Source organism: Providencia sp., assembly GCF_003533305.1.
Lineage (GTDB): Bacteria > Pseudomonadota > Gammaproteobacteria > Enterobacterales > Enterobacteriaceae > Providencia.
Genome location: NZ_DOEH01000010.1, coordinates 1 through 115,343 on the forward strand (window position 1 = coordinate 1; position 115,343 = coordinate 115,343).

The 115,343-nt window shown below is 39.7% G+C and carries 97 protein-coding genes and 2 pseudogenes (1 of these 99 running past the window's edge); 46 read left to right on the forward strand and 53 right to left on the reverse strand.

What is annotated here, in order from left to right; all coding sequences use genetic code 11:
• The first annotated feature begins 77 nt into the window (after positions 1-77).
• Genes DD649_RS04095 through DD649_RS04115 form a run of 5 tightly spaced genes read left to right on the forward strand, consistent with a single transcriptional unit; the run spans position 78 to position 5,994 of the window.
• Positions 78-1,595, forward strand: coding sequence for a sugar ABC transporter ATP-binding protein (locus tag DD649_RS04095; RefSeq protein WP_294103916.1), 1,518 nt, complete (start codon positions 78-80; stop codon positions 1,593-1,595).
• Complete coding sequence (locus tag DD649_RS04100; protein WP_294103918.1) at positions 1,588-2,577, forward strand: ABC transporter permease; 990 nt, start codon at positions 1,588-1,590, stop codon at positions 2,575-2,577. The genes DD649_RS04095 and DD649_RS04100 overlap by 8 nt, the downstream gene beginning before the upstream one ends.
• A gap of 13 nt (positions 2,578-2,590) precedes the next feature.
• Complete coding sequence (locus tag DD649_RS04105) at positions 2,591-3,625, forward strand: ABC transporter permease (protein WP_294103920.1); 1,035 nt, start codon at positions 2,591-2,593, stop codon at positions 3,623-3,625.
• 19 nt (positions 3,626-3,644) lie between these two features.
• Positions 3,645-4,508 carry an L-ribulose-5-phosphate 3-epimerase gene (locus tag DD649_RS04110; RefSeq protein ID WP_294103922.1) on the forward strand — a complete coding sequence of 288 codons (864 nt, stop codon included), beginning with the start codon at positions 3,645-3,647 and terminating at the stop codon, positions 4,506-4,508.
• 13 nt (positions 4,509-4,521) lie between these two features.
• Positions 4,522-5,994, forward strand: a complete 1,473-nt coding sequence (locus DD649_RS04115) for an FGGY-family carbohydrate kinase (RefSeq protein ID WP_294103924.1) — start codon at positions 4,522-4,524, stop codon at positions 5,992-5,994.
• Positions 5,995-6,082: 88 nt separating this feature from the next.
• Here the strand turns inward: DD649_RS04115 and DD649_RS04120 are convergent, their stop codons facing one another.
• Positions 6,083-7,429: a phosphoethanolamine transferase gene (locus DD649_RS04120; protein WP_294103926.1), complete on the reverse strand. Its 1,347-nt coding sequence runs from the start codon at positions 7,427-7,429 to the stop codon at positions 6,083-6,085.
• Positions 7,430-7,952: 523 nt separating this feature from the next.
• On the opposite strand from DD649_RS04120, the gene DD649_RS04125 reads away from it, so the two are divergent.
• From DD649_RS04125 to DD649_RS04140, 4 genes are read left to right on the forward strand one after another with little or no spacing between them, the layout of a single operon-like run.
• The gene (locus DD649_RS04125; RefSeq protein ID WP_294103928.1) at positions 7,953-8,702 is read left to right on the forward strand and encodes a xylose isomerase; all 750 of its coding nucleotides are present in this window, start codon (positions 7,953-7,955) and stop codon (positions 8,700-8,702) included.
• 4 nt (positions 8,703-8,706) lie between these two features.
• Positions 8,707-9,690 (forward strand): sugar kinase, encoded by a 984-nt coding sequence (locus DD649_RS04130; protein WP_294104419.1) that lies wholly within the window; start codon positions 8,707-8,709, stop codon positions 9,688-9,690.
• A gap of 14 nt (positions 9,691-9,704) precedes the next feature.
• Positions 9,705-10,985 (forward strand): MFS transporter, encoded by a 1,281-nt coding sequence (locus tag DD649_RS04135; protein ID WP_294103930.1) that lies wholly within the window; start codon positions 9,705-9,707, stop codon positions 10,983-10,985.
• 11 nt (positions 10,986-10,996) lie between these two features.
• Positions 10,997-11,974: an NAD(P)-dependent oxidoreductase gene (locus DD649_RS04140; RefSeq protein WP_294103932.1), complete on the forward strand. Its 978-nt coding sequence runs from the start codon at positions 10,997-10,999 to the stop codon at positions 11,972-11,974.
• A 110-nt stretch (positions 11,975-12,084) separates the two neighbouring features.
• Here DD649_RS04140 and DD649_RS04145 read toward each other — a convergent pair whose 3' ends face one another.
• Together DD649_RS04145 and dsdC are read right to left on the reverse strand one after the other, a co-directional pair.
• Positions 12,085-13,113 carry a LacI family DNA-binding transcriptional regulator gene (locus DD649_RS04145; protein ID WP_294103934.1) on the reverse strand — a complete coding sequence of 343 codons (1,029 nt, stop codon included), beginning with the start codon at positions 13,111-13,113 and terminating at the stop codon, positions 12,085-12,087.
• A 126-nt stretch (positions 13,114-13,239) separates the two neighbouring features.
• Positions 13,240-14,193 carry a DNA-binding transcriptional regulator DsdC gene (gene dsdC, locus DD649_RS04150; protein WP_294103936.1) on the reverse strand — a complete coding sequence of 318 codons (954 nt, stop codon included), beginning with the start codon at positions 14,191-14,193 and terminating at the stop codon, positions 13,240-13,242.
• A 220-nt stretch (positions 14,194-14,413) separates the two neighbouring features.
• On the opposite strand from dsdC, the gene dsdX reads away from it, so the two are divergent.
• The gene (gene dsdX, locus DD649_RS04155; protein ID WP_294103938.1) at positions 14,414-15,751 is read left to right on the forward strand and encodes a D-serine transporter DsdX; all 1,338 of its coding nucleotides are present in this window, start codon (positions 14,414-14,416) and stop codon (positions 15,749-15,751) included.
• Between the two features lie 12 nt (positions 15,752-15,763).
• Entirely contained in the window at positions 15,764-17,098 is a 1,335-nt protein-coding gene (locus DD649_RS04160; protein ID WP_294103940.1) for a D-serine ammonia-lyase, read from the forward strand.
• A 219-nt stretch (positions 17,099-17,317) separates the two neighbouring features.
• Here DD649_RS04160 and DD649_RS04165 read toward each other — a convergent pair whose 3' ends face one another.
• The 6 genes from DD649_RS04165 to DD649_RS04190 are packed head-to-tail and all read right to left on the reverse strand — an operon-like array spanning position 17,318 to position 24,357.
• Entirely contained in the window at positions 17,318-18,367 is a 1,050-nt protein-coding gene (locus DD649_RS04165; protein WP_294103941.1) for an osmoprotectant NAGGN system M42 family peptidase, read from the reverse strand.
• A gap of 7 nt (positions 18,368-18,374) precedes the next feature.
• The gene (locus DD649_RS04170) at positions 18,375-19,145 is read right to left on the reverse strand and encodes an FCD domain-containing protein (RefSeq protein ID WP_294104420.1); all 771 of its coding nucleotides are present in this window, start codon (positions 19,143-19,145) and stop codon (positions 18,375-18,377) included.
• 45 nt (positions 19,146-19,190) lie between these two features.
• A complete protein-coding gene (locus tag DD649_RS04175) occupies positions 19,191-19,994 on the reverse strand; it encodes an ATP-binding cassette domain-containing protein (RefSeq protein WP_336429206.1) in 804 nt (267 codons plus the stop codon).
• Complete coding sequence (locus tag DD649_RS04180) at positions 19,994-21,793, reverse strand: dipeptide/oligopeptide/nickel ABC transporter permease/ATP-binding protein (protein ID WP_336429208.1); 1,800 nt, start codon at positions 21,791-21,793, stop codon at positions 19,994-19,996. Before DD649_RS04180 ends, DD649_RS04175 begins: the two co-directional genes overlap by 1 nt.
• Positions 21,790-22,737 carry an ABC transporter permease gene (locus DD649_RS04185; RefSeq protein WP_336429210.1) on the reverse strand — a complete coding sequence of 316 codons (948 nt, stop codon included), beginning with the start codon at positions 22,735-22,737 and terminating at the stop codon, positions 21,790-21,792. The genes DD649_RS04180 and DD649_RS04185 overlap by 4 nt, the downstream gene beginning before the upstream one ends.
• A gap of 60 nt (positions 22,738-22,797) precedes the next feature.
• The gene (locus tag DD649_RS04190) at positions 22,798-24,357 is read right to left on the reverse strand and encodes an ABC transporter substrate-binding protein (RefSeq protein ID WP_294103947.1); all 1,560 of its coding nucleotides are present in this window, start codon (positions 24,355-24,357) and stop codon (positions 22,798-22,800) included.
• Between the two features lie 206 nt (positions 24,358-24,563).
• Here DD649_RS04190 and DD649_RS04195 point away from each other — a divergent pair, with 206 nt between their 5' ends.
• The 4 genes from DD649_RS04195 (at position 24,564) to DD649_RS04210 (ending at position 30,106) form a co-directional block, all read left to right on the forward strand.
• Positions 24,564-25,217, forward strand: a complete 654-nt coding sequence (locus tag DD649_RS04195) for a DUF1028 domain-containing protein (RefSeq protein ID WP_294103948.1) — start codon at positions 24,564-24,566, stop codon at positions 25,215-25,217.
• 970 nt (positions 25,218-26,187) lie between these two features.
• Positions 26,188-27,606, forward strand: coding sequence for an FAD-dependent oxidoreductase (locus DD649_RS04200; protein WP_294103949.1), 1,419 nt, complete (start codon positions 26,188-26,190; stop codon positions 27,604-27,606).
• A 163-nt stretch (positions 27,607-27,769) separates the two neighbouring features.
• A complete protein-coding gene (locus DD649_RS04205) occupies positions 27,770-28,270 on the forward strand; it encodes a RidA family protein (protein WP_294103950.1) in 501 nt (166 codons plus the stop codon).
• A 369-nt stretch (positions 28,271-28,639) separates the two neighbouring features.
• Complete coding sequence (locus DD649_RS04210) at positions 28,640-30,106, forward strand: hypothetical protein (protein ID WP_336429215.1); 1,467 nt, start codon at positions 28,640-28,642, stop codon at positions 30,104-30,106.
• A gap of 127 nt (positions 30,107-30,233) precedes the next feature.
• Here DD649_RS04210 and DD649_RS04215 read toward each other — a convergent pair whose 3' ends face one another.
• The 17 genes and pseudogenes from DD649_RS04215 to DD649_RS04295 form a co-directional block, all read right to left on the reverse strand.
• A complete protein-coding gene (locus DD649_RS04215; RefSeq protein ID WP_294103952.1) occupies positions 30,234-30,992 on the reverse strand; it encodes an ATP-binding cassette domain-containing protein in 759 nt (252 codons plus the stop codon).
• Position 30,993: 1 nt separating this feature from the next.
• Complete coding sequence (locus DD649_RS04220) at positions 30,994-31,977, reverse strand: iron chelate uptake ABC transporter family permease subunit (protein ID WP_294103953.1); 984 nt, start codon at positions 31,975-31,977, stop codon at positions 30,994-30,996.
• Positions 31,964-32,926, reverse strand: coding sequence for an ABC transporter permease (locus DD649_RS04225; protein ID WP_294103954.1), 963 nt, complete (start codon positions 32,924-32,926; stop codon positions 31,964-31,966). Before DD649_RS04225 ends, DD649_RS04220 begins: the two co-directional genes overlap by 14 nt.
• A gap of 3 nt (positions 32,927-32,929) precedes the next feature.
• Positions 32,930-33,898, reverse strand: coding sequence for a siderophore ABC transporter substrate-binding protein (locus tag DD649_RS04230; RefSeq protein WP_294103955.1), 969 nt, complete (start codon positions 33,896-33,898; stop codon positions 32,930-32,932).
• A 330-nt stretch (positions 33,899-34,228) separates the two neighbouring features.
• Positions 34,229-34,498 (reverse strand): helix-turn-helix transcriptional regulator, encoded by a 270-nt coding sequence (locus DD649_RS04235; RefSeq protein ID WP_336429222.1) that lies wholly within the window; start codon positions 34,496-34,498, stop codon positions 34,229-34,231.
• Positions 34,499-34,512: 14 nt separating this feature from the next.
• Positions 34,513-35,337 (reverse strand): adhesin, encoded by an 825-nt coding sequence (locus tag DD649_RS04240; protein ID WP_294103957.1) that lies wholly within the window; start codon positions 35,335-35,337, stop codon positions 34,513-34,515.
• 19 nt (positions 35,338-35,356) lie between these two features.
• A complete protein-coding gene (locus DD649_RS04245; protein WP_294103959.1) occupies positions 35,357-35,887 on the reverse strand; it encodes a fimbrial protein in 531 nt (176 codons plus the stop codon).
• Positions 35,887-36,375: a fimbrial protein gene (locus tag DD649_RS04250; RefSeq protein ID WP_294103961.1), complete on the reverse strand. Its 489-nt coding sequence runs from the start codon at positions 36,373-36,375 to the stop codon at positions 35,887-35,889. Before DD649_RS04250 ends, DD649_RS04245 begins: the two co-directional genes overlap by 1 nt.
• A gap of 11 nt (positions 36,376-36,386) precedes the next feature.
• Positions 36,387-36,932: a fimbrial protein gene (locus DD649_RS04255; RefSeq protein ID WP_294103963.1), complete on the reverse strand. Its 546-nt coding sequence runs from the start codon at positions 36,930-36,932 to the stop codon at positions 36,387-36,389.
• Positions 36,925-37,506, reverse strand: coding sequence for a fimbrial protein (locus DD649_RS04260; RefSeq protein ID WP_336429227.1), 582 nt, complete (start codon positions 37,504-37,506; stop codon positions 36,925-36,927). The genes DD649_RS04255 and DD649_RS04260 overlap by 8 nt, the downstream gene beginning before the upstream one ends.
• A gap of 12 nt (positions 37,507-37,518) precedes the next feature.
• Positions 37,519-38,271, reverse strand: a complete 753-nt coding sequence (locus DD649_RS04265) for a fimbria/pilus periplasmic chaperone (RefSeq protein ID WP_294103967.1) — start codon at positions 38,269-38,271, stop codon at positions 37,519-37,521.
• A gap of 13 nt (positions 38,272-38,284) precedes the next feature.
• Positions 38,285-40,954: an outer membrane usher protein gene (locus DD649_RS04270; protein ID WP_294103970.1), complete on the reverse strand. Its 2,670-nt coding sequence runs from the start codon at positions 40,952-40,954 to the stop codon at positions 38,285-38,287.
• 20 nt (positions 40,955-40,974) lie between these two features.
• Positions 40,975-41,523, reverse strand: coding sequence for a fimbrial protein (locus DD649_RS04275; protein ID WP_336429231.1), 549 nt, complete (start codon positions 41,521-41,523; stop codon positions 40,975-40,977).
• 79 nt (positions 41,524-41,602) lie between these two features.
• Positions 41,603-42,124 (reverse strand): fimbrial protein, encoded by a 522-nt coding sequence (locus DD649_RS04280; RefSeq protein WP_294103974.1) that lies wholly within the window; start codon positions 42,122-42,124, stop codon positions 41,603-41,605.
• 1,337 nt (positions 42,125-43,461) lie between these two features.
• Positions 43,462-44,238, reverse strand: coding sequence for a DmsC/YnfH family molybdoenzyme membrane anchor subunit (locus DD649_RS04285; RefSeq protein WP_294103976.1), 777 nt, complete (start codon positions 44,236-44,238; stop codon positions 43,462-43,464).
• Position 44,239: 1 nt separating this feature from the next.
• Positions 44,240-44,857 (reverse strand): DMSO/selenate family reductase complex B subunit, encoded by a 618-nt coding sequence (locus tag DD649_RS04290; RefSeq protein WP_294103978.1) that lies wholly within the window; start codon positions 44,855-44,857, stop codon positions 44,240-44,242.
• Between the two features lie 10 nt (positions 44,858-44,867).
• Positions 44,868-47,290: pseudogene (locus DD649_RS04295) on the reverse strand (DMSO/selenate family reductase complex A subunit).
• Positions 47,291-48,460: 1,170 nt separating this feature from the next.
• Here DD649_RS04295 and DD649_RS04300 point away from each other — a divergent pair.
• The 8 genes from DD649_RS04300 to DD649_RS04335 all read left to right on the forward strand — a co-directional run bounded on the left by DD649_RS04300 (position 48,461) and on the right by DD649_RS04335 (position 55,793).
• Positions 48,461-48,778: a helix-turn-helix transcriptional regulator gene (locus DD649_RS04300; RefSeq protein WP_294103980.1), complete on the forward strand. Its 318-nt coding sequence runs from the start codon at positions 48,461-48,463 to the stop codon at positions 48,776-48,778.
• Between the two features lie 106 nt (positions 48,779-48,884).
• Positions 48,885-49,418, forward strand: coding sequence for a fimbrial protein (locus tag DD649_RS04305; RefSeq protein WP_294103986.1), 534 nt, complete (start codon positions 48,885-48,887; stop codon positions 49,416-49,418).
• Between the two features lie 169 nt (positions 49,419-49,587).
• Positions 49,588-50,019, forward strand: coding sequence for a fimbrial protein (locus tag DD649_RS04310; RefSeq protein WP_336429428.1), 432 nt, complete (start codon positions 49,588-49,590; stop codon positions 50,017-50,019).
• A gap of 31 nt (positions 50,020-50,050) precedes the next feature.
• Positions 50,051-52,582, forward strand: coding sequence for an outer membrane usher protein (locus tag DD649_RS04315; protein ID WP_336429237.1), 2,532 nt, complete (start codon positions 50,051-50,053; stop codon positions 52,580-52,582).
• Between the two features lie 69 nt (positions 52,583-52,651).
• Positions 52,652-53,392, forward strand: a complete 741-nt coding sequence (locus tag DD649_RS04320; protein WP_294103994.1) for a fimbria/pilus periplasmic chaperone — start codon at positions 52,652-52,654, stop codon at positions 53,390-53,392.
• Positions 53,393-53,425: 33 nt separating this feature from the next.
• Positions 53,426-54,052, forward strand: a complete 627-nt coding sequence (locus DD649_RS04325; RefSeq protein ID WP_294103996.1) for a fimbrial protein — start codon at positions 53,426-53,428, stop codon at positions 54,050-54,052.
• An 18-nt stretch (positions 54,053-54,070) separates the two neighbouring features.
• Entirely contained in the window at positions 54,071-54,598 is a 528-nt protein-coding gene (locus DD649_RS04330; RefSeq protein ID WP_294103998.1) for a fimbrial protein, read from the forward strand.
• Between the two features lie 112 nt (positions 54,599-54,710).
• Positions 54,711-55,793 carry a hypothetical protein gene (locus DD649_RS04335; protein ID WP_294103999.1) on the forward strand — a complete coding sequence of 361 codons (1,083 nt, stop codon included), beginning with the start codon at positions 54,711-54,713 and terminating at the stop codon, positions 55,791-55,793.
• Positions 55,794-55,968: 175 nt separating this feature from the next.
• Here DD649_RS04335 and narI read toward each other — a convergent pair whose 3' ends face one another.
• The 5 genes from narI to DD649_RS04360 form a co-directional block, all read right to left on the reverse strand.
• Positions 55,969-56,646: a respiratory nitrate reductase subunit gamma gene (gene narI, locus DD649_RS04340; protein WP_294104001.1), complete on the reverse strand. Its 678-nt coding sequence runs from the start codon at positions 56,644-56,646 to the stop codon at positions 55,969-55,971.
• Positions 56,643-57,365 carry a nitrate reductase molybdenum cofactor assembly chaperone gene (narJ, locus tag DD649_RS04345; protein WP_336429242.1) on the reverse strand — a complete coding sequence of 241 codons (723 nt, stop codon included), beginning with the start codon at positions 57,363-57,365 and terminating at the stop codon, positions 56,643-56,645. Before narJ ends, narI begins: the two co-directional genes overlap by 4 nt.
• Positions 57,362-58,903 (reverse strand): nitrate reductase subunit beta, encoded by a 1,542-nt coding sequence (gene narH, locus DD649_RS04350; protein ID WP_336429244.1) that lies wholly within the window; start codon positions 58,901-58,903, stop codon positions 57,362-57,364. Before narH ends, narJ begins: the two co-directional genes overlap by 4 nt.
• Positions 58,903-62,664 (reverse strand): nitrate reductase subunit alpha, encoded by a 3,762-nt coding sequence (locus DD649_RS04355; RefSeq protein ID WP_294104003.1) that lies wholly within the window; start codon positions 62,662-62,664, stop codon positions 58,903-58,905. The genes narH and DD649_RS04355 overlap by 1 nt, the downstream gene beginning before the upstream one ends.
• A gap of 69 nt (positions 62,665-62,733) precedes the next feature.
• The gene (locus DD649_RS04360) at positions 62,734-64,131 is read right to left on the reverse strand and encodes a NarK family nitrate/nitrite MFS transporter (RefSeq protein WP_294104005.1); all 1,398 of its coding nucleotides are present in this window, start codon (positions 64,129-64,131) and stop codon (positions 62,734-62,736) included.
• Between the two features lie 376 nt (positions 64,132-64,507).
• Here DD649_RS04360 and narL point away from each other — a divergent pair, with 376 nt between their 5' ends.
• Complete coding sequence (narL, locus tag DD649_RS04365) at positions 64,508-65,164, forward strand: two-component system response regulator NarL (RefSeq protein ID WP_294104007.1); 657 nt, start codon at positions 64,508-64,510, stop codon at positions 65,162-65,164.
• A 62-nt stretch (positions 65,165-65,226) separates the two neighbouring features.
• Here the strand turns inward: narL and DD649_RS04370 are convergent, their stop codons facing one another.
• The 7 genes from DD649_RS04370 to DD649_RS04400 form a co-directional block, all read right to left on the reverse strand.
• Positions 65,227-66,381: a sugar diacid recognition domain-containing protein gene (locus DD649_RS04370; protein WP_294104009.1), complete on the reverse strand. Its 1,155-nt coding sequence runs from the start codon at positions 66,379-66,381 to the stop codon at positions 65,227-65,229.
• 16 nt (positions 66,382-66,397) lie between these two features.
• On the reverse strand, positions 66,398-67,591 hold the full coding sequence (locus DD649_RS04375) for a glycerate kinase (protein WP_294104012.1): 1,194 nt from the start codon (positions 67,589-67,591) through the stop codon (positions 66,398-66,400).
• Positions 67,592-67,625: 34 nt separating this feature from the next.
• Complete coding sequence (locus tag DD649_RS04380) at positions 67,626-68,966, reverse strand: MFS transporter (protein WP_294104013.1); 1,341 nt, start codon at positions 68,964-68,966, stop codon at positions 67,626-67,628.
• 124 nt (positions 68,967-69,090) lie between these two features.
• Positions 69,091-70,275, reverse strand: coding sequence for a thiolase family protein (locus DD649_RS04385; protein WP_294104015.1), 1,185 nt, complete (start codon positions 70,273-70,275; stop codon positions 69,091-69,093).
• A gap of 9 nt (positions 70,276-70,284) precedes the next feature.
• Entirely contained in the window at positions 70,285-71,022 is a 738-nt protein-coding gene (gene fabG / locus DD649_RS04390) for a 3-oxoacyl-ACP reductase FabG (protein WP_294104017.1), read from the reverse strand.
• A 26-nt stretch (positions 71,023-71,048) separates the two neighbouring features.
• Positions 71,049-72,617 carry a CoA-transferase gene (locus tag DD649_RS04395; RefSeq protein ID WP_294104019.1) on the reverse strand — a complete coding sequence of 523 codons (1,569 nt, stop codon included), beginning with the start codon at positions 72,615-72,617 and terminating at the stop codon, positions 71,049-71,051.
• Positions 72,618-72,701: 84 nt separating this feature from the next.
• A complete protein-coding gene (locus DD649_RS04400; RefSeq protein WP_294104021.1) occupies positions 72,702-74,219 on the reverse strand; it encodes a class I adenylate-forming enzyme family protein in 1,518 nt (505 codons plus the stop codon).
• A gap of 394 nt (positions 74,220-74,613) precedes the next feature.
• Between DD649_RS04400 and yghU the strand changes: the two genes are divergently transcribed.
• Positions 74,614-75,438, forward strand: coding sequence for a glutathione-dependent disulfide-bond oxidoreductase (yghU, locus tag DD649_RS04405; RefSeq protein WP_294104022.1), 825 nt, complete (start codon positions 74,614-74,616; stop codon positions 75,436-75,438).
• A gap of 67 nt (positions 75,439-75,505) precedes the next feature.
• Here the strand turns inward: yghU and DD649_RS04410 are convergent, their stop codons facing one another.
• Genes DD649_RS04410 through DD649_RS04420 form a run of 3 tightly spaced genes read right to left on the reverse strand, consistent with a single transcriptional unit; the run spans position 75,506 to position 79,981 of the window.
• Positions 75,506-76,756, reverse strand: a complete 1,251-nt coding sequence (locus DD649_RS04410) for a sigma-54 dependent transcriptional regulator (RefSeq protein WP_294104024.1) — start codon at positions 76,754-76,756, stop codon at positions 75,506-75,508.
• Positions 76,749-78,755 carry an ATP-binding protein gene (locus DD649_RS04415; RefSeq protein ID WP_336429255.1) on the reverse strand — a complete coding sequence of 669 codons (2,007 nt, stop codon included), beginning with the start codon at positions 78,753-78,755 and terminating at the stop codon, positions 76,749-76,751. Before DD649_RS04415 ends, DD649_RS04410 begins: the two co-directional genes overlap by 8 nt.
• Positions 78,752-79,981, reverse strand: a complete 1,230-nt coding sequence (locus DD649_RS04420; RefSeq protein ID WP_336429430.1) for an ABC transporter substrate-binding protein — start codon at positions 79,979-79,981, stop codon at positions 78,752-78,754. The genes DD649_RS04415 and DD649_RS04420 overlap by 4 nt, the downstream gene beginning before the upstream one ends.
• Positions 79,982-80,512: 531 nt before the next feature.
• On the opposite strand from DD649_RS04420, the gene DD649_RS04425 reads away from it, so the two are divergent.
• Entirely contained in the window at positions 80,513-81,895 is a 1,383-nt protein-coding gene (locus DD649_RS04425; RefSeq protein WP_294104027.1) for an MFS transporter, read from the forward strand.
• An 88-nt stretch (positions 81,896-81,983) separates the two neighbouring features.
• On the opposite strand, the gene DD649_RS04430 is transcribed toward DD649_RS04425, so the two are convergent.
• The 3 genes from DD649_RS04430 to DD649_RS04440 all read right to left on the reverse strand — a co-directional run bounded on the left by DD649_RS04430 (position 81,984) and on the right by DD649_RS04440 (position 85,435).
• A complete protein-coding gene (locus DD649_RS04430) occupies positions 81,984-83,642 on the reverse strand; it encodes an iron ABC transporter permease (RefSeq protein ID WP_294104029.1) in 1,659 nt (552 codons plus the stop codon).
• Between the two features lie 27 nt (positions 83,643-83,669).
• Positions 83,670-84,602, reverse strand: coding sequence for an ABC transporter substrate-binding protein (locus DD649_RS04435; protein ID WP_294104425.1), 933 nt, complete (start codon positions 84,600-84,602; stop codon positions 83,670-83,672).
• 95 nt (positions 84,603-84,697) lie between these two features.
• Positions 84,698-85,435 carry an ABC transporter ATP-binding protein gene (locus tag DD649_RS04440; protein ID WP_336429259.1) on the reverse strand — a complete coding sequence of 246 codons (738 nt, stop codon included), beginning with the start codon at positions 85,433-85,435 and terminating at the stop codon, positions 84,698-84,700.
• A 385-nt stretch (positions 85,436-85,820) separates the two neighbouring features.
• Between DD649_RS04440 and DD649_RS04445 the strand changes: the two genes are divergently transcribed.
• From DD649_RS04445 to DD649_RS04455, 3 genes are all read left to right on the forward strand, one after another.
• Positions 85,821-86,819: an ATP-binding cassette domain-containing protein gene (locus tag DD649_RS04445; RefSeq protein WP_294104034.1), complete on the forward strand. Its 999-nt coding sequence runs from the start codon at positions 85,821-85,823 to the stop codon at positions 86,817-86,819.
• Position 86,820: 1 nt separating this feature from the next.
• Positions 86,821-87,507: a methionine ABC transporter permease gene (locus DD649_RS04450; protein WP_294104037.1), complete on the forward strand. Its 687-nt coding sequence runs from the start codon at positions 86,821-86,823 to the stop codon at positions 87,505-87,507.
• 73 nt (positions 87,508-87,580) lie between these two features.
• The gene (locus tag DD649_RS04455; protein ID WP_294104038.1) at positions 87,581-88,408 is read left to right on the forward strand and encodes a MetQ/NlpA family ABC transporter substrate-binding protein; all 828 of its coding nucleotides are present in this window, start codon (positions 87,581-87,583) and stop codon (positions 88,406-88,408) included.
• A 64-nt stretch (positions 88,409-88,472) separates the two neighbouring features.
• Here the strand turns inward: DD649_RS04455 and DD649_RS04460 are convergent, their stop codons facing one another.
• Positions 88,473-89,207 (reverse strand): SDR family oxidoreductase, encoded by a 735-nt coding sequence (locus DD649_RS04460; RefSeq protein WP_294104040.1) that lies wholly within the window; start codon positions 89,205-89,207, stop codon positions 88,473-88,475.
• Between the two features lie 109 nt (positions 89,208-89,316).
• On the opposite strand from DD649_RS04460, the gene DD649_RS04465 reads away from it, so the two are divergent.
• The 11 genes and pseudogenes from DD649_RS04465 to DD649_RS04515 form a co-directional block, all read left to right on the forward strand.
• Positions 89,317-90,135 carry a LysR family transcriptional regulator gene (locus tag DD649_RS04465; RefSeq protein WP_336429264.1) on the forward strand — a complete coding sequence of 273 codons (819 nt, stop codon included), beginning with the start codon at positions 89,317-89,319 and terminating at the stop codon, positions 90,133-90,135.
• A 225-nt stretch (positions 90,136-90,360) separates the two neighbouring features.
• Positions 90,361-91,482, forward strand: a complete 1,122-nt coding sequence (locus DD649_RS04470; RefSeq protein WP_336429266.1) for a M42 family metallopeptidase — start codon at positions 90,361-90,363, stop codon at positions 91,480-91,482.
• Positions 91,479-91,757, forward strand: coding sequence for a PTS sugar transporter subunit IIB SgcB (gene sgcB / locus DD649_RS04475; protein WP_336429268.1), 279 nt, complete (start codon positions 91,479-91,481; stop codon positions 91,755-91,757). The genes DD649_RS04470 and sgcB overlap by 4 nt, the downstream gene beginning before the upstream one ends.
• A gap of 17 nt (positions 91,758-91,774) precedes the next feature.
• Positions 91,775-93,088 (forward strand): PTS sugar transporter subunit IIC SgcC, encoded by a 1,314-nt coding sequence (gene sgcC / locus DD649_RS04480; RefSeq protein ID WP_294104045.1) that lies wholly within the window; start codon positions 91,775-91,777, stop codon positions 93,086-93,088.
• Positions 93,089-93,099: 11 nt separating this feature from the next.
• Complete coding sequence (locus DD649_RS04485) at positions 93,100-93,906, forward strand: BtpA/SgcQ family protein (protein WP_294104046.1); 807 nt, start codon at positions 93,100-93,102, stop codon at positions 93,904-93,906.
• A gap of 122 nt (positions 93,907-94,028) precedes the next feature.
• Complete coding sequence (locus tag DD649_RS04490; protein WP_336429271.1) at positions 94,029-94,463, forward strand: PTS sugar transporter subunit IIA; 435 nt, start codon at positions 94,029-94,031, stop codon at positions 94,461-94,463.
• Between the two features lie 21 nt (positions 94,464-94,484).
• A complete protein-coding gene (locus DD649_RS04495; RefSeq protein WP_294104426.1) occupies positions 94,485-95,114 on the forward strand; it encodes an epimerase in 630 nt (209 codons plus the stop codon).
• 19 nt (positions 95,115-95,133) lie between these two features.
• Positions 95,134-95,907, forward strand: coding sequence for a DeoR/GlpR family DNA-binding transcription regulator (locus tag DD649_RS04500; protein ID WP_294104047.1), 774 nt, complete (start codon positions 95,134-95,136; stop codon positions 95,905-95,907).
• A gap of 655 nt (positions 95,908-96,562) precedes the next feature.
• Positions 96,563-100,072 carry an AAA domain-containing protein gene (locus tag DD649_RS04505; protein ID WP_294104048.1) on the forward strand — a complete coding sequence of 1,170 codons (3,510 nt, stop codon included), beginning with the start codon at positions 96,563-96,565 and terminating at the stop codon, positions 100,070-100,072.
• 249 nt (positions 100,073-100,321) lie between these two features.
• The gene (locus DD649_RS04510; RefSeq protein WP_294104050.1) at positions 100,322-100,657 is read left to right on the forward strand and encodes a hypothetical protein; all 336 of its coding nucleotides are present in this window, start codon (positions 100,322-100,324) and stop codon (positions 100,655-100,657) included.
• Positions 100,644-100,775: pseudogene (locus tag DD649_RS04515) on the forward strand (site-specific integrase); the annotation flags it as partial. The gene DD649_RS04510 and the pseudogene DD649_RS04515, both read left to right, overlap by 14 nt.
• A 134-nt stretch (positions 100,776-100,909) precedes the next feature.
• On the opposite strand, the gene DD649_RS04520 reads toward DD649_RS04515, so the two are convergent.
• From DD649_RS04520 to DD649_RS04560, 8 genes are all read right to left on the reverse strand, one after another.
• Positions 100,910-101,362, reverse strand: coding sequence for an IrmA family protein (locus DD649_RS04520; RefSeq protein WP_294104052.1), 453 nt, complete (start codon positions 101,360-101,362; stop codon positions 100,910-100,912).
• A gap of 64 nt (positions 101,363-101,426) precedes the next feature.
• Positions 101,427-101,915, reverse strand: a complete 489-nt coding sequence (locus DD649_RS04525) for a hypothetical protein (RefSeq protein WP_164526516.1) — start codon at positions 101,913-101,915, stop codon at positions 101,427-101,429.
• 143 nt (positions 101,916-102,058) lie between these two features.
• Positions 102,059-102,532 (reverse strand): hypothetical protein, encoded by a 474-nt coding sequence (locus DD649_RS04530; protein WP_017827628.1) that lies wholly within the window; start codon positions 102,530-102,532, stop codon positions 102,059-102,061.
• A 177-nt stretch (positions 102,533-102,709) separates the two neighbouring features.
• Positions 102,710-103,417 carry a WYL domain-containing protein gene (locus tag DD649_RS04540; protein ID WP_017827630.1) on the reverse strand — a complete coding sequence of 236 codons (708 nt, stop codon included), beginning with the start codon at positions 103,415-103,417 and terminating at the stop codon, positions 102,710-102,712.
• 212 nt (positions 103,418-103,629) lie between these two features.
• Positions 103,630-104,466, reverse strand: coding sequence for a DUF932 domain-containing protein (locus DD649_RS04545; protein WP_294104068.1), 837 nt, complete (start codon positions 104,464-104,466; stop codon positions 103,630-103,632).
• A gap of 13 nt (positions 104,467-104,479) precedes the next feature.
• Entirely contained in the window at positions 104,480-104,905 is a 426-nt protein-coding gene (locus DD649_RS04550) for an antirestriction protein (protein ID WP_294104070.1), read from the reverse strand.
• A gap of 90 nt (positions 104,906-104,995) precedes the next feature.
• Positions 104,996-105,868 carry a GTPase gene (locus tag DD649_RS04555; RefSeq protein ID WP_294104072.1) on the reverse strand — a complete coding sequence of 291 codons (873 nt, stop codon included), beginning with the start codon at positions 105,866-105,868 and terminating at the stop codon, positions 104,996-104,998.
• A gap of 60 nt (positions 105,869-105,928) precedes the next feature.
• On the reverse strand, positions 105,929-106,867 hold the full coding sequence (locus DD649_RS04560) for a hypothetical protein (RefSeq protein WP_294104074.1): 939 nt from the start codon (positions 106,865-106,867) through the stop codon (positions 105,929-105,931).
• 426 nt (positions 106,868-107,293) lie between these two features.
• Between DD649_RS04560 and DD649_RS04565 the strand changes: the two genes are divergently transcribed.
• The 6 genes from DD649_RS04565 to DD649_RS04590 all read left to right on the forward strand — a co-directional run.
• Positions 107,294-107,872 carry an inovirus Gp2 family protein gene (locus DD649_RS04565; protein ID WP_294104076.1) on the forward strand — a complete coding sequence of 193 codons (579 nt, stop codon included), beginning with the start codon at positions 107,294-107,296 and terminating at the stop codon, positions 107,870-107,872.
• A gap of 105 nt (positions 107,873-107,977) precedes the next feature.
• Positions 107,978-108,187 carry an AlpA family phage regulatory protein gene (locus DD649_RS04570; protein WP_294104078.1) on the forward strand — a complete coding sequence of 70 codons (210 nt, stop codon included), beginning with the start codon at positions 107,978-107,980 and terminating at the stop codon, positions 108,185-108,187.
• A gap of 629 nt (positions 108,188-108,816) precedes the next feature.
• The gene (locus DD649_RS04575; protein WP_294104080.1) at positions 108,817-112,131 is read left to right on the forward strand and encodes a helicase-related protein; all 3,315 of its coding nucleotides are present in this window, start codon (positions 108,817-108,819) and stop codon (positions 112,129-112,131) included.
• A 10-nt stretch (positions 112,132-112,141) separates the two neighbouring features.
• Positions 112,142-113,026: a DUF4391 domain-containing protein gene (locus tag DD649_RS04580; RefSeq protein WP_294104083.1), complete on the forward strand. Its 885-nt coding sequence runs from the start codon at positions 112,142-112,144 to the stop codon at positions 113,024-113,026.
• Between the two features lie 73 nt (positions 113,027-113,099).
• The gene (locus DD649_RS04585) at positions 113,100-114,977 is read left to right on the forward strand and encodes a site-specific DNA-methyltransferase (protein ID WP_294104085.1); all 1,878 of its coding nucleotides are present in this window, start codon (positions 113,100-113,102) and stop codon (positions 114,975-114,977) included.
• A gap of 10 nt (positions 114,978-114,987) precedes the next feature.
• Positions 114,988-115,343, forward strand: the beginning of a protein-coding gene (locus tag DD649_RS04590; RefSeq protein WP_294104087.1) for a DEAD/DEAH box helicase family protein. It continues 2,827 nt past the right edge of the window; the window shows 356 of its 3,183 coding nt (coding positions 1-356); its start codon is at positions 114,988-114,990; the stop codon falls past the right edge of the window.

Sequence of the window (115,343 nt, forward strand, 5' to 3'; positions counted from 1 at the left end):
TACAGCTCGAAGTATGAAGAACTTTGTAGAGCTAGAAATATAACGAACTCGCCAACACCAGCTTAGGGAATGCAAGTATGACAACCACCTCCAAAGCCGACAAATCAGCCCCCCTAATCACTTTGCGCGACCTCTCCAAAAGTTTTGGTGGGCACCGTGCATTGCGCAATATCGATTTGACGCTCAATAAAGGTGAGGTGCACTGTTTAGCAGGCACCAATGGGTGCGGTAAAAGCACATTAATTAAAACCATCAGCGGTGTTTATGCACCGGATGATGGTAGCCAAATTGAAATTGATGGAAAAAGTTATAATCGGTTAACACCAGATAAAGCACGTGAACTGGGCGTCCAAGTGATCTACCAAGATCTATCACTTTTTCCTAACTTAACGGTTGCTGAAAATATTGCATTTGAGCTTAATCTCAAAGGCTATTTTGGTTGGTTCCGAAAAAATCTGCTCCGTGAAAAAGCACTGCAAATTCTAAATGAACTCTCTTTTACCATTAATCCCGATACACCCGTGCAATTTCTGCCTATCGCACAGCGCCAACAAGTTGCTATTTGTCGTGCTCTCGTTGCTGATGCACGATTGGTTATCATGGATGAGCCCACAGCCTCATTAACTCGAACAGAAGTCAATCAACTGTTATCAACCGTTAATTATCTAAAAGATAAAGGTATTACCGTCGTTTTTGTAAGCCATCGATTGGAAGAAGTAAAAGAAATATCTGATCGCATTACCGTTATTCGTGATGGGGAAAAAGTCGGAACTTGGCCTGCTGAAGGTTTAACTACCCGAAAAATCACTGAATTAATGACGGGCTTAGACATTGTTCACGAACGTAAGCCCCCCAATAATGCCGAAGACCGTCGCACCGTGCTTGAGTTAAAAAATCTGAGCCGTGCAGGACAATACAATAATATTTCATTGCAATTAAAACGCGGAGAAGTACTTGGGCTTTGTGGTTTACTAGGCGCCGGTCGTACTGAGCTCGCGTTGTCGCTTTTTGGTATTACTCACCCTGATAGTGGTGAATTATTTATTGAAGATAAACCTGTCACTTTAAAAAACAACACTCACGCGATTAAGCAGGGTATCGGTTATGTTTCAGAAGATAGGCTGACACTCGGCGCCATTTTACCCCAATCTATTGCTGACAATATGGTTCTGTCTATTTTAGATCGGTTAAAAACCCCTTTTCATTTAATTGATGAACAAAAATGCCAAGCAATTGTTCAAGAATGGATCGCCGACTTAGATATTAAAGTTACTGACCCTAATAATGCACTTTCGACATTATCAGGGGGTAATCAGCAAAAAGTAGTGTTAGCTAAATGGATCTTAACTCGCCCTAAAGTATTGATTTTAGACTCCCCAACGGTTGGCGTTGATATTGGTGCCAAAGACAGCATTTATAAGCTTATCCATCGTTTATCCGGTGTCGGTATTTCAATTTTATTAATTACAGATGAAGCCTCTGAAGCCTATTACAACTGTGACCGGATTTTACATATGAAACAAGGGTCTATCGTCAATGAAATTATGGTGGACTCCATGAATGAGCAACAATTAGAGGTAATCATCAATGGCTAATTGGAAAAAGCTTCGACCACAATCTGTCGAAGGTTGGTTAACCTGGGTCATTCTTATCATGGTGATTTTCTTTACAGTAATGAGCCCACAATTTCTGACCATTCAAAACTTACTCGATTTAAGTGAAAGCTATGCGGTAACGGGTATTTTTGCGCTCGGGCTTTTCGTTGTGTTAGTAACGGGCGGAATTGATATTTCGTTCGCAGCTGTCGCCTCTGTTGTGCAATATGCGATTGCCACTTGGCTGCTACAAGGTTTCATTGCCAGCCCGACATTAAGTATTACGCTTGCCATCTTGATTGGTATTACCTTTGGCTTAATTAATGCCATTCTAATTTATTCGCTAAATGTTGTTTCCATCATCATCACCATCAGTATGCAGTCATTACTATTCGGTATGTTGATGTGGCTGACCAACGGCCACAGTATTTATGACTTACCTGATTGGTGGGTCGATCCTGTGACTATCCTACCGTTTGAGGTCGATGGTGAATCCTATCAAATTGGGCTTCCGCTTGTAGTCATGCTAGGCATCGCATTTCTTACTTGGATCTTGATGAACAAAACCCATATTGGGCGCCAACTTTATGCCGTTGGTGGTAGCCAAGAGTCCGCATCCCGTATTGGTATCCGTGTTTCGGTTATCTACCTATTTGCTTATGGTTACCTCGGTGCGATGGCGGCTATCGGCGGAATGCTACAAACCTACCGTATGAGTGAAGTGGTACCAAGTGCATTGGTGGGGGGAGAACTTGATGTTCTCGCCGCAGCGGTACTGGGCGGTGCAAGTTTATCGGGCGGGCGTGGAACAGTCATCGGTACTTTGATGGGCGTTTTTCTTATCGGTATTTTGAAAAATGGCCTTAACTTGATTGGTGTCTCTAACTACTTCGTCAATATTGTTATCGGTATGGTTATTCTGATTGCCATCTGTATTACTCACTACAAAAAACGTAAAGAGACGGACGTAGGTTTTGTTTAACAGGAATATCACCATGAAAAAACAACCTCTTTTTAAAATTGATGGCGCGGTTATCGGACTGCTTTCAATCTTGTTACTGGCAGTCGCGGCTTTTAGTATTGCCATGCCGGGGCACTTTTTAACGCAAAACACATTTTTGAGTATCACATTCCAATTACCTGAGCTGGGTTTACTCACGTTCGCCATGTTTGTTCCAATGTTAAGCGGTGGATTGAATCTCGCCATTATCAGTACAGCTAACTTAACAGGTCTATTTATGGCTTGGGTCTTTATCAATTACTTACCCGTTGATGCAGGCACAGGCACCCAATTAATGTGGCTAGGCTTTGCTCTCATTGGTGCCACTGTGATTGCCGTAATTATTGGTTGCTTAACTGGGTTGATGATTTCTCATATTGGTGCTCACCCGATTTTAGTCACCCTCGGTACCATGACTATCATTAGCGGAATAGGTGTTTATCTCACAAAAGGGGCGGCTTTGAGTGGCATGCCACCTATCGTCAGAGCTATCGGTTCAGATACGTTATTCGGTATGCCAATCGCCATGATCATTTTTATCGTTACCGCGATAATTTTAGCGCTCTTTTTAGGCTGCACTCGCTTAGGTAAAAATATCTATATGAGTGGCAGTAATATCAATGCAACGTGGTTCAGTGGCATACGTACTGACCGAGTCATGATTGCCATCTATACCATTTCCAGTTTGCTGTGTGTCCTTGCCGGTTTGATCATGATGGCACGCTTTAACTCTGCTCGTATGGGTTACGGTGACTCCTATTTATTGCTGACTATTTTAGCAATCGTACTCGGTGGAACCAATCCTTTTGGCGGTGTAGGTAAAGTCAGTCGTGTTTTTTGCGCGCTACTTGTTTTGCAAGTCATCGCAACTGGCTTAAGCCTGTTAGGCGTTAGCTTACACTTCAATCTTGCGGTCTGGGGGATCACATTAATACTGGCGCTTGCCTTCAAATTTTTCAAAGAAAAATGGAGCGCAAAACGTGCGATGAATCGCAACCAGCGTCTAAATAAAGCATCACCACAAACTTAAATTTCACAGGGAAAACATCATGCGCAAACACCCAATGGGTATCTATGAAAAGGCCTTACCAAAAGAGAGTCGTTGGTCTGAAAAGTTAGCAATTGCTAAGGCGGCGGGTTTTGATTTTGTCGAAATGTCGATTGATGAAACTGACGAACGACTTGCAAGATTAGATTGGACTCAAGCACAACGTTTAGAATTGGTGGATGCAATCCAAAAATCCGGCGTTCGCATCCCAACCATGTGTTTGTCTGGCCATCGTCGTTTTCCCTTTGGTAGCCATGATGTTAATACCCGAAAAGCAGCCCATGAATTAATGGAAAAAGCCATAAAGTTGGCTCAAGACTTAGGCATTCGCACCATTCAATTAGCCGGATACGATGTCTATTACGAGCAACAAGATACCGAAACCATTCAACGTTTCGAAGATGCGATGCAATGGGTTGCTGAAATTGCTGCGGCCTCGCAGGTAATGTGCGCAGTCGAAATTATGGATACGCCATTTATGAACTCAATCACTAAATGGCAAGCCTTATCCGACAAAATACGTTCTCCATGGTTTAAAGTGTATCCCGATGTCGGTAACTTAACTGCATGGGGAAGTGATGTCGAAAATGAATTAGTCAACGGAATTGAACATATCGTCGCACTACATTTGAAAGATACCTATGCGGTGACTGAAACCTGCGAAGGTCAATTCCGTGACGTCCCTTTTGGTGAAGGATGTGTAGATTTTGTCAATTTATTCAAAATCTTAAAACGCTTAAATTACCGTGGTACTTTCTTAATTGAGATGTGGACAGAAAAAGCGGATGAGCCACTCATTGAAATCATCAAAGCTCGCCATTGGATAGAAGACAAAATGCAGCAAGCTGGCTGGCATAACGCCTAAAAAGGAGCATGTGATGAATACATTTTTTATGGGGGTCGATCTTGGTGGTACAGTAATTAAAGCTGGGATCTATACGCCTGAAGGACAAGAAATTATTGTTGCAGAGCATGCCTTTCCCACTGAAAGCCCAGAAGCGGGTTTTAGTGAGCGCAATATGGATGTTTTGTGGCAAGCCACTTGCGGTGTTATACAAGAAGCCATTAATAACAGCCAGTTGAATGCATCACAAATTTCAGGTGTCAGTTTCTCATCCCACGGTAAGGGATTATATTTACTCGATGAACAAGGCAGACCGGTCAGAAATGGAATTGTTTCTTCAGATTCTCGCGCCCAATCTATTGTCGACGCATGGCACAAAGACGGTACAGCAGAGAAAGCCTATCCTCTTAGCTTACAGCAATTATGGCCCTCTCACCCTGTTGCTCTGCTGCGTTGGCTCAAAGAACATGAGCCCGATAACTACCGAGACACTCGCCATATATTGATGGTTCATGACTATATTCGCTATCGATTAACCGACCAAATAGCCTGTGAAGAAACCAATATTTCCGGTAGCCAACTGTATAACCCAGCAAAATCGGCTTATGACCCGAAATTATGCCAACTTTTTGGCATTGATGAAGTGACCGATAAACTCGCGCCTGTCATTAATTCGGCCGAACAAGCGGGTAGTGTCACCAAGCAAGCGGCTAAAGAGAGTGGATTAACCGAAGGAACCCCCGTTTTCGGTGGTTTTTTTGATGTTGTTGGTGCAGCGCTCTCTTCAGGTGTGAGTCAAAAAGACAAATTAAGTGCGGTTGCGGGCACTTGGACTATCTCCACTCGCGTATTTGATGAAATCGTCCCATCCGATTACCCTTATGTTTGGAGTAAATATTGCATTCCAGGCACCTATTTTGTACATGAAGGCAGCCCAACATCCGCAAGTAACCTTGCGTGGTTTACCCGTCATTTCTTCAATCAACGTTTTCAAGATTATGATGTGTTAAATCAATGTGTAGCAGAGGGTGCCTCTAGGCAAAATGACATTCTGTTTTTTCCTTGGCTCTATGGTTCAAATTATCACAGCAATTTACAAGGTGGATTACTCGGTTTAAGTTCTCATCATACAGATGCCGACATTATTTATGCTATTTATCAAGGTATTGTATTCTCCCACTTATTGCACCAAGACAGAATTGTTGGCCTTGATAACAGCACTCAATCCATTCGATTTACGGGTGGTCCAACGCAGTCGCCCCTGTGGATGCAAATGTTTTGCGATGCCAGTAATCTCCCCTTGGATGTCGTCAATGTACAGCAATCAGGTTGCCAAGCCGCCGCCTTATGTGCTGCGGTCGGCACCGGATATTACTCAGGTTTTGATGTCGCGATTGCCGCAAGCACACCTAAAATCACCACTTATCAACCTAATGCCGTTGCACACCAGCAATTACGCAAGAAGTTTGCTCGCTTTAAAGCAGTCGCAGATGCATTAAGTCAGTAATGTTTATATTTGGGTCAACATGTTAAAAAGGCTGAGTTCATCAACATGAAACTCAGCCTTTTCTATTGATATCTTGCCATTGGCTGAATTAGTTATCTGCCACAACCTCAATACCTACATTTTTGGGAGACAAAACAGTGTCTTGTTTAAGCGAATCGTACTTCACGAACTCATCTCTTGGAAAAACAAAAACATCAATATCTTTTTCGGGTCTGATTTTATCAGACACAATACTTTTTTCTGGAGCAGTTAAATTGGTTTCAACCCCCAACCAAGAGGCGAAATAATCAAACAAATTCCATTCACTTAGAGTCTCATCAAAGAACTCACGTTGAGTATCATCTGAATTAATAATAACCAGTGGTATTTGATAAGCTCCTTTAACCAGCTGCCCATGACGAATATAGAGGCTACCTTCTTTAATGAACCCTTTATAATCAGCCTCAAGTGCTGCCACATGCTGTTTATTGGCTTTCACTAACCCTTGCCCATGATCGGCAAAATATAAAATAGAGAACGGGTGTTCTCCATTTTTATTATTCTCTTGAAGTGAGCTATAAACTTCTCCGATAAAATCATCACTGAGCTTAATTGCTGAAACATAACAATTCACCAAGCTACCCCAACCGGTATCAAATTGTTCTGGATTCATACTGTAGTTATTTTTCACTAAATCACAGGAACCTTTTGGCCAGCCATCGTGATGAGGCCCCCACATATGAATAAAAATAACTTTTTCTTTATCTTTGTTATTATTAAGTGCAGCTTTAAATGCAGGTAACATTTTAAAATCATTAGTTAATTTATTGACACTATCATCAACAATAAATTTTTCTTGAACAAATAAATTATCAAACCCTACTTTATTATCCCTAACCGGTAAAAAATAGTTCGCTTTCAAAAAGTAATTAGTAAAACCGATTTCATCATCACCAAAACTCCCATTATTACCAATATAATATGTTTCATAACCTGATTTATTAGCTAAATCGACAATAGAATTATTATTGTAATACGGCTTTTCATGATGTTCTGTAATCGTATTTAAATCATTTTTAGCCAAAGCTCGCGTCAAGGTCGGTACAGTATTAGAAGCTGCACTGATAAAATTATTAAAAAATCGACCATTAACAGAAGATAGAAAAGGTGTATTTTCTAATGGATAACCATAAGCATGCATATAATTCTTATTGGTACTTTCACCGATAATCACAACTTTAATATTATATTTTGAATTATTTTTCTTAGTTATTTTAATATCATCAGCAACATTTACACCATAACAGATATCCGCATTACTTTTTGCAGCTTTAATCAGCTCTGGAGAACATGCCTTCTTATATGCTACCGAATTCTCATTAGCCTTTCCCTGGGCATATGAGGTCACAACTAAAAAAAGAGCACTATAGAGTGCGGTAATTTTGATTAACTTCATACTCAACTCCCTCATCTTTATGACATTATTATTCTTTATTAATAGGTTAAAGATTCTTTAATGGTGTATAACTAACGTTCAAATCGTCATAGCAATAAAATATCAAGAATAAATATTTCAATTTCATATAAATATATTGAAATAAAATTTCATTAAAAGACGTAAATGAAGAAATTGAGACACTGATAACAATAATTTATTATCGATTTTTCATTGTAATCTCACTGTTTTTAACAAATAAAATATAAAATAAGTTACAAATATTGTTTATAAACAAATAGTTAAAGTGCAATCCAAATTAATAATATTCGGTTTTAGTTATTAAAAACAATAAATACTGCAATTCATCGATTACATTTAGTTGTGATGCAGATCGGTTATTCAATCTTTAGTTAATATTGATTAGTGATACAGCTCTGATTTTCATCTCTCGCCTCTAGAAATCAAAATGGAACCGGTTCCATAATAGGTTATTAGCAAGAATTAGGGTCTTACCCTTTCATATTTGTCGTAGAGGAAAGTCATGAATAAAGAAGTGATTGTTGTAACCGCGGCTTATGGTGCGCAAACTGTAGCACAGTTAGGCGGGCAGCTAGCCTTATTAGAAACTATCAAGGCAGGGAAAGCTGATGGTGTTGAAATTCGCCAAGAGCTACTCCTCGCAAGTGACAAATTAACGACCATCAACAACGCCCTCAAAGCAAAACAGCTCACCGCAGTATATTCGGTGCCTGATACGCTATTTCAAAATAGCACCCCTATCAGTAGCCAGAAAATGAAAACCTATTTAGAAGATGCCAAGCAACTCGATGCACGACTATTAAAGCTCTCCTTAGGCGAGCTACCTGATAATTATGATTTAACAGAAATCATTAATTTACTAAATAGCTACCCTGTTCAGTTAGTGATTGAAAATGACCAAACTGAAGTAGGAGGTCACATCCAACCTCTTCAACGTTTTTTTGCAGAAGTAACAGCAAAAAAAATGCCCATAAAAATGGCTTTTGATATGGCGAATTGGGCTTGGCAAGGTGAGGATGCACTCAGTGCTGCTCAGTATTTCGCCCCTTTAGTCGCTTATATTCATGTCAAAGCATGCCAATCCAAAGCTGGAAAAATTGTTGCCGTTTCCCTTGATGATAGTGATGGTTCATGGAAACCCGTGTTGCAAGCGCTGCCAACAAATGTGCCACGAGGTATTGAATTTCCATTAGTTAGCGATGATCTGTGTGCCATCACCGAACACTATGTTTCTCTATTAAAGGCTATCTAACATGATGAACAATAATAAATTAGATGTTGTCACTTTAGGCGAAGCCATGATGATGTTTGTCGCGACAAAAGCCGGTGAATTACATGATGTTGAGAATTTTGTACGCCGAGCCGCAGGTGCAGAACTCAATGTCGCGATAGGTTTATCGCGTATTGGTCTACGCAGTGGTTGGGTTAGTCGCCTTGGTAATGACTCATTCGGTCGCTTTATTCAATCCACCTTAGAAAAAGAAAATGTCGATTACGAATGTGTACTCATTGACGCAGAGCATCCTACGGGCTTTCAGTTGAAATCTAAAGCCGAAAATGGAACCGATCCCACTGTGGAGTATTTCCGCAAAGGCTCTGCGGCAAGTCACTTAGATCTCACTGATTTTAACGAGGACTATTTTATATCGGCTCGCCATTTGCATTTAAGCGGTGTTGCCGCAGCGCTTTCATCCACCAGCTATCAACTTTCATTATATGCCGCTAAATGGATGAGAAATGCAGGAAAAACACTGTCATTTGACCCAAACTTGCGTCCTTCCCTGTGGAAAAGCGAAGCTGAAATGGTCGAGCAATTAAACCAACTTGCATTCCACGCTAATTGGGTCCTACCGGGATTAAAAGAGGGCAAAATTTTAACCGGTTATGATAAACCAGAAGATATTGCAGATTTTTATTTATCACAAGGTGTTGATGTCGTCGTTATCAAAACAGGTGAGCAAGGGGCTTACTATAAAACCTCAGAAAATCAAAAAGGTATCGTTCCTGCCCTGCGAGTAAAACACGTGGTTGATACTGTGGGCGCTGGTGATGGCTTCGCTGTTGGCGTGATAAGTGCGCTACTCGAAGGTGAACCACTCCAGCGTGCCGTTGAAAGAGGTAATTTTGTCGGTGCCAGAGCTATCCAAGTGATTGGCGACAGTGAAGGACTACCAACTAAAGCGCAGTTACAGCAAGAAATGTCACTGTTATCCCCATCAACTTCTCCAGTCTTTGGCTAAGAAAGGAATTGATTATGACAACGAAAAAACCGGCTGCATCACGTTGGCTGTACATCATGCCAATTGTGTTCATCACATACAGCTTAGCTTACTTAGATAGAGCCAATTATAGTTTTGCAGCAGCAGCAGGGATCAACGCAGATTTAGGGATCAGCAAAGGAATGTCTTCCCTACTCGGTTCCTTGTTTTTTTTAGGCTATTTTTTCTTCCAAATTCCCGGGGCAATTTATGCCGAAAAACGCAGTGTTAGAAAGCTTATTTTTGCCTGTATTTTCTTATGGGGATTATTTGCCAGCCTAACAGGAATGGTTAGCAACATTCCGATGTTGGTCATTATTCGCTTTAGTTTGGGCGTCGTTGAAGCCGCCGTCATGCCCGCAATGCTTATTTACATTAGTAATTGGTTTACCCAATCTGAGCGCTCACGCGCCAATACCTTTTTGATTTTAGGTAATCCCGTTACTGTATTGTGGATGTCCGTGTTATCTGGCTACTTAATCCAAGCGCTTGGCTGGCGCCAAATGTTTATCATTGAAGGTGTTCCCGCTATTTTATGGGCATTCTTCTGGTGGAAAACTGCACGTGATAAACCGAGTCAAGTTAACTGGTTAAGCCAACAAGAAAAAGACGATCTCGAAAAAATCCTCAGTGATGAACAAAAAAATATCAAACCCGTTCGTAATTACCGTGAAGCCTTTAAATCACGCAATGTTGTGTTACTGTGCGCGCAATATTTCTGCTGGAGTATTGGGGTATATGGCTTTGTATTATGGTTACCGTCTATTATTCGTGGTGCGTCAGATTTAAATATGGTCGAAACGGGTTGGCTCTCTGCGGTTCCTTACCTTGCTGCGACTGTATCAATGGTTTTAGTCTCTTGGGCGTCTGACAAGATGAATAACCGCAAACTATTTGTTTGGCCAATGCTGTTAATTGGCGCCATCTGTTTCTTAGGTTCCTTCCTACTGGGCAGCTCTAACTTCTGGCTTTCTTACACTTTATTAGTCATTGCTGGTGCCGCGATGTATGCCCCTTATGGCCCGTTCTTTGCTATTATTCCTGAAATGTTACCGAAGAATGTTGCCGGCGGTGCAATGGCGTTAATCAATAGTATGGGCGCTTTAGGATCGTTCTTTGGCTCTTGGTTTGTCGGTTATCTCAATGGTGCAACGGGCAGCCCAAGTGCATCTTATATGTTTATGGGACTCGCACTGTTGGCATCCGTTTTCTTCACGATTATTGTCAAACCAAATCAAGAAAAAAATAGCGATTCCGTCATCGCTAAACATGCTTAAGGGAGATTATGATGAAAAAAAATATCGTTCTATATAAAACAATACCTGCTGACCAACTTAAGCGCTTACAACAACATTTTAATGTCACAATTTTTGATTCCGTCAATCAGAGCAACCATGCTGATTTTCGGCGAGCCCTTGTAAATGCCGAAGGAATTATCGGCGCAAGTACCCCGATTACTGCCGATGATTTAGCAATCGCCACCAAACTAAAAGCAGCCTCAACGATTTCAGTCGGGGTTGACCAATTTGATGTTTCTGCCATGACAGCGCGTGGTATCCCATTAATGCATACCCCCAGTGTGCTCACTGAAACCACCGCAGATACTATTTTCACACTGGTTTTATGCAGTGCACGACGCATTATTGAAATGGCGGAAATGGTTAAAGCGGGTCAATGGACCAAAAGTATTGGTGAAAATCATTATGGCTGGAATGTGAGTGGAAAAACCATTGGTATCCTCGGCATGGGACGTATAGGTTATGCAGTTGCAAAGCGCGCCCATGCAGGTTTTGGCATGTCAGTGCTCTATTATAACACCTACGACCATCCAGAAGCGGAGAGTCAGCTTAATGCACGCCGTTGTGATTTAGATACACTACTCGCTCAATCTGATTTTGTTTGCGTGGTATTACCTTTATTACCTTCAACCGAAAAATTGATTGGCAAAAAAGAACTACAAAAAATGAAGCCAAGTGCGTTCTTAATTAATGGCTCTAGAGGAAAAATTGTTGATGAGGCCGCGTTAATCGATGCCTTAGAAACGGGCGTGATCCGCGGTGCAGGCCTTGATGTTTTCGAGGTTGAGCCTTTGCCAATTGATTCAAAATTACTGACTTTGCCGAATGTTGTTGCATTGCCTCACATTGGTTCTGCAACCCATGAAACCCGTTACGCAATGGTTGAATGCGCCGTTGATAACTTAATCGCCGCACTCAATGGCTGTCTAACTCATAACTGCGCCAATCCAGAAGTCAGTAAAAAGTAAGTCAAAATTTACTTACTAAATAGCTTAAATGTAACGAATAAATAAGCCCAAGAAACCGATCTTAAATCTGTCTCTTGGGCCAATAAACGTCGCATTACACGGTGATATCATTAAAGTGTTGTCGAATTACGGACAATCAGTTCGCCATTAAAGAGGTGTTGAGCGGGTGGTTTTTCTGGATTTTCCAGTTTTTCGAGCAAACATTCAACGGCTTTATGTCCCATCAGAGCAGTCGGCTGAGAAATCGACGTTATTCCCTGTCCTGCAAAAGATGCCCACTCTAAGTTATCAAAACTGAGAAAACCGATATCGGCGCCCCAATGCAAACCTTGCTGATTCAATGCATAGGCTATTTGCAATGTCAGCACACCATTCGCCGCCACAATGGCTTTACGCATCCCTCGGTGATTAGCACAGAACTCAGTAATAATCGCAGATAAACTTTCTGGTGCGGGTAATGAAATTTCGTGAAATATCCCTTTAATTTGCGGATTATTTGCTAAAACCTGTTGGAATGTTTGCAAACGTTCTTCGCGCGCACTGTTGTAGACGATAGGTTCGGTCACAAAACAGATAGCTTCGAAACCTTGTTCTATCAGATGGTTAAAAGCCATATTTGCCGAGGCTGGGTTATCTAGTCCAACCATGTCACAGGGGAAATTATCAATTTTTCTATCGAGTAAAACAAACGGCAATGTAGTGGATTGTAATACGTCAATAAATTGCTCATTCACCCCTGCCGAGTTAATAATTAAGCCATCAACCCGATAACCTTTTAATAGCTGTATAAATTGGCATTCCAACTCAATGCTATTATTGGCATTGCACACTACCGTCATAAAACCTTGTTTGATAGATTCCGCCTCAACGCCTTTTAACACCTCAACTGAGAACGGGTTACCAATATCCGCAATAATCAGCCCTATCAACCCAGTCCGCCCATGCTTTAGACTGCGAGCCATTTGATTAGGACGATAATTGAGTTCGAGGATAGCGGCTTCAATACGTTGACGTAAGTTATCTGACAATAAATGAGATTCACCATTTAAATAACGGGAAATGCTTGTTTTGCCTGTCTGCGCTTTGGCAGCCACATCTTTTATGGTCGCAACTTTTGTTGATTTGGGTGCAATAGCCACAGATTATGTCCATAAAAAGAAAACGTTATAATCACAACATATTACCTAAGTTCGAGCAATTTTACCCGTAAAAGCGTGATTAAACTAATTTACATGAATGATACCGCACTATTAATTGACGCTATTTTAACCCACTTGATTTTTTAACCACTGGATAAAAATATCAGCTTTCGGATTACGTTTTTCATTCAATGTCGCGAAATAATAGCGCTGTTGGCACTGTAATGCGGTATCACCAAACGGCATCACTAACTCATGACTTTCTAATCGTTTTTTCACTAGCTGCTTGCGTCCCATCGCGACACCAGCATGATTAATAGCCGCAATAATAGCGAGATCAGAGCGGTCAAAACATAAGTTTCTGCGATGAGAAATAATCGATAAATTTGAATATTCACTCCATGCTCGCCATTCATCATAGTCGGAATTATTACTCCAAGCTTGCCTGTCATGCAGTAAAGTACAATTTTTCAACTGATGCTGGTTATTCAGTAAATCATGTTGTTGCGCATATTTTGGACTACAAACAGGCACTATCGACTCTTGCATTAAGTCTTCACAATAAAGATTACTGTGAACGGTATCATCGTAATAAATAGCTAGATCAATACCATATCCTCGGAAATTTACCTCATCGTTTCCCGTCAGTAAATTCAATTGAATGGACGGATATTGATAAGCAAAATCAGCAATTTTCGGCACTAACCAACACTGAGCAATAGAAGGTCGTGAATAAACCGTTAGCTCACCTGATATTTCCTGGTTTTTAATATCAATAATTTCCTGATTAATATCATCAAGGTTTTTACGTAATGCCCAATAAATTCGCTCACCATCCAGTGTTAGCTCAATACGTCGATGAAAACGCGCAAATAACTTGAAACCTAGCTCAGATTCTAATGTATTTATACGATGACTGACGGCGCTAGGGGTTAATGATAATTCCTGCGCAGCAAGTGCAAAAGAACTATGCCTCGCCGCGGCTTCAAATGTATGAAGGCGCGATAATTGATGGCTAGATAAACGTTTATTCCATTGAATAAAACCAGATTGTTCAAAATGGCTTGGGGTCATCGACATATTTTTTTACTCTATCATCATATAAACGCACAATATTAAGTGAGAATAACCTATTTAAGATGAATTCATATGGTGCAAAGTACAGTCAACTTGATTTATATGATGGATATCACCCATTTGAATCAATCTATTTCATCTAAACGCTGAGTTTCATCGTTTGTCACCTCTGAATATTTATTATCCAATAGATGAACAACAACAATACAATCAGGGGTAGGATATGGACTCAACAATTTGGATGCTAGCAACCTTAGTTATCAGCATCTTACTGATCATAATCTCAATAATTAAATTTAAGTTTCATCCCTTTTTAGCCCTTTTACTCGCCAGCTTTTTTGTCGGCATTTCCATGAAAATGAATCCACTCGAAATGGTGAATGCGATTGAAAATGGAATTGGCGGCACACTCGGATTTTTAGCAGCAATTATCGGTCTCGGTACTATTCTTGGCAAAATGATGGAGATTTCCGGTGCGGCGGAGCGCATTGGCGTCACCTTACAAAAATGCCGTTGGTTAACTCCCGACGTCACCATGGTATTAATTGGCTTAATCTGTGGTATCACACTATTTGTTGAAGTTGGTGTTGTTCTATTAATTCCACTGGCTTTCTCTATTGCTAAAAAGACCAATACCTCTTTATTCAAGCTCGCTATTCCATTATGTACCGCTCTGATGGCAGTGCATTGTATCGTGCCGCCACATCCAGCAGCTCTGTTTGTCACCAACGAACTAGGCGCTGATATCGGCACGGTTATTGTCGCAGGGCTTGCCGTTGGTTTAGTCGCATCATTAATCGGTGGCCCTCTATTTCTTAAAATAGTTGGTGCTCGCTTACCCTTTAAAACTGTACCTGAAGCATTCTCAGATATGGAAGTTCGCGAAGAAAAAGATTTACCCTCTTTAGGTGCAACATTATTTACCGTTTTACTCCCTATTGTTCTGATGCTAATTAAAACAGCAGCAGACTTAAATATGAGTAAAGATAATTCGTTATATACGTTCTTGCAATTTATCGGTAACCCAATTACCGCCATGTTTATTGCCGCATTCGTCGCTTATTACATGCTAGGTATTCGCCGTAATATGGGCATGAGCGTGCTACTAAGTAAAACAGAAGAAAGCTTTAGCTCAATAGCCAACATTTTGCTGATTATTGGTGCGGGTGGCGCATTTAATGGCATTTTAAAAGGCAGTGGATTGAGTGATTCTTTAGCCCTCGTTCTGTCTGGCATCGATATGCACCCAATCTTACTCGCTTGGTTGGTTGCTATTATTCTTCACGCCGCTGTCGGTTCTGCCACTGTAGCAATGATGGGTGCGACAGCGATTGTTGCACCATTGATGCCAATGTATCCAGAAATAAGCCCTGAAATTATGACGTTAGCAATTGGTTCAGGCGCTATTGGTTGTACCATCGTGACAGACTCTCTGTTTTGGCTAGTAAAACAATACTGTAATGCCACATTAGCCGAGACATTCCGTTTTTATAGTGTCGCCACCCTTATTGCCTCATTTGTGGCACTCGGCGGCACGTTCTTACTTTCATTTGTGATTTAGAAGAGATTGACTATGACGACAATAAACATGGATAAGTTAATTACTGACTACCCTTTAGTTCAGGACTTAATCGATTTAAAACAAGTCACTTGGTTTAACCCTAAAGTGACAACGACAGAAGCCGGCTTACCTTATGTAGGTTTAACAGTGAAGGACGTTGAAGATGCACAAGCTCGCCTTAATCGCTTTGCACCTTACTTAATGAAAGCTTTTCCTGAAACACAAGTGACTCAAGGCATTATTGAGTCTGAAGTTGTGGCTATTCCCACAATGAAAGCCGCACTTGAAAAACGCTATAACACGCCAATCACCGGGAAAATTTTACTTAAAAAAGATAGCCATTTACCGATATCTGGCTCAATAAAAGCACGAGGTGGAATTTATGAAGTTCTCACTCATGCCGAAAAACTGGCTTTAAAAGCAGGATTGTTATCGACAACGGATAACTATGAAATTTTATTTTCTGATAAATTCCGTCAATTCTTTAGTCAATACAGTATCGCAGTCGGCTCAACGGGTAACTTAGGCATGTCGATTGGTATCATGAGCGCGAAATTAGGCTTTAGTGTCAGCGTGCACATGTCATCAGATGCGAGGCAATGGAAAAAAGATAAATTACGTGCCCATGGTGTTAATGTTGTTGAATATGAGCAAGATTACAGTATTGCTGTCGAAGAAGGCCGTAAAGAAGCCGAAAAAGATGCCAATTGTTTCTTTATTGATGATGAAAATTCAACCACCTTATTTTTAGGCTATGCAGTTGCGGGCTTACGCCTCAAAACACAGTTTGCAGAGCAAGGTATTGTGGTTGATAACAATCATCCACTCTTCGTTTATTTACCTTGTGGTGTCGGCGGCGGCCCTGGTGGTGTGGCTTTTGGTCTAAAACTGGCATTTGGTGATGCCGTCCACTGTTTATTTGCAGAACCGACTCATTCCCCATGTATGCTATTAGGTGTTCATACTGGTCTACACGATGCCATTTGTGTACAAGAAATTGGCATTGATAACGTCACCGCTGCCGATGGTCTAGCTGTAGGTCGAGCATCAGGTTTTGTTGGCCGAGCCATGGAGCGTTTGATTGATGGCTACTACACCATTGATGACACCGAAATGTATAATTTATTAGGATTACTCAATCAGACGGAATCCATCAAATTAGAGCCATCCGCACTCGCAGGTATGCCAGGTGCTGTTCATGTCACTCAACATAGCGATTATCTGCAATCTAAATCGCTAACTGCTGAAAAAATGGCAAATGCAACACATTTAGTTTGGGCTACAGGGGGGGGAATGGTGCCTCAGGCTGAAATGCAACAATATTTAGCCCAAGCAAAACTGGACTAATTGATAAATTGTCACGAATATAAAGATGATTAGCTTAGTGCCCTTTCTTCTTGATTCACTAGAGAAGAAGGGGACGGTGGAATTATTGAATAAAAAGAGTGTTAAATAGTTAATATAGGAACAAAAGGCCTTAACTTCCTCGATAAAACTCACATTATCTCTGCACAGCCCCCTTAAATGGGGGCACTGTATAGAGATAGAGATAATGTCTTTTTAAGTTTATTGTCCCGGTAGGGGTACCAAATCGCTTTCAATATAATGTCGTACTAATGTCGCGAGCGCCATGAGTGAATCAATATGAGTTCTTTCCCAACCGTGTGAGCTGTCTAAAGCAAAACAAGCAAGTGCAGCACGGATATCCCACCCTGCATCAATGGCTGCTGCACTATCAGAACGATAATGTTTAAAAGTATCTCTAACATGAGGAATGTCATGTTGTTGGCACAATTTTAGTAAATGACGCGTTATCGCTAAATCAAAAGGCCCCGTTCTATCTCTAAAGGCTAAAGTCAGTGAATCATCACGCGTGGTTTGATCAGGCCCTGAAACAGAATTATCAATCGCTAATAATTCTTGAACTTCATCACCAAAACCATGAGTACCGCCAATCCCCACCTCTTCAGAGATAGTAAACATCAACTGGCAAGAAACCGCAGGTACCACCTTATCGTCAATCAATGATTTTAATGCTGCTAACATCACGGCACAGCCCGCTTTATCGTCTAAATGGCGAGAAACAATAAAACCGTTATCCATAAACTCAGGCTGAGCATCAACGGCTACCATATCCCCCACATTCAAACCATGCGTTTTTAAATCAGTTTCATTATAACAAAGTGCATCTAAGCGAATTTCCAAGTTATCCCAATCTGCTATTTGCGTATCAACCTCAGTATTAAAACGGTGTCCTGAAGCTTTTAGGGGTAAAATAGTACCGCGATATTGATGGTCATCACTAAAAACAGTAACTCTCGCTCCTTCAGCAAAGCGCGCTGCCCATGTTCCCGTGTTACGTAGAGCTAAACGCCCATTAGGCTTGAGCTGAGTCACCATCGCACCAAGCGTATCTAAATGCGCAGCAAGTGCACGTTTTGGCACACTTTCCCCTAATGTGACATGCAATACACCTCGGCGAGTGTATTGTGGTGTAAAACCTAGTTCAGTAAGCCATTGATGGGTTTGAGCCACCGCCAGTTCGGTCATACCAACCGGACTCGGTGTCAGTAAAAGTGTTTTCAATACTGAGGTCAGATATGCTTTATCTATCATTCGTTATTTACCTATCTTCACTTAAAAAACGTTCTTGTAATGTAGCTTGCAATGCCAGCATGGCTTGCTCTGCGTAGTCCATATGTGCTTCCATAATCGTTTTTACTTTTAATGCATCTTTTCTACGCAGGGCATCTATCAATTGGTATTGGTAATCAATACCTTGACGACGTTCCACCGGTTCAGGTTTCAAATAAATATCTTTGCAAACCGCTAAATCCTTTAATAAACGTTGAAGAAAATGGCAAATAAAGACCAAGAGCACATTGTCAGAATAGCTAGCAACAACGGCGTGAAAATCTAGCTCTGCCATTCGTTGTTTCCAACGTTCTTCTTCATCGGCTGGCTCATGATCATAGATAGCGATAGTGTCATATAATTTCTGAATCCCAGCACTATCAATATTTTCAATTGCGCTTATAGCAACCATAGGCTCTAATAATTTACGCAGCGTATAAATATCTTTGATTGAAACATCTCGCGTAAATAAGAAATTAGATAGTAAACTCATTGCCCGAGATTCAGTCATTGAATCAATAAATGCCCCGCCACCTGGTCCCGTTTTGGTTTTAATTAATCCTTGAACTTCCAGAGATTTCAACGCCTCCCTAACGGTACTTTTACTTGCACTGTATCGCTCAATCAAATCTTTTTCTTGTGGCAATCTATCACCGGGAATGAGGTTATCCGCCATAATAGTTTCTTTAATCGCATTCACAATTTCATCAGTACGTTTTATTCGAACTGTTTCTGTTATCAGCGGCTTATCTATATTCATGTTGTATTCCGACAGTGTAAAATAGAAAACGTTGTTAGCCTCGCATCATACGGATGAGTCCATCGTTATTCGTGGCGCACTGGCTAATAAATTTTGGGTATAACTGTGTTCAGGACGAGCGAAAAGGCTATCAGTATCACGACATTCTAACAAATCACCGAGATAGAGTACGGCAACTCGGTCAGCAATGGATTCCACCACGGCTAAATCATGACTAATAAACAAATATGACAACGAAAACTGTTGTTTAAGATCCTGTAATAGCAGAAGCACTTGGGCTTGCACAGAAACATCCAGTGCACTCACGGGTTCATCAAGAACTAGAATCCGTGCTTCCGCCGCCAACGCCCGAGCAATCGCTAAGCGCTGAGCCTGCCCACCAGAAAATTCATGAGGATAATAACTTAACGAATCTATCGGCATATTAACGGCATTCAGTAATTCTTCGAGCCGCCTTTGCCGTTGCGCCTTATTCATATGTTTTAAATATTTCAGCGGAATAGACAAAGTTTCACCAATCGTTTTACGTGGATTTAGTGAAGCTACGGGATCTTGAAATACGTACTGAACTGCTTGCCCAAAAGCACGGGCTCCCTGCTTTTGCCATTCACGTTGGGTCTGGCCTAAAATAGTCATGTCACCCGATGTCGCTTTTTCTAAACCCACTAAAATACGTGCTAATGTGCTCTTACCTGAGCCGCTTTCACCCACTACCGCCAGCGTTTCACCTTCATAGAGCTCTAATGAAATATTTTTTAATGCATGAACTTCTCGGCGATTAGGATGAAATAATCCGGCTGGATGACCAAATGTTTTGACCAATTGATTAACTTCAATAACTTTGTTCATCAAGCCCCCTTAATCGGTTTGGGTTTATGATTGTAAATCTCTGCCACGTGCTCAAGAAATGCCTTTCCTTCCCCAAGTTTTGGCACGCTAGCAATTAAACGCTGCGTATAAGGATGTTGCGGCTGTTGCAACACCGTTTGAGTTTGTCCTGTTTCGACAATCGAGCCTTGCTGCATGACGGCCACACGATCACAAATCTGATTAATCACAGCAAAATCATGGGTAATAAATAACAAGGCGACTCCCCGTTCACGGCGTAAGGTATTTAATAACTCTAAAATTCTAGCCTGTACGGTCACATCCAGTGCCGTTGTGGGCTCATCAGCAATAATCAGCACCGGATCATTGGCGAGTGCCATCGCAATACCAACGCGTTGACGTTGGCCGCCAGATAACTCATGGGGATAAGCATGATAACGCTGAGCGGCATCTGGAATGCCAACACTTTCAAGTAATTCGATAGACTTAGTTTTTGCGGTTTGGTTAGAAATGGTTTGATGTGCAGTTATCGCTTCTTGTAATTGGACGCCCACAGTAAATTGTGGATGCAATGTTGTTAGTGGGTCCTGGAAAATATAAGAAACGCGAGCCCCACGCCGCTGCTGTAAGCTTGATAATGGTAGTGATAGCATTTCTTCACCACTGACATAAACGCCCCCAGAAGTTACCACGGCTGGCGGTGATGCTAGTAACCCCATGATTGACAATGCAGTCACGCTTTTGCCTGAACCACTTTCACCAATCAATCCTAAACACTCACCGGGCTCGACCATAAAGCTAATATTATTCACTGTTGGTCGCAGTTCATCTCCTTGACGAAATGCAATACTGAGCTCTTTGACTTCAAGCACTGCTGGACTGTTTGATGTTTGCGGTGGAATAACAGTGCGCTGCGTTTGAGTCATGGGTTGTGAACGTTGCAATGCACCAGATTTTAATCGTGGATCTAAAATGTCACGGATACCGTCGCCTAATAGATTAAAACTAATCACAATAAGAAAAATCATCACACCAGGCACTAAAGCAACATGAGGTGCCACAAACATTTGAGCTCGGCCTTGTCCTAACATTGATCCTAAATCGGCATTCGGTGGCTGAGTGCCTAGCCCTAAGAATGACAAACCCGCCGTTTCTAATATCATCCAGCCTATCGTTGTCGACATAGTCACAACGATAATCGGTAGCACATTGGGCAAAACCTCAGTTAATAGCACCTGAAAATGGTTTTTCCCTGAAAGTCTCGCCGCCTGAATAAAATCTCGGTCTCGCAACCCTACGGTTAATCCACGGATATTACGCGCAAAAAAAGGAATATTGACTAAGGCAATCGCATACAAAGCATTTAATAAACCAGGACCCAAGACAGCTACAATCGCCAATGCTAATAAGATATATGGAAATGCCATCAACATATCAATACAACGCATTAATAATGTATCTGTTTTATTTCCAACGTAACCAGCAATTAAGCCAATAAGCGTACCAAAAACGGCCGCAATTAAAGTGGCAGAAATTCCGACCATTAAGGAAACTCGAGTTCCCCACAATAACCGCGATAAAATATCACGACCAAGGTGATCAGTGCCTAAAACATGCCCTGAGGAAAATACCGGTAGTAATCGGTTCACTAAATCCGTCTGGTCTGGATTAGCTAAGGGTAGCCAAGGTGCTAATAACGCACAAAACATGATGACAAGTAAAATAGCGAGTCCTATGGAGGCTAAACGATTCGCTAATAACAACGCTCCAATTGACTGGCGCTGGCGATGTTGAATAACCGGTGTCATTAATGAGCTCATGATTTCAACCTCGGATCTAGCAATGCTTGCATCAAATCAGCAAACATATTAATAAATACATAGGAAGCCGCGGCAATCAATACCCCACCTTGAACTAAGAACAAATCACGAGTTGCAACCGCCTTCACTAGCATTGCTCCGAGCCCCGGCCACTGAAATACGGTTTCAATATAGACCGCGCCACCAAATACAAATCCGGCTTGAATACCAATAACGGGGATCACCGACACTAGCGCCATGCGAAATGCATGACGAAAAATCACTTTGCGCTCACTCAACCCTTTTGCTCTGGCAGTACGAATAAAATCAAGGCGTAAAACTTCCAACATTGCCGTTCGTGTAAGCCGTGCAATAACCCCTGTTGCGACTAAAGAAAGCGTTATGACTGGTAACACAAGATGATGCAATAAGTCACCTAAGCCACCCCCCTGCCAAATTGAGTACATACCCGACGCAGGAAACCATTGTAATTGCACCGAAAAAGCCATAATCATCAACAAACCAATCCAAAATGAAGGCATTGAGATACCAAGTAACACTGCTAAAGTGATAAATCTATCACTCCAACTAAATTGGCGAGTAGCGGAAATAATTCCTGCCAATAAACCTAAAATTGAGCTAAGTAATAACGCACATCCACCAAGGATCAGAGTGGCAGAAAAGCGCTCCAACACTTCATCAGCAACGGGGCGATTCAATACAAATGAACGACCAAAATCCCCAGACAGCAAATTTTTCATCCAAATAAAATATTGCTGATAGAGCGGTTTATCCAAACCGAGCTCTGTTTTTACCCTAGCCACATTTTCTGGCGTTGCCCAAGGCCCAAGTAATGCTTGAGCCGGATCCCCTGGGATCATCGCCATAATAAGAAAGACAATTAATGTGAGACCAATCAAGATAGGAATGGTCGCAAGAATACGTTTTAAACAATATAACCACATAGGCTTTTCCCCTGAAAATCAACTCACGACCGCGATACCTTTGAGACTTCAACCTATCGATTAGTCTTTGCGTACATCTTTGAGTAATAAATTAAAATTTGGCTGTAGCTTAAAGTGGCTAATCCTCTCGCTAGCAACTGCATTTTGTTTCCAGTTGGCAACAAATAACCAAGGGGCATCACGATGAACTATTTTTTGCACCTGACGATATAACTGAGCGCGCTCAGCCAGATCGTTACTCACTCGTGCTTTGTCCAATAACGCATCTAATTCTTTATTGCTGTAATAACCTGAATTAAAACCGCCTTTATCAGGCCATGAACCTGAATGAAGGGTCAGAAATGGTAGCGTATCAGGGTCATTAGTCATCCAAGCCATTTCAGCCATATGGGCTTGTTGAAGCCCTGAATTAACCTTCGATAAATAGGTATTCCACTCAAAAGTTTGAATTTCAACAACTAATCCCACAGCTTTTAAATCTGCCTGAATAGCCGTTGCCATCGGGATTGGGTCTAACATGCCAGAACCCCCCTCCGTGACATAGAAAACAATTTTTTGCCCTTCTGCACCCGCAGCTTTGATCAATGCTCGCGCTTTTTCTGGATCATAAGGATATGCCGTTGTTTCTTCATCAAATGCCCAGTCAAAAGCAGATGGAATTGGCCCCTCAGACACATCCGCAGATCCTTGAAGGATATATTTAACAATATTGTCTTTGTTCACAGCAAAGTTGACCGCTTGCCTAACGCGAACATCATCAAACGGGGGCAATGACGTATTTAACATGCCATACCAGACATGGGGACCTGTGGCTTCATATAACCGAAAACGCTTATCTCCTGCAAATAATGGAACATTATCCGCAGGTACTTCAACCATGGCATCTATTCCCCCTGAGAGCATTTCTGCGATACGAGTATTCGCATCGGTAATCGGTCTAAAAACCACATAATTCAAGCTAGGGCGAGTGTCCCAATAATTCTCATTCGCGGCGACAACGACACGTTGATTTGCTATCCACTCAGTAAATTTAAAGGGACCAGTTCCGCTTGGGTGACGACTAAAATTTTTATCATATTGCTTCACTGCACTCGGCGAGACAATCAAGCCGGCAGGGGTGGCTAAGTTTGATAAAAAAGGCGCAAACGGCTCTTTAAGTTTAAACACCACGGTTTGGTTATCTGGCGTTTCAATTTTATCTATTGCTGAAAAGAAAAATGATAGTGGAAAAGGCCCTGTGTGATAGTACGGATGTGTATTATCGAGCATCCGTTCAAAGGTAAATTTAACCGCCTGAGCATTAAAATCACTGCCATCGTGGAATTTGACATTTTCACGTAATTTAAAGGTGTATATTTTCCCATCGTCACTTACCGTCCATGATTGTGCAAGAGATGGCTCCAAAGACAATGAACCATCACCATTACGCACAAGTCCTTCGTAAATATTCACCAGTATTCGAGAGTCATTTGCCGCCGTTGCCACTTGAGGATCTAGCGATTGAGGCTCTGCAACCTGACCCAACAATAAAACATCACTATATTTTACTGCCCATGTTGATGTTGAAAAGGCAAAGAGAAGCAAAATACTGGCTACCCAACTGCACGAACGCATTCTCATATTGATTTTCCCTGGTGTACTTTTTGCTGTGTGTTTTTATTTTCATGCTTTTTATGATGTTAAATTTATTGTTTGAAATTTATCGCATGAAATGTGTCTATTTTGTTAATTATCATTTCGATTTTTCTATTTATGATGATAAATTAACTTTCATGCAATAATTTATAATGATAAATTTGATCAATGTCTAATTTATAGGGTGTAAAATGACTTTTTCTATTGTGGCTCGCTGCCCAAAAACAGGAAAAATTGGTGCAGTAACCGCGACAGGAGGGCCTGCTGTTGGCGCCTTAGTGTTACATGGTGCAAGCCAATTAGGTGCAATAGCAACGCAAGCAATGACCAATCCAATGGCTGGAATAAACGGAATTGAGCGATTACAAGAAAAACTATCCGCTCAAGCATGCCTTGATACTCAATTAAGCCATGACACTAACCCCGCGATACGACAACTAATAGTAGTTGATGCACAAGGAGGAAGTGCAAATTGGACGGGGCAAGAATGTCTACCTTGGTGTGGTAGTTTGTCCGAGGCAAATTTAGCCATTGCAGGGAATATGTTAGCAAGTGAACAAGTTTTATTCGCACTTTATGCAACTTACCAACAAAACCCGCACTTAGATTTTGCCGATAGACTCTTGCTTGCCATGCAAGCAGGTGCAGATGAAGGCGGGGATTATCGCGGTATTCGATCCGCAGCATTAAAAATCTGGCACAACCGTAAATATGCGGATATTGATATTCGAGCAGATTGGTCTGAGCAGCCCATATCCCATTTAACGACTATTATTCATCGTGTACGTTCTCAGGATTATGCCAATTTCTTTGCACAAATTCCGACTGGGAATGAAACCAACTAAGTCAAATATAATAAATGGTCTGTATCGCTTGCTCAATTAATCATCTTTAATGATTTACATTATTAATGTTAAATAAAATTTTCGACTTAACGATTAATACATTTAAAATATAACCCCACATTAAACCCAAGGATTAAATTGAGCATTTATCATGCAAAATAGTCGTTTTAACAGAATCAATGACTCTTGATTTTATTGTTAAAAACCCATCAACACTAAGGATAAATAACCCTATCCTTTATATTTTTATTATTTAAATAACATTATCGATTCAGCTAATTATAAAAAACTCAAATTAACTACTACAATTCGCCTTTTTGTGCCATTTTTGACCACTATTTAATTTTCTCACTAATCCGCACTAAATAGAAAAATAAACAAATAGAATGATGGTAAGAACAGTGAACTAATATAGTAACAAAATAAATGAGGTTTATTATTTTAATCAAATAAAATCAATATGTTATTTATTTACCTTAAATTAAAACAGATAAATGCTCGTATTTTAAACAGTATTTTTACAGCTGAAGTATAATTTAAATTAAATGACTACTTACTCATCAATTTTCAATAAATAGCTTAATAATTTCTAAAATAACAAATTTAATTAACTATTCCTTCCTAAGTGACTTAATTTAAATTTAGCATATTCTTCTGAGGACAAATATTAGCCATCCTAATAAACTTAATGAAATATCAGCTGATACTTTGTCAAAAATAACACAAATAACTGTACACATTTAATTACAGTCGCAATTTAAAAAATATATTTACTTAATGAATGAAATTTCTTAATTGCCTGCAAACCCTTTACAGCACTGACCAAATCAATTTACTCAGACATTCATTTGACTCACTTTTATTAACAAATGCTAACCTCACTTAACAATTGCCAAATATATGATAATATAATAATCGCATTTTGAAATTATTTACTATATAAAAACTAAGATTATTATTGAGGTTATAGATGAAAATCTCGAGAAGAAAACTATTATTAGGGGTTGGTGCTGCTGGCGTATTAGCAGGGGGCGCTACAGTTATTCCAATGGTACGCAGAGAAGGTCGCTTTGAATCGACCCCATCTCGCTTACCAGCGGTAGCAGGAACAGAAGGTGCATTACCAAAAACAGCTGATGCAGTTGTTATTGGTGCGGGCCTCCAAGGGATAATGACTGCCATTAATCTTACCGAAAGAGGAATGAGCGTTGTTATCTGTGAAAAAGGCGTTGTCGGCGGTGAGCAATCAGGTCGTGCATATAGCCAAATAATTAGTTACAAAACAGCTCCAGCTATTTTTCCATTACACCACTATGGAAAAATTCAATGGACAGGAATGAATGAAAAAATCGGTGCTGATACAAGCTACCGTACTCAAGGTCGCGTAGAAGTCCCTTCTAGCGAAGAAGACCTTGAAATCTCTAAAGCGTGGATCAAAAACGCTGCGGAAAATCCAGGTTTCGATACACCATTACGTACCCGAATGATTGAAGGCGAAGAGCTAGCTAAACGCCTAGTGAACGCGCAAACGCCGTGGAAAATAGGTGGTTTTGAAGAGGATTCAGGTAGTCTTGACCCTGAAACTGTGACACCTGCGATGGCTAACTATGCAAAATCAATTGGTATTAAGATCTACACCAATTGTGCCGTTAGAGGCATCGAAACTGCGGGCGGCAAAATCTCTGATGTTGTGACTGAAAAAGGTTCAATCAAAACGTCAAACGTGGTGCTAGCAGGTGGTATCTGGTCTCGCCTGTTTATGGGTAATTTAGGTGTCGATGTACCGACACTGAATGTGTACCTGTCACAGCAACGTATTAGTGGCGTTGCAGGCGCACCAAAAGGCAACGTACATCTGCCAAACGGAATTCACTTCCGTGAACAAGCGGATGGGACTTATGCGGTTGCACCACGTATATTCACTAGCTCAGTCGTGAAAGATAGTTTCTTATTAGGCCCTAGATTCATGCACCTGCTGCAAGGTGGTGAGCTGCCATTAGAATTCTCTATCGGTAAAGATCTATTTAATTCCTTTATGATGGCAACTTCATGGAATTTAGACGAAAAAACACCATTCGAAGAATTCCGTACAGCAACAAACACACCAAACAATGAACATCTTGATGCGGTTCTTGAAAGATTGAGAAATGAATTCCCTGTCTTTAAAGAGTCTAAAGTTGTTGAACGTTGGGGTGGTACAGTTGCACCGACTGATGATGAAATTCCAATTATTTCAACAATCGAGCAATACCCAGGCCTCGTTATCAATACCGCAACAGGTTGGGGCATGACAGAAAGCCCAGCAGCAGGTCGATTAACAGCGGAATTGCTTATGGGTGAAAAACCGTTTATCGACCCTACGCCATACAAGCTTTCTCGTTTTAATTAATAAAATGACGCGGTTTTTACTGGGTTTCTGTTAAATTTTACAAGTAAACCATACGGCTACTCAAAATAATTCAAGTTGTCGCTAGTTGGTAAATAAAATCAGCAATGCGGCAGCTTGAAATATGAAGAGTAACACTTTGATAATGTTAAGGAGCTACATATATATGCGCTATAAAACTTTATTACTTTCTCTGCCTTTGATCTTAGGTGTAGCAAGTGCGAATGCAGCAGAAGATGTTAAACGCGTACCTGTAAAAGGATTTCCTATCTCTGAATCAGTAGAAATCAGCGCTAACAGCAACATCATTTTCCTAAGTGGAAAAGTGCCTTCAAAAATCACTAAAGATGCACCTGAAGGCGTTTTAGCGTCTTACGGTAATACCGAAGCACAAACAATCAACGTATTGAAACAAATTCAAGCAACCCTAGCAGATATGGGCTTGACGATGAATGACGTTGTTAAAATGCAAGTTTTCTTAGTCGGTGGCGACGAAACTAAAGGCGCAATGGACTTTGCTGGCTTTATGGCAGGTTACAACAAGTTCTATGAAGCTGAAAAAGTCACTAACCTACCGGCTCGCTCTACTTTCCAAGTCGCTAAACTGGCGAATCCAGCTTGGCGTGTAGAGATTGAAGTCACTGCTGTACGCACACCTAAAAAATAAGTTTTTAATGGGGGCCCAACTTGTTGAGCCTCCATTTTAGCTGTACAACTCAAAACGGTTCGCTTTATTAATTATTGATAGGATTTTTTATATTCAAGAATAAAGGTGCCGTTTTTTTTTCAATCTACGTTTATTCTTTATGCTTTTCGCGTCCTGCATTTAAAGCCTCAATGAAGGCTTCCAGCTCTCCCGATTATCGTTAACATACTCAAAATTAATTAACTTTACTGCACAAGTATTTCATTCGAAACTGATAGCCTTGCGCTTACTCGGTATACTGATAAAAGTTCATCAGTCAAATCATTATGTTTGATAGAATGCGCTTAATAAAAACTAAGTTAACAATAAGAAGAGAATAAAAGGAACGGTATGATTAAAGAGTCTCTCAGGGTCCACGGCAAAAGACAGTTTGAAATTAAACAAAAGGTCTTGTTTCCACGCAAATCTAAAGAGATCCGCTATCAGGTTGAAACCTTTTTCTTTCTGCCCTCTTCTTTGCAAATTAATCCTGACCTGTATACGGCATCGAGCTTTCAACGCAGTCTAAAAAACTATATCCGGCTACGCCCTCCAATCGTTAAAATATCCTCTTTATCCGCAGAAAATGGGCTATTAGATGAATTAAAGAAATGGATGGATAACCTAGATCCCCTGACACCACCATCATTAGACGAATATGAAAATCGCTTAAAACGCTATGCATTGACCTATAAAAGAACCATTCGTCTGAATATCAAAATGGTAAATCAAAATCAACAACGTCAATCTCCCGAATATATTACGGGTTTATTAACTGATATTGAAAACTGCCTCAATCACTATCGCGCACTTACGGCTCAAGCCAAACATATCGAAGAACTTATTCACTCTAATGCATTTTCTTATTGTGATGAATTCATGTCCTATTACACCATGAATTATCTACATACTTTATTAAGTGATAAACACATTCCTCTACGGGAAGAAATTAGACACTTTTGGTATCAAGAGCTACGTTACTTACAGAAACAGTATCCTGACAGTTTTCCTCATGATGAAACTGATGCGGAATTGGTTACCTACCGCCGGAGTTTATTAAAGAAATACATTAACCGTTATCTTTATTTAGAGATTCGACATAAACGTGGTGTACCATTATTACTGCATTCTATATATGGTATTGCAGCAGCTATTTCGATGATATTTGCCACCCTTATTGCCTTTCTCTGGCAAGGAAAATATGGTGCGCTAAGTGCAAACCTGTTTCTTGCTATGGTGGTTGGTTATATCTTTAAAGATCGTCTGAAAGAGATAGGAAGAGAGCAACTTTACCGTTTATTTCAAAGATGGATACCAGATCGTCAACTGCGTATTTATCGCGAAGGTGTCAAAGCGCCGGTCGGTGTCTGTAAAGAGTCATTTCGCTTTCTTAATGAAAATACACTTTCCCCAGATATTCGGGAAATGCGCCAAAAATCGCATTGGGTAAATCTCGTTAATGTTCAACGAGTAGAAGATATTTTGTATTACCGAAAAGATGTACTTTTACACAATCGCCCCACTGTATTTGAGCAAACACAATCATCAATTGTCGATATCACTCGCTTTAATATTTCTGATTTTTTGAAATATATCGACATTAGCTATGAAGAATTAACCGTGAACGATGATGAACCCGCCATCATAGGTGAGAAAGTTTACCATATTTATATTTGTCGACGCGTTACGATGAATAAAAAGACTTACAACGAGTTAGCCAGACTGGTCGTCAATGCAGATGGTGTTAAACGATTAGAAGTACTACAACCTTTACAGGTGCTCAATACCAGTGAAAATATTGAGATTCCACCTCAGTGATAAATTAGATTAGCATTTCATTGAATTTAAACTCTTTGAGTTTCAACGTCATTATTATCTCAACACTTCGTGCTATAGCAGAGCTGTCTTCAACACGGCGTAAGTAGCACGAAGTATGATAAGAATATTAATAATAAAGAGCAATATGTTGACCATCAATCTCTTTAATATCAACTGGCGTATCAAATATATCTTCAATAATTTCTGATTTCATTATCTCTGCCGGAGAGCCGTGATATGACAGTTTTCCGGCGCTCAATGCGACAATATAATCTGAATAAACCGAGGCAAAATTGATATCGTGGATCACCAATATAATGGTTTTTCCGAGTTCATCAGCAGCACGACGTAATAACTTCATCATAATAACCGCATGCTTCATATCAAGATTATTCAGAGGTTCATCAAGTAATACATACTCAGTATCTTGGCAAAGTACCATTGCCACATAAGCACGTTGACGCTGCCCACCGGATAATTCATCTAAATAGCGGTAACGCAAATCAGATAAATTCAAAAAAGAGAGTGACTCATCAATTTTTTGTTTATCTTCAAGATTTAAACGACCTTTGGTGTAAGGGTAACGCCCAAAACCAACAAGTTCTTCAACAGTTAATCGACTCGCGAATTGATTCTCTTGACGCAAAACAGATAAACAAGTTGCGAGTTTATCACTTGGTGTCGTTGAGACATCTAAGTCGTTGACTTTGACATAGCCCCCTTCATCAGCTGTTAATAAGCGGCCAATAATAGACAATAATGTCGATTTACCTGCGCCATTAGGTCCGATGATCGAGGTAATACCGCTATTTTTAATTGTTGTTGTGACGTTATCTAAGACTTTAGTATCCTGATAACTTTTCGATATCTGACTAATTTCAATCATACTAAAACCTTCTTAACACCATATAAATAAAGAATATTCCACCAACAAACTCAATGACAACAGATAAGGTTCCTGCCATATTAAGTCCGTATTCAAGCACCAATTGCCCACCGACTAGTGCAATAATGCCTAATAGGAAAGAAACTGGCAGCAAGTAACGGTGTTGGCTGCTACCACTGATAAAGTATGCAAGATTCGCCACCATCAAGCCTAAAAATGTCAATGGCCCAACTAAGGCTGTGGAAATCGCCACTAAAATAGAGATCAATAATAAAATTACCGTAACTTGTTGTCGGTAATTAATCCCTAAATTAACGGCATTTGCCTGCCCAAGACCAATAACATCAAAGCAATAGCGCATCCGCCATAATAAAAGCCCCACCACGACGGTGATTAGCAGTGTAAACAAAATTAGCTCAGGAGTGCCTTTGGTAAAGGTGGCAAACATACGGCCTTGTAAAATGGAGAACTCATTTGGGTCCATTAAGCGCTGTAAAAGTGTGGCAACACTGCGAAATAAGGTACCCAAAATGATACCAACCATTAGCACTAGGTTGATGTTCATTTTTACCGAAACAAATAACCAGCGGTAGAGTAATACAGAGAACAAAACCAGTAATGTCGATTCCAGTAGGAACTTACCGATATTCAACATCCATGACGCTGGAAAGCTATCGGTATAAAAAATAAAAATGGTCTGCAATAAGATAAATAATGCCTCGAGCCCCATAATTGACGGGGTGAGTATCTTATTATTCGCAATCGTTTGAAAAAGGACAGTGGACACGCCAGAAGCAAAAGCGACCACAATCATCGTCAGCACAATATAACCGCGATGCGGTAGGATATAAGCTAAGTTATTACCAAGATTGATCGTCATATAAAATATGATGGCAACTATTGATAGTGCCAACAAAATCCATATTCGCTGTAACGGAGTCACGCCTTTTTTAACTAACGCTATTGATGAATTAACTTTTTGCATAACGTTGCTGCTTCAACAGTAAATATAAGAAAATAACGGCGCCTACAGCACCTAAAATCACACTGGCAGGAATTTCAAATGGGTAACGGATCAAGCGTCCAATGATATCGCAGAGCAAGACTAACCCGCCTCCAGCCAGACAAATCCATGGGATAGTTTTGCGAATATTATCACCCATGATAAGACTAACGAGGTTGGGTATGATTAACCCAAGGAAAGGTAAAGCCCCAACGACAACCACCACTACACCACTAATTAGCGCAATGATAGATAAGCCGATTGTCATAACTTTGCGATAATTTAGCCCAACATTAATCGAAAATTCACGTCCCATACCTGCAACCGTAAAGCTATCGGCAATCCAACATGCTACTAAGGTCAAGATGCCAACTAACCATAATAATTCATATCTCCCCTGTAGAATGCTGGAAAAATCACCGCTCATCCAAGCACCTAAAGATTGTAATAAATCAAAATAGTAAGCCGTAAATATGGTTAATGCGCTAATCACCGCACCTAACATGATCCCTACAAGAGGCACAATTAAAGCGGATTTTAAGATAACGCGACGCAATAGAATCATAAACAGCATCGTACCAAGTAGAGCAAATCCACTGGCAACAACCATTTTAGTCATGATCCCTGCGGCTGGAAATAACACCATAACCACCAGCAAACCTAAACTGGCTGATTGAGTGGTACCGGCAAGAGAAGGTTCAACAAAGCGATTTTGGGTGAGAAGTTGCATGATAAGCCCAGCAACACTCATGGCGCTACCAGCTAAAATCAAGGATACAGTTCTAGGAATTCGGCTAATAAAAAAGATGTCTTGCATCTCAGGATCGGTAAAAAGCGAAACGGGTGATACATCACCCGCCCCAATAAATAAGCTTAATACCGCCAATACTAATAACGCGATAATTCCACATAAAAAATAAAGCGATTTCATGGGTTAATTTGACTTGTTCTTCTCTAATGCGTTATTCACATCATCCATTAATTTGGAATAAGTTTGGATACCACCAGCAATATAAACCGCAGATGAATCAAGGTAAGCTATTTGACCTTTATTCCATGCTGCTGTTTTTCTCACTAATGCATTATCAAGAACTTCAGCCGCAGGCTGTGCATCAGAACGCGCAATTGCACTATCACGGTCAATAACAAACAACCAATCAGGGTTTAATTTAACCAGAAGCTCTGCATTCACGATGTTACCGTGTCTACCGGTATCTTCTTCAAAAACATAGGCTGGCTCGAAACCAAGCTCATCAAAAATAAAGCCAAAACGTGAACCTGGACCATAAGCCGAGATTTTGCCGCCACTGATCAAAATCACCATGGCTTTGCCTTGAGTTGGGGCTTTAGTTTTGATATCTGCAATTTTGCCTTTGAAGTCTGTGATCAATTTATCGGCTTCTTTTTCTTTACCGAAAATCAGACCAAGTTCAGTTGTGCGTTCCGTTAGGCTATCAATAAAACGTTTATTATCAATATCCATCGAAATAGTTGGTGCAACACCACTAAGTTTATCATATGAATCACGAGCACGGCTTCCACCTAAAATTAAATCCGGTTTTGCATTACTCAGGGTTTCATAAGCAGGTTCAAAAAGTGTGCCGCCGTTAATATAGTCGGCGCTATTATATTTAGCTAAAAACTCAGGAAAACGAACGTTAGTTTGAGGAACACCGGCAACTGGGGCACCAAGTGCATCCATGATATCCAGCGTTTCCATATTCATGACGATAACTTTTTGAGGATGGCGAGGAATTTCTGTTTTACCTTGAGCGTGCTCAACAGTGATAACTTGTTTCTCAGCAGCTTGGGAAGTCTCTGTTGTTTCTTTTGAATTATCACAACCGGCTAAAACTAAAACCGATAATAAGGCTATTCCTGAAACTAATGATTTTGCAAACATCTAATTTCCTCCATCTTTATTTAAAAGTACTGACAATAAAAAGACTCGTAACTTGAAGATGGCCGTATCTTACACGTCATTAAGCACAAATGATATTAGTTTGCATTTGCATTTAATGAATAAATGTAAGAAACCACGAATGGGTCAATTAAAACATGGAATAACGTTTTTTATTCGTGTGATTAATTCGATATAAAACAAATGAAAGGGGGTATAGCGAAGCCTTTGATTACCATAAAAATAAATAGGTTGAGTTTTCTACCATGCCGGACTATTTATTATTTTTCGTCACTGTGTAAGAAAAATGGCTGTATCTCAACCTATTTATCATCAAATATTCCCTAAATTTCCATCATTGGATATTTGGGAACTAATATCTTCTAGAAACCAATCAATAGGCGTCTTCATTAAAAAAGAGAGCTTAAATAAGTGGAATAGATCAATTTTGATCTTTCCCCTCTCATAACGCGATATTTGCTGTTGGCTTACACCGAGCAATTGCGCTAATTGAAAGCCGGTATAACCCAGCTCACGCCTCTTCTCTAAGATCCTTTGACCTACCATATAATGGATTTTTTCACTGCCGTTTTCTGAGTACATGTCTTCACCATTGATTAAGGCATCGTTAAAATTAAAGAAGCAGATCCACTAAACGGACCAGGAGCAACTCGACCATTAACATCTAATCTTGCTTTAAGCTGAACAGAATTCGTTCCATTTTTGGGGATTGATAACTTTATTCCGCTTTCGCCCGGAATATCGCTACTTCCTAACAACAACCTTGCGTTCAAACTATCATCACTACGTAATTTAACTCGACCGTTATTCATACCAGAAGCAATCAGCAATACATCCATCGCTAAATTACAAGTCACACTGACCGTCACATCTTTCGTTGCATTGGGTAAACTCGCCTCATCAACTGGACCAAAATCAATCACAAGGCTCGTATTTTCGATTTTGCAAGCACCAACCGGTGGTGGCGCTATTCCGCACAATGAGCCGGGAAGCATTCTGCCTACCTCAGTAAAAGAACTTCCATCTGTTGGTTGAAAAAATAACCCTACACATTCTTGGTTTTGATTCAAAGCCACGCCATTGTGTATCGTTGTTTTACTCAAAGGTAGGGGATTCTTCGCTAAGAATTTGGCCCTAACTTCTTTCATAGTTTTGAGTCCTGTAACATTGACACCGACACCACTGAGCCCTTGGCCCGGCGTGCCCGCTATAGTATGTTTATGATTTATCGTGACATAACATGGGTTATAGGTGCACTGATTTAATACGTCATCTGGATAATCATCCCAGCGCTCAATCGTAAACCAATATGTCGCATTGGATGGAGTCCCATCAGAAGCCGTAATATAAGAGAAAATCGATGCAGAGGCACCAAACGATGTCATCATTGCCCCGACGAATAAATATAAAAACCATTTCATATAATTTATAGCCTTTTGGTTATTCGTAATCTAATTTAAACGTAGCCACGGCATTAAATGGGCCTCGTTTAATATTCATATTACTGATTGCATCAGGTTCACCTTTGATGAACGCTTTAAAATTCAGTAAGGTGGAGCCGTCTTGTAATGCGATTTTTGTGCCTTCCTGCTCAATCGGCAAATGTGTTCCATCCTCATATTCAATACCAATAGCAAAACCTGAAGCCGTACTGGTATTTGCAATGGCAAGATGACCCGGTAAGGCCATATTAGGAGTCCCCGAGAAAGTTACTTTTAACGATTTACCAATGCTGGTATCGCACTCAGAAAGCTTAATACCAAAATCCTGACTAACCGTACGACCATAGGCATACAAGTTTTTATCTGGTGTCGGCCCAAAAGTTAACGTAACTTTTTCATCACCCGGTTTAATCGTACAAGGCTCTTCAACTAAGGTGCCGTGTAAATATAAATTATTCGGGATCGCCAGCGCGCAACTTCCATAGGGCAAAAATATTACCGCAATAGCTAATTTAGTAAGTTTGTTCATTACTGGTACTCCGCTAATAGGGTTGCCGTCACTGAAAAGGCCCCTTCTGGCAAAGTCGTACCCAGCTTTTTGACTGGCACTGCCTTCAATACAGGGGGATTGGCGTAAGTGATTTTAATTGGTTTATCAATATCAAACGCTTTTCCATCTTGAGTAATTCGGATACCCAAATTCGTGATGTTGGTTTGCAATGTTGCATCATCAATAGTGCTTTTAGGGCCCTTTAACGAGAGCATTAGCTCCCACCCCTTATTGTTCGGCTCACAATGCAAATCATAACCAATTTCTTGGGTGTAATTGATGCCATCAACCTTATGCAGCCCAACGTTATTACCAAAAGAAATATCAATTACGTTATCATTTTCAATGGTACAAGGCGGTGGAACCAATAACGTCCCTTGTAACTTTAAGTTGTTTGCCAATGACATACTGATGGGTATCAGTAATAAGCCAATTAACAGTGGGAATCTTTTAATTATTTTATTCATTTTTATTCTCCTTACTGATAATCGAGCATAATGGTTGCGACGGCTTCAAAAGGACCGCCCTGTAGGGTTTTCGTCAAATCTCTCACAGGCACAACATAAAATTGAGGGGCATTTGGATACGTAAATTTAACTTTCTCATTGAGATTAAGTTTTTGATTATTATATCGAAGTGCAATTCCTAATCCTTCGATATTGGTCTCTAAAGATTTAGTATCAAATAACGCCCCATTCCCCTTCACTGACATAGTCATGGCTTGCGTCGGCATTTTTTCACAAGAAATTCCATAGTTAACTTTTTGCTCATAAGCTGAACCGTCAATACGGGTACTCATCACTTCGCCAAAATTAACCACAATTAGATTGTCGTTATTCACCTTGCAAGGTGGTGGTGCAAGAACAACTCCTTTAATTTCAACATAGACAATCCCCGGCGTTGCACGTGTCCCCGATTGCGGCAAAATACGAGACTCCGGTAATCCTGCATAAGATGCTGACGTGAATAAAATCCCAGCAAGGCATGAGGCTAATAAATGTCGTCGCTTATTTAAATCAGTCATAGTCCACCTTAAAGTCCATTACTGCGCTGAAACTTCCTTCTGTCAGTTTTTCGGGGGTTCGAACAGGCGTCACAAAATAAGTCAGTGATCCATTTGGCGAATCAAGTAACTGAGGGCGACCTCGGCTTCCTAATCGAATATCTTCTCTTTGTTCATCCGTGATTTCTAAAGCCACTCCTGATACACCGTTAACAGTCAGCATTTCAGGAAAATGCTTATCACCAACCGCAACAAAAGAAACCGTCACTATCGGTTGCATCGCATCCCAAGTAGGCGAATCAGTTCTAAAATCAGTCACCTTACTTTGCGTTCTAATACAGTTCAAAAATTCCAATCTAAAGGGGATAGATTTCGCTCTATCACCCGGTTTACGTAATAAATATGACGGTATTTCGCCTAACGAAACAACCTGACGCGCTGAAGTGGCTACATTCATGCCGCAAGGTGCTTCCGTCATTTCACCGTAAACCGTTAATTGTCCATGTAAGGCATCGACCTCCCAGCTACTGATACCAGATGCCAACACTGGGGCGAGACTGAATATAATGGCGCTGAACAGGAGAGTCCTTTTCATGCTTTTTCTCCGTTAGTTATCTGTCGCGGATGCAACAGTACAGTTGGAACCATTGCAGCTAAACGTCAACTTAGGCCTTCCACCGTAATCATTGATATAAGTCAGAACAGGCGCTGAGCCTAAAGCACTTGCACTTCCTTTAAGGGTACTGCTACTTTTCGGTGCTATCATAAGCGGTTCAAATTGCCCCACGGTATTACCACCAACTTTGGAACTTGCATCAACAATAGTGATGTAATAGCCCGTTGGGTTATTGATTTCATAAGCATCACTTTTACGAGTTAACGTCACTTTTTCCTGCCATGGATTTGTAAGCTCTGTTCGAGTCGCATACAGCGCTTTTGGACGATAAAACAATTTAATTCGTGTCTGTAACGCAATTTGAAGAACATTCGGCTCAGTACTGCGCGGTGGAATTTCCCGTAGGTTAAAGAAAAAAACGCTTTCTCTATCCTGTGGTAATTTACTCACATCAGGTAGTGATTGGATTTTTACTTGGCTTTTTTCACCCGCTTCAACACGTTGAACGGGAGGTAAAACAGTGAGAGGACTCTCAATTTTTTCGCCATTAATATCCTCAAGCCAACCTTGAGCCAGATAAGGTAATTCTTGGTTCTCATTCTTAATGTTCAAACTGATCGTTTTTTCTGCGCCATTAAAGATGACGCGAGTTCTATCAAGAGCAATTGCCGCAATGGCTTGACCGCATAACACGGTTGATAACGCGATTGTTGTCGTAAAAAACGCAATTTTTTTAATATTCATAGATACCAACTCGTTAAAAATCTAATAATTCGGATAACTCAGCATTATCTGTGCTGTGATTAATATCTGGCGGTTTCAATAACCAGCGCTGTTTAGGAGATACCCCTTGCTTGATAGGAACCGGCTGACTCACAGAGGTATTTGTCACACTTGGATTTCCTGAACATGGCAATAACAATGAATTGAATTCAACATTTTCAATATTTTCAGGCACTTGTATTTGGCACTGCGAAATACCATCCCAATGAACATCTAATATTTCATTTGGCTGAATTCCAGATAAGTACACTGAGCCGTTATCATTAACGATCCCGAGTTCTCTATCTTTTTTATTCCTAACCGTTGCACCAAATGGAGGATGGCTGCCATCAACAAGCGCGAGTCTCACCATAGTTTTTAGTCCCGCTAAAACATCAAATTCGCGATAGGCAATTGCACCTTCAGTCAGTGTCACTTGATGAATTGAACGCACGGTTTCAACGTTATCAGGAAGCTGGTTGATATCTATTGCAGCGCTTGTACGGTAGTAATCATTCACATCAGCAACGACAGCTTTACCAAAGATGTTGGTATTAGTATTTGCACCAAAGCCTTTAATCGGCACACCTCTTACACCGTCAGTATCAACCATGATCCGACTAGCGCCCGGGGTGTTAATTCTATGCAATGCAGCACCATAACCTGTCGCTGTCATACCACCTTGCAGTGATAATGCAGCAGAGGTGGTTTCACCATTTATATAACTAGTGCTTGCTGTCACCGTAGCAGCATCAGCATAATGAGTGTAATAACCATCGACCGTCCCTTTCCCTCGAGAACTCAGCCCTGTACCCACCCGATAATTGCTTCGATCATCAATACGGTCGTAATAGTTAACTGAATGCGAGTTACCATCTCTCGTCACCATATTGTTATAGCTAACTGTCGCCATATCAGCCCATGGCATCGAAATATTCATATATATGCCATCGTCATTTCGACTATCTTCAAATTTATTTCGAAACGCAGTTAAACTTAAGCTGATGTTTTTGAAGCGACCAATATCAAAATATCTCGCAATAGAGACGTTATAACGTTTGGTATTTGGCCGACTCCAATAAGTTTCGTGGCTATAATTCAAATAGGTTGTTAAATCGATTTCAGAGAAATATTTATTAAATGTGATGGTGTACAGCTCTTTACTATTTTCTAGCGCAGTTGCTCTAAAACGACGGTCAAGATATTGACTCATTGTCATATAGTTACGCTCAGAGAATCGGTAACCTGCGAAGGTTATTTGGCTGTCATAATCTTCAAAACGTTTGGAATAACTTAAACGGTATGAACCGCCTGTATAAATTTTGTCATCGACACGTAATTTGGCCCGAGATTCTGTGACATCAAAGGAAATCGCACCAAATGCGAGAAGATCTCGTCCAATACCCATTGATACTGCGTTATAATCACCCGCACCTAGCAGACCACCAAAGAGTGACCAACCGTTAGATATCCCCCAAGAGAATTCACCAAGTCCGAATCCTTGTCCCTCAGTTTTATGATCCATGTTACTTGGGCGACCGCCTGCAAATTTAAACAGCAAACTTCCAGGACGAGTTAAATAAGGAATTGATGCGGTATTCATTTGAAATTCTTGTACAGAACCATCTTGCTCTTCGACTCTGACATCGAGCTTACCATTCACTGCATCACTTAAATCTTGAATACGGAAAGGTCCCGGCGCAACTTGAGTCTCATAGAGTACTCGACCTTGTTGAGTAATTGTGACCTTCGCATTTGTTTTCGCAACACCCGTAACTTCAGGCGCATAGCCACGAAGATTTGGAGGAAGCATGCGGTCATCAGAGACTAAACTCGCCCCTAAATAACGAAATGAATCAAAAATACCTGAACGCAAATATTGTTCACCCATGGTGAGCTGGGCATTCAGCGATTTAATTGCACGATAGGCGTAATATTGGCTCCAATCCCAATTACGTTGGGTCGATTTGCCATTAGTATGACTATAGTTTGATTGCCAATTTGCACGGGCACGCCATGCACCTAAGTTGAAACCGGTGACGCCGTTACCTGATACTTGTTGCGAATTTGGCGCCTCTGTTGGGTTAAATACGTTAGCATTAACGTTATAGTCAAAGAATAATCCTGCAACGCCATCTTCCCAACGCGATGGGGGATCCCAGTTCGCCGCGGTATATTCTAAATAAGCTTGTGGTACCGTAATTGCAATTGTTTCTTTTGCAAGTGAACCACTCACCGTCATACCGGGGATCGATTCAACGTTTAAACATTGGCCATCATTGGTGTAATTGACCTTTCTTTGCCATTCACTACGTAGTGCAATATGTTCAATAAGCTCTGGAGTCAAGCAAGGTACAGTAACGGTGTCATCACCATTAACAGCCATATATTCGATATCATAAATAGTCGAAAGCACGTTACCATTTAAGCTGATATAGAATGGATAAGTGCGCGGCATGATATAACCCGCACGCGAGAATTCACTTAAAGATATATTTTGACGATCTTGAAGATCCAAAATATCGGTATTAAACTCAACACCTTGATTCGCAATAGCCAAATTAACGTGAGAAATTGCAAATAAAACCATCATTGCAACAGGCGTTAAAAATTTATTTACTGAGTTAGGAGATACTTTATTTTTACTTTTAGATAACAGAGCCATAATAATCCCTTAGTGTTAACTCAGTAGTAATCCAATTTAAAGCGAACAGTGGCTTGATAATTACCTGGCTTTAAATGTTTTCTGTTTGAAACTACGCGAACACCATAATTTAAGATCATATCGCCAGTCGTTATTGGCCTAGATGCCATAGGCTGTCCCGGTATTGCTGCATTTCCATCAGAGTCAGTGATTTTCATTGCTAACCCATTAGCATGTCCGAATACATTGAATTGCTCTCTATCAGCAGGGCCATCAAACGTAATACTAAAGGCTTGCCAATTGGGTTTTCCAGGCGTTACTGGCGTTAGAACACAGTTTATTAGGCGTATAGAAAAGTGACTTTCAGGGCTTTCCCTATCATGTATTATCTGACTAACAGGTACTGTTGTTAGGCTAACTGATTGGTCACGGCTACCTGCATCAATCGCACAAGGTGTTTCAATGATAGAGCCACCTAAAGTGACATACCCTTGCGGCTGCTGTGCTCGAGACATTTGACCTTGTGCACAAACAACTGAGGCAAACATCATTCCTGAAAGCACAATGACAATCCTGCCAAAGTGATTCATAGCTACTCCGTTTCAACATAATGACTGATTGATACTCATTGAGGTTTAAGCCCATACATCCTTGTACGGGCCATACCAACTATTGGTAGTTCAAAGCAAATGTTGCGATAGCTTCAAATTTACCAGGGACTGCTGCATTTGCCGCGTCACCTTGCAGGTAAGCTGAGAAACGTAACAGGTTGCCACCAGCTGTTAATGTTTGCTCTGCAGATTTATCACCAAGTTTGATTTGCGTACCACCAGCATCAGTAATAACGATAGCTGCGTTTTTCGCAGTACCATTGATTGCTAGTGCACCAGTAGAAAATGAGCTTGGAGCACCTGTAAAGGTTGCTTGAACTGTTTTCAGCGTAGAAATATCACAGCCTTCCAGTTCGATATTGAAGTTACGAGGAGTACTGCGACCACCACCATTAAGTTCCGCAGTAGCGATTGCACCAATTTCAACAGTTTGTTTCTCAGATGTTGGTGGAATAGAACATGGCGCATCGATGATTGAACCGTTAAAAGTTACTACACCGCCACCTTGGTTTGCAGCAGCAGATCCTGCAGCAACAGCCAGACCAAAACCTAATACTAAAGCGAGTTTATTCAGTTTCATTTTATACATTTCCATTAAATAAAAAGACGACACAAATTAAAATAACAAGTTATTATTAATTTGATTATTTTAATTTCTTCTTAAACTATAAATTGGTTAATTGACTCATTAGAATTGAAGAAAATAATTAATCGAATTATTAGAATCCATCTATAAGTCGATAAATTAAATACTCCTTCAATGCGTTGCCATTATTATATTTCAGTATGTTTATGTCAAATTATGCAAATTCCACAACTTTAAAATTGTAAGTTAGTGATATTTATAAACTAACCAATTATTACTCAATAATATTTACTCCGTGTTGGGATAATTTAAAGATTAGTGCAATATAAAATGATAAATAATTAGCAAAAGAAAATAAAATATACAAAATAATTATTAATAAAGTTTTTTATACTCATAAAACGCGTTTGTTTTAGTGAAAAAAATGCACTTTATGAATATTAAAATGGAAGGTAAGTATAATTATCTATATGAGATTTAATTCTAAAACAATATTAATGGGATATATCTTAAAAAATAAAATAAATCATTTCACGATATTTCACCATTAATAAACTGTTACACGTATAATTTGTATGTATTTAAGATTAAGTTTCAAATGATAATTAACCACAGAAATCATTATGCTTTAAAATAAAATTTATGAGTTCATTCAACATGATACATTAACAATAAGATGATTTAATTTAAAATAAAACCTGAGCTAAAATTTAATAAAATTAATTTAAATAAAAATCAATACAAATAAATCATTAAAAACAAAGTAACTACAAAAAATTTAAGCGGTTTTAAAAAAAACGAAAAATAATGATTAACCATTTTAAATGTCATTTCATCTTGTATCAAAATGTAAAAAATCGTAATTATCTGTTCAGCATTTTAAATAAATAGAAAATAAAATATTTAAAAAAATCATCAACTATAAAATTATCAAGAATATTCTTAACTAGATAATTAAAGTAAAAGGATTTTCCAATCCCATTACCATAAGTGTATTGAAACTCAATTAGATTAATAGATAAACGACTCCAACATAAATGCAATCACCTTAACCTTTAAATTGCTCTAACATTAAAAAAATCAAACCACTGCTAATAGTTTAATGAGATTAAATATTTATATAGTACCATTTAATTTTATTGACTTAAGTCAAGCAAAATATCTTTCCAGTATGAACGTTTAATTTACATCAAATAACATTAACATCAGGATATACAAAACATATAGATTTTAATCATGATATCGATGATCAAATACTTTATCACCTCACGAATAAAAAATGCCCCATAATCAATATAATTATGGGGCACTTATCAATACAAACTAAAAAATTACATCGTGATTTGCCATAAATTATAAAAAGCAACACGACCAGCTAATTCCGCCAATAACACAGCGCCGGCACAGGTTGCCAAAGTCGCTTTTGGTGCTCTTTCTTTGAATACCATCGCCGCAAAAGCAAACAAAGCGAGTGCTAGAACCACAAGCTGAAATCCCCAAAAACTGGATTGTTCAGCACTCAACAATGGCCCTGTTTCGCCTAAGAAGGCTTGATAACCTGCTCGACTCACGAATATCGCTAGCGCTCCAACGGTAAACGCAAGAGTCCCTAATTGGCGAGCCCCAATGAATACAGCTAACGCACCACCACCAACAAGAAAAGTCATCCACATTTGCAACGTTGTAAAACTTGTGAACCAATTTGCGACTGTAGGTATGTTATACACTTGAGGAATCGACCAAGTGAATGCCAGACCAAAAATAACCGCACCGAGATTACTAAGCTCACGTAACAACTTATTTTTAACTAATAGCGTAAACAGCAATGTGGCGACCCCAAAAGCAACAAATACACCACTTAAGAAGGCTTCATTACTCATTGGTGAACGGCCAACACCCAATAGCATGTTAAAGAATCGCAAAGGTTGCCCTACATGCAATCCACCAATCACTAAACCAATAATCACCACGATAAATGCTAAAATATTAGCATTACATAATTGCTTATCATCGATGTTACCCATTTTTTTACTTAGATAAGATAGTAAGTACAAACCCGCTGCGGACTGACCTAATACCGTAAAAAAAACAAGAGGGAGCTCGTGCATCTTATACCTCCGCAGGGTTTTGTAATTTGCCACTCTTATCGCCATAAGGTTTGGCATCTTTATGTGGTTTAATCACAATATTAGGCTGTGTCAAACTTGAGTCTGGCATCGGTGCAACACTACTAATATTGCCATGGCGCTCACGTAGTACGGTAATATCATCGAAATCTAAGGCACGTTGTGGACAAGACTCAACACAAACAGGCTTCATTCCCTTTGCCACTCGCTCATAGCAACCATCGCATTTGCTCATCAGTTTTTTCTTTTCATCATACTGAGGCGCCCCATATGGACAGCGTAATTCACAATAGCGACAACCTACGCAGATAGATTGATCGACGACAACCAGCCCATCTTCTTCACGCTTATGCATCGCGCCGGTTGGGCAACCTTCAACACAGGTTGGGCTAGAGCAATGATTACATGAAATAGAAAGATAATAGTTGTAGATATTTTGCTGCCAAATTCCATCTTGTTGCTGCCAACTACCACCACCAAATTCATAAACACGCCGAAATTTCGGACCTAATTCAAGATCTTTTTCGTCCTTACAACTCACCTGACATGTTTTACAACCCGTGCATTTAGTTGAGTCGAAATAAAAACCATATTGTTTCATGAGTCACTCCTTATGCACGTTTCACGTCAACAAGATTGGTATGTTGAGGGTTGCCTTTCACTAATGTAGAAGGCTGTTGAGTGGTTAATGTATTAATACATCCCCCCACATCAATTCCTTCATCATTTGTCTCACGCCAAGCACCTTGCGGTACGGCAATCACACCAGGCAATACACGAGCAGTAACTCTTGCTTTAATATGGATACGGCCTCGGTCATTAAAAATTTCGGTCATGTCACCATCTTGAATATCTCTAGCTTGAGCATCTATTGGGTTAATCCAGTACTGATGCGGAATAGCTTCACGTAACATGGCAACGTTATAATAAGAAGAGTGAACATGTCCTTTATCGTGATATCCCGTCATTTGGAGCGGATATTTCTGTTTAGCCTCTTTATTTTCAACGCCTTCAGTATTGGCGCAATATTCTGGAACCGCAGGAATACGCTGATCTGTCGGATACTCCCACTCCTTTGCTATCTTCGCCAATCTTTCAGAATAAATTTCAATCTTACCGGATGGTGTCGATAATGGCTGAGTCTCTGGGGAATCACGGAATGATTTCAAGGCGATGTAATCACTACTATTTGCCAATTTACGATCGACAATTCCCATATTATTGGTTTCTTCAAACGTCGGTAAATGAGGATTTTTTTCACGCATTTGGTTATAGCAGTATTCAATCCACTGCTCATGGGTACGACCTTCGGTGAATTGCGCTTTGATACCTAGTTTTTCGGCAATGTCAGCAAGGACATCATACGACTGACGACATTCCCATAATGGTGTAATGGCATTTTGCAATCGAATAGCATAATGGTATGCACCACTTGCATAAGAATTATTGATTAAGTCATTAGATTCGACACTCGTGACATCAGGCAAAATCAAATCCGCATATTTTGTCGATGGTGTCATATGGTTATCCCAAATAAGAATAAACTCACATAAAGATTCATCAGTTAAAATATCGTGCGTTTTATTCAAATCAGAATGTTGATTTCCGGTGACATTACTTGCGTAGTGCCATAGAAATTTCACATTCGTTTCAAGTTTATCTTTACCAATAACGGTTGAGTTCGTCGCCGTCATCTCAGTGCCACGCCAAATAGCATCCGTCCACATAAAACACGGAATTTTTGTTTTCACCGGATTTGGGATTGCAAACCCAGGAACCGAATAGGCAACGTTTCCCCCCATCCTCCAGCATTTGTGCCTGCACGACCAATATGGCCTGTTACAATTGGCAGCATCATCACTGCTCTTGCAGCTTGTTCACCTGAAGCCGTTCTTTGTAAACCCCAACCTTGTGAGATCCAAGCCGCTTTGGCATTACCTAGCTCACGGGCTAATTGAATAATACGTGTCGGTGAAATACCGGTAATTTGGCTTGCCCACTCGGGCGTTTTTTCAATGCCATCTTCGCCATTACCTAAAATATAATCTTTATATGCACTGTTCTCAGGTGCAGACTCAGGTAAAGTTTGATTATCCCAACCCACACAATATTGAGCGAGAAATGCCTCATCAGTGAGTTGTTCTTTAATTAAAGTATGAATAATTGCGGCAACCAGTGCACCATCAGTTCCCGGATAAATAGGTATCCATTCTGCACCTAAGGTTGTGACACTATCTGTTCGACGTGGATCAATAATAATAACTCTGGCTTTACTTTTTTCTAGCGCTTGCAAAGTTTCATAAAATTGCCCTCCGCCAGACATGCGAGTTTCGGCAATATTATGGCCAAACATAACCACTAAATCGCTGTTTGCTATTTCAGATAACAAGGAATCATCGAGTTTTCCATAAACATAAGGGATCACACCATTAATCTGTGCGGTTGAATAAGTGCCATGTTGATCAAGAAACCCACCCAATTGACTTAATAGCCGCTTGCAAGCATTTCGCCCCTGCAAATTTGCACCAGTCGATCCTGAGCCATATTGATAATAAATCGCTTCATTACCGTATTTATCAATAGTTGTCCTCAGTTTTTCTGCAACAATTGAGGTAGCTTCATCCCAACTGATACGTTTGAACTGGCCATCGCCTCGTTGACCTGTACGTAATAAAGGATATTTTATTCTATCGGGGTTATAAGTATTCCAACGAACAGAACGTCCACGTAAACAAGGACGTATTTGGTGTAATCCAAACTGAGAATCGTCATACATAGTTTCATTTGAAATACGAGTAATCACATCATTTTTCACATGAACCTTTAAAGGACAACGACTTCCGCAGTTCACTAAGCAGGCGCTGTATTTGATCGTTTCATTTATTTCATCAGGTTGAATCTTTGGCTCTGAAGCTGCTTGAGCCGTAAATGGAAGTGTAATCGAACTCGCAATAGCCGCTGTGGTTGCCACTGACGCCGAGGTTTGTATAAACTGCCGCCGGCTAAACTGTTGTTTTTTGATGTTGTTTATCATTACATTGCTCACCTTTTAATTATTATAAAAATCATGTTATTAATTTTTTATAGTCATTAGATAGTAGGCAAGCATTTGTTATCGTTATTTGATATGTATCAACTCATTCCTTATTAGAAATATTTAAAGGTAACTAACTGTAAAATAAACATATTATTTACATTGAATTATTATTAAATGATAATTAATCAATGTTTTATTTATAAACCAATTCATATGATATAAATAGAAAAAATATTTACCATTCAAAAAGCAAACTAAAATAATGTCTAATTAATATAATTAACCATATAATAGTGTGTAAGCTATTACCCATATATCAAAAGTGTAAATTTCTTATATTTTTCAAAAGGATAGTACTGTTTTTGCCATTTAAGAAATATAGGCTATAAAATTTTTGCTTACTTAGAAGGACTTGTAAATATAAATCACAAGCCTATTCATTAAACGACATCACCGCTTAACAACAATATAGAGATGTCGTTTTAATGTGGGCAGATAAACCATAGATTGATTTCAACTTCTCATCAGCAACCAATCATATTTAGATATTCAATACAGATTATTTTTTCTCAAATACTCTTATATATTACGTCTTATTTTCCTTTAAATTAAAATAAAGATGAATTTGTCATCGCATATTTATTGATATAAATTACCAAATCATCATTTTCAACTTGTTTTGTATAGAAGTAACTCCAAATAAGAGTGCAAATTATGCAATTGATTTATAATGATTTATACTTAGCAAAGATCATTCACCCTCGAAAAAAACACCACACAAGAGTAAAACACATCGTTTTAGTACTGGATTTTGTTACAACTTGAATGAAAATATTACAATTTATTAATTAAAGTTAAAAAAATTGTTTTTTGATGCGAATCAAGTTTTAAAAACTACAGCCATACATCTATTATTGAGTGGTCTAAATTTTTAGATAATTCTCAATTTTAGTTATCAACATGATTTCATTGAATTAATCATCATGTGTAAACATTGTAAAAATAGTGAATACTCTCTAAATCAGTAATTCTCGCTATTTGATTTTAAATTTTCACTCTTTATAATTGTCGGCAGTTGAGCAGGTAAACTCAGAAACAAAAAATATTATTAAATTTATATATAAAATTTTTAGTTATATAAATCTTACTATTTATAGGAATATAAAAATGATTGGGGATAACACCCAGAATAATCTATTTTCTTTTTATTGCGGATTAGTAATAAAAAAGCTAAGAAAAGAGAGAGGTATTTCAGGGTTTAAATTAGCCAAACAACTGAATATTTCACAGCAGCAAATGTCACGTTATGAAAGAGGTGTTAATAGGTTAAGTATAGATACATTATTTAGTATATTAACAATTCTTGATGTGTCTTTTGAAAAATTATTAAGATTATTGATGACTGAAATCAGAAGTAGTAATTCAAATGACGCATTAGTTTTGAAAGAAAAAATATCTTTATTAGATTCAATTTACTTTTATTAAAACCAACCATTAATAAAATAAAACCAACCGATTAAATAAATTAATTTAATTGGCATATTTGCATCGCTATAAATATAGCAACCAAAATTAACTCAATGAGGAATGTATGAAAAAGATTATTTTAGCAACTTTAGTTTCAGGTGTAATGAGTGCATCAGCTTTAGCAGTAGACGCGGGTAGTGGTACAGTGACATTCTCTGGTTCAATTATTGAAGCACCATGTTCTATCGCACCAGGTGAAGAAAATCAAGAAGTTGAATTAGGCCAAGTATCTAATACAACTTTAGATAATGGTGGCGAATCATCAGCTCAACCTTTCCAAATTAAATTAGAAGGTTGTAATTTAAAAGGTGATAACCAAGTCTCTGTAACTTTTAAAGGAACTGAAGCTGGAACAAGTACTGGTTTTCTACAAATCACCGGTGATGCCGCCGGCGCAGCTGTAAAAATCATGAATGCATCTGGTTCTCAAATTAAAGTTAACTCTGCGGCTAAACAAAATTATGTTGAAGGAAATAATACATTAAAATTCCAAGCATCATTAATTGGTCTTGAATTGCTTGATGCTAACGACAAAACTATTCCTGTAACTCCAGGTAAATTCCAAGCAGTAACTAACTTTACATTAGCTTATAACTAATAAATATTAATAATATGCTATTGCACTGCAAGTTAATAATACTTGCAGTGCATATTATGATGGCCACAATATGAAAATAAATAAAAAAGGAATTAACTTTCTTTTATTACTTTTTTTATTAGTGCCCTACTCTCAATATATTTATTCAAAAGATTCAATGTATTTAACCATGCAAGGTAGCATTATGGATACTGCGTGTGCTATTGATACAGGATCTTATGAGCAATCTATTGATATGGGTACTTTACCTATTTCATTATTACGAAATCAAGGCCAAGGACAGGAACAACCTTTTTTTATTACTTTAATTGGTTGCAAATTAACCTCTTATACCGGTGAACCTTGGAAAACATTTGAAATATCTTTTGATGGTTTAGCTAATGGAGATTGGTTCGCTACATCAGGAACAGCACGCGGTGTCGCACTTTCATTAGCCGATACAAATGGAATAGCTATTTTGCCAGGGAAAAAACTTGCCCAACAAAATATTCAAACTGGAAAACATATTTTAGGTTACCAGTTAAGGCTTGTTTCAGATAGAACACCATTGCGTGTAGGCAAATATCAAACATCAATTCGTTTCAAACTTGATTACTACTAATAATAATTAATTGCTTTTAGGGATGTTTTTTATGTCTTCGTTATCTATTTATACCCCGCAACTAAAATGGTTGAGTATTATCATTGGATTAACACTCAGCGGTATTTTACCTGCTGCCAGTGCGACTGATCATATTGAATTTAATACTGACGTTTTAGATTTAGAAGACAAAAATAACATTGACTTAAACCAGTTCTCTCGTGCTGGCTATGTTATGCCAGGTATCTATAACTTTACGCTCAAAGTTAATAGCGAACAAATATCTGAAATTAAGGTGCCTTATTACACCCCAAAAAATGATCCAGAAGGTAGCGAAGCTTGTTTGTCACCAGAACTGGTCAATAAACTTGGGCTAACTTCAGAGTCATTAAATAAACTAACATGGTGGCATGAAGGCCAGTGTCTTAATCAAGAAAGCTTACCCGGATTATTAATAAGAGGTGATTTAGCCACCTCGTCACTCTATATCAATATTCCTCAAGCTTATATGGAATATACATCACCCAATTGGGATCCACCCTCTCGTTGGGATAATGGTATTTCAGCATTGCTCATTGATTATAATATCAATGCCAATACCACTCATTCCTACAATGATGGACCCGATTCATCTTCATTAAATAGTAATGGGGTAGCCGGTATAAACTTAGGCGCTTGGCGGTTTAGGGCTGATTGGCAAAGCCATTATAGCCATACAACAGGCACCCAAGGTAGTAGTCAAACTGACTTCACTTGGAACCGTTTCTATGCCTATCGAGCCTTATCAACATTAAAAGCAAAATTAGTGCTGGGTGAGGATTATTTAACCTCAAATATTTTTGATGGATTCCGCTTTATCGGTGCCAGTATTCAATCAGAATTGAGCATGATGCCGCCAAATTTACGAGGCTATGCTCCCGAAATTACAGGGATCGCAAAAACTAACGCTACCGTTATCGTGAAGCAACAAGGGCGTGTACTCTATGAGACGCAAGTTGCACCTGGTCCTTTTCGTATTCAAGATTTAAGTGATGCGATTAGTGGAACTCTGGATGTTACTGTTAAAGAACAAGATGGCTCCGTCCAAGAATTTCAAGTTGATACCGCCAACTTACCTTATTTAACAAGGCCGGGACAGATTCAGTATAAATTTGCTTTAGGTCAACCAACAAATATAGACCGCCAGAGTGAAGGCGAGAATTTCATCGCTGGGGAATTTTCTTGGGGTGTTAACAACGGCTGGTCTTTAATTGGTGGCAGCTTAAATAGTCAAAACTATCATGCATTATCCATTGGGCTTGGTCGTGATTTACTCGCTTTTGGTGCAATTTCATTTGATGTCACACAATCTATTGCCCGTTTACCTGGTGAAAGTACATTAAGTGGTGGCTCATATCGAATTAACTATTCTAAGCGATTTGAAGAGTTCGATAGCCAAATACAATTTGCAGGTTATCGCTTTTCTGAACGAAATTATATGAGCATGAGTGACTTTCTTAACGCTAAAAAAACAGGTGAACGTTATTACGGCAGTAAAGAGCTCTATACCATCTCAATGAATAAGAATTTCCAAGATTTAGGACTATCACTATATTTAAATTATAACCATCAGACTTATTGGGATAGGCCGGATAATGACTACTACAGCTTAATGCTGTCGAAATATATGGATATTGGTTCAATAAAAAATGTGAGTGTTAGTTTATCGGCAAATCGTAATTTTTATAATGGCGTTAAAGATGACAGCGCTTATGTGTCATTGTCTTTCCCATTAAGTAATGGTGCTAACGTTGGCTATTCAATGAATACAAACCGTTATGATACCGTAAATCGAGTTTCATATTATGACCGATTAGACGATAGAACAAACTATCAAATAAGTGCAGGTGCAAATCGCAAAGGCGGTTCAGCGAGCGCCTTTGTTTCTCATCAAGGGGATATTGCACGTTGGTCAGCAAATGCAAGCCACACCAATAACCAATACAGTGCGTTTGGCTTATCCTCTTCCGGTGGTTTTACGTTAACAACGGAAGGCGCAGCCGCTCACCGCGTAAGTAATTTAGGTGGTGCTCGTTTACTGCTTGATACAGATGGGGTTCCAAACATACCAATTAGAGGTGTTGGCTCTCCAGTAACATCGAATCGATTTGGGAAAGCAGTGATCTCGGATATTAGTAGTTACTATCGTAGCAAAGCGCAAATAGATTTAAATAAATTACCGGATGATATTGATGCGCAACAGTCAGTTGTTCAAGCAACATTAACGGAAGGTGCGGTTGGTTACCGTCCATTCTCGGTAATTTCAGGTCAAAAAGTAATGACCATAATAACGTTAAATGATGGTACTCACCCACCATTAGGTGCTCAGGTAACTAATCATAAAAAGCAAAATGTCGCAATTGTAGGAGATGCAGGTAACACTTATATCAGTGGTGTTCATCCTTCAGCAACCATGAATATAACGTGGGGGAAAAATATGTCGTGCGAAATCACTTTCCCTGCGGAATTAAACAATAGAGAAGTACTCGATAATTTATTGCTACCTTGTAGCCCGACAATTAACAATACGCAAAATGATGAGTGATTAATTCACTCGTCCTTTTAAACAAAAATCATTTTATTTAAATAAGTAAAGAGTAAAGGTAATAACCAAATGAAAATCAAACACACACTAATCAGTAGTCTTTTAGGATTACTGGGACTAATTCAAATAGCTGAGGCTGCTGTATCATTAGATAGAACAAGGATCATCTTTGATGGTGAAAATAAATCTATCTCTTTAAACATTACTAATAATAATAAGCAACTACCTTATCTTGCACAAGGTTGGATTGAAAATGAAGAAAGTAAAAAAATAACATCACCACTGATTGTATTACCCCCTGTTCAACGATTAGAACCAGGAAAATCAAGCCAAATGAAAATAGAATCTCTACCGGCAATAAAAAACTTGCCACAAGATAGAGAATCTTTGTTTTACTTTAATATGCGAGAAATACCACCTAAAAGTGATAAACCAAATACATTACAAATCGCATTACAAACAAAAATAAAATTATTTTATCGCCCGGAAACTATTACACCACAAAAAAATAGTGCGCCATGGCAAGAAAAATTACAACTTGAGAAAAAGGGGGATACCATTTTTATTAAAAACCCAACCCCTTATTATGTGACTATTATTAATGCGGGTGCTAATGCAACTACTGATGCGAAAGCCTTTAACCCTATCATGATTGCACCATTTGGTGAGGAAAATATTGGCATGACAAATAGTCAATTAGGTAATACCCCCGTAATTACTTATATCAATGATTATGGTGGACGCCCACAATTAACCTTTAGCTGTCAAAATACAGTTTGCTCTGTTGCACAAGATTCATTAACAAAATAATAAGCCAATTTGAAGCTAAATGGAGACGCATTCATGACCTCAAGAGCACATCATCGACTTTATCAAGGATGTATAGCAAGCCTATTTTGCTTAGCGGCAGTATTACCTGCAATTGCAGATAATAACGACCATATATTTAGGCCCACAGATGGCTGGGAAGTTGATGGTCAACATGGCGTTATTCATGTTTCGGGGGCTTTAACTGAAAACCCTTGCCGATTAGCTATGGACTCCAGCAATCAATCTGTATCTCTTGGTAATATTTCTTTTGCAAATCTAAACCAGTCTACAGGCTGGGGGCGTCAAGTTCCATTTCAAATAGAATTGCTCGACTGCTTAGAAGTTCATACTGAATTACAAAATCTCCAAACTGGTAACACTGTTTGGAGCACCACCCAACCTGCGGTAAAGGTGAGGTTTATAGCACCAACAGCGCCTCAATATACGGATATTGTTCGTGTTAATGGCGCACAAGGGTTAGGACTACAAGTGATGAATGTTGCAGGCAAAGCACTCCCTATTGGAAAAGATAGCAACCCCATGTTAATTGCTTCTGGGCAAAACCGTTTAACTTATTATGTCACTGCTGTCAGAACTTCTGGCCCTCTAATTCCCGGCGCTTTCTCAGCATTAATTGCCTTTGAAATGCTGTATGACTAATACAGAAAGGTAAAAATTATGACAATTAAAATTAAAGAAAAAAAAATATTTCATCACCTTGCTAGGTGCATTTTATCAACTATTTTTTTATTCTACAGTGGTCTTGGTTTCGCTGAAGTCTTTAATCTTAGTATTAAAATTGATGTTATTCAAAAAAGCTGTGATATTTATGGTGATTTAGGGCCTAACCTTCCTATTGAAATTAATTTTGATGAAATAAATCTCAATGGATTTACCAGTGAAAACTATGCTCGAAATATTAATTACAATTTAGATTGTGGTGATAAATCTTCAAGTAATCCGAGTTTAAAATTAATATTTGAAAGTAGTAGCTCAGATTTTGATACTACTTTAGTAGAGACATCAAACCCTAATTTAGGTTTAAAAATACTAGCGGATAATACATTGTTATCACCTAATCAGCCTCGTAACTTTATGTACTCTAAAAAGCCCTCACTCAGCGTACTTCCTGTATTAAATATAGGAAAAGAGATAGAACTAGGCCCATTTAGCTCAACGGGTATTCTTAAGGTTGAATATCAATAATATTTTTCAATATAAATATTACTGAGCGTATCCACCATATATAAATAAAAATATCTAATATCATTTTATATAAAAAATGAAATTCAGATATTCAATTGTTTTTGAGGTTTTTATGAAGATATTTTTCTGTTTTTTAAGCTCATTTTTTTTATTTTTTTCATTACCAGCAAACGCAGTACAATGGATATATGGCGATAGCGGTTATGGGGACTTTCCATTAGCAACTCAATTTAATCGAATATCTTGGAGTACCGTAGGTTCAATTTACCAAATAGGTGGTCTCTCTAGTGAAACTTATAGCACTTATAATGCAAATACTTATGGTTGTAGTGGGCCAAATAATTGGTGTTCCGTTAGCGTAAAATTTGCCCAAATTGGCTTTTCTGGCGGAGTTATTCAATTTGACTCAAGTGGAACACTACCGATAGGAACTACCTCCGGTAATAAATGTTACATCACATCAGCAACAAGTATTGTAGGTACCTCTGGTGGTTTTGGTAGTGACATCCATCAATATAAAGAGTTTAGAAATACGAACTTTGCTATTAATGATACCGGTTGGATAGCCGTTGATGGTGCGTGCAGTAATTTGACACCTAGCTCACCTTCTATTTCTCAATTATCTATTATAGTGCCAGAAATATCGGGTTATATACCAATGCTTGTGAGTGGCGCAACTTTAGCACCGAGAGAATCATCGCTTATCTCGGGTAGAGATGTATCCGTTATACAACGTGGCTTTACATCTACAGCAAATATTAAGCCTATATCAAGAATTATCGCTTGTAGTGAACCTACATACTCAAAAACAACATGTAGTACTTCCCATTATGTTTTCTTTCCAAATTCAATCGGCCCCAATGTTCCTGATGTAAGTTGTGATGTGAGTGTCCCGAAAGAAATAACAATTAGTGATGTTTCTACTAATGACTTTATTGGAAAAAAAGGAAGTGACACTATTTATGCTCAATGTTCTTTACCTGCAACACTTTCGTTCCAGATGTCGAATAATGGAATAGTAAAAGTTGGGCCTTTTAATGTGACTACACTGATTGATAACAAATCATCACCAAAAATTACTATCCCAGAAAATGGAAAAAACATTAATATTAGTGCTGAAATAAAAGGAAATAACAAAACGGTTGAGGCTGGTAGCTATGAAGATACCGTTGTTATTGTTATGACTATTTCATAAAAATTCAGTATGAATAAACGAAATCAAGAATGTATTGAGAATAATGAAATCGCCATAAAAAACCCCATTTTGAGAAAAATGGGGAGCTACATTAGCAATATTTGTTGTTTACACAAGAACTCGGTTACAAACGAATTTATATAGGCTCCATGCTTTACAACATAGAGCCTAATAATTAATGACGATTTCTCACTAATTGATAGCGACGGGTAAGATATTCAACAGGGGCGCTCCAAATATGCACAAGACGGCAGAATGGAAACACCAAAAATAGCGTCATACCTAAAACAAGATGCAATTTAAATACGATCCCAACACCTTCAAGATAATGGGATGCACCCCACTGGAATGTCACGACAGATTGCGCCCATCCCACTAATTTCAACATTTCACTACCATCCATGTGCTGAGCAGAGAATGGAATAGTGAGTAACCCCAAACAGACCTGTACCACCAGCAAAGTTAAGATCATAATATCGCCGAATGATGATGTGGCTCTGATACGAGGGTTAGTTAAACGGCGTTTAAGTAACATCGCACCACCAATCAATACCATCAGCCCACAAGTACCGCCGCCAATCATCGCCATTAATTGCTTAATATGCATTGGTAAAAAGGACTCATACATCCAGTGTGGTGTTAACATTCCCAAGAAATGCCCTACAAATACACCAATAATACCGATATGAAACAGGTTCGATGCTAAACGCATATTCTTTTTATCGAGCATTTGGCTTGAGCCAGCCCGCCAACTGTATTGGCCATAGTCATAACGCAACCAACTACCAACAATGAAAACGGTTCCTGCAATATAAGGGTAAATATCAAAGAAGAACTGGTTGATAAAATTCATTTTTGGACTCCCGAATGATAAACCGTATCAAGGTTCAAATATTGAGGAACAACCGCATTGGCAAAGCGTTGTTGATGAGCAGTTACTTCGCTGTCACAGGTTTTTTCATCCGCAAAAAACTTCACTTGCTCCTCTTCCCAAACCGCATCTAACGCCTGTGGAGTATCGTCCCGCGCTTCTGCGGCAACTTGCCCACTCAGGTGGTTGGTTTCAAGCGCACTATTTGAAATTTCCAGTAATAGCTCAAATAACACATCAAAGCGACTTTCACGCTGTATTAACCGCTCGCCAAGTAATGCCAAAATAGGCGCGATATCATTTAAACCTTCACGGCTTTGTTCTAATGGAAGTGCCGTTAAATATTCTAAATAAATGGGCAAATGATCTGGTAATTCACGACAATCAATCTGCAATCCTTGTTGTTGATATTGCGCCATTAAGTCGACCATTGCCTGCCCTCTATCACGCGACTCACCATGGACATGTTCAAACAACAGTAATGATGTCGCGCGCCCCCTATCGAACAGTTCGCAGTACTGTGCTTGCATCTCTAGAAGGTCTTCATTTAAATACTCACGCACAAACATCATAAGCTGAACTGCGCTAGTCACGGGTAGCTCATCCGCTTGTTCTAAGGCAACAATCAGTTCATCACGATGTTGCCAAAGTGCCTCGGATGGATATTCCAGCAGGCGGGAAATCACTTTCAATGACATCATAATGTCTTCTCCTGTGATGTTTTTGGCGTCACATCGAGTGCATCAATACGACGGCTATTGAATAGATTTGCCTTTGTATCGCTGCCATGACAACCGTCACCAAAACTAAAACCACAGGCTTTCGCTTCAGGAAATGCCTCACGGGCTAATTCACGATGACTTGATGGAATAACAAAGCGGTCTTCATAATTCGCGATTGCCAAGTAACGATACATTTCTTGCGCTTGCGCCTCAGTCAAACCAACTTGCTCTAATGCACTGGTATCACACTGGTTTTCAACGGTTTCTGCGCGTTTATAATGGCGCATCGCTAACATTCGTTTTAATGCCAACAACACTGGCTCAACATCCCCTGCGGTCAATAAATTTGCGAGGTATTGCACCGGAATACGCAAGCTTTCAACATCCGGTAAAACCCCTTTATTGGCTAACATGCCTGAATCCGCAACCGACTGGATAGGTGACAGCGGCGGAACATACCAAACCATTGGCAAAGTGCGGTATTCAGGATGTAATGGCAGTGCTAATTTCCACTCCATCGCCATTTTATAAACTGGTGATTTCTGCGCTGCATCAATCACACTCAGTGGAATGCCTTGTTTTTGAGCTTCTTCGATAACCAGTGGATCATGTGGGTCAAGGAACACATCGAGCTGACTTTGGTATAGATCAGTTTCCTTTTCCACACTTGCCGCTGACTCAATTTTGTCTGCGTCATACAACAACACGCCGAGATAACGAATACGTCCAACACAAGTTTCGGAACATACCGTTGGCATCCCTGATTCAATACGTGGATAACAGAAAATACATTTCTCTGATTTACCGCTTTTCCAGTTAAAGTAGATTTTTTTATACGGACAACCGGTTAAGCACATGCGCCAGCCACGACATTTGTCTTGATCAATAAGCACAATACCGTCTTCAGAGCGTTTATATATCGCCCCACTTGGGCACGTTGCCACACAAGCTGGGTTTAAACAGTGCTCACAAAGACGCGGCAAATACATCATGAATGTATTTTCAAACTGCCCGTACATCTCTTTTTGAATATTCGCAAAGTTAGTGTCCTGAGCACGTTTAACAAACTCGCCGCCCAAATCATCTTCCCAGTTTGGCCCCATGTTCACATTGGTCATGCGCTGACCTGTGATCAGTGAACGCGGACGAGCTGTAGGCACATGCTTGCCTTCTTTAGCATTTTTGAGATGACTGTAGTCATAATCAAAAGGCTCATAATAATCATCTAATGCAGGCACATCTGGGTTAGCAAAAATTTTCGATAACAGCCCCACTTTGTTACCCATACGTGGGACTAATTTACCTTTAATATTACGGATCCAGCCGCCTTTCCATTTTTCCTGATCTTCCCAATTATGGGGATACCCAATACCCGGTTTAGTTTCGACGTTATTAAACCATGCGTATTCAACCCCTTCGCGACTGGTCCACACGTTTTTACAGGTCACGGAGCAGGTATGGCAACCAATGCATTTATCAAGATTCAGGACCATGCCAACTTGAGAACGAATTTTCATTATGCTTTCTCCTTACCACTCAGCGTTTGCTGATAGCCATCTTGTTCGCCATCGAGCCAATCCACCTGCTTCATTTTGCGAACCACCACAAATTCATCGCGATTCGATCCCACGGTACCGTAATAATTGAAGCTATAAGCCAAGTGCGCATAGCCGCCAATCATATGAGTTGGTTTAGGACACACTCGTGTAACCGAGTTATGGATCCCACCGCGCTGTAAGGTAATTTCAGAACCTGGCAAATTGATCAAACGTTCTTGTGCGTGATACATCATGATCATGCCATCAGGAATACGCTGGCTGACGATCGCTTTTGCCGTTAACGCACCGTTACTGTTAAAGGCTTCAATCCAATCGTTATCCTCAACGCCTAACTGACGCGCATCCTCTTCACTCAGCCATACCACTGGACCGCCGCGCCCAAGGGTTAACATCAATAAGTTATCGCTATACGTTGAGTGAATACCCCATTTCTGATGAGGAGTTAAAAAGTTCAATGCTTTTTCAGGGAAACCATTTGGTTTTTTACCCATTAATGGCTGCGCCGCACGCGTATCAATTGGTGGGCGATAGACCACCAAACTTTCCCCAAAGGCTCTCATCCATTCATGATCTTGATATAACTGCTGACGACCACTCAATGTGCGCCATGGGATCATTTCATGCACGTTGGTATAACAGGCGTTATAAGAAACATGTTCATCTTCTAGACCTGACCATGTTGGGCTAGAGATAATTTTGCGCGGCTGCGCGACAATATCGCGGAAACGAATTTTTTCATCTTCTTTATTGCGCGCAAGATGGGTATGGTCACGTCCGGTTATTTTACTGAGCGCATCCCAAGCTTTAACTGCCACTTGCCCGTTAGTTTCGGGGGCTAAAGTCAAAATAACTTCTGCGGCATCAATCGCAGTTTCAATTTTTGGTCGGCCTTCATTCGCGCCGCTAGGTTGAGTTTTATTCAGTTTTTTCAGGAAGTCGATTTCATCCTGCGTATTCCAATTAATCCCTTTGCCACCATTTCCTAACTTGTCCATTAAAGGGCCAAGCGAGGTGAAACGTGCATAAGTGGCCGGATAATCACGTTCAACGGCAATAATATGCGGCGCTGTTTTTCCAGGGATCAATTCACACTGATCTTTTTTCCAATCACGTACATCAAAAGGTTGCGCCATTTCAGCCGCGCTATCGTGTTGAATCGGCAATGTCACCACATCGGTTTCTTTCCCTAAATGGCCGACACTCACCTCAGAAAAGGCTTTCGCGATCCCTTTATAGATTTCCCAGTCACTTTTCGATTCCCAAGCAGGGTCAACAGCAGCAGATAACGGATGAATAAACGGATGCATATCCGAGGTATTCATATCATCTTTTTCATACCATGTAGCAGTTGGTAAAATGACATCAGAAAAAAGGCAAGTGCTCGACATTCTAAAGTCCAATGTCACCACTAAATCCACTTTGCCTTCTGCTGCTTTATCTGCCCATTCAACCTCTTCCGGCTTCACGCCACCTTGTTTCCCAAGGTCAGAGCCTTGAATACCATGGTCAGTGCCTAGCATATATTTCAATAGATATTCATGCCCTTTCCCTGCGGAACCCAACAGGTTAGAGCGCCAAATAAATAAGTTTCGTGGGAAATTTTGAGGGTTATCCGGCTGTTCTGCCGCAAAGCGGATATTGCCTTCTTTCAACTGCTTAACGGTATAGTCAACAGGCGACATCCCTTCACTTTCAGCCTGTTTTGCAATATTGAGTGGATTAACCCCCAATTGCGGTGCAGAAGGTAACCAACCCATGCGCTCTGCACGCACATTCATATCAACCAAACTACCCGTAAAGGCTTTTTTATCCGCTAACGGTGACAATAGCTCTTCCGTACTGACGGTTTCATAACGCCATTGACTTGAATGGTTATAGAAAAATGATGTGCTATTCATATGACGAGGTGGGCGCTGCCAATCAAGTGCAAAAGCCAGTGGTGACCATCCTGTTTGTGGACGCAGTTTTTCTTGTCCCACGTAATGCGACCAACCACCGCCACTTTGCCCAACGCAGCCACAGAAAACTAACATGTTGATAATGGCGCGATAAGTCATATCCATGTGATACCAGTGATTAATACCGGCACCCACGATCACCATCGAACGACCATGGGTTTTCTCGGCGGTATCTGCAAATTCACGAGCGATACGAATAATATTTTGGCGGCTCACTCCTGTGATTTTTTCAGCCCAAGCCGGCGAGTATGCTTTCATTTCGTCGTAATCAACGGCGCAGTTTTCATCACCAAAACCACGGTCAATACCATAGTTCGCCAACATCAAGTCATACACGCTAGTGATTAGTGACTCACTACCGTCAGCCAATTGAATACGTTTCACCGGCAATTTATGCAGTAAAATTTCGTTTAACTCTACATTTTGAAAATGCTCACTTTCCAAACCACCAAAATAAGGGAAACCAACGTCAACCAGTTCATCACATGTCTGTGCAAGGCTTAATTGCATTTTGATTTCGTGAGCATCTTGTCCTGCTCGCGGTTCTAAATTCCACTTTTGGCTCGCATCCCAACGAAAACCCATCGACCCTTGAGGGGCACATAAACTGCCTGTTTCCTCATCAATAGCGACCGTTTTCCATTCAGCATTTTTTTCCTCGCCCAACGAATCGATTAAATCTGCCGCACGTAGCATGCGCCCAGCGACATAAGTGCCATCCTCGCGTTTATCCAACATCACCAACATTGGCATATCGGTATAAGTACGCACATATTCGCGAAAATATTCTGCTTCACGTTTCACGTGGAACTCATTGAGGATCACGTGGCCCATTGCCATCGCCATGGCACTGTCCGTCCCTTGTTTTGGGTTCAGCCAATGGTCGCAAAGTTTAGCAATTTCAGCATAATCAGGGGTAACAGCAACTGTTTTGGTGCCTTTATAGCGCACTTCGGTGAAGAAGTGAGCATCAGGTGTACGAGTCTGCGGTACGTTAGAACCCCAAGCAATAATGTAAGATGAGTTATACCAATCGGCAGATTCAGGAACGTCTGTTTGCTCACCCCATGTCATCGGCGAAGCTGGCGGTAAATCACAATACCAATCATAAAAACTCAGGCACGCGCCACCAATTAATGATAAATAGCGGGCACCGGAAGCATAGGAAACCATCGACATCGCTGGGATAGGAGAGAAACCCACGATACGGTCAGGACCAAACTCTTTAATCGTAGCGACGTTGGCCGCCGCAATCAGTTCATTCACTTCTTGCCAGCTTGAGCGCACAAAACCACCGCGACCACGGGCTTGTTTGTAGCTCTGCGCTTTTTGTGGATCGTTGATAATAGAAAGCCATGCTGCAACGGGATCGCCTTGCTCGGCTTTAGCTTCTCGCCACAGTTTTAATAAGCGTTTACGCATCATTGGATATTTCACCCGATTCGCGCTGTATAAATACCATGAATAGCTCGCCCCACGAGGGCAACCTCTAGGTTCATGATCGGGCAAATCAGGGCGAGTACGAGGGTAATCAGTCTGCTGCGTTTCCCATGTCACCAAACCATTTTTGACATAAATTTTCCAACTACATGAACCCGTACAGTTCACACCATGGGTTGATCGCACAACTTTATCATGCTGCCAACGGCTACGATAACCATCTTCCCAATCACGATTTACATCGAGATCTTGGCCGTGACCGCCTGAAAATGTGTCACCAAGCTGTTTAAAATAACGAAATCTGTCTAGAAACTTACTCATTCGGATTGCCTCCAAAGAGACGGCGATTAACGCCGTACATTGCTTAAAATGAATCTTTATTGATTGTTATTATTTGTGTTTACGCCCGTACACCAGCCACGTGATAAACACACAAGAGATATAGAACACAAAGAAAACTTTCATCGCATCAGCAGGTGAGCCTGTCAGAGTTAACGAGGTACCAAATGCTTTAGGAATAAAAAAGCCACCAATTGCACCAATCGCTGAAATAAAACCTAACGCCGCTGCACTTTCGGTCACCGCTTCTTTTTGTGCTTCTTGCTCTGTAGCTCCTTGAGACATCACTCTGTCGACTGTTAACTTACGAAAAACAACTGCGATCATCTGGAAAGTCGAGCCACTGCCTAGTCCTGCGGTTAAGAACAACACCATGAACACACCATAGAATGCGGCGAATGAACCGCCTTGCCCCTGCTCAGGTAAAGTAAAAAACAGCAACCCAGAGAAAATCGACATCACCACAAAATTCACTACCGTCACTTTGACGCCACCAAAACGGTCAGACAGCATGCCGCCAACAGGACGTGCAAGTGCGCCGAGGAATGGGCCAAAGAATGCGAATTTTAAAATAATGACATCGGGGAATTGTGTTTTGGATAACATCGCAAACCCCGCAGAGAAGCCGATAAAAGAGCCGAATGTGGCTAGATATAAAAAGCTCAATATCCATAAGTGACCACGTTTTAAGACAGGAAGTTGCGCTTTAAGAGAGGCTTTATTTGTGGCTAAGTCATTCATTCCAAACCAAGCCATCACGGTAAAAAACAGTAAAAATGGCACCCAGATCCAAGCCGCATTTTCTAGCCACAATACGGAACCATCAGGTTGAACCGTGCCTGTTCCGCCCATAAAGGTGAATACGCCAACACCAACAATAAAGGGAGCGACCAACTGCATCACACTAACGCCTAAATTACCTAGGCCACCATTTAAACCGAGTGCGCCACCTTGGCGTGCTTTAGGAAAGAAAAAGCTAATATTTGCCATGCTTGAAGCAAAATTTGCCCCGGCAAAACCGCACAAAAGAGAGATAATGACGAAAGTTTGATATGACGTAGTCGGATTTTGCACCGCATAACCCAACCAAATACAAGGGATCACTAAAAAAACGGTACTAATAGCTGTCCAACGACGGCCACCAAAAATAGGAATAACAAACGAATATGGCACACGTAATAACGCACCTGAAACAGAAGGAAGTGCCGTTAATAAAAATAACTGGTCGGTCGTAAAATTAAATCCAACTTTATTTAAATTTACCGCGACTGCACTAAATAACATCCATACACAGAAAGCTAATAATAAACTCGGAATTGAAATCCAAAGATTCCGACTCGCTATTTTCTGTCCTGTCTGTTGCCAAAACTGTGTATCTTCAGGACGCCAATCCTGAATAACAGTATTGGATTGCTTTGTTGATAAATTTAAATTATCTCTTTGAGACATAAACCACCCCAATAAATATCATTCTCTGGGGGCAGTTTGTGGCGAATTAGCGACCGTGAAGCTGATCTAAATCAAGAGACTTTCAGTTGGAATTTTAGCTATAACACAGCTCACCCCATAGAGAGGTATTAGGAGTATATAGATTTAATTCATTGAATATTAAATCTAAATAACAATTCAAAATAAGAGTAACCGTTCTTGTTTTTCCATTATTTACTCACTCAGCTATTTAGGGGTAATACCGAAGTAGCATATTTAATTAGACCTAATCCATTAACAATATAGCCGCAAGGATAAATAGAGTGAATGACAAAATTTATTTATCAAAAAATTAACTCGAGTTGTTAAAACAAATAATGCGCTGGAGTCATCATTAATGGAAAATATCAATATCCCCATCGGTCAATCGACTATTTTGCTCATTGACGATCATCCTATGCTCAGAAATGGTATCAAGCAGCTCATCAGCTTAGAACCTACTCTTAAAGTCATTGGTGAAGCAGAAGATGGCGTAATGGGGATTAAAATTGCAGAAGAACACGATCCTGATCTTATCCTACTTGACCTTAATATGCCGGGAATGAATGGTTTCGAAACATTGAGTAATCTAAGAAAACGCGAACTTTCTGGTCGTATTATTTTGTTTACTGTATCAAATTATCGTGATGATTTAGTCAACGCCTTAAAACAAGGCGCTGATGGCTATTTACTCAAAGATATGGAACCTGAAAAATTTCTTATGGCACTTAAAGAAGCCGCCAGTGGAAAGATGGTGATTAGCCCAACACTCGCTTCGGTACTTGCCGAATCTCTCAGAGAGAGCCGTAATCACCATGACAATCATCCTCCCGTATTAACGCCAAGAGAATCTGCAATTCTAGATTTAATCGCACAAGGATTAGCCAATAAGATGATTGCCAATAAATTACAAATAACAGAAAGCACCGTCAAAGTGCACGTAAAACACCTACTCAAAAAATTAAATTTAAAATCACGCGTTGAAGCCGCAATTTGGGTATTGCAGCAAAAATAGTATTTGAGTAACCCTCCCACCATATTATTTCATTCAGTAATGGTGGGTAAAAACACCGTATTTTACGTCAGAGCATCTAGCCAAGGCTGTTGTTTAGGATATCGGCGTCTATAGCCATAAATCGCAACGGAAAGCTGAATTAAATCCGTAAATTTAGTCGGGTCAAGACCCGTTTGTTTTTTTATTTGCTGTAAGCGATAACTTAATGTATTTCGATGAATACCAAGCTGTAATGCGGTGCTACCAACTTCACCATTTTGCAATAAAAATAACTCTAAAGTTTCAATGAGTATTTCACCTGAGTCGTGTAACAAGATTTTTTTACAGATATTCAAGAAAAAATTAAACAAATAACTATTTTCTAATTCATTAAACAAACACAATGAAGCCATCTCTTTAAATAAAAAAACTTGTTTTTCTGGTAATGTCACACGTCCTACATCAATCACCGAGCGGGCAAAATGCACAGCATCCCGTACATGCTCTTCACTATCCGCTTGTACGCCAACACCAATGTAATACTGACTTAATTGGCTATCTAAGATGAAATGCAAACTAGGAATAAACGACTCTTGCTTGTATTGCTCTGAGGGAAAAAGCATCAATATTTCACGGCTATTAAGCAGCAAAACATCGCTATTTTCCATTGAAGAAAGCTCAGTAATAATAGAATCTAAAATTTCAGGACGATATTGAATCGCTTCGATGTTAATAATAACGGGGATGGTAGGTAATAAAAATGCAAACCCTGAATTATGTAATTTTAATAATGCGCTTCGCCCTTGAACAGGCGTATCACTCTCAATAAATTGGACAAATAACATATCTCGTAAGCGATGCTGCCAATTAATACTTCTGCGCTCAACTTCTTGTTGTATCAATAATTCTGCGGTAAGAATAGCAAGCTCCGCATAGCGCTGGATTACAACGGGATCGCCACTAACACCTATCACTAGCTCAACATTATCTGCCACAATTATAGGATGATTGATCCCCGGCGCTACATTGGAATAAGCGCGAGCTTCATTTTCGTTATAAATGGTGATCCGCTTACCACAGCGAATGACTTCAACCGCCGCTTCATGTGTCTCACCAATACGCTTTTTCTCACCGGAGGCGATAATAACACCCTGACTATTAATTACATTGACGTTGTGATGGATAATTCCCATAGCACGCGTGACAATATCATTGGCTAATTTGTCCGTCAGTAGCATCTTATCGCCTCATCATTTAATGTTTCACTATCTTATTAGTATCCAACAATACCTTACTTGATAGCGCTTTACCTGATAAGACAGTACGTAATAGATTTTCTGCTGTATCAGATAAATACCGTGCTCCATTAGTCATCGCTTGTTCCAGTGTTATAGGCCCCGGACAAAGTGACCACATCGCAGTAATACCATGTTGATATAACAGGCGACTATCGTCACTGTATCCACCACATAATGCAATAGTGGGCACGCCGTAATGATTTGCCATACGTGCAACCCCCACAGGTGCTTTACCATTTGCACTCTGACTATCTAGCCGCCCTTCTCCGACAATCACTAAATCAGCCTGTTGAATATAGGACTCTGCACCAAGCAAATCTAAGACTAAATCGATCCCTTTTTCGAGTCGAGCGGACACAAACCATTTTAAGCCCGCACCGAGTCCACCAGCCGCACCACTGCCAGCCTCCAACGAAAAATCTTTCCCCGTTGTTTTGAACATCAATGCTGCAAAATGCGTCATACCCGCTTCGAGTTTATCTAACGTCGCTTTATCCGCCCCTTTTTGCGGACCATAAATGTAAGTGGCGCCATTGTCTCCTAACAATGGATTTTCGACATCACAAGAGACGCTAAATTCAACAGAATCTAATCGTGAGTCTAGTTCCTCGATGCTGATTTCCTTAATATTAATCAGATCTTCACCACAAATAGGATGAGTCATTACTTGCTGATCACGACCATAGAATTGAGCGCCCAAAGCTTGTGCAAAACCGACTCCACCATCATTAGTTGCACTTCCTCCTATTCCCATAATAATACGGGTACAACCAAGATTGAGGGCGTGTAAAACCATTTCACCCAAACCATAAGTTGATGCTTTTTCTACTTGGCGATGTTCACTTTTAACTAACTCTAAGCCGCAGCATTGAGCCATTTCAATAAATGCCGTTTTACCGTCTAAAACGAGGAGTCTAGCATCAACTAAACTACCATAAGGCCCAGTACAACTGAATGTATGAGGTATCACTCCAGATAAAATGAAGCTATGTTCTAGAGAATCAAGCAAACCTTCCCCACCGTCTGAAATAGGCAGCAACGTCACATCCAGATCCGTGGTAACACGCTTGAAACCCTCGGCAACAGCCTGGCAAGCTAACTGGGCTGAACAACTTCCTTTAAAGGAATCAAGTGCGATAACAATTTTCATGCAGACTTTCCTATTATAAATGGCAGTGAGATCTCTATTTAGTTTGCTCCGATGCAGATAAATCAGCCTGCTCATGCGTATTCATTCCACCCGTTTTTACGCGAAAGGCAAGCAGAGTCCCGACGACCAATAAACCAACACCAAACCATAAACCTGAGGTGGCAGTTCCAGTATAGTCTTCGAAAAAACCAAGAATAAACGGTCCAAGAAAACCACCAAACAGCCCTAAACAGTTCAATAAAGCTAAACTTCCGGCCAGCATACTTCCGCTCATATAGGTTGGAGGCAAAGAGAAAATAATTGATTGAACAACAAAGAACATCAGTGCGGTTAAACAAAAACCAATCATCCCGACAATCGGACCACCGAGTGCACCGATAGTTAAGCCCACGGCCATGATGGCATAACCTGAAATTAAAATACGCGATGACCGACGAGGTGTATTAGCTCTTCTTGCAATAAAAATACCGCCAATGGCTGCGGAAATCCAAGGAATGGCTGTTAATAAACCAATTTGTATTGGCGTTAATTTTCCATATTCACCAATAATAGTGGGTAAAAAATAACTCAAGCCATAAACCGAGAATTGGTGGGTAAAATAAATAGCCACAATCATCATGAAAGCTTTATTTTTAAACGCAGCTTTTAATGAAAACTTGCTATTATTCACACTAGTCGTATTTTTATCCTGCTCATGCTTATACTTAATATAATTCCTATCTTCATCATCTAACCATTTTGCATCCTCTGGCTTATTCGGTAAGACAAACCACACCACGAATGCTAAAACCACCGCAGGTAAGCCTTCAATAATGAACATCCATTGCCAACCATGGAAACCTAACATGCCATCCATACTCAGCAATAAGCCACTTAATGGCGCACCAATGATGTTAGCAAGACAGACACCGAGTAAAAATAACCCCGTCGCTTTAGCCCGCTCTTCTTGGCTAAACCAGTAAGTCATATACAAAATAACGCCTGGATATAGGCCAGCTTCAGCAGCACCAAGTAATAAACGTAGAATATAAAAAGAGGTAGGGCCGGTTACGAATGCCATCGCGGCAGAGAGTAAACCCCAAGTGATCATGATCCGCGTGATCCAAAAACGCGCACCTACTTTTTCCATGATCAAATTACTTGGGATCTCAAGAATCGAATAAGTCAGGAAGAAAAGCCCTGCACCAACACCAAATGCGGTGGCTGATAATCCTAAATCAATTGACATGGCGGTCTTTGCCATCCCAATATTTGTACGGTCAATAAAGCTAATAATGTAAGCCAATATCAGTAGCGGCATTAAATTACGATATATTTTTGAATTTGTTTTTTTGCCCTGTACTGCATAATCTAACTTTGCATTTGTTGAAAACATAGCTAAGATCCTCATGTTGCAAGTAAAACAGGTATGGCTCTTCTTCATATGTGACCAATACCTGTTGTTATTACGTTAGCAACAGCCCGACGCCCCACGTCGGGCTTTTTGCTTTTCGTATTTTTTATTCTTTTTCAAACAACATTGATATTCCTTGTCCACCACCGATACACATCGTCACTAACCCTGTAGAGACCTGACGGCGTTCCATTTCATACATTAATTTGACCGGTAAAATTGCACCGCTTGCGCCCACAGGATGCCCTAATGCAATGGCACCTCCGTTAACATTCACTCGTGAACTGTCTAATGACAAATCATTCATTACTGCAATCGCTTGTGCGGCAAACGCTTCATTCAGCTCAATTAAATCAATATCGTTCACATTCATATTGAGTTTTTTCATCAAGCGATGAGTTGCAGGCGCAGGCCCAAATCCCATAATGGCAGCATCACAACCGGCAACAGCCCAATCAACAATACGCATTCTTGGCTTCAACCCTCGTTTCTCAGCCTCTTCACGACGCATCATAACAAGCGCGGCTGCACCATCATTAATACCTGACGAATTCGCCGCCGTAATAACACCGTCTTGTTTAAAAGCCGGACGAAGTTTGGCGAATTTTTCTCTTGGTGTATCACGAGGGTGTTCATCTGTATCAAAAATGCGACTACCTTTGCGCCCCTCTTGAACTTCAAGAGGTAGAATTTGTTCCGTAAAATAACCTGCTTGAATTGCTTTTAACGCTTTTTGCTGGCTATCCCATGCAAAATCATCCATCGCTTCTCGTGTAATATTAAATTGTTCGGCGACATTTTCGGCGGTCATACCATTATGATAAGGGCCTTCAGGCCATGTCAGAATAGATGTTAAACCATCTTCAAGCACATCATTACCCATGCGGTAACCGTAACGCGCCTTGCGCAGATAATAAGGCAGCTGTGTCATATTTTCTGTACCACAAGCCACCACCACATTCGATTGCCCGGTTTGCAGTAACATCATGCCATCAGCCAGTGCCTGTAACCCTGAACCACACTGACGATTTACTGAATATGCCGTTGTTTCTTTTGGCAAACCTGCGCGTAATTGGCAAATACGTGCAATGAAACCGCTTTCTGCAATTTGCCCCACATTACCGACAATCACCTCATCAACATCCGCAGGGTCAATACCAGCTCTTTTGACCGCTTCACGGATCACTTCAGCGCCAAGATCATGTTGATGCGTATTCGCAAAACTGCCACCCATCGTACCAATCGCGGTTCTAACACCACTGACAATCACAATATCATTTGCTTGTTTCATAATTTCCTCCTAAAGCACCATTCCGCCGCCAACATTGATCACTTCACCATTGATATACCGCGCTCTTTCAGAAGCCAAAAACGCAACACATTGACCAACATCACGAGGAGCTCCGGCAAAACCTGCTGGAATTTTGCTGATCATGATGTCCCAGACTTTTTCAGGCACACCGCGCGTCATCACCGTATCAATGAATCCTGGGCAAATCGCATTCACAGTCACCCCTTTGCGAGCCAACTCACGGCAAGCCGTTTTGGTCAATCCAATAACACCGGCTTTAGATGCGGCATAGTTAGCTTGCCCGACATTACCAAGCCAACTTGCGGATGAAATATTGACAATACGGCCGCTACCTTGCTCTCGCATCAATTTGGCTGCTTCTTGCATGCAGTTAAATGTGCCTTTTAGATTAATATCGATGACCAAATCCCAATCATCATCGCTGAGCTTGTGTAGCATGCCATCACGGTTAATTCCTGCGTTGTTAACCAATACATCAATTCGCCCAAACTGTACTTGGGTTTGTGCAAACAGCGCATTCACTTGGTCGCGCTTTGAAATATCACAAGGAATGAAAGTGACTGCATAACCTTTTAACTGTAATTCTTTAGCACTTTCGGCACCCGAAGATGTCGCTAAATCAGAAATAACCACTTTAGCGCCTTCCTCGGCCAATACCTCAGCAATAGAAAAACCAATTCCTCTTGCCGAACCTGTTACGATTGCAACTTTATCTTTAACTAACATGGATAAATTCCTCTTTTATATTAAAACTATAAATACGATGCGAGATTGAAGGTGCCTTCTTCAAATAATGAAGAGGACATCACTTTTAAATTTGGGGAAATTTCAGGTACAAAATCCATGTGTGCAAGAATGTCGCGCTCAAGATCAATACCCGGTGCAATTTCAACTAATACGGGTACTTTTTCACCTAATGTGAAAACGGCACGTTCAGTCACGAAATGCATTGTTTGGTTAATCTGCCGAGCAATATCAGCATTCCATGAAATCTGTCTGACATTACTGACGAGTTTTTTGATATCACCTTCACGCAATATAGTGAGTTGCCCATTTTCACAACGAATATCTAAACCTTTTGCGGTAAAGGTAGAGCAGAAAATAACGTGGCGTGCATTTTGGGTAATATCGATAAACCCGCCTGCTCCTGGGCAAATATTACCGAGAAGTGTGGCATTAACATGCCCATAGATGTCCATTTCACCTGCGCCCATATAAGTGACATCAACCCCTGTACCGTTGTAGTACAACATTTGATCTTGATGACTGATCATGGCGGACAAATTACGACCAATACCAAAATCAATTCCACCCGCTTGTACGCCTCCCCAAATACCTGACTCGACGGTAATATCAATACGTTGATTCACGTTCTCTTCTTGAATAATCGCGCCAATCACATCATTTGGAATTCCAGTTCCTAAATTAATTACACAATTTTCAGTTAAATAGCGACACGCAATGCGACCAATTAATTTTCGAATATCTAAGGGTAATGGTGCCACTTGCTGAGCGGGGGTACGGATATCTCCGCAAAGTGTTGGGTCAAAGAACCAGCTTGATGATTGACGATGATCTTCTTCGGGGTTATCACAGATAACAATATGATCAATAAAACTTGCCGGTACCGTCACACGCTTAGGATGCAATGTCCCGTCTTCAACACAATATTTAACCTGAGCAATCACCTTTGCGCCAAATCGTTTAGCTGCCAGTACTGCATGTAAAACCTCCAACGACATAGCTTCCTCATCTGTCGTCAAATTGCCTTTTGAGTCTGCATGAGTTCCTCGAATAATAACAACATCTAGCGGAATCTCGGGATACCATAACCATGGCTCACCTTTAAAATTGACTTTCTCGACCAAAGGAGGCAATGCCAGTGTCTTAGCATTCATTCTGCCACCTTCAAGATCAGGATCGATAAACGTGCCTAATCCCACCTTAGATAATCGTCCCGGTAGACCCGCAGCCATTGCGCCATACAAATGCACCATTTGCCCTTGAGGCAAACAATAAGCTTCAACTTGATTGTCATTAATCATTTGCATCCACCGAGGGGCTAACCCCCAATGCGAACCAATAATGCGTTTTACCATGCCTTGATGAGCAAAATGTTGATTGCCCCGAATACGATTACATTGCCCTGCTGCATGAACTAAAGTTAATTGTTTAGGCGAACCCTGAGATAAAAACCGCTGCTCAATTGCCGATAAAATAGATTCCGCTGCACTAGTTAATGTCATTCCAACCGTACAAACCGTATCACCGTCATTAATTAATTCAGCGGCATCATATTTAGATATAAATTTATTTTTCATTATAAAACCCCATCCAAAGGCTAATTATTTCATAGCCTTTTAATTGGTATAATTAAGTTAACATTAGTTATTTAAAGTGTAATATTAGTTATTTAAATCGTAATATCTTTTTTTCAAATCTTTTTTACTTATTTTACCATTCCATGTTCGAGGAAAGTCTCGAGTAAACATAATTCTGACCGGTACTTTATAGGTTGGCACTCTATCTTTTAGCCATTCAATAATTTCTTTGCTTGTTAAACAAAACTGACTTTCCGGAATAATAAACGCAATCGGCTCTTCACCATAAATTGCACTTTCTATTGGAATAACGGCAACTTCATTAACACCGGGATAATTTGAAATTAAGTCTTCAATTTCTATTGAATATATTTTCTCACCACCACGGTTAATCATATCTTTAATACGGTCTTGTATATAAAGATAACCATCATCATCCACATAACCAATATCACCCGTAAAAAACCAACCCGCTTTAAATGCAGTTTCATTGGCGGGGCTATCAGGCCAATATCGGTTAATAACAACATCCCCTTTAACCCAGATATTGCCAGTGCTATTTGCCGGTTTATCTTCACCGATATCATTACGGATAGCTATTTTTAGTCCCGGTACTGGTAAACCTGAACTGGCTTTTTTATTTCCTGAACGGATATCATCTAAATATACTGTCGCAGGTGATGATGTTTCAGTTAATCCATAAATAGAATGAATTGATGTTTCTGAAAATATATATGAAAGCTCTTTTATTGTACCTTCATTTAAATGTCCAGCACCACAAGCAATCATACGTAAAGAATGAAATCGTTCTAAATTAATACTTTTATTTTCTTTTATTTTTTTAATTAACAATATAAATACGGTTGGTGAACCATGTAAAAAAGTAATTTTTTCTTTTGCAATAGTAGAAATAATATCTTTAGCATTAAATTTTCGATGTAAATAAACCGTTCCACCTATATGAATAAAAAGTGCTAATATGGCTGATAACCCCGTTATATGATAAATAGGAACTGAAAGTATCGTTTTGTCTATTGCAGATAATTTTAATGTTTCTTGATAAGCATATATCGCTGAAAGTATATTTTTATGCGTTATCACTGCACCTTTCGGTGTACCTGTTGTGCCCGAGGTAAAAATAATAACTGCTGGGTCATCTTCATTAACATGATTCGTAAATTCAATTTCATCCGACAATATTAATGATTGCCATTGAGAAAGACTTATTCCCCGAGTATTAAACTGAGATAACCAAGGCTGGCAGCTGTCATCCCAAAAAATTGCATCAGCATTTATGCAAGATAAATGACCTTTCCCTTCAAACTCTTTCATTTTAGTACTGAGTGGAATCACTTGAATACCGAGCCCAACCGCAGCATAAAACAACTGACAAAATTCAATGGTATTCCCCCAACCCAATACGATGCGGTCTCCCTTTTGTAATCGCAATGTTGAGCTCAACCAGCGCATTGTTTGATTTACTTTTTTCAATAATTGGTCATAACGCCAACTTTGATCTTCAAAAACAATCGCAATCGCATCTGGCTGCAATTTTGCTCTATTTAATAAGCTTTGATAAATATTTGAATTTGGCTGTAGCACAGGCACTCTCCAACACTGCTGATACCACTCATATGCTTTCAATGTATAAAATGAAGTCGATGAAATAAGTGCCAACGTTCACAAATCATTCACATTGTTTGTTTATTTGAATTAGCTATATGCACAACTCTATTGTTAAAATTTCCTCGATAAAAACGCTTTTTTTTATTTATATTCATCATGACCTAAATTATTTACCTTTAGTTACTCCCTAATAGCCACATTTGACTTTGTTCTGCACTATAGTACTTGTGCGCATTAACAACCCATCACTTAAATATAAGGGGAATGAAAATCAGTGGCTAATTTATCTCCTCTTGCTAAAGTACCAAGAGCGGTATTATTTACCGAATAAGGCGTTTCATCTCACATTTGCAAATTTAAGGGAATCCTCATGGCAGACTCAACATATGTTCCACCCAAAGTGTGGAAGTGGGATCAAAGCAGTGGTGGTAAATTTGCCAATATTAACCGCCCAATTTCTGGCGCTACCCATGAAAAAGCGTTACCCATTGGTAAGCATCCACTCCAACTTTATTCTCTCGGCACACCGAACGGGCAAAAAGTCACTATCATGCTTGAAGAGCTGCTAGCCCTTGGTATTAAAGAAGCAGAGTACGATGCATGGCTAATTAATATTGGTGAAGGAGACCAGTTTGGTTCTGGATTTGTCGATATTAATCCTAATTCAAAAATACCTGCGCTCGTGGATAGAAGTGGAACGAAACCCATCAGCATATTTGAATCTGGCGCGATCCTCACCTACTTAGCTGAGAAATTTTCGGTTCTTTTACCCACCGCACAACCAGAGCGAGCCGAAACATTATCATGGCTATTTTGGCAAATGGGTTCAGCCCCATTTGTTGGCGGCGGTTTTGGTCATTTTTATGCTTATGCCCCAGAAAAATACGAATATCCCATCAACCGCTTTGCCATGGAAGCCAAGCGCCAGCTAGATGTCCTAGATCGCCGTTTAGCCACACACAAATATATCGCAGGTGAAAATTATACTATTGCCGATATTGCAATTTGGCCATGGTACGGGGCATTAGTAAAAGGTTGGCTATATAATGCTGCTGAATTTTTATCTGTCCATGAATACAAAAATGTTATTCGCTGGGCTGATGAAGTTTATGCTCGTCCTGCGGTACAACGGGGTCGTAAAGTGAATAACTCTGAGTATATTAGAGAACGTCATGATGCTAGTGATATTGTTTAATTGATTATTTCAATAAAATATCTTGTATAGGCTGGGGTTTAGCCTCAGCCTATCAGCTATATTCAAACTATATTATTCGATAATGATGTTTATCTAAACCGTACTTTTTCATGCGTAAATACAGTTTCTTACGCGGCATTTGCAAATACTCTGATACATCATTAATACGTCCTTGATGAATATTCAACGCTTCCGTAATAATTTGCCGCTCATAATTTTCAATCTGCTGATCCAATGCTGTCGGTACAACAGAAGCTAATAACGGATTTGCAGTTTCTCCCATCGGCATGATCCCGACTGCATAAAGTTCCGCAGCATTCGCCAACTCCCCTACATTTCCTGGCCAATGACGGCGCGTTAGTTTTTTAATAAAAGACTCATCCAATATTGAAAAAGAATGATTTAAGCGCGTACAGGCTAACTCCAGATAATAATGAAAAAGAGGGGAAATATCGGCTTTGCGTTGTGATAGCGGTAAACAAACAACTTGGGTCATTGAAAATAGATAATAAAGCTCTGCGACCAATTTTTGCTGTTTAGTCAACATAATCAGAGGGGTTTCTGAAATACCCACTAAACGAAATGAACGATGTTCCTGCTGAATATGCTGTACTAAATATCGTTGCTGGCTTAATGGCATAAACTCAATATTTTTAAGCACTAATGTACCATCAGCGACTTCACTCAACCATGTATCAAGAGGAACATCTTGCTCATTGATTAATGTTTTTATCACTAATGGTGACTGCTTATTATTACTAATTTGATGCAAATAACGGGATAAATACGTTCTCCCACTGCCAAACTCACCTTGAAAAAATACCGCAGCATGCGTTTCAGCAAGACTCTGTAATTGCAGGCTCACTTGTTGCGTCCATTCACTTTGCCCGACAAAATTCAACGTAAGCTGCTTTTTCCCCCAATGCCGTTGCTTCACACGTTGCTTACGCGCGGTTAAGGCTTTTTCAACTTGCAATAGAAGATACTCAGGATTAATTGGCTTTTGTAAGAAATCCCATGCGCCCAATTTAACGGCCTCAACAGCCATCGGGACATCACCATGCCCAGTAATCAGCACAACGGGTAAATATTTATCTTTTTCAAGAAATAATGCCATCAAATCAATACCCGAACAGTCGGGCATACACACATCGCTTAAGACAATACCACACCAATCACGATGAACTAATTCTTTAGCAATCAATGGATTATCACAACTGAAAACCCGATACCCTGCTTGCGCTAATAATAAGCAGTAAGCTTCAAGTACATCTTTATCGTCATCAATTAACAATATATCGTAATTGTCATCAAGCATGTTTACTGACCTTCTTAAAGCTTAAAATTGCACATCCGTTTTGAGTGAGCGTCGATGCTATACGCAACTGCCCCCCTAACTGCTGCATAATCGAATGACTAATCGATAAACCAACACCAAGCCCGATTTCTTTACTTGTAGTAAATGGCTTCATTAAAGAATCCGCAAGCGCTAATGGCCAACCACTTCCATTATCAACAATATATAACGTGAGCTCGTCATCTGTTTCAGTGTAATCGACGGAAATCACCGCTTTGGTTGGACTGGCATCTAAGGCATTCGCTAATAAATTCACGAGGACTTGTTGAATTCCGATTTCATCACCAAATACCCGCGGCAGAGCATCAGGGTACAATAAGCTAACGTCACGCGTTTTGTGTTGTAATAACAAAACATCCCAAGCACTTTGAATACTTTGATTTAAGCAAATAGGTTGAAGCTGTTCATCGCTATCACGTTTGCGCGCAAATTGGCGTAGTGCACGAATGATCCCATCCATACGAGTCACCAGTTTTTCAGATTTATTCAATGCCTGTTGTGCTATGTCAATTTCTTCAGATATCAACGCTTTTTTAGCCATATAGAGGTGCATTGACAGTGCATTCAGTGGTTGGTTTATTTCATGAGCAAGTGTTGTCATTGTCTGACCCACTACCGCTAATTTAGCGGTTTGAATTAACTCATTTTGTGTCGTTCTTAAATTTTCTTCAATCGCTTTACGGTCTTTAATCTCTTGTTCAAGCTGATTTTTTTGCTGATTAATTTGCTCAATTGTCCGTTGTAACAACATCGCGATACGACCCAATTCGTCTCGCCCACCCACCGGAATTGGCGTCGTCAAATCACCAAAACTAATTTTTGCAACTGCTTGATTTAAAGTATTAAAACGTTTTACTAACCGAGATTGAATAAAAAAGTAATTAAATAGCACCGCTAAAAGTAAGGCAAGAACGGCGGTAATAATAATAATGGTACCACTCAGCGACATAATATCCGTTAAATGATGATTTAGCGTTTGTAGCTGTGAATGGCTATTTCCTAATTGCAATTCCAGTTGTGAACGGAATCGAGCTAAAATTCGCTCTTTTTCAGTCGTCATCGCAGCAAGCTTGGTTTTCGCTTGTTGATAATTTTGCAGCACACTTAGCATTTTACTATCAGATAAACCAATATCTAACAGCTCATCAATCGTTTGGCGTAACGTAACTGCACTTGGGTAAAGATCAAACACTGCTTCATTTGCGTCGAAATTAGCCTGTAAGTAGCGTAAATAGCGAACATAGCTCTCATTTTCATCCATATCAGCCAGTTCTGATCCATTTTGTAAATTTTTCAAACGTCCTGAAAGTACGCTACTAATTTGTTCCTCCAATCTCGACAACATATAAATCAGCTGTAACTCCCCTTGAACATTACGCAACCTACCCTGTAGGGCGACCGTTTGATTTGGTTCTTGCTCAATTTTATCCAGTAAAGAGCCCTGCTGAAGACTAATATCTTGGGATAGCGAACTTAATTCCGTATTAAAATCATCATGCAACCAGTTAATTCGCGATGAAAGGGTATTCACCTGCTCATTAGCTAGAAATAATGTATACAAGGCCTTATCTAACCGATGCAATAAATCTTGGCTTTGCGAAACAATATCCGCAATTTGTTGATGATCGCGCCCAGTTAGATTTTGATTAATCGCAGTAACTTGCGTTAAATGAGTGGTTATCTGGTTGCGTAATTGCAGCCGAGTCGCCGTATTAGGTGCTTTTAAAAACTCGTTTAATTCATCGACTAAGGTATTTAATTGTCCTTCAATTAAGAAAGAGGATTGGATACGCGGAAAATAGTCACCAAGGGCATAACGAATTTGCTGGTTTTGCGCTTTCCATGCATACAGGCTGACACAACTCACAATTAGCGTCATTAAAGTCCCTGCAACAAATGCGGCTCGCAAAATTGAGCTAATACTAAACAAACCAATGTAATTAATAATCCGTTGTTTCATTTGATCATTTCCAAGTAAGCGATCGCTTTACGCTGCTGTTCTTGGAAGAAACTTTGCCAACGCATATATTCTTCTTCAGCTTTACGACTGTCTTCAAACCGTGAGTAATATGCAGGATCGATACTTTCTTGAGCACTAACAGGCATAGCGGTTAATAATTGGCGCACTTCCGGTAGCGTTTTTTTTAATTTAGCCTCTGCCATATACACGGCTCGCCATGCATCTTTCGATTCAGTTAAACGAAAAGTAATCGCCATATCAAAAAGTTGTTGTATTAATTTCTGACGCTTCAAGACGAGATGCTCATCTAGCGGTATGGGAGAATTTAATAACTGGCTCTGTTGTGCTTCTCGAGGATGCCCTTTGGGAAGCGGAGTCACCGGATACTTTCCGGTGTTGGTATCCGCTAATACCCGCTGCCCTTGTTCACTGAGTAAAAATGAAATAAATTGCCGTGCTTTTTCTTTATTTAAACTATAACGCGTAATAGCAATAAATGTCGGTGATGTTCCCGAATCTGGCAAATAATGAAACTCTAAATCAGCATTACCTAAAAGCAAATTGGCATAATTATCAATAATAGGTGCAGCGCCCCCTAGACCTGTTTTAATTTTATCCGCAACACCAAAGCTTCGTGATGAAACTGTCGCTAAATTACCTGAAATACTGAGTAAAATTCGCCAACCTTCATCCCATCCGCGCTGCTGTAGCAGCGATTCAATCATAAGATGATACGTATCTGAGCGGGATGGGCTGCTCATCAGTAACATGCCTTGATAGCGACTATCAGCAAGTTCATCCCACGTTTTAGGAATAGGTAACTGGTTCTCTCGCATCCAATTTCGATTCACTAAAATACCGTAACCAGAAAAAGCGACTGCCGCGACGGTTTCTTTCAATGATGAGGGCACAATACGTTGAGAAAATTCAGGTATCCCCTGCAACGCAGCTAAGCGCTCATGCTGTTGTAAATGCTGCATTAACATAGGAGAAGAGGTGAGAACTAAATCGACATTCTCGAGTGCTTGGGTATCTAATAAACGTTCTAAAGATGCGCTTGTACGATTTATGGTACGAATAGGAACCGCTTCAGGCTGCACCTTCCAACTGTTCATAATATAAGTTGTAGCCTCGGGGGAAAATGTCGTTGCCACTACTAATTCATCATTTTTCGCTATAGTTGCATGGCCCAGTTGGCTAAAACTAACGCCAATAATAACCAGCATGATGGACGTAATAACAGTCTGGAGCCGCTTTATTTTTATCATCGATTTCTCTCTCCTGCTGACAGATGTGATTCACATCAAAAAAGTGACAATCTTTTTATTTTGTCCAAAAGTCTATTTGGGGCAAATCTTACCCTTTTCAGGATAGAGACAAATTTAAGTTAAATAACCAGCCCATAAACAATGGATTATTTATTTTTATACTTAAGGTCATTAGTGATAAATACCTCCGCTGCGCGACTAAAAGTCTGCCAAACTTTCAACAAAACAAAATCAGCCCACTAATCACCAAACCTTTAATCTCACTCTTCAATCATTAAAGCAACCATTAAATCGTCATAAATAAAAAATCATTTATAGCCTTGATTGTTATGAGTCAATTTGACCGTTACCTTTCCAAAATTGAGTCAAAAGTGACACAAAAACAGGATGTTGAGATATTTTTTAAAGCAGAACATGATGGCCTCGTCAGAAAAAAAACGACAAAAAACTCAACGATTTTATTTTTATATCTATTTCACAGGTGAATCTATGCTGTCATTTTTAAAACCAGCTGTGGCAAAAAAACAAGTTCCAGCAGGACAAGTTCCAGCAACTTACAAACGTTACCGCGTTCAAGCACTTCTCAGCGTATTTCTCGGCTACCTAGCCTATTATATTGTGCGTAATAACTTCACACTTTCGACTCCTTACTTAAAAGAAAATTTAGACTTAAGCACAACACAAATTGGCTTATTAACCAGTTGCATGCTTATTGCATATGGCATCAGTAAAGGGATCATGAGTACCCTTGCAGATAAAGCCAGCCCGAAAGCTTTCATGGCCTTCGGTTTGATCCTCTGTGCCGTCGTAAACTTCGGTATGGGTTTCAGTAACGCTTTCTGGTTATTTGCCGGATTTGTGGTACTTAATGGTTTATTCCAAGGAATGGGTGTTGGCCCTTCATTTATTACTATCGCCAACTGGTTCCCACGCAGAGAACGTGGCCGTATCGGTGCATTTTGGAATATTTCACATAATGTTGGCGGTGGTATTGTAGCCCCTATCGTTGGCGCTGCTTTTGCCGTACTTGGGACGGCTCATTGGCAAAGTGCCAGCTACATGGTTCCTGCTGTTATTGCAATTTTATTCGCCATCATTGTCTTAGTGCTCGGTAAAGGCTCCCCTGTTCAAGAAGGTTTACCCGCTCTTGACCAAATGATGCCTGAAGAAAAAGTGGTGTTAACCACCGCTCAGCAAGAGCAATCACCCGAGAACATGACCGCATTTCAGATTTTTTGTACTTATGTATTAAAAAATAAAAATGCTTGGTATATCTCATTCGTTGACGTTTTCGTCTATATGGTTCGTTTTGGCGTGATTAGCTGGTTACCCATTTATTTGCTAACCGAAAAGAACTTCTCTAAAGATCAAATGAGTGTGGCATTTTTATTCTTCGAATGGGCCGCTATTCCTTCGACTTTACTTGCGGGTTGGTTAACAGATAAGTTGTTCAAAGGTCGCAGAATGCCATTAGCTATTATGTGCATGGTATTGATCTTCTTCTGCTTAATTGGTTACTGGCAGAGCCAGTCTCTTGCGATGGTTACTTTCTTCGCTGCCGTTGTCGGTTGTCTAATATACGTGCCACAATTCCTAGCATCCGTACAAACAATGGAGATCGTTCCGAGCTTTGCTGTCGGTTCAGCCGTTGGCCTACGTGGTTTCTTAAGTTACATCCTCGGAGCAACACTCGGAACAAGTTTGTTCGGATTTATTGTCGACCGTATGGGGTGGCATGCAGGTTTCTATCTGTTACTAGGTGGTATTGTTTGTTGCATTGTCTTCTGCATTTTATCTCACTTCGGGGCATTAGAACTCGAACGTAATCGCCAAGAAAAAATGCCAAGTGAAGCTCAACTTGCCAACGCGTAATGGCAATATAAATTAAATCGATAGTTTATAAATAGCAAAAAACCCGCCTTCTATTCATTGCGGGTTTTTATTTTATTTAACAAATAAATTATTCTCGATGATATCGCTGTTGAACCCATTGGGCACATAGCATTAATGTCAAACTTATCAAAACAGCCAGACAAGCCATCGCCATTCCACTGCCGATCGACCCTTGCTCAAATTGTCGCCAAACAAAAATAGACACGGTTTGCATTCCAGCAGGCGCTAATAATAACGAAGACACTAATTCACGGGATGCTACTGCGAAAACAAGCATCATCGCTGCAATTAAACTCGGGAAAACCAATGGAAATAAAATTAATCGTAATGTGGTTATCGCTCCAGCGCCATGAACCCTAGCTGCATCAGCTAAACTACCGCCAATTTGGGTCAACGCAGCACTGCAATAACGAACAGGATAAGGCAATAATAAACAACTATAGGCGAGCACTAAAATACCCCATGTGTGATAAGGCGTCACTGGCCAAAAAGGCTGATTCCATGCCAATATCAAACCCACGGCAATAACAATACCGGGGATAGCAATAGGTAATAAAGAGAGCGCATCAATAATAACAGCGCCACGTATTCGCTGTGAAACTACTAACCATGCAGATAAAAAGCCGAGTAACCCCGTTAAGATTGCCGTTGCTGTTGCCAATGAAATACTAGTAAATAATGCGTCTAACGCTTCCGCTTGAGAATCTATTAGTCCCGAAAAATGCCGCCAAGTTAAGTTATCAAAGGAAAGCCCACCCGACACCGTAGAAGAAAAAGCAGTACCAAACATGGCTAATAACGGCATTCCCACTGCAAAAAAAGTGACAAAAGCAAACAACCCCATTACAGGCCAACGCCAAACACCAAGGGAACGAGTCACCAATACCGCCGCCTTACCTGTTGTTGTCGCGACATTGCGCCCTGAAACCAATGTGCGTTGTAGCGTATAAGCAAAAATGGCCACGCTTGCCAATAATAGTGACAAAGAAGCTGCGCCCGGTAAATCAATAGGCCAATCAGCTAGTCGCTGTTCGATATCTGTCGTCAGTACCCGTATGCCATTAGGCGAACCAATTGCCGCAGGTATACCATATTCTTCAATAGCTAACGTGAAAATCAATAATAATCCAGCCGCCATTGATGGTAATGATAATGGTATTGTGACTTTAAAGAAGGCTTGCCAAGCCGAAGCGCCATGTACACGTGCTACATCAGCTAGGCGATTACCATTAGCTGCCATGCTGCGAGATACCGCAAAATAAAGCACAGGAAATAAATTTAGCGCCATAATACACATCATGCCGCCCAATGAAAAAATGGCACTCCCGGGGCTGACACCAAATAATTGTTGTGAATAACCATTCGGTTGCAAGGTTAGCATCCATGAAAGTCCTGCAATATAAGGCGGGATCAAAAATGGAATTAAAAATAATAGATCCCAGCCCCGTGCGAATGGAAGATTAAATAAACCTCTTAATGCCCCTAATGGAATAGCAATAACCCCACTAATCACCGCAACACCAACGCCTAAAAATAAGGTGTTCTGCAATAACAACGGCAGTTCCGATTCATTAAACAAATCAATAATAGGTTCAAACGGTCGACTAAATACCCCCTGACTTAACAGGGGGAAAAACGCTTGAAGAACAATAAAGCACAGCGGGATCACCACTAAAATAATTAATGCGGTGACCACAACCAAAGGCAAAAAACGAATTTTTCTCATCAATACATATCTTAATAAAAAAGAAACTTAACGAAACAGTGTGCTAAAGCGGGATAAAATATCGCTACGTTCAGCGCTATTTGCAGTAGGTTCCGGTAATAATGTCAGCGCTGAAAAATCAGGTCGTTTACCTGCTATATCGGTTCTCGCTGGCATTAACCATGCATTCGCAACAATAGTTTGCCCTTCTGGTGATAATACGTAATCAATAAAGGCTTTGGCGTCATCCGGTTGCTTACTGCTTTTTAAAATCATCATTGGACGCGGGGCAATCGCCGTTCCACTAGTTGGAAAAATCACTTCGATAGACTCGCCGTTAGCAATACTGCCATAAGCCACATAATCCACCGCACCGAATACGGCCGCTTTTGCGCCTTGTAGTACGGGTGTCAATGCTTGGGCATTCGGTCCAGAAATCACCATGCCATTGGCTTTTAATTCAGAAAAAAGTGCCCATGCGGCATCTTGTTTGGCATTTTGTAGCCCTAAGACTAAATCCAGTGAGGCACCGGAAAGCGCAGGATCGGGCATCGTCACTTTATCTTTAAACGCTGGCTGGGCAAGGTCGCTCCAATCAGTCGGCTTTGGTGTGCCACTTTTGCTATTCCACACAATACCTAATGCTGAGATACCTTGCGCGACATAATAGGGCGTTTTAAAACGCTCAGGCACCTGAGCTGCATTAGCACTTTCATAAGGCAGTAACCAGCCTTTTTGTTGTAGATCGACAGCAGTATCCCAAGAGGCTGAAATCAGCACATCAGCCCGTGGATTAGCTTGTTCCGCTTCTAAACGTGCCATCACCTTACCGGTAGTAGCTTGAAAAATATCGACTTTGGTACCTGTTTGTTTTTCGAAACCTGCGGCAAGTTGTTTCGCCATCGCCCCAGGACCTGCGGTATAAACTGTAATTGCTTGAGAAGATACCGAAAACATCGCACAGGAAAGCCCAATACTCATCGCTACACCTTTTAGTGAAAAACCAGCCAACGAACTATTTTTGAATATTGAAAATACGTTTTTTTGAGTTAACTTTTGCATCACAGAACCTCTTTTCATAATGTTGTCAGGCTTTCAATTGTTCCATTTTGCATATGCGCAATTTGGTGAGCCAGTGTGGTTGCTTCTTTTGGATCATGGGTGACATAAATCGCGGTAATTTCTAATGTTCTCAATAGCTGAGCCATTTCTTCACACAGTGATTGGCGTAATGCGATATCGAGATTGGAAAGCGGTTCGTCAAACAACAAAATTTCAGGCTCTGCAATAATGGCACGGGCTAAAGCAACCCGTTGTTGCTGACCACCAGACAGATCTGCGGGTTTTCGTTTTGCAAAATCAATTAACCCTACCCGCTCTAACGCGACATCTACACGTTCCTGTACCGCATGACGCGCAACACCTCGCATCCGCAAAGGAAAGGCAACATTTTGGAAAACGGTCATATGAGGCCACAGTGCATAATCTTGGAATACCATACCCAGATTACGTTGTTCAGGGGGCGTCAGATGGTGAGCATTGGCGACAAGCCTATCTGCGAAATAAATTGCACCATCAGTCGGTTGTAATAAACCCGCCAGCAATTTGAGTAATGTACTTTTACCGCAACCCGATGGTCCCAATAACGCTAAAACGGTACCTTTAGTCACCGTTAAATCGATACCTTTGAGCACATATTGATTGGCGAAAGCTTGAGATAGATTTTGAATTGAAATCATAGAGGTATTGCCCGTTAACGTTGCATTAGGCAAAACATCACGACTCTCATTCGATGAAAAGAGAGTAGATCGCATAATAAATTGTATCCTCTTTGGGATTTAATCGTTATAGACGATGCTACGAAAGAAATACGTCAACTTGATGACAGTTTTATGATTGAAAGATGACAGGCTAGTGTAAGTTGACTCGCGAGTGAGTCGATGACGCCATATAAATTCCCCCCTCAGCTTTGCCACATTGAATGAATGTCTAATTCACTGATAATAAAATGAAAATAAAACTCACCTCTCGCATTTACTGAGATTATTCCCTACGAATAATGTTAGATTTTTTTGTTCTAACTCATTTAAATCATTTATTTGACATTCCTCACATTTCATATTAATTTGGAAGTATAGACGTCTAAACATCCATTTTGTTTTAATGATGTTTCTAGTTCATCAAAGGTATAAGAAGATTGTGATAACACTAAAAAATGTCAGCAAAATATATAGCCAGAGCAAAAAGCAAACTATTGCTGTTGATAATATTAATCTCAATATTGCAGCAGGTGATATTTTTGGCATTATTGGCTATAGCGGCGCAGGAAAAAGTAGCCTAATACGCTTATTAAATCGCTTAGAAGAAACAACTGATGGTGAAATTATTGTTGGTCAGCATAATATTACACTCAGCGATGAAACATCGATTCTAAAAATTCGTCACTCTATTGGCATGATATTTCAGCACTTTAATTTATTATGGTCACGAACCGTCAGAGAAAATATTGAATTCCCATTACAAATTTCAGGGTTCAATAAAAAGAAACGCAAAGCACGGGTCGAAGAGTTGATGGACTTAGTGGGTTTAACGGAAAAAGCCGATGAATATCCATCCAGACTCAGCGGCGGCCAAAAACAACGCGTCGGTATTGCGAGAGCATTGGCAAATAATCCAAGTGTATTACTGTGCGATGAAGCAACATCCGCATTAGATCCAAAAACAACACAAAACATTCTTGCGTTATTGGCACGTATTAATCGTGAACTCAATATAACGATTGTTCTGATTACACATGAAATGCAAGTCGTTCGAAGCATTTGCAATAAAGTTGCCGTAATAGATAAAGGCAAAATTGTGGAGGAAGGATTAGTCACTTCTGTATTTCATAATCCACAACATACGATTACACGCCAATTTCTTTCACAAAGTGAAATAGCGACAGATACTCAGGATGATTTGCAAATTAATTTAAAGCAAGGCGCTATTATCAGAATCGTATTAGATGACGATAAAAACAGTGATTATTTGCTTTATGACTTAATTTCAAAATTTAATGAACCTATTAAATTAATTAAAGGTGTCTTTAACAAAGGCAGTGGATTTTTATACTTACAATTCAAACTGGATACAGAAATATTATTTGATGCCGTTAAGTATCTTCAAGATGAAAAAAATGTAGTGGTTGAGGTAATTTAAAATGGACGAAATACAGCATTGGATTAGCACCTATTTACCTAATTTAAAAATCAATGTACTTGGCGTAGAAACAGTCAATACATTATATATGACCATAATGTCAGGAGCGCTATCATGTATTTTGGGTATTCTTATTGGTATTTTTCTATTTTTAACAGCCAAAGACGGTGAAAAAGAAAATATTCCCGTTTATCGCATTTTATCATTTGTGGTAAATATCTTTCGGGCCGTTCCCTTTATTATTTTAATTATTTTATTATTTCCATTTACTAAGTGGTTAATTGGCACCATTCTCGGTGTCAATGCTGCTTTACCCGCATTGGTGATCTCAGCAAGCGCATTCTATGCCAGGTTAGTTGAAATCGCATTACGAGAAGTTGATAAAGGCGTGATAGAAGCCAGCCAATCGATGGGCTCAAAACTACACACTTTAATCTTTAATGTCCTGATACCTGAATCATCACCCGCATTAATATCCGGCTTAACTGTAACCTTAATTTCATTAGTCGGGGGGACTGCGATTGCAGGGGCAATAGGTGCAGGTGGTTTAGGCAACTTAGCTTATTTAGAAGGCTTTCAGCGTAGTCATATGGATGTGGTTTGGGCGGCAACTTTAGTTATCCTAGCTATTGTCCTTTGTATTCAAGTGATAGGAGACACCTTAGTCCGGTGCATTGATAAACGTTAATCAGGTTAAGTGGTAAGTAAAATCAATAATTAATTTTTAATTCGAATAAAATGGCAATATAGGAAATAATAAAATGAAAAATTTAGCGATATTTAAGCGCCTAGGGGCACTGCTTTTTATCAGTTTAGCGCTAACAGCATGCCAGCCCGATCAAAAAGAAAAAAGTAATAAACTTATTATTGGCGCATCTTCAACGCCTCATGCAGAAATATTAGAATTCATTAAACCTCAATTAGAAAAAGAGGGAATAATATTAGACGTGCGTGTTTTTAATGATTACATCATTCCAAACCAAGCCTTAGCTGAAAAAGAATTAGATGCTAATTTTTTTCAACATGTTCCTTATTTAAATAAAACTTTGGCAGACCATCCAGACTGGAAATTAGTTTCTGCGGGCGCAGTACATATGCATCCCTATCGTTTTTTCTCACAAAAATATAAAAGCCTACAAGATTTACCGAAGGGTGCAAAAGTCATGAGCAGTAATAATATTGCTCAACATGGCCATATATTAAAGCTGTATCAAGATGAAGGTTTAATAAAAATTCGTAGTGGTATAGATCCTGATGATGCGACTATTGACGATATTGTCGAAAACCCGCGTAATTTGCAGTTCTTATTTACCTACGATGCCCCATTGATGCCTCAAATTTATAAAAATGGCGAAGCTGACGTTGCCTCTATTGATGGACACTTTGCTCTCAATGCAGGTCTTGATCTAAGCAAAGATGTTATTTACACCGAGCCAGCAGCAAACAGCAAATTTGCTAACGTTGTGGTGGTTCGTGAAGACAATAAAGATGATCCTCGTATTGCTAAATTAATGGCTGCATTAAAAACAGCAGAAACCAAAAAGTATATTTTAGATAATTTTAAAGGCGAAGCGGTTCCCGTACCTTAATTAAAGAAATACAAACAAGGGAGGCGATCGCAGCCTTCCTTGTTTTTAATCTAAAAATAAATCGTTAAGCCTGCTGCCTTGTTGCCGCCAATACGATTTCACGAATACAAACATTCTGTGGTTGCAAATAAGCAAAACGAATAGTATTAGCAATATCTTCAGCCGAAAGTACAGTACCGCCCATATCCTGTTTCCACGCTTGATATCCTGTTTTTATATTTTCATCCGTTGTATGACTCAACAATTCCGTTTCCACGGCGCCTGGTGCAATAGTGATAACACGAACACCATGTGGCGACAGCTCTTCACGTAAATTCTCAGAAATACCATGCACCGCAAATTTGGTGCCGACATACACCACATGGTTCGGGAATGTCTTACGACCCGCCACAGAACTAATATTAATAATAGTACCCTGCTTACGCGAGATCATGCCCTCAGTCACCGCATGAACACCATTTAAAACACCTTTGATATTCACATTCAACATTTGGTCCCATTCTTCTGGACTTTGGGTTTCAATATTGCCCAACAGCATAACACCCGCATTATTAATTAATGCATCAACGGGGCCAAAACGCTCTTCCGCTTCTTTAACCGCCGAAATAAAAGCAGTACGATCAGTCACATCGACCGATTTACACAGTGTATTTGGTAAATTTAACGCAATCATAGGTTCAGTGCGACGCGCTAACAATAATAATGAATAGCCTTCACTTGAAAGAAGTTTGGCTGTTGCGAGACCGATACCTGAACTCGCCCCCGTGATAACAACTAGCGGTTTATTTGAATTTGGCATTTTGCTCTCCACATAATTAAAATTGATATCAAAATCGATGGATGGACTATATTTCATCCCGACACTGCATTAAAATGGTTTATTTCTCTCACAGGCATAAAAAAAATCTATGGATAATCGTCAACTTCATGCTTTTATTGCTGTTTTTGAAGAAAGAAACATTACTGCCGCAGCCAAACGGCTTTTCCTCACGCAGCCTGCATTATCAACAACCATCAAAATGCTAGAAGACAGCCTTGGAACCCCGCTATTTATACGGCAACCTCGCGGTGTCGAAGTCACTGAAGATGCCCGGATACTCTATCCCCACGCACGTAGAATGGTGGCTGAGATGGAAGCATTAACGCAAAGTTTTAAGCGTGAAAGAAACCGACAACCATTGGAAATCGGTATCGAAAATGATATTGCAAATAGCCAGATAACCGATTTTCTACACCATATTCATGATCCTGAATTCAATCTATTAGTTAACCTTGAGTCTGGCTGTGAAGGCGATATTCGATTTGGCTGTGAAGAGCTTCGCTGTGAAGATGAATTATTTTTGCCCCTAAATACTGAGCCGTTTATTCTCGCCATGCCCAGTCATCATCCGCTTGCAGAAAAAGCCACTCTCACCCTTTCCGATTTACACGGCTTGTGTTGGATCATGTGCCCTAAACTTTCATCTCATCAACGTCTGCTACCCATTTATGGTGCTACAGCCAATTCTCCTGCGGCAAATGCTGGCACATTTTCTCTCGCTCTTTGCCTCGTCACACAAGGATTAGGCGTCGCTATCGTGCCTGAATCTCTTGCCAGCGAGCATCCACAAATTATCACTCGCTCACTCCCAGGACACACATTATCTAGACGAACTGGAGTTTGCTATGCCATTCAATCACTCACCCAGCCTGCTGTGAGCCAATTAATACAGCACTTAAGTCAATGAGTTTAGCTACGCAATAATGTGATTAAAGGCACTTAGCCTAAGATCATGATGACTAATCACAAATAAAACAATTATGCTGAGCGAATTTGTTATGCTTTCGTCACATTATTATTACGCAGTGTTAATAAACCTCACGCGATGTGAGTAAAATCACAATTAACCCCTCTTTTTTAGCTTATAAATCGCTCACCTTTATGTTGTTTTCATCAAAAGGAGAGCATCCTGATGATATTTTCTGTTCGAGACACTCTTTTCTCTTTATTAACTTTAGACGCTATTTCAGGTCATGAGTTACCTATCGCAAATATTATGCAAAAACACTTTAAACACACAGCAAAAGAAGTCTGGCAAGACAGATTAGGCAATGTTGTTGCTCGTTATGGTAGCGATGAACCTGATGCGTTGCGTTTAATGGTATTTGCTCATATGGACGAAGTGGGTTTCATGGTTCGAAAAATAGAAGCGTCAGGTTTTATTCGTTTCGAGCGTGTTGGCGGGCCTGCACAAGTAACAATGTCAGGTTCAGTAGTACGACTTGCTGGTGAGCACGGCTCAGTCCCCGGATGCATTGGCATTAAATCTTACCATTTTGCAAAAGGCGATGAACGCACACAGTCCCCTTCTGTTGATCAACTCTGGATTGATATTGGCGCAAAAGACAAAGCTGACGCGGAAAAAATGGGTATTAAAGTTGGCACACCAATCACGCTATATAATCCACCACAAGAACTCGGTAATGATATGGTTTGCAGTAAAGCCCTCGATGACCGACTTGGCTGTACGGCTTTATTAGGTTTGGCCGATGCCGTCAAAGATAAAAAACTCGATATCGCTTTATTTATTGTCGCCTCGGTCCAAGAAGAATTTAATATTCGAGGGATACTGCCTGTATTACGCCGTGTTAAGCCCGATCTTGCCATCGGGATCGATATAACACCATCTTGTGATACACCTGACTTAAAAGATTATTCAGATTTAGTGATCAACGCAGGCGTTGGGATCACCTGCCTAAACTACCATGGCAGAGGCACGCTTGCAGGGCTAGTCACCCCCGTCCGCTTAATTAACATGTTAGAAAAAACAGCAGCAAAAAATCATATTCCTGTGCAAAGAGAAGTCGCACCAGGCGTCATTACCGAAACAGGCTATATCCAAGTTGAACAAGATGGCATTCCTTGTGCCAGCTTATCTATCCCTTGTCGTTATACACATTCACCGGCTGAAGTTGCCAGCCTACGTGATCTCAGTGACTGCATCCGCTTACTGACTGCGTTAGCAACACTCCCCGCTAACCAGTTCCCGATTGAGTCTGACTCAGAAACTTATCAAGAGGTTATATCAAAATGAAAAAAATCCTCGTTGCTTGTGGAACCGGTATGTCGACATCCACAATTATTGCTCAAAAACTACAAAACTACTTAACAGATGAAGGAATTTTTGTTTCTACCTCGCAGTGCTGCCTAAATGAAATTCCATTAAATTGTCATGGTGTTGATCTGATCATCACCGCAATGAAAACGGATACCGACTATGGCATACCTGCACTAAATGGAGCGCCGTTACTAACAGGGATTAACGATGAGGTATTAAAACAAAAAATTAAAACGCTGTTATCACAATAAACCTAAAAGGTGGCGTTATGTTTGATTATATACTTTCTCTAGGCGGTACTGTATTTGTCCCAATCGTCATGATAGTGATTGGATTAATATTTCGCATCCCATTGCTACAAGCTATTAAAGCAGGCGTTACAGTGGGGATTGGTTTTGTCGGTATGGGGCTGGTGATTGTCATGGCAATCGATAGCCTAAGCCCCCCTATCAAAATCATGATTGAACGTTTCGGTTTAACATTACACGTCTTAGATGTTGGTGCAGGCCCCGCATCAGGGGTGGGATATGCAACAGCAATTGGCGCGATGATTATTCCAATCATCTTTCTACTGAATATCGGCTTATTGTTTACTCGTCTAACGAAAACAATGAATGTCGATATCTACAACTACTGGCATTACGCAATCACCGGTACAGTAGTACAACTTGCTACAGGAAGCTTGAGCTACGGTATCATCGCAGCAATGTGTCACGCGATGCTGTCCTTAAAAATGGCAGACTGGACAGCAAAACGTGTCCAAGCCATCGTCGGTTTAGAAGGTATTTCGATTCCGCAAGGGTATGGCTCTAGCTCTGTCCCACTCTTTGTTCTACTTGATTCAATCTATGAAAAAATTCCTTTCTTAAAAGGTAGGAATGTCGACGCGCAATCAATCCAAAAACGCTACGGCATGGTAGGCGACCCCGTCATTATTGGGGTGGTACTAGGCTTACTATTTGGACTTGCTGCCGGAGAAGACTTTAAAGGTTGTGCGACTCTCGTAATTACAGTGGCCGCGATTATGGTTCTCTTTCCTCGAATGATCCGCTTAATTGTTGAAGGATTAATCCCTATCTCAGAAGGCGCTCGTAAATTTTTTCAAAAGCACTTTCATGACCGTGAAGTTTATATTGGTTTAGACACCGCCGTCACACTTGGACACCCGACGACCATTGCGGTTGGCCTTATTCTTATTCCTATTATGTTGATATTAGCCAGCATTTTACCGCTGAATAATGTCCTCCCTCTTGCTGATTTACCTGTTGCTCCGTTCTTTATCTGTATGGCAACCGTAATACATCGTGGTGACTTATTACGTACCTTAATCAGTGGTGTGATTGTCATGAGTACCGTTTTACTAATCGCAAGCCAATTTGCCCCTTTCTTCACTGAAATGGCGCGTAACGGGGGCTTCAATTTTGCTGAGAATGGCTCTCAGATTAGCGCATTATCCGTCGGAAACATGTTCGGTTGGTCTATCTATGAATTAATGTCATTTGGTCTTATTGGCGTCGTCGTGACAGTGGGAATTGTCGCCTGCGTCGTCATTTTCTTACGTAATCGTGAATTACCTGAATAAGGAGCATCAAAATGAGTTGGTTAAAGGAAGTTATTGGCACTGAAAAAGCCGTGATCGCGATGTGTCACTTACGCGCGCTCCCCGGTGACCCAGATTTTAATGCCCAACATAATATGCAATGGGTACTAGACAGAGCTTATGACGACCTAATGGCGTTACAAAATGGAGGAGTAGACGCCATTATGTTTTCGAATGAATTCAGCTTGCCGTATCTCACTAAAGTAAAACCCGAAACAACTGCGGCAATGGCACGAATTATCGGTCAGCTAATGGGGGAAATACGCGTACCTTTTGGTGTTAACGTACTTTGGGATCCCGTGGCTTCCTTTGATTTAGCCATGGCAACAGGCGCCAAATTTATTCGTGAGATTTTTACCGGCGCTTATGCAAGTGATTTTGGCGTATGGAATACCAACGTAGGAGAAACTATTCGTCATCAACATCGTATTGGTGCCAGTGGTGTAAAAACGCTGTTCAATATTGTCCCTGAAGCCGCCGTTTATCTTGGTGGTCGAGACATTTGCTCCATTGCAAAATCTACCGTTTTCAACAATAAACCTGATGCTTTATGTGTTTCAGGATTAACAGCAGGCGCAAAAACAGATAGTGCCATTCTAAAGCAAGTTAAAGATACGGTACCCAATACCGTCGTTTTCGCCAACACCGGGGTTTGTCTTGAAAATGTCGAAGAACAGCTCAGTATCGCTGACGGATGTGTTACCGCAACAACCTTCAAAAAAGACGGTATTTTTGCCAACTTTGTTGATCAATCAAGAGTGGAGAGGTTTATGGAAAAAGTCCATGCCATCAGGCAATAAAAAGGAGATAAGCAAAAAACTTATCTCCTAGAAGAATAATACTAGGGGCCGCAATCTTCGCCAAAAGGTAGGCGGCTCCTCGTTAATTAGCATATACCGAACCTTAAAGGAGTCAATAACCAATGATTGACGATGCCAAATGGATCCAAACCAACCAACTTGCTGATAATTGGCAAGAAGCGCTCACCATTGCCTGTGAACCTTTAATCACTCACGGCGCTGCTGAGCCACGATATTTACAAGGCATCATTGATAATACCAAAAGCTGGGGGCCCTATTATCTGATTGCTCCCGGTATTGCAATGCCACATGCAAGGCCAGAACAAGGTGCTATTTATAATCAAGTTACGCTGGCCACCCTTCGTCATCCGGTGGTTTTTGGTCATGAAGATTGCGACCCTGTATGGTTATTAATCAGTGTTTGTGCCACACACAGTGATGATCATATTCGATTAATACAACATATTACTCAAATTATTGATAACCCAATCTTGCTAGATGAAATTCGTCTCGCTAAAACGGCCAATGAGGTTTTCATGCTCTTAAATGCACATTGATTTATACATAAGGAAATAATTATGATCCTACACCCGTCTTTAGCTTCAGCTGATCCCCTTTGGCTAGGAGCCGCTGTTGATAAACTTGCCAATGAAAATATCGGCTCACTACACTTAGATATTGAAGATGGCAATTTTATCAGCAATATCACCTTTGGAATCAAAACAATAAAGGCTATCTCTCTCACCACAAAACAAGCGACATCCGTTCATTTAATGGTATCTCAGCCACTAGTTTGGATAAGAGAACTCATTCCATTTCATCCCAAGTGGATTTTTTTTCACCCCGAAAGCGTTCAAAATCCATCAGAAATTATTACTGAAATAAAAAATATGGGCGCGAAAGTAGGATTATCCCTCAATCCAGCCACACCAATTGCACCTTATCAATATCTATATAAAACACTTGATGCAGTGATGATCATGACAAGTGAGCCTGATGGTCAAAACCAACAATTTATTCCAGCTATGGTGGATAAAATTCAACAAGTTGCACAGTTATTACCACAACTGGAATGCTGGGCTGATGGTGGAGTCGGTTTTGATAACATTTCATTATTAAAAGCCGCGGGTGCAAAACACTTAGTGGTAGGAAGAGCGCTGTTTTCATCCGAGAACTCAACACTAACATTAGACCAATTAAGACATTAAATTCGAAAGGAAACAGTCTATGAGCCTGTATAAATCGGATCGGATCCAACAAATGCTGCATTACCTTTGGAAATGTCGCGAACTTTCTACTCAACAAGCTGTTGAGCTATTTGATTGCGCAGAAGCCACTGTTCGTCGAGATTTTCAATATATTGCGGAACACTACCCAGGAATGACGCGAACTCATGGTCGCCTTGATTTCGATGACAGTACGGCAGATAAAGAATCTCAATTCGATGTTAGGCGCTCATTAAACTGTAAAGCTAAACGAGAAATTGCCTTAATTGCCCGAGAGTTAATTCATGAGGGAGATTGCTTTTTTCTTGATTCAGGCTCAACCTGTCTCGAATTAGCCAAAAGCCTTAATGATATTAAGGTAAAAGTGATTTGCAATGATATAAAAATCGCCAATCAATTGGGCGCATTTGCCAATATAGAAAGCTATATTATTGGCGGATTAATCAGACCCGGTTATTTCACTGTGGGAGAAAGTTTAGCATTAGAAATGTTAAATGCATTTGCAGTTGACCGTGTATTTATGTCCTGCGATGCCCTATCAATCGAAATGGGCATTACCAATGCCACCATGTTTGAAGTCGGTGTAAAACGTCAGCTCATCGCACGCTCACGAGAAGTTATTCTGCTCGCCGATCACTCCAAGTTTGATACCTTTGAGCCCCATGCCGTCGCAACCTTATCCTGCATTAAAACGATTATTAGCGACAGTGCATTACCCAATGAAATTCAACAACGTTACCAACAAGCCGGATGCGAATTAAAGCGCGGTTATTAATGTCACCATCAGATAATAAAAATTAATAAGTGATTATTATTTAACTAAAAAATCTATTTTATATTTCAACTGGCTAGGGATTAATACAAAATACATGAGCAGTGTGCATTTTCACTTTATAATAAACACACTTAGCCTCTTTGATGACTCCCCATTTATCAGGAAGTTATCCAATTATACTATCAAAATGAATTCCATCTCAGCAGGAAAAATCTAATCCATTAAAACGAATAAATAACAACAAAATGAGTTTGACGGTTAAATTCTAGATAAGCCTTATATATCAAATTTTAAGGTTTAGAAAATATGCTGATTTCTGAGATTTCAGTGCGAAGGCCGGACTCGCACATAATACTTAACCTCATGATCTAAATTAAAATATAAAAGTATAAAATTATTTATACCAACGCATGTACCAACAGATGAAATTCTTACTTTTTCTGATGGTTATCTAATACAAGTAATTGTGATGCAGATAGAACAGCACAATCTTATAAGCTATCAGATAACTAACTCTGCATCTAGACCTCTCATCAAGAATTAAAACTAAGTTAAATTTTATATTGAAGTTATCCTGTGAGTATGGAGAATAACTCTCTATATATAAATTTATCTTATTATAATCAATTAAATATTATTATTTTTAGGACAGGAAATGGATGATAACTATCTAAAATTAGCCTCTTATTGGCGAAATTCACTAGCTGATGCGGAGTCAGGAAAAGGGGCTCTAGAAAAACGAGACACGAATAATTTGACTAAGTGGGAAAGTGTTTCATCAGGTCGCCTTGATGACATTATTACTGAGCGTTTTTTTTCCGATGAAAAAGATGATGTAAACACCGTAGATGTTATTTTACGCCCAAAAGTTTTTATGCGGTTAATACAACATGGAAAAGAGCGCTTTGCTGGCAATCCAACATTTGTCACCCCGCTTGTGACACTAGCAAAAATAAATCGAGAAGGTTTTTTATTTCCAACATCAACTTCCGTCATTCCTAGAGATCTACTTGAACCGCTATCTCATGGTTCATTCTCTATTGGTGAAATATCTGAGTATGATAAATATAAAACGACGAATACATCATCATCTATGCATTATGATGAATCTCATTTAGAAACAGAAGAAATTGAAGAAGAAAAAGAGAAAAGATATGAAGGCTATTTCCAAGGATGGAAATTATATTTAGATGACTCATCTAAACTATTAAATAGTATCGCTGACTCTTGGATAAACACTCACGAACAGTATGAACTTGCCGAATACGGATATATACTAAAAAAAGTAGAACCTAAAGGCGCTAGTACTCATATTCTTTCTCTTTATGACCACTTACTTGTAAATAAGAAAGAAGTCCCATTATTTGAGCGGTTTGCTAACTTCACTTCTCCTGAAATCGAGCCATTAATTTCGACTGAAGATACCTTTACTTATCGATTAGGTCATTCTGGGGATAAGTTCCCTTTAGCGCTGGCTCAGCGAGATGCACTAGGTCATTTTCTTAATGCCAATGACGGCGATATTTTAGCAGTCAACGGTCCTCCCGGCACAGGAAAAACGACTTTACTTTTATCCATTATTGCAACACTTTGGACTAAAGCTGCGCTCGAACAAACAAATCCACCAATTGTACTTGCGACTTCTACCAATAACCAAGCAGTCACAAATATTATCGAAGCATTTGGAAAGGACTTTTCCGAAGGAAATGGCGCTATGTCAGGTCGCTGGCTGCCAAATATTAAAAGTTTTGGTGCTTATTTCCCTTCAAGTACCAAGAAAGCAGAAGCAATCAATAAGTACCAGACTGACGAGTTTTTTAAAGAAATAGAATCTAAAGAATATATTGAAAGCGCACTAGATTTTTATTTAAATAAAGCCAAATTGGCATTCCCCAATAAAGATTGTTCATCCCCTGAAAAAGTTATCGCGTTGTTACATGAACAACTCTCCAAGCAGTCCAATAAGTTAATTGAGATAAAGCAAACTTGGGATTCTCTACAAGAAACTCGAGGAAAAATCGCCCAAGTATCCGATGATATAAACTCTTATCTTAATGACCAGACCCTATTACTATCAAAAACACAATCTAAAATAGATAGGTTAAAAATTGCTTCGGTAGAATGGGATAAGTATAGAGCGAATGAATCTCTATTTATTTCATTATTTTCATGGCTTCCACCAGTCGGAAAAAAGCGTTACTACCAAGTTAAGCTGTTCCTTGCTGATAAATTAGATGGCTTCGACATTGAAAAAGAACCAATTGAAATCAATGTTATTGATAGTTTAATTAAAAAATTGCTCGATAGTGAAGAGCAAAAACAAAAGAATTATCAACAACAAATTAATTACATACATCAAATTATCCAGCAAGAAAAAGAGATATTGGCAAAGTGGCTCACCATTGCTTCTGAACTTAGATATGAACAGAGTGAAGAACCAAGCTTGTTACAAATTGATGAACTGGCTGACACACAAATCAGATTTCCTCTATTTTTGCTAACCACTCATTATTGGGAAGGTCGTTGGCTCATTGATGTACTCAATATCGATGAACTTAACAAGGAGAAAGGAAAAAACGGGCTTAAAACAATAGAACGTCACTGGCAACGTAAAATGATGTTAACGCCATGTGTGGTAATGACTTGCTATATGTTACCTAACTATATGCTTTTACCCGCAAATAAAGGGCAAAAAAAGCATGAAAGAGGCTACGCATATAATATTGCTGATTTACTCATTGTCGATGAGGCCGGTCAAGTACTACCTGAAGTTGCTGGAGCCTCCTTCGCATTTGCTAAAAAAGCACTTGTTATTGGCGATACTGCACAAATACCTCCAATATGGAATATCACTCGAGCCATTGACTCCGGAAACATGTTGGAAGAAAAAATTCTGGGTGAAAATACACAAGAACAAATCAATGCAGAATATGACTCAATCACCGAACTCGGAAAGTGTTCAGCTTCTGGTAGTGTAATGAAAATTGCACAATTGTCTTCACGCTACCATTATGACTCCGATTTAGAGAGAGGCATGTATCTTTACGAGCACCGACGCTGCTTTGATAATATCATCGATTACTGTAATGAGCTTTGCTATCAAGGGAAATTACTACCCAAAAGAGGTAATAGTGAAAACCATTTATTCCCAGCAATGGGCTATCTCCATGTCGATGGAAAAGGTGAGCAAAGAAATACGGGAAGCCGTTTCAATCGATTAGAAGCAGAAATTATTTCAGCTTGGTTAATAGAAAATCAACAACGTATTGAAAATCATTATGGAAAACCTATTCAGCAAATAGTTGGAATAGTAACGCCATTCAGTGCTCAAGTTTCAACTATTAAAGATGCTCTTAGTAAACAAGGAATTACTACTGGAACTAGTGAAGGAGCCCTCACTGTTGGTACTGTTCACTCACTTCAAGGTGCAGAAAGAACTATTGTTATATTTTCCCCTGTATATTCAAAACATGAAGATGGCGGTTTTATCGATAGTGATAACAGCATGCTGAATGTTGCCGTTTCACGCGCTAAAGATAGTTTTCTCGTTTTTGGCGATATGGATTTATTTGAAATCCAACCCCCTTCTTCACCAAGGGGATTACTTGCCAAATACTTATTCTTAGAGGAAAGGAATGCCTTACATTTCGAACACAAAGAAAGGCAAGACTTACAAAAATCGAATACCCAAATATACACGCTCCACGGTGTGAAAGAGCACGATGACTTTTTAAATCAAACAATTATTAACACTGAAAAACATATTACCATTATATCCCCTTGGCTAAATTTGCAAAAACTTGAACAAACTGGATTCATTGATTCAATGGCTCAAGCAGCAGCTAAGGGTATCCAAGTAAAAGTGATCACCGATAGAAATTACAATATCCACCACTCTGATCCTGAAAAACGTAAAGAAAGAGAAGTCAATCTTCATAATGCCTTGGAACAATTAGATTCTTATGGCATTGCTACAAAGCTAGTGCGACGAGTTCATAGTAAAATTGTTATCGGAGATGATAATTTACTCTGCATTGGCTCTTTCAATTGGTTTAGCGCATCTCGTGAAGCTAAGTATGAACGATATGATACCTCTATGGTTTATTGTGGTGGAAGTTTGAAAGAAGAAATTCAAGCTATCCACAACAACCTTGAACGACGGTAACATCAATGTATTTGCTCAGACTTAAACTGATAAGGTTCATAGGTAGAACAACACTATTAAACCTGACAGTCTGGTCTGAGCGATGAACGGAAGTTCGTTTTCAGGTAACATAATCATATACAAGAGGATCTCTAAAAGAGAATACGACGTCTAAGTGGGGTACTTACAACGATTCTTGCCGTGTTCACAGTAAGCGCTCTGTTTGGCGTATTTTTATTCAAATAGCAAACACTAATAAAGGAAATTTTCATGAGCAATATTCCATCTATGCCGCAGTTAGGGATTTATGTCTCAAAAATCGATCCCGCCCTGCGCATCACTGTAACCGACGTTGATATTGTTGATGACGATGATGATTCTCCTGATGATGAATTGTTTTATTTAGTCCGCTGGATCGAGGGGGAAGATGAAAGTGATATGTCTGCGATAGAATTTGAGCTAGACCCATTCGAATGGCAGGCTTTCGCTGAGTCTGAGCAATTAGTGTTTGAGCGAGATCCGTACATGGATTCAGTCCCCGAAAATTCAAACCTTGCGAAAATTCGGGATTTACTCATTAAGACTAAACAGAATGACCGTTCGTAAGCCCCCATCAGGAAAGAGGCTTAGTGAGTGTTATCTATTTGGGGCAAACTGCAAACGAGTTCGCAAGCAATTTGCCACCAAAGGTGAAGCACTTTCACATGAACGCTATTTAACAAATAACGTGTCTGACCTGATCCCCGTTGATCAACTCAGACTCTTGTTAGCAACGTCCGCTTTAGCACAGAGTAGCCAGTCAGGTTAGATTTATTTTTTCGTCCCCACTATGCCAGATCAAATCTGAGCTAGTGAACATTATTTTCCCCCTGCCACCGATATCTTAGCCAACTCTGGGTTATTAGCCTCAAAAATCGATAGCGGTAATTCAACCTTATGACCATTCTGATCTTCCACCGCTTTAACCACTTGAAACTCAGCGACATCCTCACAAGGTATTTCTAATCCAGCAAAGGTGGCACGAGTGGCGCTAGAATCGCCAAAAGGTTCCACTTCCAGTACCGTATCCCCTAATACTTTTCCTTGCCTATCTTTCATTCTCAAGGTTATCTCAAGCGCACCAAACTCCGCATGGTCTAGAACCATATGGTTACCGCCATTATCGAGGGTAAATGAATAACCACAGTAGCCTTGGTTAATAAAGTTTGAGCTGGTATGTGTGATGCTCGCATAACGCTGTTGCTCTTCAGCGAAACTAAATGCACTAACTGCCAATAGCCCTATCGCAAATAGGCTTTTTATCTTATTCATTACATTACCTTTTGTTATCTTATATCGTCCTCGCTACCGCAAGTGACGGTAGCGAGAATGTTATTTATTGTTGGTTGGTTTGCAATCCACCTTTAGTACGGTCTTTTTCTTTCCAGCGCGGTCGGTTCTTGCCTGAGAACTCTTTTTGCATACTCCAATATCCAATGGGGTAACGGGCTACAATCGTCCCGCCAACACCAATATCGACCGAAGAGTACTGTCCATTATTAATGGTTCCTTTTTGGACATAAGCGTTAGGGCTACAAGTGCCCGTATCGCGTTGTTGCCAATTTCCGTCAGTTCTTGCCACGATATAAAAATCACCAAATGCACAACCTGATGCGGATTTATGATTTAGTACAGCAACATAATGCTTGGTTGAGCCCACAATCCTACAGGTACTATTTTGGCTTCCACACACTTGCCATAAGGTTTTACCGCCATCACCTTTATACTCCCAAATGGTATTTTTAGGGGGCTGGCTGGTGGCAGAGGCGGGTGATGTCATTAACCACAGTGAGGCTAATGCAGTTACGAATACATATTTTTTCATTATAAATTCCTATCAACATAAATAGAAACGTCAGATTGACGCTTGATGAACACCGTCTAATGGGTGCTTGGTTTTCCCTGATATGGCGTATTCGGTGGTTATCTGGTGAATAAGGCACTCACAACAAAAATGGCTGATCATGGTTAATGTGATGACTGACGGTTTAGTCGCACTGAAATCCAGTGACGAATTCGCCGATGAAGATAAAAGGCAGTGCCAGTGGCGATAAGCAAATCAACCAGTAATATCGTGGTGGCGATACCTTCAGTAAAACCGTATAGCCAACCGGATGACATGATACTCAGTAGGCTAGAGAGGGCTAATCCGATAATGATGGACGAGATAATGGCAATTAATTTGGGGTTGAAATGGATTTTATAATCAATCCCTTTAAAGGCACTCAAAACCCATAAGCCCAATTGCGCCAAAAGTTGTGGGATAACCAAAGCCAAAAGATATAAAACGAAGTACATCAATGTGATCCCATACGGGTTCATGATGAGGGCGATAAGCTGGAAATGTGTTAGCAATACCCCTGTGATCCAAAGGCATAACAAGATACTGATAACGATAGCGATCCGTTCTAAACCCAGTTGTAAGTGTGAAACGGTGTTCATATTTTTAAGCTTCCTTATGTGATGATGAATTCACGGTGTGAGGGTGACTTTGAATGGGCATTTCCCATTCATGACCGCAATCGCGGCACATCCAGCCCGTGCCCCATGCAATAATGTCTTGCTCAGAAGAACAGTGGGGGCAATGTGTGGGATGCGATGCTGGTGGGGTTAATAACGTCATGGTCGGCTCCTTTCTTTGTGTGATGGAAGAGAGGTAAGTACTTGTGATATCAATCGAAAATGCGGTAAGGCAGCGATAAAACTGTTTTGTTGTGACAGTTGCATCACTGCGTGTTTTGGTGTGAAAGGGATATTGAGTGGTTGAACTTGCTGGATATCCTCTAACAACAAGACATGCACTTGCTGGTGGTATTCCGCCAATAAATACCACTGACCTTCACGGTAAATCAGTTGATAAGGTTGTAGTGGATTAAAACGACGCTCAGGCGTAAGTAAGCTAATAGATTGCTTACTGGTAATGGCATACACCAATTGATAGAAATGGTCGGCATGTAGAGCCGAAATCTTATGGGCGTGATGCCAAATCAAACAAGGTGAATGGGGCTGCTGGGTTAACAGTAACCCGAGTAAGCGGCTGTCTAGCCCTGGAAACAACCGAGTCATTCCAATCTGTTTCACAAAGGTAAGAACATCTTTGTCTCGATAAGCTTTTAGCGTATTGATAGGCAAGCGATAACAACCTTGCCGACCTTCTACACCCAGATAAGCCAAGCGTTCACGTAAATCCCGTTGTAACGTGCGTTCAGAAACGTTGAACTCTTGAACTAAACTTGAGAGCACAAGGCTTTCGCCCGCCATTAAGCGAGCAATCAGCGCAGAGAGTCGCACAGCCATGCGGTCATATTTTCGGTTGGTCTGAAACATAACGTATTGCTCTCAATAACGGACAATTAGAAATTACAGGAGTGAGGGAGTTTAACTTAGGGGATTGACAGGTTATGTCTGTTGGGAAAAATTCTCATTAGGCATTTTAATGAAAAATCACTATAAGTAATTCATTGATAAATAACGTTATGCTTTTTATTTGAACGATAAGAATGTAAGGCGTAACGACACAACCTGTCAGGGCGGGAAAATTAGTTGGGGTGGCGGGGAGTGAGTTGGTTAAATAAGGTATCTGCCATCACCCATAAGGCTTTATTGAGTTTGATATCACCATCAATCCCATTAACCGAACGAGTGCGAGCGCGTTTACCTTTTGCGGTTCTGCCTGATAATCCTCCTTTAATCAGGTTTTCTTGTAGACGTTGGTACACTGTCCAGAGGTCTTCTTTCTTATCTTCAACGCGTCGGGGCTGTAGAACTTGCTCTCGTGTGACGGGCTGGAACGCTTCACCAAAGCGGTAGGTCAAAGCCGCTTCAGCAAAGGCTTGCTGGGCGGGTGGAGGTAACAATAATGATTGCATACTTTCGCGTTTTTCAGCCACTTGCTCAAACGTATCGAGTACCTCATATGCCCCTTCAATTACTTTACCCACCACATCCCCTTTATGGGACACACGTACTTCACCTAACACATCACCGCACACCAAACCGTTAGAGCACACGGCTCTAAAGAGTCCCGGTAACATTTGATAGCTACTTGAGCCATCATGGCTATTGAGCAAAATAATTTCAGGGACTTGTATTCCCGTAATTTGGTCATGGCGTCGAAGCCGTAACATATGCTTGGTGTGCTCTCGACGACTGATATCCCGTACACGGGTCTGGCAAGCAAAGAACGGATAAAAGCCTTCTTTTTGCAGGCTATCGAGTAAGGTAATGGTAGGAATATAAGTATATCGTTCACTGCGTGAATCGTGCTTCTCTTCAGAAAACACACTCGGTACAGTACGGAATAACTCTTCGATGGTGAGTGGACGGTCACGGCGAATACTGTTGGCAGAGCCAAAACGCGAAGCTAATAAACTCATGATAGATTCCTGATTAATCAATTAAGTGGAAAATGGCAGCGGATTCGGGATGTTGTGAAGCGTAGTCACGCAACTGATAAAAGCGGTCGCACATGACTTCGCTTTCTGTTTGGAATGACCAGATGCTGTACAAGATCAGACACACAGCAATGCCTGCCGCCTCTTGGCTCACGGTGGCTTTATTGCCGTTGTGCATGTTGAATAGGGTTAAGGTGTCTGCGTTGATATCGGGGTAGATAAAGGCACCGCCATTATTGAGTGAGCCGTACTCCCAGTAACCGCCATGATACTCATCGCAGAATTGGCCCATCGTGGTGAAGATAACCACTTCAAAGGTGGCCCAGCCTTTGACTGCACCAAAATGGTTGAACCAAAAATCAAGGCGTTGTTCATCAGTGACTATTTCCATTGTGATAGCAGATTCAGTTGTGTTGTTCATAAGTTGATACTCCAATAAAAAGAAATAAAAAGCGCCAATCCCGTTAAGGACTGGCGCTAGATGTCATCAATGTTGCGTTAATTTAATAAGCTAAAAGAACAGGCTCCACAGGGATTTAGCGACGGAGACGATGCTGTTTTTGACTGTACCAATCGTGCTTTTTATCAAGACAGGTAGGGGAAGGATGTCTATCAGCGTATCGACGATATCACTGACGCATTGCCCAAAATCATTACGTGCCGAAGTTTCTACAGATTGCGTTCGATAAGGGAGGTTCAGTTGCCTGGCTACCCCGCTACTGGCTTGCGCTGGTAACGCCTGTATGAGTTGCTCTGCTAATTCAGTGAGTTGAAAACCTTCTACCGCAGAGACTGTCATCACAGGGTGGTGCGGCTTGAATGCTGTTATCACAGCTTGTTGCTTCAATTCCAAGTTAGCTACTTGCTCAGAGGATGGTTGCTGGCACACTTCATCCCACTGGCGACAGGGCTCTATCTTGTCGGCTTGGTTCAGCACAAATAGAAATCTCTTAGGTTGATAACCGCATTGCTCAGTGAGAAAGCGATAACACTGTTCATCCGAAGACCATGCTCTGTCATCCGCTTTGAGTACCCAAATGATTAAATCCAGTTCTGGCAATAAGTTATGATAGAGCTGGTGATACTCTTTATCACGCTCAAGACTTTCACCTACACCGGGTAAATCTATAAAGGTAAGCGTGTGATTGTTCATAGTTATACTGAAGCGCTGAGCCTGCCGTGTACAGCCTGAAACATCACTCACTGGCGATAAGGGCGATTGGAATAATGCGTTGATAAGACTGGATTTTCCTGCACCCGTTTTACCCATTAGACCAATGGTGGGGGAATAGTTGATTAGGTGATTGAGTTGGTTGAAAAACAGATTTTTAAATGAAGCAGGAAAGGCGGATATCACCCTTCCTAATTCGGGTTGTAGGTTCATATTACATCCTTGAAAAATCATTGTGGCTATTCAAGTTAATAATATATATCTGTAGTGTTTTTAATTTGCCTTTTTAGCTGTCAATATTAGCTTTTTTAATGGTTCCTCTGGTAAGTCAATTTGCTCAATCATAGCTTCAATAATTTCATTAATATTTTTATTATGAAGCTTTGCTATTTTTTTTAATTTTAACTTTGATTCTTTAGATATATAGGTATTCAATACCTCTTTACCTTTAACGCCATCACGGAATTTCTTTTGACTCCATGCCTTTCTTGTTCTGGAAAGAAAATAATCCACGTGTTTAGGATTTGAAGTGATTGCCCAGTAATCAAAGCAAGAGTTAATTACCTTCCATTTTTCATTCCTTATCAAAAGAGCTATATCGCGAGAAACCTCCACATCTTCTTTCACCATTCTCTTAATCAACCAATCTAATGAATCATCGGTTTTATTAATAAATGAAAATACATCTTTATATTTATCAACATATGACATACTTTTATTTAAAAAATCCAAAAACAAAAATTCAAAATTGCTTTTACTCACCATCATACAAATATAGTCAATAAAACAAATTACATATTTCAATAAAGAATCGCTCCCTATCATCTCATCAAGGTCAAATGGAGAATAACTACTCATTGTCATTATTTGGTGATTATTTTCATTCTCTTTTAGTTTTTCATTATAAAATATCATTAAATAGTTCATTACTATAAGTAAAATTCGCTCATTCTTTAAAGATTTTATTTTTCCAATTTCAATTAAATTTTCTTTATAACAAGACAAACAATTTTCAAAATTTAAAAAAGTATTTCTTTCTGACATATACAATTTTATTTCATCTAACAGATCACGATTAGACTTTCCTTTTCTATTATCAGTGAAATGACCAATATTAAAGTTTTGATCTATTACGATTTTATTTTTTAACAAATAAAACTCTATTGCATATATCTGCCTGTAACCTAAGTAATCATCGTCAATTTTTATCATGAAATTTTATCCTTACCTAGCAATTAACGTAGTATTTTACGTAGCATTTATAGTTACCTTGTATCATGTAAGAAACAGGATTTACGTGCTAAATATCACTATAATAGTAAAATTATAGTTAGAATGAAGGATAATCTTTAGATAAATTAATATCAGAGTTGATCTACTTGAAAAAGCATCAGTTCACCTTTGTTCAAAAGCGCTCTATCGCGGTCATCGGTGATGAGATAGAGAAGAGCCAAGCCGTGTTGGTATAGTATTATATTAATAAAGAAAACCTATCCCATAACCACACCTAGAATATTAATCATTACTCTGTCACTGACTAACTCATCCATATGTTCATCATTTTTATAAAGTGATGAATTCTTATTTTTAACAACATCCATTCTAGATATGAAATAAAACTAACCAAAGGTATCAATCATGTCTAGAAACACCCACAACGAGCATTACATTCAGAAGATAAACCACACTATTCGTAAATCACTATTAACCTGTAATCGTATTACAGCTATCCGTGTTGACTTGCGATTCCCATCAGAAAATATATTTTATTTTAGCGACTCCAGAGTTATCACACGATTCCTCGAATCCTTAAAAGCAAAAATAGATGCTGACCTAAAACGTAAAAATAAAGCATGGAAACGTAACCATTCATGCCCCTTGTTTTATGTATGGGTCAGAGAGTTTGGTGAGATAAACAACAAAAAGCATTACCATGTACTTTTGCTATTAAATAAAGATATTTATTGGAACCTAGGTGATTTCATCAAAACTGAAGGAACACTCTATGCATTAATACAGCAGGCATGGTGTAGTGCTATTGGTGTGAATGAGCGTTATTTAGTTCATATCCCAGATAACGCCGTTACTTGGCTAGATAACAATAATGCCAACAATGAAAGTTCGATATTCGAATTAAACCAACGCTGTCGTTACTTAGCCAAAGAGCATACAAAATATTATGATGATGGCGAGCGTTCTTTTGGATGCAGCCGTTAATCTACCAATAAAAAACATGAGGGGGATATCTTTTGGAAGAGAGATATCCCTAAACATTTATCGATATCCCTTCTGCCTTTTAACTTTAAAGACAGGAGTTCAATAATGAGCACTCAAGCGCTTCCCTTATTAGATGACCAATGCGTTGATATGAAATTTATAACCCGTTTAACCGGACTAACAGATAAATGGTTTTATAAATTGATCCAAGATGGTGAGTTTCCTAAGCCTATCAAATTAGGGCGTAGCTCTCGCTGGCTGAAGAGCGAAGTGGAGAGTTGGCTACATGCTCGTATTGCCGAATCTAGAACCTAATCATCACATCACTTACCACATTGTCAAAAGCCCTACTTATCGCCACCACCAATTGTCTAATATTGGCCTACCTTGTACATTAAGGATAAACCTCAACCTTAGATAAATTTTATTTCCTAACAAATAACTCTTTTACTTTAAATTATGATAGAAAAATGAATAGTGCCCCTAGACTGGCCTCTTAACTGGATTAACCTATGCTGCACTAGTTCAATCAATCAAATTCAAATCACTATGTAATTGCTCTAATTTACCTCAGCTTCACTGTATATTTATTTCTCTGGTATATTCATTCCACAAGTATTCAACTTAATCAGCCTTCGTTTGCCCTCTTGATTAGTTATTTTAGATAAATTTGCTAGAATCCTAACTAACACTACAAGCCTAATTGAGTTATATATGAACAAAGTAATTATAGAAGAGATAAAATAAGCTCTTGTCTCTTCTCCAAGTAGCAGGTTTATGGCTGAACACCACTTACAGTCAATCAAGTATACTGATGAGCTTGATAATGTTACTCCAAAGACCTTCAGCCTTAAACTGAGCTACTGCATTGAGCTCAGCAAGATGATAAATATTGCGACTCAACCCACAGCTGTAGGCCTAGTTATAGAGAGAATCTAATTTTTATGCTTATTGATAACGTAACAACCAAAGTCACCGATATACTTACAGATACAATTCAACAGAACGATAAGCTTTCTATTATGACTGGGCTTTTTTCTATCTACGCTTTTGATCATCTCAAGGACTCCTTAAACGAACTAGAATCAGCTCGTTTGCTATTCTCTCAAGCGAAAGGTTTCGATGATTTAAATATTAATTCACCTTTTGGGTCTCTTAATGGCTCTGCACTAGAAAATAAGTTTCGCAATCAGCTAAACCAAAAAGCAATAGCAAAAGAGTTTACTTGTTGGATAGAGGAAAAAATTTCTGTGCGTTTAGTTAAACAAGCAGGAGCAGTTCACCAACACATAACGCACGTTTCTTCATCGTCAAACTCGTTAGCAATTAATGGTGCTCAATTCAACGGACAAGGAATTGGTCTAACAGAAACTAATGGTTTCGATATGATCAGTATTGCTAGTTCCGAACAAGCAAAAGAATTGCTTGGTTTCTTCAATCGGGTATGGAGTAGCAAAGGACAAGTTATCGAAGCAAAGGATCAATTAAAGGCTCAATTATCTAAACTTACAGCAGATAACACACCGCAATTTATCTACTTCCTTACTCTTTATAATGTATTTAAAGACTTTGTTTGTGATCTTCAAGAAGATAGCATTTTAAAAACTAAAACAGGTTTTAAAGATACAATCATTTGGAGTAAACTATATAAATTTCAAATAGATGGGGTTATGGGTGCGATTGATAAACTTGAACATTTTAACGGTTGTATCATTGCTGATAGTGTCGGTTTAGGTAAGACGTTCGAGGCTCTAGCTATCATTAAATACTATGAATTGCGCAATGATAAAGTGCTGGTGCTTTGTCCTAAAAAACTGCGTGATAACTGGTTCATCTATACACAGAACGATAAGCGTAATTTGTTAGCAAGTGATCGCTTCAACTATGATGTGTTAAATCATACTGATATGAGTCGCGATACTGGTTATTCAGGTGATATAAATTTAGAAACGGTCAATTGGGGAAATTATGACCTTGTAGTGATCGATGAATCTCATAACTTCCGTAACAATAATCCTAAAAAGGATGGACGAAATCGTTATCAACGACTTCTTGAAGATATTATTCAAGCAGGTGTAAAAACAAAGGTTTTGATGCTTTCTGCTACGCCCGTAAACAACCGACTGAACGATCTCAAGAACCAAGTGGCATTTATCACTGAAGCAAATGACCAAGCACTTATTGACTATGGTATAAACAGCATCGAGAGCACATTAAGGCAAGCACAATCACGCTTTTCTCGTTGGACTGAACAAGACCCTGATGTTCGAACATCGAAAGATCTTTTGGACTCGATGAATTTCGATTATTTCAAATTACTAGATATTTATACAATCGCTCGTTCTCGTAAGCATATCGAGAAATATTACGGAACTGAGGACATTGGTAAATTCCCGACAAGACTTTTACCAATCAACTTGAAGCCTTCAATTGATCTTCAAGACCAGTTCCCACCGTTGGAAGAAGTGAATAAGACGATTCGTAGGCTCTCACTGGCGTTTTACTCGCCTATGAAATACGTGCGAATGGATAAGAAAGCGGAATACGCAAGGCGTTATGACCAAGAGGTAAAGGGCGGTAAAAGTGTATTCAAACAAGTAGACCGAGAAGAAAGCTTGACTCACCTTATCCGTATCAATCTTTTAAAACGAATGGAAAGCTCGATCCATTCGTTCACGCTCACGTCAGAGAAAGTGTTAGCGCAAGTTGAAGTGCTACTATCAAAAATCCATAACTTTAACGCTAATATCCGACCGACACAGACTTATGATCTGACAGAAGATTTCGTTGCACCTCCTATCGAAGAGATTGATGATCTTGAGTTTGACTCGCCTGAACTTGCTCCTTATATCATCGGGAATAAAACCAAGGTAAGAATTCAAGATCTTGATTTGGTAAGGTTTGTACAAGATTTAGAAGCTGATAGCGCCTTTTTGCAAGAAATTGTTCGTGTATCAAAGAGTATCGACCCTAAGCGTGATGCAAAACTCGATATGTTGAAACAGGCATATTTTGAAAAATGTAAAAAGCCATACAACGGCACTAACAAGAAAGTCATTATCTTTACGGCATTTGCTGATACCGCAGAATATCTATACGAAAATATTTCCAGTTGGGCTTATCAAAATTTGGATTTATATTCTGCGCTAATCACAGGTCAACGCACAGATACAACCTTACGTTGCATTGATGGTAAGAAGTTAAAAACTGATCTGAATAGTTTACTGACGCATTTCTCGCCTAGATCTAAAGAACGTAAGAAAGTCTTCCCAGAGTTTAAGGAAGAGGTAGACATACTCATCGCAACGGACTGTATTTCCGAAGGCCAAAACTTACAGGACTGTGATTATCTGATTAACTACGATATTCACTGGAACCCCGTTCGTATTATTCAACGTTTTGGACGTATAGACCGTTTAGGTTCGATTAACGACACAATTCAACTTGTGAACTTCTGGCCAAATATGGAGTTGGATGAGTATATCAACCTAGAGGCTAGAGTGAGTGGGCGTATGGTATTACTCGATATTTCAGCAACGGGTGAAGAGAACCTCATCGAGCAAGATCCTAAGCTTAACAAGGGAATGAATGACTTAGAGTATCGTAGAAAGCAACTAGAGCAGCTTCAAAACGCTGTAGTTGATTTGGAAGAAATCTCAGGTGGCGTATCCATTACCGACTTAACACTGAACGATTTTAGAATGGATCTCTCAAGTTACCTCAGTGATAAATCAAAAGATAACACAGAAACCCTAGGACAATCTCCATTCGGGTTGTTTGCACCTGTAATTATTAGCAAAGAATCGTTTGAGTCAGAGTCTAGCCAATTTGCAGGTTTAAAAGATGAAATCCAATCAGGAGTCATTTTCTGTCTGAAAGATACTAAAGGAAAGGTTCAGGTTGAAGAGAGTTATTCACTCGCCCCTTACTATCTTGTTTATGTGTCTGACGAAGAAAAAATCTTACTTTCATTTACCCAATCCAAACAGATTCTGGATCTATGCAAGAAACTAGGTTCAGCGTTCAAAACCATTGAAGATTCTGCACTAGCTTATCAAGAGTTTGAGAAGAGAACGCAAAAGGGAATGAAAATGAGTCATTACCAGAATCTTCTCAGTAAAGCGGTTGAAAATATTGCGGGTAAAAGTGAAGAAATTGGTGCAACAAGCTTGTTTAGTCGAGGTGGAACAGTTTTATCAGCGTCAAGCTCTCAAAATGTGAATGATTTTGAAGTAGCAAGCTATATAGTCATTCTATAGGAACAAGGCAATGAGTAATATCATAGATTTTCGCAGTGGAAATTTATTCGACAAGGTATATGAGCATCTAGCTTTACCAAAATCAACATTGCTTGGCACAAGAATTACTAAGAGGATGATTCTAGAGAATAATGATCTATCAAGTAGTGATAAGAGGCTGGTTAATGATGTTGTTCAATCCGTTGAATGGCTGAACACTCTCAAGGCTGAAACCTTGAATATACCGACTTATATTACAGAAACGATAGAGTATATCGAGGTCGCTGTTCTTAAAGTCAGTCTTAAAATCGATCAAACAAACCGAGGAAAGTTGAAGAGCACAGCAAAGCTCTTCCATACACTGATCCCGTATCCAGTTATCTTGCTGTTAGAGCTAAATGAAGAAATAGCGATTAGCCTAGCCGACAAGCGTATTAATCAGGCTGATAGTTCAAAACTGGTTATAGAGCATTTCTATAATAGCCAATGGTTTGATGTTGCAGGTTTGAATAGCAACGAAATAGAGTTTTTGAATGACTTCACGCTTAAAAAGGTATCAAGCGTTAACTATTACGAGCTGTATCAAAATTTTATCTCAATGTTGCTCGCATTGGAAACGAGCTACATTTTAGGCTCTTACTCAACCAAAAGCAGTCGAAACAATAACATTTCAAAAAATAAACTTAGTTCGTCACAAGAGGACAAAGTAGATAACTCTGACAATTCGTTGTTTAATGAGATGAGCAATGAGGAAAAATCAAATTTATTGAAAGAGTTAACTTCTCTTGAGGCTGAATTGACTAATATTAAAAACAAGTTAAAAAAAGAAGTGCAAATGAATGAGAAATTGCACCTCAATGTACAAGCAAGAAGAGTTAAACAAGCGATTTCGGCAATCATTTCTCAGTTCGTATAAGTTTTGAAGAACAACATTTCAGATGGAATAGCAGGTTTGAATCAATCCCGACAGTAAATAGGTAATTAACATAATGAGCGAAATAGAAAAGATCACGGGCAATAGCCCTAAAGCAAAAAGCCTAGACATAACCACTCAGAATATCGAGCAATTAAAGCAACTTTTCCCTGATGTTTTTTCTGAGGGGAAAATTGACTTTGACGCGCTTAAAGCATTGTTGGGTGCAGAAATTGACGATTCAGAAGAGCGTTACAACTTTACGTGGAATGGCAAAAATAAAGCTCGACAAATCGCACAAATGCCATCGACAGGCACTCTACGTCCTTGTAAAGAGGAAAGTGTTGATTGGGATACGACCGAGAACTTGTTTATTGAAGGTGATAACCTTGAAGTCTTAAAGCTTCTGCAAAAGTCTTATCATAAAAAAGTAAAGATGATCTACATAGACCCTCCTTACAACACAGGTAAAGATTTTGTTTATAAAGATAATTTTCATAATAATCTTCAAAATTATCTCGAACAAACAGGCCAGTTAGATTTTGATGGCAATAAGTTAAGTACAAACTCTGACTTATCAGGTCGTTACCATTCTGATTGGTTAAATATGATTTATCCAAGACTAAAGCTTGCTCGTAATTTACTTAGAGATGATGGTTTGATATTCATTTCTATCGATGATAATGAATATGTAAACCTGAAAAAAGTGTGTGACGAAATTTTTGGGGAAGATAATTCAGTAGGCGTTGTAGCATGGAAAAATAAGTATGGTGCAGGAGCAAAAACAAAAGGATTTATTGAAGTGCATGAATATATTTTGTGCTATTCGAAAAGTCCAATCGATAACATTGCATCAAAGTTATCAGAGGAACAGGCTAATCTTTATAATAAAAAGGATGAAAAATTTGAAGCAAGAGGTGGTTATTTCACTCAGCCGCTCATGACGACTAGTATGGATGATAGGCCAAATTTACAGTATTTTATTGAATACCAAGGTGAAATCATTAAACCTAATAAACAATGGGTTTGGGCTAAAGAACGCTTACTTAAAGCAATCGAAAATAATGAAATTGTTTTTAATAAAAAAGCTGATGGCTCATATAGTGTTCGATATAAGGTTTATTTGATTGACGAAAATGGTGTTAGAAGAAAAGGTAAACCTTTATCTTTATTAAATGGCCCTTTTAATCAGGAAGGAACTAAAGAAGTTGAGGAGTTAATTGGTAGAGGAATTTTCAGTTTCCCCAAGCCATCAGCTCTTATAGAATACTTTTTCGGCTTTGATGTAAACGATAAATATGATAACGATGGAATATACTTAGATTTTTTCGCCGGTTCTTGCTCATCTGCACATGCAGTATTAAAATTAAATATGGAAGATAAAGGTTCTAGAAAATATATTATGGTCCAATTACCTGAGCCCACAGATAATTCTTCTGAAGCATTTAAGGCGGGATATAAAAAAATATCTCAAATAAGTAGAAAGCGATTAGTAGAGCTTTCAAAAAAAGTTAAATCCGTAGATTCTTCATTAGATTCGGGTTTTAAATATTTTATACTTGATGAAACTAATGTTAAAACATGGGATGCTGATTTTAACAACCTAGAAAAAGTGCTTCAATATGCTGCTAAGTCCATCAAAGATGATCGTTCAAGTGAAGATATTTTGTATGAGATCTTCCTAAAATATGGGTATGACTTAACTACACCTGTAGAAACTAAAACAGTAAATGGTAAAACTGTATTTATTGTTGGTGCAGGTGCTTTGATTGTCTGCCTAGATGATGATATTTCAACTGAAACTGTTGAAGGTATCGCCAAACTAAAAGATAAGTTAGACCCAGAAACGACCCAAGTAGTCTTCAAAGATGAAGGCTTTGCTGATGATCGAGTTAAGACCAACGCAATCCAGATCTTAAAACAAGCTGGTATTGAAGATGTGAGGAGCATTTAAGGGATAAATTATGTCTGAAATGAAGATAAAGTTTAATTCTGATCTAGCACATCAAAGAGATGCGATTAATGCAGTTATTGGTGTTTTTGAAGGCCAAGAGACATTCAAATCAAATTTTTCTGTTTTATCAAATTCACTGACAAATGAGCAATTGGGATTATTTGCCCGAAACAATGACATTGGTGTAGCAAATGCTCTTACTCTTTTACCAGAAGAACTTTATGAAAATATTAGAAATATTCAGCTTATTAATGGGTTACCACAAACTGAAACGTCTACAAAAACTCTTCCAAGTCTCGATTTCACTATCGAGATGGAAACGGGAACGGGTAAAACCTACGTCTATCTGCGTGGCGTGTTCGAACT

Coding starts and splice junctions, on each gene's coding strand:
- DD649_RS04125 (WP_294103928.1), top strand. CDS start 7,953: ATGAATAAAGAAGTGATTGTTGTAACCGCGGCTTATGGTGCGCAAACT.
- DD649_RS04335 (WP_294103999.1), top strand. CDS start 54,711: ATGAAGATATTTTTCTGTTTTTTAAGCTCATTTTTTTTATTTTTTTCA.
- narI (WP_294104001.1), bottom strand. CDS start 56,646: ATGAATTTTATCAACCAGTTCTTCTTTGATATTTACCCTTATATTGCA.
- DD649_RS04540 (WP_017827630.1), bottom strand. CDS start 103,417: ATGTTTCAGACCAACCGAAAATATGACCGCATGGCTGTGCGACTCTCT.
- DD649_RS04370 (WP_294104009.1), bottom strand. CDS start 66,381: ATGCTACTGACGGACAAATTAGCCAATGATATTGTCACGCGTGCTATG.
- DD649_RS04415 (WP_336429255.1), bottom strand. CDS start 78,755: ATGAAACAACGGATTATTAATTACATTGGTTTGTTTAGTATTAGCTCA.
- DD649_RS04110 (WP_294103922.1), top strand. CDS start 3,645: ATGCGCAAACACCCAATGGGTATCTATGAAAAGGCCTTACCAAAAGAG.
- DD649_RS04455 (WP_294104038.1), top strand. CDS start 87,581: ATGAAAAATTTAGCGATATTTAAGCGCCTAGGGGCACTGCTTTTTATC.
- DD649_RS04465 (WP_336429264.1), top strand. CDS start 89,317: ATGGATAATCGTCAACTTCATGCTTTTATTGCTGTTTTTGAAGAAAGA.
- DD649_RS04360 (WP_294104005.1), bottom strand. CDS start 64,131: ATGTCTCAAAGAGATAATTTAAATTTATCAACAAAGCAATCCAATACT.
- dsdC (WP_294103936.1), bottom strand. CDS start 14,193: ATGTCGATGACCCCAAGCCATTTTGAACAATCTGGTTTTATTCAATGG.
- DD649_RS04320 (WP_294103994.1), top strand. CDS start 52,652: ATGAAAATCAAACACACACTAATCAGTAGTCTTTTAGGATTACTGGGA.
- DD649_RS04485 (WP_294104046.1), top strand. CDS start 93,100: ATGAGTTGGTTAAAGGAAGTTATTGGCACTGAAAAAGCCGTGATCGCG.
- DD649_RS04260 (WP_336429227.1), bottom strand. CDS start 37,506: ATGAAAAGGACTCTCCTGTTCAGCGCCATTATATTCAGTCTCGCCCCA.
- DD649_RS04355 (WP_294104003.1), bottom strand. CDS start 62,664: ATGAGTAAGTTTCTAGACAGATTTCGTTATTTTAAACAGCTTGGTGAC.
- DD649_RS04330 (WP_294103998.1), top strand. CDS start 54,071: ATGACAATTAAAATTAAAGAAAAAAAAATATTTCATCACCTTGCTAGG.
- dsdX (WP_294103938.1), top strand. CDS start 14,414: ATGGACTCAACAATTTGGATGCTAGCAACCTTAGTTATCAGCATCTTA.
- DD649_RS04310 (WP_336429428.1), top strand. CDS start 49,588: ATGCAAGGTAGCATTATGGATACTGCGTGTGCTATTGATACAGGATCT.
- DD649_RS04185 (WP_336429210.1), bottom strand. CDS start 22,737: ATGTGGTTATATTGTTTAAAACGTATTCTTGCGACCATTCCTATCTTG.
- DD649_RS04200 (WP_294103949.1), top strand. CDS start 26,188: ATGAAAATCTCGAGAAGAAAACTATTATTAGGGGTTGGTGCTGCTGGC.
- yghU (WP_294104022.1), top strand. CDS start 74,614: ATGGCAGACTCAACATATGTTCCACCCAAAGTGTGGAAGTGGGATCAA.
- DD649_RS04205 (WP_294103950.1), top strand. CDS start 27,770: ATGCGCTATAAAACTTTATTACTTTCTCTGCCTTTGATCTTAGGTGTA.
- narJ (WP_336429242.1), bottom strand. CDS start 57,365: ATGATGTCATTGAAAGTGATTTCCCGCCTGCTGGAATATCCATCCGAG.
- DD649_RS04120 (WP_294103926.1), bottom strand. CDS start 7,429: ATGAAGTTAATCAAAATTACCGCACTCTATAGTGCTCTTTTTTTAGTT.
- DD649_RS04275 (WP_336429231.1), bottom strand. CDS start 41,523: ATGAATCACTTTGGCAGGATTGTCATTGTGCTTTCAGGAATGATGTTT.
- DD649_RS04305 (WP_294103986.1), top strand. CDS start 48,885: ATGAAAAAGATTATTTTAGCAACTTTAGTTTCAGGTGTAATGAGTGCA.
- DD649_RS04490 (WP_336429271.1), top strand. CDS start 94,029: ATGATTGACGATGCCAAATGGATCCAAACCAACCAACTTGCTGATAAT.
- DD649_RS04575 (WP_294104080.1), top strand. CDS start 108,817: ATGCTTATTGATAACGTAACAACCAAAGTCACCGATATACTTACAGAT.
- DD649_RS04115 (WP_294103924.1), top strand. CDS start 4,522: ATGAATACATTTTTTATGGGGGTCGATCTTGGTGGTACAGTAATTAAA.
- DD649_RS04585 (WP_294104085.1), top strand. CDS start 113,100: ATGAGCGAAATAGAAAAGATCACGGGCAATAGCCCTAAAGCAAAAAGC.
- DD649_RS04210 (WP_336429215.1), top strand. CDS start 28,640: ATGATTAAAGAGTCTCTCAGGGTCCACGGCAAAAGACAGTTTGAAATT.
- DD649_RS04180 (WP_336429208.1), bottom strand. CDS start 21,793: ATGAGCTCATTAATGACACCGGTTATTCAACATCGCCAGCGCCAGTCA.
- DD649_RS04215 (WP_294103952.1), bottom strand. CDS start 30,992: ATGATTGAAATTAGTCAGATATCGAAAAGTTATCAGGATACTAAAGTC.
- DD649_RS04285 (WP_294103976.1), bottom strand. CDS start 44,238: ATGCACGAGCTCCCTCTTGTTTTTTTTACGGTATTAGGTCAGTCCGCA.
- DD649_RS04265 (WP_294103967.1), bottom strand. CDS start 38,271: ATGAATATTAAAAAAATTGCGTTTTTTACGACAACAATCGCGTTATCA.
- DD649_RS04220 (WP_294103953.1), bottom strand. CDS start 31,977: ATGCAAAAAGTTAATTCATCAATAGCGTTAGTTAAAAAAGGCGTGACT.
- DD649_RS04190 (WP_294103947.1), bottom strand. CDS start 24,357: ATGAGAATGCGTTCGTGCAGTTGGGTAGCCAGTATTTTGCTTCTCTTT.
- narH (WP_336429244.1), bottom strand. CDS start 58,903: ATGAAAATTCGTTCTCAAGTTGGCATGGTCCTGAATCTTGATAAATGC.
- sgcB (WP_336429268.1), top strand. CDS start 91,479: ATGAAAAAAATCCTCGTTGCTTGTGGAACCGGTATGTCGACATCCACA.
- DD649_RS04435 (WP_294104425.1), bottom strand. CDS start 84,602: ATGAGTATTGGGCTTTCCTGTGCGATGTTTTCGGTATCTTCTCAAGCA.
- DD649_RS04325 (WP_294103996.1), top strand. CDS start 53,426: ATGACCTCAAGAGCACATCATCGACTTTATCAAGGATGTATAGCAAGC.
- DD649_RS04550 (WP_294104070.1), bottom strand. CDS start 104,905: ATGAACAACACAACTGAATCTGCTATCACAATGGAAATAGTCACTGAT.
- DD649_RS04100 (WP_294103918.1), top strand. CDS start 1,588: ATGGCTAATTGGAAAAAGCTTCGACCACAATCTGTCGAAGGTTGGTTA.
- DD649_RS04165 (WP_294103941.1), bottom strand. CDS start 18,367: ATGATAGATAAAGCATATCTGACCTCAGTATTGAAAACACTTTTACTG.
- DD649_RS04105 (WP_294103920.1), top strand. CDS start 2,591: ATGAAAAAACAACCTCTTTTTAAAATTGATGGCGCGGTTATCGGACTG.
- DD649_RS04470 (WP_336429266.1), top strand. CDS start 90,361: ATGATATTTTCTGTTCGAGACACTCTTTTCTCTTTATTAACTTTAGAC.
- DD649_RS04545 (WP_294104068.1), bottom strand. CDS start 104,466: ATGAGTTTATTAGCTTCGCGTTTTGGCTCTGCCAACAGTATTCGCCGT.
- DD649_RS04580 (WP_294104083.1), top strand. CDS start 112,142: ATGAGTAATATCATAGATTTTCGCAGTGGAAATTTATTCGACAAGGTA.
- DD649_RS04570 (WP_294104078.1), top strand. CDS start 107,978: ATGAGCACTCAAGCGCTTCCCTTATTAGATGACCAATGCGTTGATATG.
- DD649_RS04460 (WP_294104040.1), bottom strand. CDS start 89,207: ATGCCAAATTCAAATAAACCGCTAGTTGTTATCACGGGGGCGAGTTCA.
- DD649_RS04135 (WP_294103930.1), top strand. CDS start 9,705: ATGACAACGAAAAAACCGGCTGCATCACGTTGGCTGTACATCATGCCA.
- DD649_RS04385 (WP_294104015.1), bottom strand. CDS start 70,275: ATGAAACAAGCAAATGATATTGTGATTGTCAGTGGTGTTAGAACCGCG.
- DD649_RS04380 (WP_294104013.1), bottom strand. CDS start 68,966: ATGTTTTCAACAAATGCAAAGTTAGATTATGCAGTACAGGGCAAAAAA.
- DD649_RS04280 (WP_294103974.1), bottom strand. CDS start 42,124: ATGAAACTGAATAAACTCGCTTTAGTATTAGGTTTTGGTCTGGCTGTT.
- DD649_RS04250 (WP_294103961.1), bottom strand. CDS start 36,375: ATGAATAAAATAATTAAAAGATTCCCACTGTTAATTGGCTTATTACTG.
- DD649_RS04245 (WP_294103959.1), bottom strand. CDS start 35,887: ATGAACAAACTTACTAAATTAGCTATTGCGGTAATATTTTTGCCCTAT.
- DD649_RS04525 (WP_164526516.1), bottom strand. CDS start 101,915: ATGAAAAAATATGTATTCGTAACTGCATTAGCCTCACTGTGGTTAATG.
- DD649_RS04420 (WP_336429430.1), bottom strand. CDS start 79,981: ATGCTGGTTATTATTGGCGTTAGTTTTAGCCAACTGGGCCATGCAACT.
- DD649_RS04170 (WP_294104420.1), bottom strand. CDS start 19,145: ATGAATATAGATAAGCCGCTGATAACAGAAACAGTTCGAATAAAACGT.
- DD649_RS04410 (WP_294104024.1), bottom strand. CDS start 76,756: ATGCTTGATGACAATTACGATATATTGTTAATTGATGACGATAAAGAT.
- DD649_RS04300 (WP_294103980.1), top strand. CDS start 48,461: ATGATTGGGGATAACACCCAGAATAATCTATTTTCTTTTTATTGCGGA.
- DD649_RS04225 (WP_294103954.1), bottom strand. CDS start 32,926: ATGAAATCGCTTTATTTTTTATGTGGAATTATCGCGTTATTAGTATTG.
- DD649_RS04520 (WP_294104052.1), bottom strand. CDS start 101,362: ATGAATAAGATAAAAAGCCTATTTGCGATAGGGCTATTGGCAGTTAGT.
- DD649_RS04240 (WP_294103957.1), bottom strand. CDS start 35,337: ATGAAATGGTTTTTATATTTATTCGTCGGGGCAATGATGACATCGTTT.
- DD649_RS04395 (WP_294104019.1), bottom strand. CDS start 72,617: ATGAAAAATAAATTTATATCTAAATATGATGCCGCTGAATTAATTAAT.
- DD649_RS04500 (WP_294104047.1), top strand. CDS start 95,134: ATGAGCCTGTATAAATCGGATCGGATCCAACAAATGCTGCATTACCTT.
- DD649_RS04530 (WP_017827628.1), bottom strand. CDS start 102,532: ATGAACACCGTTTCACACTTACAACTGGGTTTAGAACGGATCGCTATC.
- DD649_RS04450 (WP_294104037.1), top strand. CDS start 86,821: ATGGACGAAATACAGCATTGGATTAGCACCTATTTACCTAATTTAAAA.
- DD649_RS04290 (WP_294103978.1), bottom strand. CDS start 44,857: ATGAAACAATATGGTTTTTATTTCGACTCAACTAAATGCACGGGTTGT.
- DD649_RS04375 (WP_294104012.1), bottom strand. CDS start 67,591: ATGAAAATTGTTATCGCACTTGATTCCTTTAAAGGAAGTTGTTCAGCC.
- DD649_RS04560 (WP_294104074.1), bottom strand. CDS start 106,867: ATGATAAAAATTGACGATGATTACTTAGGTTACAGGCAGATATATGCA.
- fabG (WP_294104017.1), bottom strand. CDS start 71,022: ATGTTAGTTAAAGATAAAGTTGCAATCGTAACAGGTTCGGCAAGAGGA.
- DD649_RS04255 (WP_294103963.1), bottom strand. CDS start 36,932: ATGACTGATTTAAATAAGCGACGACATTTATTAGCCTCATGCCTTGCT.
- DD649_RS04440 (WP_336429259.1), bottom strand. CDS start 85,435: ATGCGATCTACTCTCTTTTCATCGAATGAGAGTCGTGATGTTTTGCCT.
- DD649_RS04235 (WP_336429222.1), bottom strand. CDS start 34,498: ATGTACTCAGAAAACGGCAGTGAAAAAATCCATTATATGGTAGGTCAA.
- DD649_RS04140 (WP_294103932.1), top strand. CDS start 10,997: ATGAAAAAAAATATCGTTCTATATAAAACAATACCTGCTGACCAACTT.
- DD649_RS04315 (WP_336429237.1), top strand. CDS start 50,051: ATGTCTTCGTTATCTATTTATACCCCGCAACTAAAATGGTTGAGTATT.
- DD649_RS04270 (WP_294103970.1), bottom strand. CDS start 40,954: ATGGCTCTGTTATCTAAAAGTAAAAATAAAGTATCTCCTAACTCAGTA.
- DD649_RS04505 (WP_294104048.1), top strand. CDS start 96,563: ATGGATGATAACTATCTAAAATTAGCCTCTTATTGGCGAAATTCACTA.
- sgcC (WP_294104045.1), top strand. CDS start 91,775: ATGTTTGATTATATACTTTCTCTAGGCGGTACTGTATTTGTCCCAATC.
- DD649_RS04160 (WP_294103940.1), top strand. CDS start 15,764: ATGACGACAATAAACATGGATAAGTTAATTACTGACTACCCTTTAGTT.
- DD649_RS04495 (WP_294104426.1), top strand. CDS start 94,485: ATGATCCTACACCCGTCTTTAGCTTCAGCTGATCCCCTTTGGCTAGGA.
- DD649_RS04230 (WP_294103955.1), bottom strand. CDS start 33,898: ATGTTTGCAAAATCATTAGTTTCAGGAATAGCCTTATTATCGGTTTTA.
- DD649_RS04130 (WP_294104419.1), top strand. CDS start 8,707: ATGAACAATAATAAATTAGATGTTGTCACTTTAGGCGAAGCCATGATG.
- DD649_RS04555 (WP_294104072.1), bottom strand. CDS start 105,868: ATGAACCTACAACCCGAATTAGGAAGGGTGATATCCGCCTTTCCTGCT.
- DD649_RS04195 (WP_294103948.1), top strand. CDS start 24,564: ATGACTTTTTCTATTGTGGCTCGCTGCCCAAAAACAGGAAAAATTGGT.
- DD649_RS04175 (WP_336429206.1), bottom strand. CDS start 19,994: ATGAACAAAGTTATTGAAGTTAATCAATTGGTCAAAACATTTGGTCAT.
- narL (WP_294104007.1), top strand. CDS start 64,508: ATGGAAAATATCAATATCCCCATCGGTCAATCGACTATTTTGCTCATT.
- DD649_RS04425 (WP_294104027.1), top strand. CDS start 80,513: ATGCTGTCATTTTTAAAACCAGCTGTGGCAAAAAAACAAGTTCCAGCA.
- DD649_RS04565 (WP_294104076.1), top strand. CDS start 107,294: ATGTCTAGAAACACCCACAACGAGCATTACATTCAGAAGATAAACCAC.
- DD649_RS04510 (WP_294104050.1), top strand. CDS start 100,322: ATGAGCAATATTCCATCTATGCCGCAGTTAGGGATTTATGTCTCAAAA.
- DD649_RS04095 (WP_294103916.1), top strand. CDS start 78: ATGACAACCACCTCCAAAGCCGACAAATCAGCCCCCCTAATCACTTTG.
- DD649_RS04430 (WP_294104029.1), bottom strand. CDS start 83,642: ATGAGAAAAATTCGTTTTTTGCCTTTGGTTGTGGTCACCGCATTAATT.